This is a genomic window from Lutimaribacter saemankumensis (genome assembly GCF_900100005.1).
Taxonomy (GTDB): domain Bacteria; phylum Pseudomonadota; class Alphaproteobacteria; order Rhodobacterales; family Rhodobacteraceae; genus Lutimaribacter; species Lutimaribacter saemankumensis.
In genome coordinates this window covers 1-111,971 of record NZ_FNEB01000005.1, presented here as the reverse complement: position 1 = coordinate 111,971, position 111,971 = coordinate 1, and the positions used below count along the sequence as shown (strand labels likewise).

108 protein-coding genes and 1 tRNA gene (1 of these 109 running past the window's edge) are annotated in these 111,971 nt (G+C 62.5%); 74 read left to right on the top strand and 35 right to left on the bottom strand.

The annotated features are described in order from the left end of the window. A protein-coding gene (locus BLT50_RS10965) for a complex I NDUFA9 subunit family protein (protein WP_090028734.1) crosses the window boundary here: on the top strand, window positions 1–956 show its 3' portion. It extends 25 nt beyond the left edge of the window; only the last 956 of its 981 coding nucleotides appear in the window; its start codon lies beyond the left edge, outside the window; its stop codon occupies window positions 954–956. Here BLT50_RS10965 and BLT50_RS10960 read toward each other — a convergent pair whose 3' ends face one another. Then, window positions 957–1,760: an undecaprenyl-diphosphate phosphatase gene (locus tag BLT50_RS10960; protein ID WP_090028733.1), complete on the bottom strand. Its 804-nt coding sequence runs from the start codon at window positions 1,758–1,760 to the stop codon at window positions 957–959. A gap of 221 nt (window positions 1,761–1,981) precedes the next feature. Between BLT50_RS10960 and BLT50_RS10955 the strand changes: the two genes are divergently transcribed. From BLT50_RS10955 to queG, 6 genes are all read left to right on the top strand, one after another. Further along, the gene (locus BLT50_RS10955) at window positions 1,982–3,424 is read left to right on the top strand and encodes an NAD(P)-dependent oxidoreductase (protein WP_175491458.1); all 1,443 of its coding nucleotides are present in this window, start codon (window positions 1,982–1,984) and stop codon (window positions 3,422–3,424) included. Window positions 3,425–3,457: 33 nt separating this feature from the next. Beyond that, a complete protein-coding gene (locus tag BLT50_RS10950) occupies window positions 3,458–4,024 on the top strand; it encodes a Spy/CpxP family protein refolding chaperone (protein ID WP_090028731.1) in 567 nt (188 codons plus the stop codon). A 14-nt stretch (window positions 4,025–4,038) separates the two neighbouring features. After that, complete coding sequence (gene gltB, locus BLT50_RS10945; protein WP_090028730.1) at window positions 4,039–8,568, top strand: glutamate synthase large subunit; 4,530 nt, start codon at window positions 4,039–4,041, stop codon at window positions 8,566–8,568. A 122-nt stretch (window positions 8,569–8,690) separates the two neighbouring features. Continuing rightward, the gene (gene mtgA, locus BLT50_RS10940) at window positions 8,691–9,455 is read left to right on the top strand and encodes a monofunctional biosynthetic peptidoglycan transglycosylase (RefSeq protein WP_090028729.1); all 765 of its coding nucleotides are present in this window, start codon (window positions 8,691–8,693) and stop codon (window positions 9,453–9,455) included. Between the two features lie 63 nt (window positions 9,456–9,518). Further along, window positions 9,519–10,184, top strand: a complete 666-nt coding sequence (gene fzlA / locus BLT50_RS10935) for an FtsZ-binding protein FzlA (RefSeq protein ID WP_090028728.1) — start codon at window positions 9,519–9,521, stop codon at window positions 10,182–10,184. 96 nt (window positions 10,185–10,280) lie between these two features. Further along, window positions 10,281–11,312: a tRNA epoxyqueuosine(34) reductase QueG gene (gene queG / locus BLT50_RS10930; protein WP_090028727.1), complete on the top strand. Its 1,032-nt coding sequence runs from the start codon at window positions 10,281–10,283 to the stop codon at window positions 11,310–11,312. Here the strand turns inward: queG and BLT50_RS10925 are convergent. Further along, window positions 11,309–12,052 (bottom strand): phosphodiester glycosidase family protein, encoded by a 744-nt coding sequence (locus BLT50_RS10925; RefSeq protein ID WP_425433951.1) that lies wholly within the window; start codon window positions 12,050–12,052, stop codon window positions 11,309–11,311. The genes queG and BLT50_RS10925 overlap by 4 nt on opposite strands. Next, entirely contained in the window at window positions 12,049–12,462 is a 414-nt protein-coding gene (gene rbfA / locus BLT50_RS10920) for a 30S ribosome-binding factor RbfA (protein ID WP_090028725.1), read from the bottom strand. Before rbfA ends, BLT50_RS10925 begins: the two co-directional genes overlap by 4 nt. An 83-nt stretch (window positions 12,463–12,545) precedes the next feature. Between rbfA and dapB the strand changes: the two genes are divergently transcribed. Further along, window positions 12,546–13,355, top strand: a complete 810-nt coding sequence (gene dapB, locus BLT50_RS10915) for a 4-hydroxy-tetrahydrodipicolinate reductase (RefSeq protein ID WP_090028724.1) — start codon at window positions 12,546–12,548, stop codon at window positions 13,353–13,355. A 69-nt stretch (window positions 13,356–13,424) separates the two neighbouring features. Then, complete coding sequence (locus tag BLT50_RS10910) at window positions 13,425–13,784, top strand: dihydrodipicolinate reductase (RefSeq protein WP_090028723.1); 360 nt, start codon at window positions 13,425–13,427, stop codon at window positions 13,782–13,784. A 7-nt stretch (window positions 13,785–13,791) separates the two neighbouring features. On the opposite strand, the gene BLT50_RS10905 is transcribed toward BLT50_RS10910, so the two are convergent. Continuing rightward, complete coding sequence (locus BLT50_RS10905; protein WP_090028722.1) at window positions 13,792–13,977, bottom strand: DUF1674 domain-containing protein; 186 nt, start codon at window positions 13,975–13,977, stop codon at window positions 13,792–13,794. 67 nt (window positions 13,978–14,044) lie between these two features. Between BLT50_RS10905 and BLT50_RS10900 the strand changes: the two genes are divergently transcribed. The 4 genes from BLT50_RS10900 to BLT50_RS10885 all read left to right on the top strand — a co-directional run bounded on the left by BLT50_RS10900 (window position 14,045) and on the right by BLT50_RS10885 (window position 19,724). Continuing rightward, the gene (locus BLT50_RS10900) at window positions 14,045–15,313 is read left to right on the top strand and encodes an RsmB/NOP family class I SAM-dependent RNA methyltransferase (RefSeq protein ID WP_090028721.1); all 1,269 of its coding nucleotides are present in this window, start codon (window positions 14,045–14,047) and stop codon (window positions 15,311–15,313) included. 154 nt (window positions 15,314–15,467) lie between these two features. Next, a complete protein-coding gene (locus BLT50_RS10895) occupies window positions 15,468–16,796 on the top strand; it encodes an NAD(P)-dependent oxidoreductase (protein ID WP_090028720.1) in 1,329 nt (442 codons plus the stop codon). A 3-nt stretch (window positions 16,797–16,799) separates the two neighbouring features. Then, on the top strand, window positions 16,800–18,104 hold the full coding sequence (gene preA / locus BLT50_RS10890; protein WP_090028719.1) for an NAD-dependent dihydropyrimidine dehydrogenase subunit PreA: 1,305 nt from the start codon (window positions 16,800–16,802) through the stop codon (window positions 18,102–18,104). A 117-nt stretch (window positions 18,105–18,221) separates the two neighbouring features. Further along, complete coding sequence (locus tag BLT50_RS10885; protein ID WP_090028718.1) at window positions 18,222–19,724, top strand: peroxidase family protein; 1,503 nt, start codon at window positions 18,222–18,224, stop codon at window positions 19,722–19,724. Here BLT50_RS10885 and BLT50_RS10880 read toward each other — a convergent pair whose 3' ends face one another. Continuing rightward, window positions 19,725–20,351: a TetR family transcriptional regulator C-terminal domain-containing protein gene (locus tag BLT50_RS10880; RefSeq protein ID WP_090028717.1), complete on the bottom strand. Its 627-nt coding sequence runs from the start codon at window positions 20,349–20,351 to the stop codon at window positions 19,725–19,727. Window positions 20,352–20,508: 157 nt separating this feature from the next. On the opposite strand from BLT50_RS10880, the gene BLT50_RS10875 reads away from it, so the two are divergent. The 6 genes from BLT50_RS10875 to BLT50_RS10850 all read left to right on the top strand — a co-directional run bounded on the left by BLT50_RS10875 (window position 20,509) and on the right by BLT50_RS10850 (window position 27,069). After that, window positions 20,509–21,759 carry a Zn-dependent hydrolase gene (locus tag BLT50_RS10875; RefSeq protein WP_090028871.1) on the top strand — a complete coding sequence of 417 codons (1,251 nt, stop codon included), beginning with the start codon at window positions 20,509–20,511 and terminating at the stop codon, window positions 21,757–21,759. A gap of 204 nt (window positions 21,760–21,963) precedes the next feature. Beyond that, window positions 21,964–23,427: a dihydropyrimidinase gene (gene hydA, locus BLT50_RS10870; RefSeq protein WP_090028716.1), complete on the top strand. Its 1,464-nt coding sequence runs from the start codon at window positions 21,964–21,966 to the stop codon at window positions 23,425–23,427. A 93-nt stretch (window positions 23,428–23,520) separates the two neighbouring features. Then, entirely contained in the window at window positions 23,521–24,306 is a 786-nt protein-coding gene (locus BLT50_RS10865; RefSeq protein WP_090028870.1) for an ABC transporter ATP-binding protein, read from the top strand. A 27-nt stretch (window positions 24,307–24,333) separates the two neighbouring features. After that, complete coding sequence (locus BLT50_RS10860) at window positions 24,334–25,200, top strand: ABC transporter permease (protein ID WP_090028715.1); 867 nt, start codon at window positions 24,334–24,336, stop codon at window positions 25,198–25,200. Then, on the top strand, window positions 25,197–26,042 hold the full coding sequence (locus tag BLT50_RS10855) for an ABC transporter permease (RefSeq protein ID WP_090028714.1): 846 nt from the start codon (window positions 25,197–25,199) through the stop codon (window positions 26,040–26,042). Before BLT50_RS10860 ends, BLT50_RS10855 begins: the two co-directional genes overlap by 4 nt. A 46-nt stretch (window positions 26,043–26,088) precedes the next feature. Then, the gene (locus BLT50_RS10850) at window positions 26,089–27,069 is read left to right on the top strand and encodes an ABC transporter substrate-binding protein (RefSeq protein ID WP_175491457.1); all 981 of its coding nucleotides are present in this window, start codon (window positions 26,089–26,091) and stop codon (window positions 27,067–27,069) included. Between the two features lie 348 nt (window positions 27,070–27,417). Here BLT50_RS10850 and BLT50_RS10845 read toward each other — a convergent pair whose 3' ends face one another. Both BLT50_RS10845 and BLT50_RS10840 read right to left on the bottom strand, forming a co-directional pair. Beyond that, on the bottom strand, window positions 27,418–28,767 hold the full coding sequence (locus BLT50_RS10845) for an ammonium transporter (protein WP_090028868.1): 1,350 nt from the start codon (window positions 28,765–28,767) through the stop codon (window positions 27,418–27,420). 26 nt (window positions 28,768–28,793) lie between these two features. Then, window positions 28,794–29,132 (bottom strand): P-II family nitrogen regulator, encoded by a 339-nt coding sequence (locus BLT50_RS10840; protein ID WP_090028867.1) that lies wholly within the window; start codon window positions 29,130–29,132, stop codon window positions 28,794–28,796. Window positions 29,133–29,394: 262 nt separating this feature from the next. Here BLT50_RS10840 and BLT50_RS10835 point away from each other — a divergent pair, with 262 nt between their 5' ends. Beyond that, the gene (locus tag BLT50_RS10835) at window positions 29,395–31,590 is read left to right on the top strand and encodes a transglycosylase domain-containing protein (RefSeq protein ID WP_090028713.1); all 2,196 of its coding nucleotides are present in this window, start codon (window positions 29,395–29,397) and stop codon (window positions 31,588–31,590) included. Window positions 31,591–31,594: 4 nt separating this feature from the next. Here the strand turns inward: BLT50_RS10835 and BLT50_RS10830 are convergent, their stop codons facing one another. Both BLT50_RS10830 and BLT50_RS10825 read right to left on the bottom strand, forming a co-directional pair. Continuing rightward, the gene (locus BLT50_RS10830) at window positions 31,595–32,218 is read right to left on the bottom strand and encodes an MlaC/ttg2D family ABC transporter substrate-binding protein (RefSeq protein WP_090028866.1); all 624 of its coding nucleotides are present in this window, start codon (window positions 32,216–32,218) and stop codon (window positions 31,595–31,597) included. Continuing rightward, the gene (locus BLT50_RS10825) at window positions 32,193–32,975 is read right to left on the bottom strand and encodes an MlaA family lipoprotein (protein WP_245723360.1); all 783 of its coding nucleotides are present in this window, start codon (window positions 32,973–32,975) and stop codon (window positions 32,193–32,195) included. Before BLT50_RS10825 ends, BLT50_RS10830 begins: the two co-directional genes overlap by 26 nt. 248 nt (window positions 32,976–33,223) lie before the next feature. On the opposite strand from BLT50_RS10825, the gene BLT50_RS10820 reads away from it, so the two are divergent. The 4 genes from BLT50_RS10820 to BLT50_RS10805 are packed head-to-tail and all read left to right on the top strand — an operon-like array spanning window position 33,224 to window position 35,980. After that, window positions 33,224–33,685: a RidA family protein gene (locus BLT50_RS10820; RefSeq protein WP_090028711.1), complete on the top strand. Its 462-nt coding sequence runs from the start codon at window positions 33,224–33,226 to the stop codon at window positions 33,683–33,685. Continuing rightward, complete coding sequence (locus BLT50_RS10815) at window positions 33,682–34,446, top strand: glycerophosphodiester phosphodiesterase family protein (protein WP_090028710.1); 765 nt, start codon at window positions 33,682–33,684, stop codon at window positions 34,444–34,446. Before BLT50_RS10820 ends, BLT50_RS10815 begins: the two co-directional genes overlap by 4 nt. A 53-nt stretch (window positions 34,447–34,499) precedes the next feature. Next, on the top strand, window positions 34,500–35,687 hold the full coding sequence (locus BLT50_RS10810) for a GNAT family N-acetyltransferase (protein WP_090028709.1): 1,188 nt from the start codon (window positions 34,500–34,502) through the stop codon (window positions 35,685–35,687). Next, complete coding sequence (locus BLT50_RS10805) at window positions 35,684–35,980, top strand: 4a-hydroxytetrahydrobiopterin dehydratase (RefSeq protein WP_090028708.1); 297 nt, start codon at window positions 35,684–35,686, stop codon at window positions 35,978–35,980. Before BLT50_RS10810 ends, BLT50_RS10805 begins: the two co-directional genes overlap by 4 nt. A gap of 308 nt (window positions 35,981–36,288) precedes the next feature. Here BLT50_RS10805 and BLT50_RS10800 read toward each other — a convergent pair whose 3' ends face one another. The 3 genes from BLT50_RS10800 to BLT50_RS10790 all read right to left on the bottom strand — a co-directional run bounded on the left by BLT50_RS10800 (window position 36,289) and on the right by BLT50_RS10790 (window position 39,862). Next, window positions 36,289–37,230, bottom strand: a complete 942-nt coding sequence (locus tag BLT50_RS10800) for an SGNH/GDSL hydrolase family protein (protein WP_090028707.1) — start codon at window positions 37,228–37,230, stop codon at window positions 36,289–36,291. Window positions 37,231–37,316: 86 nt separating this feature from the next. Continuing rightward, a complete protein-coding gene (locus tag BLT50_RS10795) occupies window positions 37,317–39,287 on the bottom strand; it encodes an acetoacetate--CoA ligase (RefSeq protein WP_090028706.1) in 1,971 nt (656 codons plus the stop codon). Window positions 39,288–39,373: 86 nt separating this feature from the next. Then, the gene (locus BLT50_RS10790) at window positions 39,374–39,862 is read right to left on the bottom strand and encodes a peroxiredoxin (protein WP_090028705.1); all 489 of its coding nucleotides are present in this window, start codon (window positions 39,860–39,862) and stop codon (window positions 39,374–39,376) included. Window positions 39,863–39,964: 102 nt separating this feature from the next. On the opposite strand from BLT50_RS10790, the gene BLT50_RS10785 reads away from it, so the two are divergent. The 3 genes from BLT50_RS10785 (at window position 39,965) to BLT50_RS10775 (ending at window position 42,284) form a co-directional block, all read left to right on the top strand. Next, the gene (locus BLT50_RS10785) at window positions 39,965–41,176 is read left to right on the top strand and encodes an NAD(P)/FAD-dependent oxidoreductase (protein ID WP_090028704.1); all 1,212 of its coding nucleotides are present in this window, start codon (window positions 39,965–39,967) and stop codon (window positions 41,174–41,176) included. Then, on the top strand, window positions 41,173–41,733 hold the full coding sequence (rsmD, locus tag BLT50_RS10780; protein WP_090028703.1) for a 16S rRNA (guanine(966)-N(2))-methyltransferase RsmD: 561 nt from the start codon (window positions 41,173–41,175) through the stop codon (window positions 41,731–41,733). The genes BLT50_RS10785 and rsmD overlap by 4 nt, the downstream gene beginning before the upstream one ends. Window positions 41,734–41,804: 71 nt before the next feature. Continuing rightward, window positions 41,805–42,284 (top strand): YcxB family protein, encoded by a 480-nt coding sequence (locus tag BLT50_RS10775; RefSeq protein ID WP_090028702.1) that lies wholly within the window; start codon window positions 41,805–41,807, stop codon window positions 42,282–42,284. A gap of 6 nt (window positions 42,285–42,290) precedes the next feature. Here the strand turns inward: BLT50_RS10775 and map are convergent, their stop codons facing one another. Together map and sfsA are read right to left on the bottom strand one after the other, a co-directional pair. Beyond that, the gene (map, locus tag BLT50_RS10770) at window positions 42,291–43,139 is read right to left on the bottom strand and encodes a type I methionyl aminopeptidase (protein WP_090028701.1); all 849 of its coding nucleotides are present in this window, start codon (window positions 43,137–43,139) and stop codon (window positions 42,291–42,293) included. A 58-nt stretch (window positions 43,140–43,197) separates the two neighbouring features. Next, entirely contained in the window at window positions 43,198–43,899 is a 702-nt protein-coding gene (sfsA, locus tag BLT50_RS10765; RefSeq protein ID WP_090028700.1) for a DNA/RNA nuclease SfsA, read from the bottom strand. Window positions 43,900–43,947: 48 nt separating this feature from the next. On the opposite strand from sfsA, the gene BLT50_RS10760 reads away from it, so the two are divergent. The 4 genes from BLT50_RS10760 to BLT50_RS10745 are packed head-to-tail and all read left to right on the top strand — an operon-like array spanning window position 43,948 to window position 46,893. After that, complete coding sequence (locus tag BLT50_RS10760; protein ID WP_090028699.1) at window positions 43,948–44,670, top strand: competence/damage-inducible protein A; 723 nt, start codon at window positions 43,948–43,950, stop codon at window positions 44,668–44,670. Further along, entirely contained in the window at window positions 44,667–45,398 is a 732-nt protein-coding gene (locus tag BLT50_RS10755; protein WP_090028698.1) for a GNAT family N-acetyltransferase, read from the top strand. The genes BLT50_RS10760 and BLT50_RS10755 overlap by 4 nt, the downstream gene beginning before the upstream one ends. Then, on the top strand, window positions 45,395–45,967 hold the full coding sequence (locus BLT50_RS10750) for a peroxidase-related enzyme (RefSeq protein ID WP_090028697.1): 573 nt from the start codon (window positions 45,395–45,397) through the stop codon (window positions 45,965–45,967). The genes BLT50_RS10755 and BLT50_RS10750 overlap by 4 nt, the downstream gene beginning before the upstream one ends. Beyond that, window positions 45,964–46,893: an OmpA family protein gene (locus BLT50_RS10745; protein ID WP_090028696.1), complete on the top strand. Its 930-nt coding sequence runs from the start codon at window positions 45,964–45,966 to the stop codon at window positions 46,891–46,893. Before BLT50_RS10750 ends, BLT50_RS10745 begins: the two co-directional genes overlap by 4 nt. 43 nt (window positions 46,894–46,936) lie before the next feature. Here BLT50_RS10745 and BLT50_RS10740 read toward each other — a convergent pair whose 3' ends face one another. The 3 genes from BLT50_RS10740 to BLT50_RS10730 all read right to left on the bottom strand — a co-directional run bounded on the left by BLT50_RS10740 (window position 46,937) and on the right by BLT50_RS10730 (window position 49,247). Continuing rightward, window positions 46,937–47,317, bottom strand: a complete 381-nt coding sequence (locus tag BLT50_RS10740) for a rhodanese-like domain-containing protein (RefSeq protein WP_090028695.1) — start codon at window positions 47,315–47,317, stop codon at window positions 46,937–46,939. Between the two features lie 13 nt (window positions 47,318–47,330). Next, window positions 47,331–48,227, bottom strand: coding sequence for an MBL fold metallo-hydrolase (locus BLT50_RS10735; protein ID WP_090028694.1), 897 nt, complete (start codon window positions 48,225–48,227; stop codon window positions 47,331–47,333). A gap of 105 nt (window positions 48,228–48,332) precedes the next feature. Beyond that, a complete protein-coding gene (locus BLT50_RS10730) occupies window positions 48,333–49,247 on the bottom strand; it encodes a LysR family transcriptional regulator (RefSeq protein WP_090028693.1) in 915 nt (304 codons plus the stop codon). Window positions 49,248–49,345: 98 nt separating this feature from the next. Between BLT50_RS10730 and BLT50_RS10725 the strand changes: the two genes are divergently transcribed. From BLT50_RS10725 to BLT50_RS10705, 5 genes are all read left to right on the top strand, one after another. Continuing rightward, window positions 49,346–50,569 (top strand): urate hydroxylase PuuD, encoded by a 1,224-nt coding sequence (locus tag BLT50_RS10725; protein ID WP_090028692.1) that lies wholly within the window; start codon window positions 49,346–49,348, stop codon window positions 50,567–50,569. A 54-nt stretch (window positions 50,570–50,623) separates the two neighbouring features. Further along, the gene (locus BLT50_RS10720) at window positions 50,624–51,724 is read left to right on the top strand and encodes a THUMP domain-containing class I SAM-dependent RNA methyltransferase (protein WP_090028691.1); all 1,101 of its coding nucleotides are present in this window, start codon (window positions 50,624–50,626) and stop codon (window positions 51,722–51,724) included. Window positions 51,725–51,785: 61 nt separating this feature from the next. Then, window positions 51,786–53,621 carry a DNA mismatch repair endonuclease MutL gene (gene mutL, locus BLT50_RS10715; protein WP_090028690.1) on the top strand — a complete coding sequence of 612 codons (1,836 nt, stop codon included), beginning with the start codon at window positions 51,786–51,788 and terminating at the stop codon, window positions 53,619–53,621. After that, a complete protein-coding gene (locus BLT50_RS10710; protein WP_090028689.1) occupies window positions 53,618–54,796 on the top strand; it encodes a DNA recombination protein RmuC in 1,179 nt (392 codons plus the stop codon). The genes mutL and BLT50_RS10710 overlap by 4 nt, the downstream gene beginning before the upstream one ends. 128 nt (window positions 54,797–54,924) lie before the next feature. Beyond that, a complete protein-coding gene (locus BLT50_RS10705) occupies window positions 54,925–55,239 on the top strand; it encodes a hypothetical protein (RefSeq protein ID WP_090028688.1) in 315 nt (104 codons plus the stop codon). On the opposite strand, the gene BLT50_RS10700 is transcribed toward BLT50_RS10705, so the two are convergent. Then, entirely contained in the window at window positions 55,240–56,079 is an 840-nt protein-coding gene (locus BLT50_RS10700) for a prephenate dehydratase (protein ID WP_090028687.1), read from the bottom strand. Between the two features lie 127 nt (window positions 56,080–56,206). On the opposite strand from BLT50_RS10700, the gene BLT50_RS10695 reads away from it, so the two are divergent. The 5 genes from BLT50_RS10695 to BLT50_RS10675 all read left to right on the top strand — a co-directional run bounded on the left by BLT50_RS10695 (window position 56,207) and on the right by BLT50_RS10675 (window position 62,650). Then, the gene (locus BLT50_RS10695; protein WP_342706701.1) at window positions 56,207–56,722 is read left to right on the top strand and encodes a c-type cytochrome; all 516 of its coding nucleotides are present in this window, start codon (window positions 56,207–56,209) and stop codon (window positions 56,720–56,722) included. Window positions 56,723–56,896: 174 nt separating this feature from the next. Next, window positions 56,897–58,849 carry an extracellular solute-binding protein gene (locus BLT50_RS10690; protein WP_090028685.1) on the top strand — a complete coding sequence of 651 codons (1,953 nt, stop codon included), beginning with the start codon at window positions 56,897–56,899 and terminating at the stop codon, window positions 58,847–58,849. A gap of 19 nt (window positions 58,850–58,868) precedes the next feature. After that, on the top strand, window positions 58,869–59,957 hold the full coding sequence (locus BLT50_RS10685) for a microcin C ABC transporter permease YejB (protein WP_090028684.1): 1,089 nt from the start codon (window positions 58,869–58,871) through the stop codon (window positions 59,955–59,957). Beyond that, complete coding sequence (locus BLT50_RS10680; protein WP_090028683.1) at window positions 59,958–61,064, top strand: ABC transporter permease; 1,107 nt, start codon at window positions 59,958–59,960, stop codon at window positions 61,062–61,064. Beyond that, complete coding sequence (locus BLT50_RS10675; RefSeq protein ID WP_090028682.1) at window positions 61,061–62,650, top strand: ABC transporter ATP-binding protein; 1,590 nt, start codon at window positions 61,061–61,063, stop codon at window positions 62,648–62,650. Before BLT50_RS10680 ends, BLT50_RS10675 begins: the two co-directional genes overlap by 4 nt. Window positions 62,651–62,659: 9 nt before the next feature. On the opposite strand, the gene BLT50_RS10670 is transcribed toward BLT50_RS10675, so the two are convergent. From BLT50_RS10670 to hemN, 3 genes are read right to left on the bottom strand one after another with little or no spacing between them, the layout of a single operon-like run. Continuing rightward, window positions 62,660–63,340 carry a DUF6639 family protein gene (locus tag BLT50_RS10670; protein ID WP_090028681.1) on the bottom strand — a complete coding sequence of 227 codons (681 nt, stop codon included), beginning with the start codon at window positions 63,338–63,340 and terminating at the stop codon, window positions 62,660–62,662. 30 nt (window positions 63,341–63,370) lie between these two features. Further along, window positions 63,371–64,267: an endonuclease/exonuclease/phosphatase family protein gene (locus BLT50_RS10665; protein ID WP_090028680.1), complete on the bottom strand. Its 897-nt coding sequence runs from the start codon at window positions 64,265–64,267 to the stop codon at window positions 63,371–63,373. A gap of 9 nt (window positions 64,268–64,276) precedes the next feature. After that, window positions 64,277–65,632, bottom strand: coding sequence for an oxygen-independent coproporphyrinogen III oxidase (gene hemN / locus BLT50_RS10660; protein ID WP_090028679.1), 1,356 nt, complete (start codon window positions 65,630–65,632; stop codon window positions 64,277–64,279). A 66-nt stretch (window positions 65,633–65,698) separates the two neighbouring features. Here hemN and fnrL point away from each other — a divergent pair, with 66 nt between their 5' ends. Together fnrL and BLT50_RS10650 are read left to right on the top strand one after the other, a co-directional pair. Beyond that, complete coding sequence (gene fnrL / locus BLT50_RS10655; RefSeq protein ID WP_090028865.1) at window positions 65,699–66,445, top strand: transcriptional regulator FnrL; 747 nt, start codon at window positions 65,699–65,701, stop codon at window positions 66,443–66,445. A gap of 70 nt (window positions 66,446–66,515) precedes the next feature. Next, the gene (locus BLT50_RS10650) at window positions 66,516–67,793 is read left to right on the top strand and encodes a flavin-dependent oxidoreductase (protein WP_090028678.1); all 1,278 of its coding nucleotides are present in this window, start codon (window positions 66,516–66,518) and stop codon (window positions 67,791–67,793) included. Window positions 67,794–67,873: 80 nt separating this feature from the next. Here BLT50_RS10650 and BLT50_RS10645 read toward each other — a convergent pair whose 3' ends face one another. Beyond that, entirely contained in the window at window positions 67,874–68,713 is an 840-nt protein-coding gene (locus tag BLT50_RS10645) for a universal stress protein (RefSeq protein WP_090028677.1), read from the bottom strand. Between the two features lie 223 nt (window positions 68,714–68,936). On the opposite strand from BLT50_RS10645, the gene ccoN reads away from it, so the two are divergent. The 10 genes from ccoN to ccoS all read left to right on the top strand — a co-directional run bounded on the left by ccoN (window position 68,937) and on the right by ccoS (window position 79,242). Further along, entirely contained in the window at window positions 68,937–70,541 is a 1,605-nt protein-coding gene (gene ccoN, locus BLT50_RS10640; protein ID WP_090028676.1) for a cytochrome-c oxidase, cbb3-type subunit I, read from the top strand. A gap of 14 nt (window positions 70,542–70,555) precedes the next feature. After that, on the top strand, window positions 70,556–71,284 hold the full coding sequence (gene ccoO / locus BLT50_RS10635) for a cytochrome-c oxidase, cbb3-type subunit II (RefSeq protein ID WP_090028675.1): 729 nt from the start codon (window positions 70,556–70,558) through the stop codon (window positions 71,282–71,284). A gap of 11 nt (window positions 71,285–71,295) precedes the next feature. After that, window positions 71,296–71,487, top strand: a complete 192-nt coding sequence (locus BLT50_RS10630; RefSeq protein WP_090028674.1) for a cbb3-type cytochrome c oxidase subunit 3 — start codon at window positions 71,296–71,298, stop codon at window positions 71,485–71,487. Window positions 71,488–71,490: 3 nt separating this feature from the next. Then, a complete protein-coding gene (gene ccoP, locus BLT50_RS10625) occupies window positions 71,491–72,375 on the top strand; it encodes a cytochrome-c oxidase, cbb3-type subunit III (RefSeq protein ID WP_090028673.1) in 885 nt (294 codons plus the stop codon). Window positions 72,376–72,601: 226 nt separating this feature from the next. Beyond that, the gene (locus tag BLT50_RS19295) at window positions 72,602–72,886 is read left to right on the top strand and encodes a hypothetical protein (RefSeq protein WP_175491456.1); all 285 of its coding nucleotides are present in this window, start codon (window positions 72,602–72,604) and stop codon (window positions 72,884–72,886) included. A 97-nt stretch (window positions 72,887–72,983) separates the two neighbouring features. Continuing rightward, window positions 72,984–74,756, top strand: a complete 1,773-nt coding sequence (locus BLT50_RS10620; RefSeq protein ID WP_175491455.1) for a VPLPA-CTERM sorting domain-containing protein — start codon at window positions 72,984–72,986, stop codon at window positions 74,754–74,756. 172 nt (window positions 74,757–74,928) lie between these two features. Further along, window positions 74,929–76,416: a cytochrome c oxidase accessory protein CcoG gene (ccoG, locus tag BLT50_RS10615; protein ID WP_425433953.1), complete on the top strand. Its 1,488-nt coding sequence runs from the start codon at window positions 74,929–74,931 to the stop codon at window positions 76,414–76,416. Next, the gene (locus BLT50_RS10610) at window positions 76,416–76,874 is read left to right on the top strand and encodes a FixH family protein (RefSeq protein ID WP_090028670.1); all 459 of its coding nucleotides are present in this window, start codon (window positions 76,416–76,418) and stop codon (window positions 76,872–76,874) included. Before ccoG ends, BLT50_RS10610 begins: the two co-directional genes overlap by 1 nt. A 16-nt stretch (window positions 76,875–76,890) precedes the next feature. Next, window positions 76,891–79,077, top strand: coding sequence for a heavy metal translocating P-type ATPase (locus tag BLT50_RS10605; RefSeq protein WP_090028669.1), 2,187 nt, complete (start codon window positions 76,891–76,893; stop codon window positions 79,075–79,077). 6 nt (window positions 79,078–79,083) lie between these two features. Next, window positions 79,084–79,242 carry a cbb3-type cytochrome oxidase assembly protein CcoS gene (gene ccoS / locus BLT50_RS10600; protein WP_090028668.1) on the top strand — a complete coding sequence of 53 codons (159 nt, stop codon included), beginning with the start codon at window positions 79,084–79,086 and terminating at the stop codon, window positions 79,240–79,242. 18 nt (window positions 79,243–79,260) lie between these two features. On the opposite strand, the gene BLT50_RS10595 is transcribed toward ccoS, so the two are convergent. From BLT50_RS10595 to BLT50_RS10585, 3 genes are all read right to left on the bottom strand, one after another. Beyond that, window positions 79,261–79,743, bottom strand: coding sequence for a hypothetical protein (locus tag BLT50_RS10595; protein ID WP_139170515.1), 483 nt, complete (start codon window positions 79,741–79,743; stop codon window positions 79,261–79,263). A gap of 281 nt (window positions 79,744–80,024) precedes the next feature. After that, on the bottom strand, window positions 80,025–81,401 hold the full coding sequence (locus tag BLT50_RS10590) for a D-alanyl-D-alanine carboxypeptidase family protein (protein WP_090028864.1): 1,377 nt from the start codon (window positions 81,399–81,401) through the stop codon (window positions 80,025–80,027). Window positions 81,402–81,668: 267 nt separating this feature from the next. After that, window positions 81,669–82,370: an HAD family hydrolase gene (locus BLT50_RS10585; RefSeq protein ID WP_090028666.1), complete on the bottom strand. Its 702-nt coding sequence runs from the start codon at window positions 82,368–82,370 to the stop codon at window positions 81,669–81,671. Window positions 82,371–82,478: 108 nt separating this feature from the next. Here BLT50_RS10585 and clpS point away from each other — a divergent pair, with 108 nt between their 5' ends. From clpS to hemF, 4 genes are all read left to right on the top strand, one after another. Next, entirely contained in the window at window positions 82,479–82,796 is a 318-nt protein-coding gene (gene clpS / locus BLT50_RS10580) for an ATP-dependent Clp protease adapter ClpS (RefSeq protein ID WP_245723359.1), read from the top strand. Window positions 82,797–82,804: 8 nt separating this feature from the next. Then, window positions 82,805–83,800, top strand: a complete 996-nt coding sequence (locus BLT50_RS10575; protein ID WP_245723358.1) for a class I SAM-dependent methyltransferase — start codon at window positions 82,805–82,807, stop codon at window positions 83,798–83,800. Between the two features lie 39 nt (window positions 83,801–83,839). Beyond that, window positions 83,840–84,640, top strand: a complete 801-nt coding sequence (locus BLT50_RS10570; RefSeq protein ID WP_090028663.1) for an SDR family NAD(P)-dependent oxidoreductase — start codon at window positions 83,840–83,842, stop codon at window positions 84,638–84,640. Between the two features lie 79 nt (window positions 84,641–84,719). Further along, window positions 84,720–85,607 (top strand): oxygen-dependent coproporphyrinogen oxidase, encoded by an 888-nt coding sequence (gene hemF / locus BLT50_RS10565; RefSeq protein ID WP_090028662.1) that lies wholly within the window; start codon window positions 84,720–84,722, stop codon window positions 85,605–85,607. Between the two features lie 16 nt (window positions 85,608–85,623). On the opposite strand, the gene BLT50_RS10560 is transcribed toward hemF, so the two are convergent. Together BLT50_RS10560 and BLT50_RS10555 are read right to left on the bottom strand one after the other, a co-directional pair. Next, entirely contained in the window at window positions 85,624–86,325 is a 702-nt protein-coding gene (locus tag BLT50_RS10560; RefSeq protein ID WP_090028661.1) for a response regulator transcription factor, read from the bottom strand. Continuing rightward, window positions 86,322–88,247, bottom strand: coding sequence for a PAS-domain containing protein (locus BLT50_RS10555; RefSeq protein WP_245723357.1), 1,926 nt, complete (start codon window positions 88,245–88,247; stop codon window positions 86,322–86,324). Before BLT50_RS10555 ends, BLT50_RS10560 begins: the two co-directional genes overlap by 4 nt. Window positions 88,248–88,446: 199 nt before the next feature. Between BLT50_RS10555 and BLT50_RS10550 the strand changes: the two genes are divergently transcribed. The 11 genes from BLT50_RS10550 to BLT50_RS10500 all read left to right on the top strand — a co-directional run bounded on the left by BLT50_RS10550 (window position 88,447) and on the right by BLT50_RS10500 (window position 99,547). Further along, a complete protein-coding gene (locus tag BLT50_RS10550; protein ID WP_090028659.1) occupies window positions 88,447–90,420 on the top strand; it encodes an AMP-binding protein in 1,974 nt (657 codons plus the stop codon). A gap of 51 nt (window positions 90,421–90,471) precedes the next feature. Next, the gene (locus tag BLT50_RS10545) at window positions 90,472–91,293 is read left to right on the top strand and encodes an ABC transporter ATP-binding protein (protein WP_090028658.1); all 822 of its coding nucleotides are present in this window, start codon (window positions 90,472–90,474) and stop codon (window positions 91,291–91,293) included. A 37-nt stretch (window positions 91,294–91,330) separates the two neighbouring features. Continuing rightward, a complete protein-coding gene (locus BLT50_RS10540; protein ID WP_090028657.1) occupies window positions 91,331–92,317 on the top strand; it encodes a branched-chain amino acid ABC transporter permease in 987 nt (328 codons plus the stop codon). Between the two features lie 4 nt (window positions 92,318–92,321). Beyond that, entirely contained in the window at window positions 92,322–92,579 is a 258-nt protein-coding gene (locus BLT50_RS10535; protein WP_090028656.1) for a hypothetical protein, read from the top strand. Beyond that, the gene (locus BLT50_RS10530) at window positions 92,579–93,655 is read left to right on the top strand and encodes a branched-chain amino acid ABC transporter permease (protein ID WP_090028655.1); all 1,077 of its coding nucleotides are present in this window, start codon (window positions 92,579–92,581) and stop codon (window positions 93,653–93,655) included. Before BLT50_RS10535 ends, BLT50_RS10530 begins: the two co-directional genes overlap by 1 nt. Before the next feature lie 111 nt (window positions 93,656–93,766). Beyond that, window positions 93,767–95,050 carry an ABC transporter substrate-binding protein gene (locus BLT50_RS10525; RefSeq protein WP_090028654.1) on the top strand — a complete coding sequence of 428 codons (1,284 nt, stop codon included), beginning with the start codon at window positions 93,767–93,769 and terminating at the stop codon, window positions 95,048–95,050. Window positions 95,051–95,114: 64 nt separating this feature from the next. Further along, complete coding sequence (locus BLT50_RS10520; protein WP_090028863.1) at window positions 95,115–95,942, top strand: ABC transporter ATP-binding protein; 828 nt, start codon at window positions 95,115–95,117, stop codon at window positions 95,940–95,942. An 82-nt stretch (window positions 95,943–96,024) separates the two neighbouring features. After that, on the top strand, window positions 96,025–97,245 hold the full coding sequence (locus BLT50_RS10515; protein WP_090028653.1) for a phenylacetate--CoA ligase family protein: 1,221 nt from the start codon (window positions 96,025–96,027) through the stop codon (window positions 97,243–97,245). Window positions 97,246–97,366: 121 nt separating this feature from the next. Then, the gene (locus BLT50_RS10510) at window positions 97,367–98,602 is read left to right on the top strand and encodes a caspase family protein (protein ID WP_175491454.1); all 1,236 of its coding nucleotides are present in this window, start codon (window positions 97,367–97,369) and stop codon (window positions 98,600–98,602) included. After that, window positions 98,593–98,982, top strand: a complete 390-nt coding sequence (locus BLT50_RS10505; protein ID WP_090028651.1) for a hypothetical protein — start codon at window positions 98,593–98,595, stop codon at window positions 98,980–98,982. Before BLT50_RS10510 ends, BLT50_RS10505 begins: the two co-directional genes overlap by 10 nt. 4 nt (window positions 98,983–98,986) lie before the next feature. Then, window positions 98,987–99,547 (top strand): hypothetical protein, encoded by a 561-nt coding sequence (locus BLT50_RS10500; protein ID WP_090028650.1) that lies wholly within the window; start codon window positions 98,987–98,989, stop codon window positions 99,545–99,547. 81 nt (window positions 99,548–99,628) lie between these two features. Here BLT50_RS10500 and ykgO read toward each other — a convergent pair whose 3' ends face one another. Together ykgO and BLT50_RS10490 are read right to left on the bottom strand one after the other, a co-directional pair. Further along, complete coding sequence (gene ykgO, locus BLT50_RS10495) at window positions 99,629–99,754, bottom strand: type B 50S ribosomal protein L36 (RefSeq protein WP_012177066.1); 126 nt, start codon at window positions 99,752–99,754, stop codon at window positions 99,629–99,631. A gap of 70 nt (window positions 99,755–99,824) precedes the next feature. Next, window positions 99,825–99,899: transfer RNA gene (locus BLT50_RS10490), tRNA-Val, on the bottom strand. Between the two features lie 158 nt (window positions 99,900–100,057). Here BLT50_RS10490 and BLT50_RS10485 point away from each other — a divergent pair. Beyond that, on the top strand, window positions 100,058–100,921 hold the full coding sequence (locus BLT50_RS10485; RefSeq protein WP_090028649.1) for an N-formylglutamate amidohydrolase: 864 nt from the start codon (window positions 100,058–100,060) through the stop codon (window positions 100,919–100,921). Between the two features lies 1 nt (window position 100,922). Here BLT50_RS10485 and BLT50_RS10480 read toward each other — a convergent pair whose 3' ends face one another. Continuing rightward, window positions 100,923–102,176 carry a DNA polymerase IV gene (locus BLT50_RS10480; protein WP_090028648.1) on the bottom strand — a complete coding sequence of 418 codons (1,254 nt, stop codon included), beginning with the start codon at window positions 102,174–102,176 and terminating at the stop codon, window positions 100,923–100,925. Between the two features lie 47 nt (window positions 102,177–102,223). Between BLT50_RS10480 and BLT50_RS10475 the strand changes: the two genes are divergently transcribed. Further along, on the top strand, window positions 102,224–102,658 hold the full coding sequence (locus tag BLT50_RS10475; RefSeq protein ID WP_090028647.1) for an NUDIX hydrolase: 435 nt from the start codon (window positions 102,224–102,226) through the stop codon (window positions 102,656–102,658). Here the strand turns inward: BLT50_RS10475 and pyrF are convergent. Together pyrF and BLT50_RS10465 are read right to left on the bottom strand one after the other, a co-directional pair. Further along, a complete protein-coding gene (gene pyrF / locus BLT50_RS10470) occupies window positions 102,655–103,350 on the bottom strand; it encodes an orotidine-5'-phosphate decarboxylase (protein WP_090028646.1) in 696 nt (231 codons plus the stop codon). The genes BLT50_RS10475 and pyrF overlap by 4 nt on opposite strands. A gap of 53 nt (window positions 103,351–103,403) precedes the next feature. Further along, window positions 103,404–103,601 carry a hypothetical protein gene (locus BLT50_RS10465; protein WP_090028645.1) on the bottom strand — a complete coding sequence of 66 codons (198 nt, stop codon included), beginning with the start codon at window positions 103,599–103,601 and terminating at the stop codon, window positions 103,404–103,406. Window positions 103,602–103,881: 280 nt separating this feature from the next. Here BLT50_RS10465 and clpB point away from each other — a divergent pair, with 280 nt between their 5' ends. Next, window positions 103,882–106,500: an ATP-dependent chaperone ClpB gene (gene clpB / locus BLT50_RS10460; protein WP_090028644.1), complete on the top strand. Its 2,619-nt coding sequence runs from the start codon at window positions 103,882–103,884 to the stop codon at window positions 106,498–106,500. A 69-nt stretch (window positions 106,501–106,569) separates the two neighbouring features. On the opposite strand, the gene BLT50_RS10455 is transcribed toward clpB, so the two are convergent. From BLT50_RS10455 to BLT50_RS10445, 3 genes are all read right to left on the bottom strand, one after another. Continuing rightward, on the bottom strand, window positions 106,570–107,058 hold the full coding sequence (locus BLT50_RS10455) for a fasciclin domain-containing protein (protein ID WP_090028643.1): 489 nt from the start codon (window positions 107,056–107,058) through the stop codon (window positions 106,570–106,572). Between the two features lie 92 nt (window positions 107,059–107,150). Next, entirely contained in the window at window positions 107,151–107,630 is a 480-nt protein-coding gene (locus BLT50_RS10450) for a fasciclin domain-containing protein (RefSeq protein ID WP_090028642.1), read from the bottom strand. 186 nt (window positions 107,631–107,816) lie between these two features. Further along, entirely contained in the window at window positions 107,817–108,254 is a 438-nt protein-coding gene (locus BLT50_RS10445) for a DUF302 domain-containing protein (protein WP_090028641.1), read from the bottom strand. Window positions 108,255–108,365: 111 nt separating this feature from the next. Here BLT50_RS10445 and BLT50_RS10440 point away from each other — a divergent pair, with 111 nt between their 5' ends. The 3 genes from BLT50_RS10440 to msrQ all read left to right on the top strand — a co-directional run bounded on the left by BLT50_RS10440 (window position 108,366) and on the right by msrQ (window position 111,470). Then, window positions 108,366–109,853, top strand: coding sequence for an FMN-binding glutamate synthase family protein (locus BLT50_RS10440; protein ID WP_090028640.1), 1,488 nt, complete (start codon window positions 108,366–108,368; stop codon window positions 109,851–109,853). 112 nt (window positions 109,854–109,965) lie between these two features. Then, complete coding sequence (gene msrP, locus BLT50_RS10435) at window positions 109,966–110,865, top strand: protein-methionine-sulfoxide reductase catalytic subunit MsrP (RefSeq protein ID WP_090028639.1); 900 nt, start codon at window positions 109,966–109,968, stop codon at window positions 110,863–110,865. Beyond that, window positions 110,865–111,470 (top strand): protein-methionine-sulfoxide reductase heme-binding subunit MsrQ, encoded by a 606-nt coding sequence (msrQ, locus tag BLT50_RS10430; RefSeq protein ID WP_090028638.1) that lies wholly within the window; start codon window positions 110,865–110,867, stop codon window positions 111,468–111,470. The genes msrP and msrQ overlap by 1 nt, the downstream gene beginning before the upstream one ends. Window positions 111,471–111,971 lie beyond the last annotated feature (501 nt).

Below are 111,971 nucleotides of genomic sequence, written 5' to 3'. Positions count from 1 at the left end.
GCGGATCGGGCTTTGTGGGGCGCTATATCGCGCGGCGGCTGGCCAAGGACGGCTGGCGCGTGCGTGTCGCGGTGCGCCGCCCGAATGAGGCGATGCATGTGAAACCCTATGGTGTACCGGGCCAGGTCGAGCCGGTTTTCTGCAACATCCGCGATGATGCCAGCGTGCGCGCGGTGATGCGGGGTGCCGATGCGGTCGTGAACTGCGTGGGCACTTTCGATGCCGGTGGAAAGAACAATTTTGATGCCGTGCAGCACGAAGGCGCCGAACGTATCGCACGCATCGCTGCCGAAGAAGGCGTCGCCCGGATGGTGCATATCTCGGCGATCGGGGCCGACAAGGATGGGCCCAGCCGCTATGCCCAGACCAAGGCACTGGGTGAAGAGGGCGTTCTGGCCCACATGCCCGATGCGATGATTCTGCGCCCGTCGGTGGTGTTCGGCCCCGAAGACGGCTTTTTCAACAGGTTCGCGTCGATGGCCGCCTCGATGCCGGTCTTGCCGCTGGTGGGGGCCGATACGAAATTCCAGCCGGTCTATGTCGATGACGTGGCCGCCGCCGCGGTGATGGGCGTCGATGGCAAGGCCAGCGGAATTTACGAGCTTGGCGGCCCCGATGTTCGCAGCTTCCGCGAGTTGATGCAGGAAATGCTCGAGGTCATCCAGCGGCGCCGTCCGATCGTCAACGTTCCGTTTTGGATCGCCCGGATCATGGCGTTCTTCCTGGACATGGGGCAGGCGGCGACCGCCGGGCTGGTCAAGAACGCGATGATCACCCGCGACCAGGTCAAAAGCCTGTCGGTGGACAATGTCGTTGCCACGGATGCAAAGGGTCTGGCCGATCTGGGTATTCAGCCGACCGCGACCGAAGCGGTACTGCCGGAATACCTGTGGTCGTTCCGTCCGTCCGGGCAGTATGCAGCGATCAAGAAATCGGCGCGTAACCTGCGCGCCTGATCAGCTGTAGCCGATCCACAGCAAGACGATTCCCAGCAGCACACGATAGATCACGTAGGGTGTAAAGCTGACTGCGCGCAGAAGCCGCATCATCAGGCTTAGCGCCAGCAGGGCTGCGGCAAAGGCAAGTACGGCCGCAATCGCGCCGTCCCGCGCGGCCTGTGCGTTGGCCGTGGCGACGACCTCGATCCCCAGTAGGGTTGCGCTGGCGATGATCACGGGGATCGACATCAGCATCGCGATCTTCGCGCCGTCGTGCCTTTTATAGCCCAGCATCCGGGCGGCCGTGATCGTGATGCCCGAGCGTGATGTTCCCGGGATCAGGGCAACCGCCTGCCACAACCCCATCTTGATCGCGTCACCCAGGCCCCAGTCTTCGTCCGTCTTTTCGGTCTTGCCTGTCTGGTCTGCCCAATACAGCAGCAGGCCGAACAGCAGCATTGTCCAGCCGATGACCGTGATGCCGCGCATCGCGTCGTTCAGGCCGGTGACTTTCAGGATCAACCCGAAAACGACGGCCGGTATCGTCGCGATCAGCAAAAGCAGGGCAAGCCGAGAGCCCTGCGTGTCAGCCTTGCCGGTCAGGAGCCGCGGGGTGCCGGCAATCGCGATGCGGACATCCGCCCAGAAATAGAGAATGACGGCAAGCAACGTGCCGACATGCACCGCGACATCAATCGTCTGACCCTGGTCTTCCATCCCGGTCAGACCCGGCAGGAGTATCAGGTGCCCCGACGAGGAAATCGGCAGAAATTCGGTGATACCCTGCACCACGGCGACAAGGAAAATGTGGAACAGGGTCATGCGAACAGTCCGTGTTGGTTTCACCCCTTGCTAGCGCCCTTCAAAACAAAGGGAAAGCGCACAAATAGGTCCGAAACGGAACGAAATTCAGCCCTGCGCCACTCTTTTTCTGCGCTGCCGCACCCAAAATGTTTAAAATAGGTCAGCAAAAGTTACTTTTATTCCTCTCGGAACTCGTTTAAACGGTCGCGACCGAAAGAATCTGAGCGGAGGCTCCCGTCGTGGCCAAGCAACCTATGTTGAAATTCGTAACCGTTCCTCGTGACATGCCGGAAAAGCGTGGCGCCGATGAACGGCGCACCGATTTTCACGAGATCTACGCCGAGTACGCGGATGAAAAGGCGAAAGAGCAGGCGAGCCGCTGCAGCCAGTGCGGCGTGCCTTATTGCCAGTCGCATTGCCCGCTGCACAACAATATCCCCGACTGGTTGAACCTGACCGCCACGGGCCGCCTGCAAGAGGCGTATGAGATCAGCCAGGCCACGAATACCTTTCCCGAGATCTGCGGCCGTATCTGTCCGCAGGATCGCCTGTGCGAAGGCAACTGCGTGATCGAACAATCGGGCCATGGCACGGTTACGATCGGATCGGTCGAAAAATACATCACTGACACGGCCTGGGAAAAGGGTTGGGTCAAGCCGATCAAACCAGCGCAGGAACGCCCCGAAAGCGTGGGGATCATCGGCGCAGGGCCGGGTGGTCTGGCTGCCGCCGACATGCTGCGCCGCGCCGGTGTGCAGGTCACCGTCTATGACCGGTATGACCGTGCCGGCGGGCTGCTGACCTATGGCATCCCCGGTTTCAAGCTGGAAAAGGACGTGGTGAAGCGCCGCAACGAACAGCTTGAGGCCGGCGGCGTGACCTTTGTCATGAATTGCAACGTTGGTGAGGATATCTCGTTCGAAGACATTCGCGCCAAGCACGATGCCGTCCTGATCGCGACGGGCGTGTATCAAAGCCGCGACCTGGGTGGCCCGGGCGCCGGATCGGCCGGGATCGTCAAGGCGCTGGATTATCTGACGGCCTCGAACCGCGCGGCCAATTTCGGCGACAGCGTGCCCGAGTTCGAAAGCGGCGAACTGAACGCCAACGGCAAGAAGGTCGTCGTGATCGGCGGTGGCGACACCGCGATGGACTGTGTGCGCACGGCCATCCGCCAGGGTGCCGAAAGCGTAAAGTGCCTCTATCGCCGCGACCGTGCGAACATGCCGGGCTCGCAGCGCGAGGTTCAGAACGCCGAGGAAGAGGGCGTGCAGTTCGAATGGCTGACCGCGCCCAAGGGCTTTACCGAAAAAGGCGGCAAGGTCGCAGGCGTCATGGTGCAGAAGATGCGCCTCGGCGCACCGGATGCGACAGGCCGTCAAAGCCCCGAACCGATCGAAGGCGCCGATTATGTCGAAGATGCCGACCTGGTGATCAAGGCGCTTGGCTTCGAACCCGAAGACCTGCCCAAGCTCTGGGGCGTGGATGGCCTCGAAGTGACCCGTTGGGGCACGATCAAGGCCGAGTTCACGACCGGGAAAACCAGCCTCGACGGCGTGTTCGCGGTGGGTGACATCGTGCGTGGCGCGTCGCTGGTGGTCTGGGCGATCCGTGACGGGCGCGACGCATCCGAAGCGATCCTCGACTATCTCAATCAACCGGCCGCGGTTGCCGCGGAATAAGCCGGCAAACGTTCAGACGGGACCACGAAAGACATGCGCAAGAGCATCCGCAGATTGATCGCCGTGACGATTGCCGGGTTCGGCATCGGCGCGGGCCCGTTTGCGGCCCTTGCGGAAAAGGCGCCCTATGCCGGAATGGACGCACGCGACATCGCATCGCTTTCGCAAGAGGATGTCGACGCGATCCTTGCCGGCCGCGGCTGGGGCCTTGCGCTGCCGGCGGAACTTGGCGGTTATCCGGGGCCCTTGCACATTCTCGAACTCGCGGACGACCTGAACCTGTCGGACACGCAACGCGCAGAAGTGCAGGCTGTCTATGACGCGATGAAGGCCGACGCCCAAAAGGCCGGAAGCGCCTATGTGGAGGCCGAAGCGATGCTAAGCCACATGTTCCGCATGGGCCACGCCGATCCGCAGCGGCTCGAACTGATGCTGAAGCGGTCTTCCGACGCTCTTGCCGAACTGCGCGCGGTTCACCTGCGCGCGCATCTGACGGTCACGCCGATGCTGACCGAAGACCAGAAAGAAATCTATGCGCGCGAGCGCGGGTATGCCGGGGGGCATGGTCACGCCGGTCACGGCGGCCATGCCAACCACTGAAAAGGAGGCCAGACATGACCAAGTATGATGCCGAATGGGTGCGCCGCGAAGAGGCCAAGCGCAAATGGCTGGCCGAAAACGGCCTGTATTCCGAGGCCGAGGAAAAGGCCAACTGTGGCGTGGGCCTTGCCGTTTCGATTGACGGCAAACCCAGCCGTAAGGTCGTGGAAAACGGAATCAACGCGCTGAAAGCGATCTGGCATCGCGGCGCTGTCGATGCCGATGGCAAGACTGGCGACGGAGCGGGCATTCACCTGCAAATCCCCGTCGCGTTCTTCTATGACCAGATTGAACGCACCGGCCACAAGCCGCGCAAGGATGAGCTGATGGCGGTTGGCCAGGTGTTCCTGCCACGCACCGATCATGGCGCCCAGGAAACCTGCCGCACGATCGTGGAAACCGAAGTGCTGCGGATGGGTTACTACATCTACGGATGGCGCCATGTTCCCGTGAACATCGACGTTCTGGGCGAAAAGGCGAACGCCACCCGCCCCGAGATCGAACAGATCCTGATTTCGAACGCGAAAGGCGTCGACGAGGAACAGTTCGAACGCGAACTTTACGTCATCCGCCGCCGCATCGAAAAGGCGGCTGCCGCGGCTGGGATCAGCAACCTTTATCTTGCATCGCTGTCGTGCCGGTCGATCATCTACAAGGGCATGATGCTGGCCGAGCAGGTCAGCGAATTCTATCCCGATCTGCAGGATGATCGCTTTGAAAGCGCATTCGCGATCTATCACCAGCGCTATTCTACCAACACGTTCCCGCAATGGTGGCTGGCGCAGCCCTTCCGCATGTTGGCGCATAACGGCGAGATCAACACGCTCAAGGGCAACGTCAACTGGATGAAAAGCCACGAGATCCGCATGGCGAGCGCCACGTTTGGCGACATGGCCGAGGACATCAAGCCGATCGTGCAGTCGGGCAGTTCGGACTCGGCCGCGCTGGACGCGGTGTTCGAGGCGCTTGTGCGCGCTGGCCGCAACGCCCCGATGGCCAAGACCATGCTGGTGCCCGAATCCTGGTCCAAGCAGGCGGTCGAACTGCCGCAAGCATGGCGCGACATGTATTCCTACTGCAACTCGGTGATGGAACCGTGGGACGGTCCCGCAGCCCTTGCCATGACCGATGGCCGCTGGGTCTGCGCCGGTCTGGACCGCAACGGATTGCGCCCGATGCGCTATGTGATCACCGGCGATGGTCTGCTGATCGCAGGGTCCGAGGCCGGGATGGTTCCCGTCGACGAAAGCACGGTCAAGGAAAAGGGCGCGCTTGGCCCGGGCCAGCTTCTGGCCGTCGATATGGCCGAGGGTGCGCTGTATCACGACACGGAAATCAAGGACAAACTGGCCGCCAGCCAGCCCTTTGGCGAATGGGTCGGCAAGATTACCGAACTTGACGAGGAACTCGCCAAGGTCACCGAAAAGGCGATCTATACCGGCGATGAACTGCGCCGCCGTCAGATCGCGGCCGGCTACACCATCGAAGAGCTGGAGCAGATCCTTTCGCCGATGGTCGAAGACGCGAAAGAGGCCCTGGCGTCCATGGGTGACGACACGCCCAGTGCGGTTCTGTCCAAACAGTATCGCCCGCTCAGCCATTTCTTCCGCCAGAACTTCAGCCAGGTGACAAACCCGCCGATCGATTCCTTGCGCGAGTACCGGGTGATGAGCCTGAAGACGCGGTTCGGCAACCTCAAGAACGTGCTGGACGAAAGCAGCAGCCAGACCGAGATCATCGTTCTGGACAGTCCGTTCCTGGGCAATGCGCAGTGGGCGCGCGTGCAGGATGCGTTCAACGCGGACATGGTCGAGATCGACTGCACCTTTGCCAGCGGCCCCGGTGCGTTGCAAAAGGGGCTGGAGCGCATCCGCGCCGAAGCCGAAGATGCCGTGCGTTCGGGCGCGGGGCACCTTGTGCTGACCGATCAGCACCAGGGGGCGGATCGTGTGGCGATGCCCATGATCCTTGCCACCAGCGCGGTGCACAGCCACCTGACGCGCAAGGGATTGCGCACTTTCTGCTCGCTCAACGTGCGGTCGGCCGAATGTATCGACCCGCATTATTTCGCCGTTCTGATCGGCTGTGGCGCCACGACGGTGAACGCCTATCTGGCCGAAGATTCGATTGCCGACCGCATCGAACGCGGCCTGTTGGACGGCCCGTTGACCGAAGCGGTCGCGCGCTATCGCGAAGCCATCGACCAGGGCCTGCTCAAGATCATGGCCAAGATGGGGATTTCGGTCATCTCGTCCTATCGCGGCGGCCTGAATTTCGAGGCCGTCGGCCTCAGCCGTGCGATGTGCGCCGAGTACTTCCCCGGCATGACCAGCCGCATCAGCGGCATCGGCGTCAGCGGCATCCAGAAAAAGGCCGAAGAGGTGCACGCACGCGGTTGGAAATCCGACGCGGTGATGCCAATCGGCGGTTTCTACAAGGCGCGCAAATCGGGCGAGACCCATGCCTGGGGCGCGCAGACGATGCACATGATGCAAATGGCGTGCAACAAGGCCAGCTACCAGCTGTGGAAGCAGTATTCGGCCAAGATGCAGTCGAACCCGCCGATCCATCTGCGCGACCTGCTGGCGATCAAGCCGCTGGGCGAACCCATCGCGCTGGAAGAGGTGGAATCGATCACCTCGATCCGCAAACGGTTCGTGACGCCCGGCATGTCGCTCGGCGCACTCAGCCCCGAGGCGCACAAGACGCTGAACGTCGCGATGAACCGCATCGGCGCCAAGTCCGACTCGGGCGAGGGCGGCGAAGATCCCGCGCATTTCGTGCCGGAACCCAACGGCGACAATCCGTCGGCCAAGATCAAGCAGGTGGCCTCGGGCCGGTTCGGCGTGACCGCCGAATACCTCAATCAGTGCGAAGAACTGGAGATCAAGGTGGCCCAGGGCGCCAAGCCCGGTGAAGGCGGTCAGCTGCCGGGCATGAAAGTGACCGACCTGATCGCGCGGCTGCGGCATTCGACCAAGGGCGTGACGCTGATTTCGCCCCCGCCGCACCACGACATCTATTCGATCGAAGACCTTGCGCAGCTGATCTATGACCTCAAGCAGATCAACCCGCGCGCCAAGGTGACGGTCAAGCTGGTGGCGTCGTCGGGCGTCGGCACGATCGCAGCCGGCGTTGCCAAGGCCAAGGCCGACGTGATCCTGATTTCGGGCCACAATGGCGGGACCGGGGCTTCGCCCGCGACCTCGATCAAGTATGCGGGTCTGCCGTGGGAAATGGGCCTGACCGAGGCGCATCAGGTTCTGGCGATGAACAACCTGCGGGATCGCGTGACGCTGCGCACCGATGGCGGCTTGCGCACGGGCCGGGACATCGTGATGGCGGCCATGATGGGTGCCGAGGAATACGGCATCGGCACCGCCGCACTGATCGCGATGGGCTGTATCATGGTGCGTCAGTGCCAGTCCAACACCTGCCCCGTTGGCGTGTGCACGCAGGATGAATCGCTGCGCGCCAAGTTCACCGGGACAGCGGACAAGGTCGTGAACCTGATCACTTTCTACGCTCAGGAAGTACGCGAAATCCTGGCCTCGATCGGGGCGCGCAGCCTGGACGAGGTAATCGGCCGTGCCGACCTGCTGAGCCAGGTCAGCCGTGGCGCCGCGCACCTGGACGATCTGGACCTCAACCCGCTGCTCATCACCGTCGATGGCGCGGCCGAAATCGTCTATGACCGCAACAAGCCGCGCAACGAGGTGCCGGATACGCTGGATGCCGAAATCGTGCGCGATGCCGCGCGGTTCCTGGAAGACGGCGAAAAGATGCAGCTGCAATACGCGGTGCAGAACACGCACCGCACCGTGGGCACCCGCGTCAGCAGCCACATCGTGCGCCGTTTCGGTATGCGCAACTCGCTCCAACCCGATCACCTGACCGTCAAGCTGAACGGCAGCGCGGGCCAGTCCCTGGGCGCGTTCGCGGCTCCGGGCCTCAAGATCGAGGTGTCGGGCGACGCCAACGACTATGTCGGCAAGGGCCTGTCCGGCGGCATCATCGTCGTGCGCCCGCCGATGGCCAGCCCGCTGGTCGCATCCGAGAACACGATCATCGGCAACACTGTCCTTTACGGGGCCACCGATGGCTACCTGTTCGCGGCAGGGCGCGCGGGCGAACGGTTCGCCGTGCGCAACTCGGGTGCGCGCGTTGTGGTCGAAGGCTGCGGATCGAACGGGTGTGAATACATGACCGGCGGCGTTGCCGTGATCCTTGGTCAGATTGGCGCCAACTTCGGGGCCGGCATGACCGGAGGCATGGCTTATCTCTATGACCCCGATGGGCTGGCACAGCCGCTGATGAACATGGAAACGCTCGTGACCTGCCCGGTCGAGGTCGACCACTGGGAGGATCAGCTCAAAGGGTTGATCGAGCAGCACCATGCCGAAACCGGCAGCCGAAAGGCGGGCGATATCCTGCAGCATTGGGACGCGGAGCGTGCCAATTTCGTGCAGGTCTGCCCCAAGGAGATGCTGAACAAGATTCCGTACCCCCTGACGTTGGAGCAGGGGGCGATCCCCGCCGAATGATCGCTGCGCGATAAACCGACAAAGCCCGGCTTCCCCAGGAGGCCGGGCTTTTTCCTTCCGGCATCGCCGTCGCGCCAAGTCACGGGTTTGCGGGATCGCCAACTGCGGGTATAGCTTGGGCCATGGCGCGGGCAAAATCATCGGGCAAATCGAAAAAGAAGACGCGGGCAAAGGGCGAGGATGGGCTCAAGTCCGCGCTGCGCCGCGCGCCGCTTCGGCCGCTGCGTTTCGTGTTGCGCTGGACGCTGCGCACGGTGCTGGTCGCAGTCTTTCTCTTGGTGGCCTGGGTGCTGTCCTACAAGGTGATCGACCCGCGGACCACGCCCTATATCTGGCAGGAATCCCGACGGCTTGGCGCGGTCGATCATGCCTGGGTTCCGATGGAGGAAATTGCACCGGTCATGGCCCGCAGCGTGGTGGCGGCCGAGGATGCGAATTACTGCCTGCACTGGGGTTTCGACATGGGCGCGATACGTGCCGCGCTGGAAGAAGGCGCACGGCGCGGCGCGTCGACCATCAGCCAGCAGGTGGTCAAGAACGCGTTCCTCTGGCAGGGGCGCGACTGGTCGCGCAAGGCGCTCGAGGCGCTGATCACCCCACTTGTCGAGGCGACATGGTCAAAGCGGCGCATCCTCGAGGTTTATCTGAACATCGTGGAGTTCGACGAAGGCGTGTTCGGCGTCGAGGCCGCGGCGCGGCACTATTTCGGCGTCGGCCCCGAAGCGCTGAGCGCGGTGCAGGCCGCCCGTCTGGCCGCGGTGCTGCCAAATCCCAAGGCCCGCAATGCCGCCCGCCCGACAGCGAGTCTGCGAAAACGCGCCGCCAGCATTCTCGACGGGGCAGAGACGATCCGCCGGGATGGGCGCGCCGCCTGTTTCGAGGATTGAATTTCCGCGCCCGAGAGTGCATTCAAGGGCGAGTTTCCGAGCGTGTCGCAAAGAGGTCGCCTTATGGCAAAGCTCTATCATGTTCCGTTGTCCCCTTTCTGCCGGAAGGTGCGCCTGACGCTGGCGGAAAAGCGGATTGAATGCGAGCTGGTGGAGGAACGCTATTGGGAACAGAATCCTGATTTCCTGCGGCGCAATCCTGCGGGCAAGGTGCCGGTTCTGAAGATCGACGGCCGCACGATGTCCGAAAGTGCTGCGATCTGCGAGTGGCTGGAAGAAAACTATCCCGAACCCGCGCTGATGCCCAAGGACAGCGACGGCCGTTATGAGGTGCGTCGGCTTGTTGCCTGGTTCGACGACAAGTTCCACAGCGAGGTTACCTCGAAGCTCGTGTACGAGCGGGTGAACAAGAAGGTGATGAAGCAGGGCTTTCCCGACAGCGGCAACGTCAAGTCCGGCGCGCGGGCGATCAAGTATCATCTGGACTACATGGCCTGGCTTCTTGACCGGCGGCGCTGGCTGGCCGGTGACAGCATGACGCTGGCCGATTTCGCGGCCGCGGCGCACCTGTCATCGCTCGACTACATATCCGATGTGGATTGGAACCGCAGCGACACGGTCAAGGACTGGTATGCCAAGATCAAGTCGCGCCCGGCCTTCCGCAGCATACTGGCCGATCAGGTGCCGGGCTTTCCGCCGCCGGCCCATTATGCCGATCTTGATTTCTGATCGGGTTGCGCGGCCTTGCGGCCGCGCCCCGGGTCAGGGGGCGTTGCCCCCTCTGCGCGCTATGCGCGCATTCACCCCCAGAGTATTTCGGGCAAGATGAAGGACGACCTGAAATCCCGGATGATCGCGCAAGCCCGAAGCGAGGGGTTCGATCTGGCGCGGATTTGCCGTCCCGATGCGGTGCCAGAAGTGCCCGAACGCCTGGCCGGGTTTCTGGCGCGGGGTTATCACGGGCAGATGGAATGGCTGGCCGACAGGACGCATTGGCGGGGAAATCCCGCGGCGCTTTGGCCGCAGGCGCGGTCGGTGATCATGCTAGGTGAAAGCTATACCCCGCATACTGATCCGCTGGCCGGCCTTGAAACCCCCGACCGTGGCGTGATTTCGGTCTATGCACGCAACCGCGACTACCATGACCTCGTGAAGAAGCGGCTGAAACGCCTGGCCCGTTGGTTGATCGCCGAGGGTGGCGGAGAGGTGAAGGTTTTCGTCGATACCGCGCCTGTGCCGGAAAAAGCGCTGGGCCAGGCGGCCGGGCTGGGTTGGCAGGGCAAGCACACCAACCTTGTCAGTCGCGACTTGGGAAACTGGTTCTTCATCGGGTCGGTTTTTACCACGATCGATCTGGAACCGGACACGCCCGAAATCGACCATTGCGGGTCATGCCGGGCCTGTCTCGATGCCTGTCCGACCGATGCTTTCCCCGCGCCTTACCAGTTGGATGCACGGCGGTGCATTTCCTACCTCACGATTGAACACAAGGGCCCCGTCGACGAAGAGTTGCGTGCGAAAATGGGCAACCGCATCTACGGCTGCGACGATTGCCTTGCGGCCTGTCCCTGGAACAAGTTCGCGGTTGAAGCGCGCGAGCTGCGCTATCGCGCGCGGCCCGACCTGATAGATCCGCCGCTGGCCGAGTTGGCGCAACTGGATGACGCGGGATTTCGGGCGCGGTTTTCCGGCAGCCCGATCAAACGTATCGGGCGCGACAGGTTTGTGCGCAACGTTCTGTATGCAATAGGAAATTCGGGCGATCCGGCCTTGCGTGCGGCGACGCAGGCGTTGGTGGATGATCCTGATCCGAGTGTGGCCGACGCTGCGCGTTGGGCGGTGGCGCGGCTGGGCTAACCCGCCGGTTCGACAACGCCGACGATGGGCCCCATGCGAAAGCCGGGATCCGAACGGCCCAGCGCCGGCGCATGCAAACGCGAGATGTTGCCGTCGAAATACAGGGCGTTCGGCGTTTTCAGCTTGTCACGAAAAAGGCTGCCGAACTCGTGAAACGTGACCGGGTTGTTCGAAATCACGAAGATCGCGGTCCGGCCGTCCGCACTGGTGCCCACCCCGTTGCGGATGTAGCGCGAGGTGCTGTCAGACAGGAACCGTGGGTGCAGCTTGCCGTCTATCACCAGCATCGGGCCCGACTGTGTGGCAAAACGGCAATCGCGCGGTTTCGCGGCGAAAGCGCGCGATTCAAACACGTCCGCGCGCCCGGTTCCGATGCAGAAGACACCGTTTGGCAGCAGACCGAAATTGCCTGGGCCGGCCGATGTGACGATGCGCATCCTCTCTTGCCCGTTTTCCACGTACAGGCCAACCGGGCTGCGGTCGGCATGGTACATTCCGGCGTTCATCGCAAAGGCCAGTTCTTGGCCCTCGGCTGCCAGACGTTCATCCAGCGTGTTGAAGTGGGTGTATTTCTGGCCGGACCCGTCTTCGAGAAACAGCCGCAGATCTTCGGTGTCAGTTTCGACTTTGCAGATCGTGTAGCTGTTGCTTTCGTAGGTGGTGTCGCGGCATTCGACAGCCTGCGCGGCAGTGGCGCACATGGCCAGGATCATAGCCAGTGCAGCGCGCCGGCCGGTCATGTATCGTCCTGGTCGTCCGCTTCGACATCGCGGCGCACATCGTCCTGCGAAAACAGGCGGCGCGTTTCGTCAAGGCGGTCGAATGTTTCGTCGATGCGGAACCGCAGGTCCGGGGTGAATTTCAGCCCGACTTTCTTGCCGATCATCCGCCGCAACTCGCCCTTGTTGCGGGCCAGAAGCTGCAGCACGTCCTCTTGCCCCGTGCCGCCCAGCGGCAGCACATAGGCGGTGGCGATCCGCAGGTCGGGCGAGGTGGTCACTTCGCCCACGGTGATCGACAGGCGGTTGAGGTCGGGATCATGCACGTCGCCGCGCGCCAGCACCTCGGAGAGAGAGCGGCGGATCAATTCGCCCACGCGCAACTGGCGCTGGCTGGGACCGGGACCATCGTGAAACTTGTTCTTAGCCATGATCCGCACTTAAGGGTTTGGCAAGGCTTTGCCAATGGGGGAAGGCTTCGCTATGACTGCGCGAAAGCATAGGAGCGACGGAAATGACCGACCTTCCGGGTATTGTGGTGACGGGCGCCTCGGGGCGGATGGGGCAAATGCTGATCCGTACGATACTGGCCAGCGACAAGGCAAAGCTTGTGGGCGTTGTCGAACGTGCAGGACATGACTGGGTTGGTCAGGACGTGGGCGTTGCGATGGGTGGAGCGCCGCTGGATCTCCATGTGACCGATGATGCGCTCGAGGCGTTTTCCAAGGCGCAGGCCATCATCGATTTCACGGCGCCGGCGGCGACCGTGGCATTTGCGGGCATCGCCGCGCAGGCGCGGGCGGTGCATGTGATCGGGACGACCGGCCTGAGCGATGACGACCTGGCGCAGATCAAGGCCGCGGCACGTCATGCCGTCGTGGTGCGTGCCGGCAACATGAGCCTTGGCGTCAACCTGCTGGTTCAACTTACGAAAAAGGTCGCGGCTGCCCTGGACGAGGACTATGACATCGAGGTGATCGAGGCGCATCACCGCCACAAGGTCGATGCACCTTCGGGCACCGCGCTGATGCTGGGCGAGGCCGCGGCCGAGGGCCGTGGCGTGTCGCTGGATGCGGTAAGCGACCGGGCGCGCGATGGCATCACCGGGGCGCGCGAACGTGGGCATATCGGTTTCCATGCGATCCGCGGCGGCGACATCGTGGGCGAACATGATGTCATGTTCGCTGCGGATGGCGAACGGATCATCCTGCGCCATGTTGCCAGCGACCGGGCGGTTTTCGCCCGGGGCGCGCTGAAGGCCGCGCTTTGGGGCCAGGACAAGAAGCCCGGTGAATACGACATGGTGGATGTTCTGGGGCTTTAAGGCTGTCAAAGTGATCCGAGGCGACCGGAAAGCCGTATAATTCCTCGTAAATGAACGAGGGCACGCGCAATGATCAGGTCGTTCGTCATGTTTGCCGGGTTTCTTCTGGCCACTCCCGTTCTTGCCGAAGGGTTCCAGACCGTTCGCGACAAGGGAAAGTTCCTGTCGCTGGTGTCGGGCAAGGATTTGCGAATCCCGCTTTGGGGGATCACGCTGAAGGTGATGCCGGATGGCAAGATCACCGGCAGCGCACTGGGCCGTCCGGTCACCGGTGCCTGGCAGTGGCAAGAGGGGTATTTCTGCCGTGACCTGACCTGGGGAGAGCGCGAGCTTGGACCCAACTGTCAGGAGGTCAAGGTGCAGGGGCGCACGGTGCGTTTCACCTCGGACCGTGGTGAAGGAATGTTTGCCGACCTCACGCTGCGCTAGCGGCAGTTCAGAAGTCGATCGCGATTCCCTTTTTTTCCCAGTCGCCGTAGCGGACGGGTTCCGGGCCGTCGCGGCCGCCCAGTTCTTTTGGCATTTCCTTTGCCTCTGCTTCCGCTTTCTTACGGCGTTCCTCGGCTTCGGCCAGGGCGCGTTGTGCGGCGGGTGGCAAATCCTTGCGCGGGCTTTCGGACATCGGTGGCTTCCTTCCCTTATCCTCCCCTGATATACGCCGCGGGCCCCGCACAGCAAGGCCATGATCCATGTCGAAACAGCCCTCTTCCGCCCGCCGCAGCGCCGTTTACCTTTTGGACCAGGTTCTGGGTGAGGGCCGATTGATGGCGGAATTGCTGGCCCAGGGCGCGCTGGACCGGCTTGAGCCCGCAGATCGCGCCCGCGCACAGCGGCTTGCGTTGGACGTGCTGCGCGGGTTGGAACGGGCGGATCGCGTTCTCGACAAACATGTTCGCAAGAACCCGCCCCTGCATGTGCGCAACATCCTGCGGCTTGCCACGGTCGAACTGTGCAGCGGCGGCGATGCGCATGGTGTCGTGAACGATGCCGTCGCGCTGACGGCTGGCCACAAGAAGGGTCAGCACATGAAGGGGATGGTCAACGCCGTACTGCGCAAGATCGCGGCCGATGGCCCGGTGGAATGGGCCAAGCTGCGTGTGCCGCGCCTGCCGAAATGGCTGCGTGATCCGCTGGTCATGGCCTGGGGTGGCGAGGCGGTGATGGCGATGGAGGCGGCGCAATTTGCCGGCGCACCTGTCGATATCACGGTCAAGGACGATGCCGCCGGCTGGGCCGAGCGGCTTGGCGGTGTCTTGTTGCCGACGGGCTCGGTCCGGCTGGCGCAGGCGGGGCAGGTGTCGGCGTTGCCCGGGTTCAGCGACGGGGCCTGGTGGGTGCAGGATGCGGCTGCCGCTTTGCCCGCGCGGTTGCTGGACGCACGGCCGGGCGAGGCGGTGCTGGACATGTGTGCCGCGCCGGGTGGCAAGACGCTGCAAATGGCAGCCGCAGGGGCCGACGTCACGGCGCTGGATATTTCCGATGCACGGCTTGAACGCGTGCGCGAAAACCTGGCGCGCACCGGTTTGAAGGCTCGGGTTGTCGCCGGGGACGCGTTGGAGCATCAGGGGCGTTATGACGCGATCCTGCTGGATGCACCCTGTTCGGCCACGGGCACCATCCGGCGCCATCCCGACCTTCCGCATGCCAAGGACGGGGCCGAATTCGGCGGGCTTTTCGAGTTGCAGTCGGCGATGCTGGACCATGCACTGACGCTGTTGAAGCCGGGCGGGCGGCTTGTCTTTTGCACCTGCTCGCTTTTGCCGGACGAGGGTGAATGCCAGATCGAAGACGCCCTTGGCCGTCACCCCGGTCTTGTAGTCGAACGCGCGGCGCTGGATCGTCCGGGCGTCGATCCGGCATGGATCACCGACGAAGGCGGCCTGCGCCTGCGCCCGGATTTCTGGCCCGACCTGGGCGGGATGGACGGGTTTTACATGGCCGTTTTGCGCACTGCCTGACCCCGCCCCTGCGTTTGCCCAAATCTTGAGCGTCCGTCCGGGCGCAGACGATCTTTGTCCATTCGGTAAATTTTACCGATTGATAAAAAATCGAATCGTGGAATACTGATTCTCAACAACAGGCACCGAAAAGGCACCAACAGGAGAGAATGGGATGACCGCGAATGCGCTGACTCCCGGTATTGTCGCGGGGCGTCTGGACCCTGCCGACTACGCCGAACAATTTACCGATCTGCACCCGAGGCTGGACGATCACGAGGCGCTGGTTGCGGCGGATCGGTGCTATTTCTGCCATGATGCGCCCTGCATCACGGCTTGTCCGACAGATATCGACATACCGCTGTTCATCCGGCAGATCGCGACGGGCACGCCCGAGGCCGCGGCACGGACGATTTTCCAGCAGAATATTCTTGGCGGCATGTGCGCCCGCGTCTGCCCGACGGAAACGCTGTGCGAACAGGCCTGCGTGCGCGAAGTGGCCGAGGGCAAACCGGTCAAGATCGGCGAGTTGCAGAGATATGCCACCGACACGCTTATGGAACAGGGCGTGCATCCTTTCTCCCGGGCGGCCTCGACAGGGCGGCGTATTGCCGTGGTCGGGGCCGGACCGGCGGGCATGGCCTGTGCGCACCGGCTGGCGATGAAGGGGCACGACGTGGTGATCTTCGATGCGCGGCCAAAAGCCGGCGGGCTGAACGAATACGGCATCGCAGCCTACAAGACGCCGGGCGGTTTCGCGCAGGCCGAGGTCGATTGGCTGCTGAAGATCGGGGGCATCACCGTCGAGAACGGAAAGGCGCTGGGCCGGGACATCACTCTTGATGGGCTCAAGGCCGACTACGATGCGGTGTTCCTTGGTGTCGGCCTGGGCGGCGTGAACGCGCTGAACGCTCCGGGCGAGGACAAGGCAGGCGTTCTGGATGCCGTCGATTTCATTGCCGATCTGCGGCAGGCCTCGGACCTGTCCAGGCTGCCCGTCGGGCGTGACGTGGTCGTCATCGGGGGTGGCATGACGGCAGTCGATGCCGCCGTGCAGGCCAAGCTGCTGGGGGCGCTCAATGTCAGCCTCGTCTATCGCCGGGGACGTGACCGGATGAACGCCAGCAAGTTCGAACAGGATCTTGCGGCGTCCAAGGGTGTGCGGATCATCACCAACGCGACGCCTGTTGCCGTGCGTGGCAACGGCGCCGTGCGCGAGATCGAATTCGAATACACCGACGACGACCTGAAACCGACGGGCCAGACCTTCCGTCTGGCTGCCGACCAGGTGTTCAAGGCAATCGGGCAGACGCTTTCGGGCGACGGCCTGCCTGCACTGGAAGGCCGCAAGATCAAGGTCAGCGGAGCCGGACGCACCAGCATCGCGGGCGTCTGGGCCGGGGGCGATTGCGCCAGCGGCGGCGACGACCTGACCGTGACGGCAGTGGCCGAAGGCCGCGATGCCGCCGAAGACATCCACGCAACACTGACGGCGGAGGGCTGAGCCATGGCCGATCTGACGACCGAATTCGCCGGGATCAAATCCCCCAACCCGTTCTGGCTGGCCTCGGCCCCGCCGACGGACAAGGAATACAACGTGCGCCGCGCATTCGAGGCCGGATGGGGCGGCGTGGTGTGGAAAACACTGGGCGAGGACGGCCCGCCCATCGTCAACGTCAACGGCCCCCGCTATGGCGCGATATGGGGGGCGGATCGTCGCCTTCTGGGCCTGAACAATATCGAACTGATCACCGACCGGCCCCTGCAGGTGAACCTCGATGAGATCACCCGCGTGAAAAAGGATTACCCTGACCGTGCCGTTGTCGTCAGCCTGATGGTGCCCGTCAACGAAGACGCCTGGAAATCCATCCTTGCCCGGGTCGAGGCGACGGGATGCGACGGTGTCGAACTGAACTTCGGTTGTCCCCACGGCATGAGCGAACGCGGCATGGGCAGTGCGGTCGGCCAGGTGCCGGAATATGTTCAGCAGGTCACCGAATGGTGCAAGCAGCATTCCGACCTGCCGGTCATCGTCAAGCTGACGCCGAACATTACCGATATCAAGAAACCCGCCCAGGCCGCCAAGGATGGCGGAGCGGATGCGGTCAGCCTGATCAACACGATCAACTCGATCACCTCGGTCGACCTGGACCTGTTTGCGCCCGAGCCCACCATCGACGGCAAGGGTGCCCATGGCGGGTATTGCGGCCCGGCGGTCAAACCCATCGCCTTGAACATGGTTGCTGAAATCGCGCGCACCCCATCGTTGCAGGGACTGCCGATCAGCGGAATTGGAGGTGTTACGACGTGGAAGGATGCCGCCGAATTCCTGGCGCTCGGCGCGGGGAACGTGCAGGTCTGCACCGCGGCCATGACCTATGGGTTCAAGGTGGTGCAGGAGATGATCTCGGGCCTGTCGCAATACCTGGATGAAAAGGGTATCGCCTCGGTACAGGATCTTGTCGGGCGCGCGGTGCCGAACCTGTCGGACTGGCAGCACCTGAACCTGAACTACGTGACCAAGGCGCATATCGATCAGGACGCGTGTATCAAGTGCGGGCGCTGCTATGCCGCCTGCGAAGATACCAGCCACCAGGCGATTGCGATGTCCGAGGACCGCACCTTTACGGTCAAGGACGAGGAATGCGTGGCCTGCAACCTGTGCGTCAACGTCTGCCCGGTCGAAGATTGCATCACGATGGTCGAAATGCAGCCTGGCGAGGTGGATCCGCGTACCGGCAAGGTGGTCGAAAAGGAATACGCGAACTGGACGACCCATCCCAACAACCCGGGTGCCTGCGCGGCAGAGTAGCGGAAAACTGCCATCCGCGATTTGCGGGGAATCACATCCTATGGTAGAAACAGGGTGCGCATGATTTTTAGCGCACCCTTTTTTTGAAAAACCATTTGATGACCAAGGAGATTTCCCATGACGCATGGCAGCAGCCATTTCGAAATTCTTGCGCCACGATCCAAGTTCTATCACGGCCCCTTCGGGCGGCTTTGTCCCGAAGTCGAACCTTGGGTCGCGCCCGGAAAATGCGACAAGGAAATAGACGACAAACTGCTGGATTTCGCCAACCAGCACATGCTGGAACGCCCCGGTGAAAATCCCGGGGATCTGGCCGATCCGGCGGTGGTCGCCGATCTTGAGGCTGAATTCAGTTCCAACATCCCGGCCGGCTACACCTATTTCGGTCAGTTCGTCGATCACGACATAACATTCGATCCGGCGTCGTCGCTGGTTCGGCAGAACGACCCAAACGGGCTGTTCAATTTCCGCACGCCCCGTCTGGATCTGGACAATATCTACGGGATGGGGCCGCGCGATCAGCCGTATCTTTATGGCCATGACGGCGATCCGGTGAAACTGGCGATCGGCCGGATTGACTCGGAGCCCGATCTGCCGGATCTGCCACGGTTCCGTGGCCGGGCCTTGATCGGAGACATGCGCAACGATGAAAACAGCATGGTAAGCCAGCTTCAACTGGCGTTCCTGCTGGCGCATAACACCCTTGTCGACCGCGCGCGCGCCGCGCACCCGAATGCCAGCAACGACGAAGTGTTCGAAATCGCGCGCAAGACGTTGCGCTGGCTCTATCAGTGGGTGGTCTGGACGGATTTCATTCCGCGCGTCACCGTGAATGAAGTTTGGAAATGCGCACTGCAACTGGAAACCACCTGCGACAAGCGCAAGCACTGGGTCGCCGGGCTATCGGATGTTTACAGCTGGAAGAACCAGCCCTTCATGCCGGTCGAGTTCGCCGTTGCTGCCTACAGGTTCGGCCATTCGATGGTGCGGAACGCCTACCAGACGAATTTTCCGGTTCGCGGCTTTGGCCAGTTCGCGCCGATCTTCGACAATTCCGGTGCAGGCACGGGCGATGACCTGCGCGGCTTCCGCCCGATGGAGCCCCGCAACTGCATCCAGTGGGATTGGTTCCTGCCGATGGGCGGGCCCGAGCCGTTCCCCCAGATGGCGCGCAAGATCGACACCAAGCTGGCCAATGCTCTGGCATTCCTTCACGAAGGGCCGGTTGGCGACCCTCTCAATGTGCTGGCTTTCCGCAACCTCAAGCGTGGGCACACATTCGCGTTGCCGAAAGGCACGGCGATGGCGCGGAAATTCTGCCTCAAGCCCCTGTCGCTCAAGGAGCACGAGCCCGACGCGCTTTGGTACTACGTGCTGCGCGAGGCGCAGGGCAATGGCGGCAACACGCTGGGGCGGCTTGGATCGACGATCGTCTGTTCGGTCTTTGCGGGCTTGCTCAAGGGCGATCCGTGCAGCTGGCTGAATCTCGATCCGTGCTGGCGGCCGGATGACGACCCGCTGTTGCATGCAGGTGAAGACAACAGCGACGACAAGGACTGGAAACTGTCGTCGATCATCCGACTGGCCGGACTCAAGGCCGATGGGATCGGGTTTGCCTGATCAGGCCGTTCCCTGTGCAAGCGGGGACAGCAGACGCGTATAGAGCGTGTCCAGAAAACTCTCTGCCCCCGGCGCGCCCGGGGGCATGAGTACGCCAAGCTGTGCGTCGAAATCGGCGTAATGCTGGGTCGTGGCCCAGATCGACACGATCAGGTGCCCCGGATCGACCGGCGCAAGGCGTCCCTGATCCATCCACATGCGTATCAAGGTGCATTTTTCGTCGAACAGCGGTTTCAGACCGCTTTGCAGGTGCGGGGCCATGCGTGGTGCGCCCTGAAGTATTTCGTTCGCGAACAGACGGCTTTCGCGCGGAAAATCGCGGCTCATCTGCAGTTTGCGGCGGACATAGGCCAACAGTTCTTCCAGCGGGTCGCCATCCGGGTCCATCTCGGCCAACGGATCGAGCCAGGTTTCCATCAACCGGTTCAGCAGGGTGACGTGGATCTCTTCCTTGCCGCTGAAATAGTAAAGGATATTGGGCTTGGACAGCCCGGCCGCCTCGGCGATCTGGTCCAGGGTCGCGCCACGGTATCCATGCTGCGAAAAAACATCGAGCGCCGCCTCAAGAATGCGCTTGCGGTTCTTCTGCTGGATGCGGCTGGGCTTTTTCTTGGTGGGCTGGTCCATCGCTGCTGCATCTTTCATCATGTTGCACGGGGGGATAGCCCGCTGGGCGCGCCTCCGCCAAGACGAATCTTGACACCACCGGGGCCTTTGGCAATCGTGACTTTACCAAATGGTAAAAAAGCGGCAAGCCAAGCCGCCGGGGATACAGGGGGATGCGATGCCGGCACCGGGCGAAAATCTGAGGATCAATGGCGACCGTTTGTGGGACAGCCTGATGGAGATGGCCAAGATCGGGCCGGGTGTCGCGGGCGGCAACAACCGCCAGACCCTGACCGACGAAGATGCCGAAGGCCGCGCGCTGTTCCAGAAATGGTGCGAAGACGCGGGATGCGAAATGGGGCTCGACAGTATGGGCAACATGTTTGCGATGCGCCCCGGCACCGATCCCGATGCCTTGCCGGTCTATGTCGGCAGCCATCTGGACACGCAGCCCACCGGCGGCAAGTACGATGGTGTTCTGGGGGTGCTCGGCGGGCTGGAAATCGTGCGCACACTGAACGATTTGGGCATCAAGACGAAGCACCCCATCGTCGTGACGAACTGGACGAACGAGGAAGGCACGCGCTTTGCTCCTGCCATGCTGTCCTCGGGGGTGTTTGCTGGCATTCATACCGAAGACTGGGCCAAGTCCCGCGTTGACGCCGCCGGCAAGACATTCGGGGACGAATTGAAGCGGATCGGCTGGCAAGGCGAAGAACCCGTCGGCGCGCGCAAGATGCACGCCTTTTTCGAACTTCACATCGAACAGGGCCCGATCCTCGAAGCCGAAGGTAAGGATATCGGCGTCGTGACCCATGGCCAGGGCCTTAGCTGGACGCAGGTCACGGTGACCGGCAAGGACGCGCATACCGGCTCGACGCCGATGCCCTTGCGCCGGAACGCGGGCCTGGGCATGGCGCGCATCCTGGAAAAGGTGGACGAAATCGCGTGGTCGCACGCGCCTCACGCCGTGGGGGCCGCGGGTCATATCGACGTTTTCCCCAACTCGCGCAACGTGATCCCGGGCAAGGTGGTGTTCACCGTCGATTTCCGCAGCCCCGACCTGTCGGTGATCGAGGACATGGAAAAGCGCCTGCGCGAGGAAGGCCAGAAAATCGCCGACGACATGGGCCTGCAGGTCGAGTTCGAAAAGGTCGGCGGGTTTGATCCGGTCGAGTTCGACAAGGATTGCGTTCAGGCAATCCGCGATGCGGCCGAACGTCTGGGTTATTCCCACCAGAACATCATCTCGGGTGCCGGGCATGATGCCTGCTGGATCAACCAGGTGGCGCCGACCGCGATGGTCATGTGCCCCTGTGTCGACGGGCTGAGCCATAATGAGGCGGAAGAAATTTCCAGGGAATGGGCCACGGCCGGCGCGGATGTGCTGTTCCATGCCGTCGTGGAAACAGCGGGGATCGTCGAGTGATCCTTGCCTGCGTCGCCGGACCCTCCCGCAGGGCCGGCGGATCGTGTAACAATGGGCGGCGACCCGGCCTTGAACACCGGGGGAAGCTGCCTGACGAGTTTGGGGGAACACGGTGCGGGTTGGTCTGTTGACAGCCGGCACTTGCCGTTCCCCAAGCTGACAAGGCGTGCGACCGGCATGCCCGAATAAGGGGAGACTTGAACGATGGGAACCAAAGTCATCAAGGGCGGCACCGTCTGCACGGCAGACCGCACATGGAAGGCCGACGTCCTGATCGAGGACGAAACGATCAAGCAGATTGGCGAGGATCTGAAGGGCGACGAATATATCGATGCCGAAGGCGCCTATGTGATCCCCGGCGGAATCGACCCGCATACGCATCTCGAAATGCCCTTCATGGGCACCACGGCGGCCGAAACATTCGAAACCGGCACATGGGCCGCAGCCTGTGGCGGCACCACGATGATCGTGGATTTCTGCCTGCCGGGCGAGGACGGTTCGATCAAGAACGCGATCGGGGAATGGCACCGCAAATCGGCCCCGCAGATCTGCGCCGATATCGGCTATCACATGGCGATCACCGGCTGGAACGAGCAGGTGTTCAACGAAATGAAGGACGCCGTCGATGCGGGCGTGAACTCGTTCAAGCATTTCATGGCCTACAAGGGCGCGCTGATGATCGAGGATGACGAGATGTTCGCGTCGTTCAAGCGCTGCGCTGAACTGGGCGCGCTGCCGATGGTGCATGCCGAGAACGGCGATCTCGTGGCCGAGCTGCAGGAAAAGTACTTTAACCAGGGCATCACCGGCCCCGAGGGCCATGCGTATTCCCGCCCGCCCGAACTGGAAGGCGAGGCCGCGAACCGCGCGATTACCATCGCCGATGCGGCGGGCGTGCCGCTCTATGTCGTGCATGTCAGCTGCGAACAGGCGCACGAGGCAATCCGCCGGGCGCGGCAAAAGGGCATGCGCGTCTATGGCGAGCCGCTGATCCAGTTCCTGACGCTGGATGAAAGCGAATATTTCAACAAGGACTGGGATCACGCCGCGCGCCGCGTGATGTCGCCGCCCTTCCGCAATAAGGAACACCAGGCCAGTCTCTGGGCGGGTTTGCAGTCGGGGTCTCTGCAGGTCGTGGCAACCGACCACGCGGCCTTCAGCACCGAACAGAAGCGCCGTGGCGTCGATGATTTCCGCATCATTCCCAACGGCTCGAACGGTTTGGAGGAACGGCTGGCGGTGTTGTGGACCGAAGGGGTCGAAACCGGCCGCCTGACGCCCAACGAATTCGTCGCCGCCACATCGACGAACGTGGCCAAGATCCTCAACATCTATCCCAAGAAGGGTGCGATCGTCGAAGGCGCAGATGCCGATATCGTGGTCTGGGATCCCAAGATCACCAAGACGATCAGCGCGTCGAACCACCATTCGATCCTCGATTACAACGTGTTCGAAGGGTTCGAAGTCAAGGCGCAGGCGCGCTACACCATCAGCCGCGGCGAGGTGATCTGGGCCTGGGGCCAGAACAGCCAGCCCAACCCCGGACGTGGCCGTTTCGTACCGCGCCCGGCCTTCCCCTCGGCGCATACCGCGCTGTCGAAATGGAAGGAATTGACCGCGCCCAAGATGATCAAGCGCGATCCGATGAATATTCCGGCAGGGATCTGATATTTCTTGCGCCCGGGGGCCTTCCCTGGGCGCAAGTCCTTGACAACAATAACAGATCGGGGAGCCATGAGCCTCGACAGGGGAGACACGGGTGTGACGACCGAGACAGTGATCAGCGCCAAGGGCCTGAACCTGACATTCCAGACAAACGATGGCCCGGTGCACGCGCTCAGGGACGTCGATCTGGATATCCAGAAAGGCGATTTCGTCAGCTTCATTGGCCCGTCGGGCTGCGGAAAGACAACATTCCTGCGCTGCATGGCCGATCTCGAAACGCCGACGGGCGGGGCGATTACCGTGAACGGCGTCAGCCCCGAAGAGGCGCGCAGATCCCGTGCCTACGGGTATGTGTTCCAGGCGGCGGGGCTCTATCCCTGGCGGACCATCGGGCGCAACGTGTCGCTGCCGCTGGAAATCATGGGCTATCCGAAATCCGATATCGCCGAGCGGGTGGAACGCGTTCTGGAGTTGGTCGATCTGGCCGGGTTCGAGAAGAAATTCCCATGGCAGTTGTCGGGCGGCATGCAGCAACGCGCCAGCATCGCGCGGGCGCTGGCCTTCGATGCCGATATCCTGCTGATGGACGAACCCTTCGGTGCGCTGGACGAAATCGTGCGCGACCACCTGAACGAGCAGCTACTGCAGCTGTGGGACCGCACGAACAAGACGATCGCGTTCGTCACCCACTCGATCCCCGAGGCGGTGTACCTGTCGACCAGGATCGTGGTGATGAGCCCGCGCCCCGGTCGGATCACCGATGTAATCGAAAGCACCCTGCCGCGCGAACGACCGCTCGATATCCGTGACACGCCGGAATTCCTGGAAATCGCCCATCGCGTCCGCGAGGGCCTGCGCGCGGGGCATGCCTATGACGATTGAGGCAGGACCATACCGGGGGTGGCGCATATGAGGAAATCCGTCCTGCCCGTTCTCACCGTCGTCGCCGCGATCTTCGTGATCTGGTACGCGGCGGCCGTCTGGCTGAATGCGGCCTGGGCCTATGACAGGGCCGCGCGCGCCGGGGTGGAGCTGTCGTTTTCCGAGTTGGTGGCAGACACCTGGAGCCAGGACAAACCCAAACTTCCCGCCCCGCACCAGGTCGCGGTCGAGCTTTGGGACACAACGGTCGACAAAAAGATCACCTCGAAACGCAGCCTGGTCTATCATTCGTGGGTCACGCTGTCGGCGACCTTGCTGGGCTTTGCGTTGGGCACGGTCCTGGGTATCGGGCTGGCCATCGGGATCGTCTATAACCGCGTGATGGACATGAGCGTCATGCCCTGGGTCATTGCAAGCCAGACCATCCCGATCCTTGCAATTGCGCCGATGATCATCGTGGTGCTGAACGCCGTCGGGATATCGGGGCTGCTGCCCAAGGCGATCATTTCCATGTACCTGTCGTTCTTTCCGGTCGTCGTCGGCATGGTCAAGGGCCTGCGCAGCCCCGGGGTCATGCAGCTGGATCAGATGAAGACTTGGAACGCCAGCGCCAACCAAACCTTCTGGAAGCTCCGGCTGCCATCCTCGATGCCGTATCTGTTCACCTCGATGAAGGTGGCAATGGCGGCAAGCCTTGTCGGCGCAATCGTGGGCGAGTTGCCCACAGGCGCCGTGGCGGGCCTGGGTGCGCGTCTTCTGGCGGGCAGCTATTATGGCCAAACCATCCAGATCTGGAGCGCACTGCTGATGGCCGCGGCACTGGCGGCCGTCATGGTCGCGCTGATCGGTGCGATACAGCGGGTGACGCTGAAACGAATGGGGATGGCGGAATGAGCTGGATTCTTGCAGGGCTCGCCGCATGGCTTGTTGGCTGGTGGTCCAACGTGATGCTGGCAAGGTTGCCGAAAAGCCGGGCCACCGGATTGGCGGTGCCAGTGATCATTGGCCTGACCATCATCGTAATGTGGGAATGTTTCGTGCGCGGGCTGGAGGTTTCCTCGGTCATCCTTCCTCCGCCCACCGCTATTGCCGCACGGTTTGCAGAATCTACGTCCATCCTGTGGGAAGATTTCGTGCAGACCGTCATCAAGGGTGCGCTGACGGGCTATGTCCTGGGATGCGGAGCGGCCTTCCTGACCGCCATCGCGGTAGACCGGTTCCCGTTCCTGCAACGCGGTCTGCTGCCGGTTGGCAATTTCGTTGCCGCGCTGCCGATCATCGGCATGGCCCCGATCCTGGTCATGTGGTTCGGGTTCGACTGGCAATCGAAGGCGGCCGTGGTTGTGGTGATGGTGTTCTTCCCGATGCTGGTGAACACCGTTCAGGGCCTGCAGGCCAGCGACCGGATGCAGCGTGATCTGATGCGCACCTACGCATCGTCCTATTGGCAGACGCTGTTCAAACTGCGCCTGCCTGCGGCGATGCCCTTCATCTTCAATGGTCTGAAGATTGCAACCACGCTGGCGCTGATCGGCGCAATCGTGGCGGAATTCTTCGGCTCGCCCATCCGTGGCATGGGCTTTCGTATTTCCACCTCGGTGGGGCAACTGGCGCTCGATCTGGTCTGGGCCGAGATCGTCGTCGCCGCCATCGTCGGGTCGGCATTCTATGGCGGGGTCGCGCTGCTGGAAAAGGCAGTGACCTTCTGGCACCCGTCACAAAGAGGCAGAGCGTAACAGGACAACAAAACAACCAAGCCAAAACCAGCAAGGAGAGAATGAAATGAAACGCATGGCAACGACACTGGGCACCGCCGCGCTTGGCCTTTGGGCCGGCATGGCCGCGGCCGCCGACGAGGTGACGCTACAGCTTAAATGGGTGACGCAGGCCCAGTTCGCGGGCTACTACGTGGCCCTCGACAAGGGCTTTTACGAGGAAGAAGGGCTGGACGTGACGATCAAGCCCGGCGGCCCCGACATCGCTCCCGTTCAGGTGCTTTTGGGTGGCGGTGCCGACGTGATGGTCGACTGGATGCCATCCGCTCTGGCCGCACGCGAAAAGGGCGCGCCGATCGTCAACATCGCTCAGCCTTTTGCCTCGTCTGGCCTGATGCTGACCTGCCTGAAGGAACACGGGATCAACTCGCCCGAGGATTTCCCCGGCCATACGCTCGGCACCTGGTTCTTCGGCAATGAAATCCCGCTTTACACCTGGATGGGCAAGCTGGGCATTCCCACCGACGGCTCCGATGGCGGCGTGACGATCCAGAAGATCAACTTCAACGTCGATCCGCTTCTGCAAAAGCAGGTCGAATGCGCCACGACCATGACCTACAATGAATATTGGCAGGTCATCGACGCCGGCCTGACGCCGGATGACCTCGTCGTCTTCAAATACGAAGACGAAGGCATCTCGACGCTCGAAGACGGCCTTTACACCACCGAGGAAAAGCTGGCCGATCCCGCCGAGGTCGACAAGCTGGTGCGCTTTGTCCGCGCATCGATGAAGGGCTGGAAATACGCCGAGGCAAACCCCGACGAAGCGGCCGACATCGTTCTGGAAAACGATGAAACGGGCGCGCAGACGGAAAAGCACCAGCGCCGCATGATGGGCGAGATCGCCAAGCTGACCGCAGGCAGCAACGGCACGCTTGATCCAGCCGCATATGAACGGACCGTTGGCATCGTCATGGATGGCGGCGTCATCACCAAGGAACCCGAAGGCGCATGGACCCATGCGATCACGGACGAGGCGCTGAACTAAGCGGCCTTAAAATCACACCTGGAAAGGCCCGGCATCGCCCGGGCCTTTTCTTTTTCCGCGCGGAATTCCTCGGCCGCCGGGTGCATTGCGCATCGACTGCCATGCTGTCCGCCTTGCCCTTCATTTTGCCCCAAATACTCCGGTCCGACCCCCGCCTTATGGCGCAGCCCCTGGCATGGGCGTCGCGGTGCCACGTGCCCGAGGCGGCGGGCAAGGCCCGACGACGAGGCAGCCGGCGGCGCGCCCCCGGCGCGCGCAATTGGATGTGTTCCGGCCCATTGGCCGAGGCAAAAAAAAACCCGGGCGCGAACGCCCGGGCAGTTGTCACAGAGCTGATGGAAGGAGGTTTCAGCTCTTGGAGAATTCGGGATAGGCTTCCATCCCCAGTTCGGCCATGTCGAGGCCGGTGATCTCTTCCTCTTCGCTGACACGGATGCCCATGACCGCCTTGAGGATGAACCACAGGATGCCCGACACCACGAAGACGAAGGCGCCCACGATGATGATCGAGATCAGCTGACCGCCGATGGTTGCATCGCTGTTTGTAAAGACCACGGCGATCGTACCCCAGATACCTGCGATCAGGTGAACCGGGATGGCGCCGACCACGTCGTCGATCTTCAGCTTGTCCAGCATCGGCACGGCGAAGACCACGATCACGCCGCCCACGGCACCGATCAGCGTCGCGCCGCCCAGCGTCGGGGTCAGCGGTTCGGCGGTGATCGACACCAGGCCTGCCAGCGCGCCGTTCAGAACCATCGTCAGGTCGACCTTCTTGTACAGAACCTGCGTCAGGATCAGGGCCGCGATGGCGCCACCTGCGGCTGCGGTGTTGGTGTTGGCAAAGATGCGCGACACGTCGGCCACGTCACCCACGGTGCCCATCGCCAGCTGCGAGCCACCGTTGAAGCCGAACCAGCCCAGCCACAGGATGAACGTGCCCAGCGTGGCCAGCGGCAGGTTCGAACCCATGATCGGCACGGTGCGGCCTTCCTTGGTGTATTTGCCGATGCGCGGACCAAGGATCAGCGCGCCGGCAAGAGCTGCCCAGCCGCCGACCGAATGCACGACGGTCGAACCCGCGAAGTCCAGGAAGCCGTACTGGCTGTCAAGGAAGCCGCCGCCCCATTTCCAAGATGCTTGGATCGGGTAGATCAGCCCGGTCAGGACGACGGTGAAGATCAGGAACGGCCACAGCTTGATGCGCTCGGCCAGGGTGCCCGAAACGATCGAAGCGGTCGTGGCGCAGAACATCAGCTGGAAATAGAAGTCCGAGCCGGTCGAGGCATAACCGTAATCGTCGGCTGCGTCGCGGCCAACGCCCACGGCTTCCAGGACGGCAACGCCGAACGCGCCGAGATAGCCGCCGGTCTCATCGGATCCGACCGACCAGTTGCCCAGCGGATACATCAGGTTGTAGCCGATGAGGTAATACATGACCGCGGCAATCGCGAAGAGCGAGATGTTCTTGGTCAACTGCATCGCGACGTTCTTGGACCGGACAAGCCCGGCTTCGAGCATGGCGAACCCGGCCGCCATCCACATCACAAGGAAGCCGCCGATCAGGAACAGCAGCGAATTGAAGATAAAGATCGAATCCGAGGATGCATCGACCCCCGGCACGGCGTCTTGCGCCAGGCCCATCGAGGGCAGCGCGACCAGAGCGGATGCCAGCCCCAGTTTGGTTGCGAGTTTCATGATGTTGTCCTTTCCCCCAGCACGCATCACAGCGCGTCCTCGTTCGTTTCGCCCGTGCGCACGCGCACGGCCTGCTCCAGATCCAGCACGAAGATCTTGCCGTCGCCGATCTTGCCGGTCTTGGCGGTTTTCGCGATTGTCTCGATCACCTGGTCGGCCATCGCGGCGTTCACCGCGATCTCGAGCTTGATCTTGGGCACGAAATTCACGGCGTACTCGGCACCGCGGTAGATTTCCGTGTGGCCCGACTGCGCGCCGAACCCCTTGATTTCGGTCACCATCATCCCGCGCACGCCGATTTCGGTCAGCGCTTCGCGGACCTCTTCCAGCTTGAACGGTTTGATCGTCGCTATGATCAGTTTCACCTTTATCCCCTTTGCGATTTGCGGCGGAGGGTGCCCGCCTGTTTGCAAGCGCAGAAAATCTGAGACTCAGGGCAATACGGAAGGTGAATGCCCGCATGTGCACGAATAAATCCGGCCAAAATGCACAAAAATTAATCAAAAATAGAGATATGATTAAAAATTAATCAAAACAAAAAGCTGTGCGGTGCGGTCTGCAGGGTCTACATCCGGCCGGCGGGCGGTTATGATCGTCACAACAACACAGGCTCGGGCAGGGCAGGCAATGAGTGATTCAGGTCGCAGAAAACGGCCATTGGTAGCGGACCGCCGCTATCCCAAAACGGCAAAGAAAAAGTCCCCCGCGTCATCGAAGAAGGCAGCGGCACGCAAACCTGTACGCAAATCCGCGCGCAAATCCGCACGCCGGCGCAATCCGGTCGTTGCGTTGTTCCTGGCGATCATCGGGTTTTTCTGGCGTATCCTCTGGGGCTTTGCCTGGCGGGTTGGCGCCGTCACCGCACTGTTGATCGCGCTGGCCGTGGGCTATGTCTATGCGACCCTGCCGGAATTGAACGAGGTGCTCGACGGGCGGCAACGCGGATCGGTGACCCTACTTGACGCCAACGGTCAAAGCTTTGCCTGGCGCGGTGACCAGTTCGGCGGTGTCGTCACAGCCGATACCGTCAGCCCGCATTTGCGAAACGCCGTGGTCGCGATCGAAGACAAGCGTTTCTACCGGCATTTCGGTGTGTCTCCGCGCGGCATCGCGTCGGCCATCCGCATCAACCTGCGTGAAGGCCGCGGTCCGTTCAGCGGCCATGGTGGTTCGACCATCACGCAGCAGACCGCCAAGCTTATGTGCCTCGGGGTAGAATATGATCCCGACCAGTGGGAAAGCGAAGCCGCCTACGAGGCGGATTGCCGTCGCGGCTCATTGGCGCGCAAGGCCAAGGAAGCGATCTATGCGCTTGCGATGGAGGCCAAGTACTCCAAGAGCGAGATCCTGACGATCTATCTCAATCGGGCCTACATGGGCGGTGGTGCCTTCGGGGCCGAGGCCGCGGCGCAGCGTTTCTTCGGCAAGACGGCAGGACAGCTGACGCCCGCTGAAGGCGCCATGCTGGCTGGCCTTCTGACCGCGCCCACCTCGCTGGCGCCGACCAACAACCTGGAACGGTCGCAAAGCCGTGCGGCACTGGTGGTCGGCCTGATGCGCGAACAAGGCTACCTGACCGAGGCCGAGGCCAACGAAGCGCTGCGAAACCCCGCCGAACTGTCCGAGGCCGCCGAGGCGCAGGCTGGCGGGTACTTTGCCGATTGGGTGATGTCGTCGGGCCCTGAGTTCTTTACCCGCAACACCACCGAAGACGTGATCATCGGCACCACGCTCGATCCGCGTATTCAGACTGCCGCCGAAGAGGCGATGAAATACATCTTCGAAAACAAGGTGCGTGAGGGATCGAAGGCGCAGGCCGCCATCGTCGTGATGAGCGCCGATGGCGCCGTCCGCGCGATGGTCGGCGGGCGCAAGACAAAGGTCGTGGGCGCCTTCAACCGCGCCACGCAGGCGCTGCGTCAGACTGGCTCGGCCTTCAAGCCGTTCGTTTATGCCGCCGCGCTGGACATGGGCTATTCCGCCAGCGACGTGATCGAAGACGGGCCATACTGCATCAACGTGCCCGGTTCGGGCGAATGGTGCCCGCAAAACTATGACCGGCAGTATCATGGCCGCGTCACCCTGGCCGAGGCGCTGCGCACGTCGCTCAACATCCCCGCGGTCAAGGTGGCGCAAAGCGTTGGCCTTGAAATGGTGCGCAAGGTGGCGTCCGATTTCGGGATCGACTCGGATCTGGCGCTTGGGCCGGCACTGGCGCTGGGCGCGTCTGAATCGACCCTGATCGAAATGACCGGGGCCTATGCGGGCATCCTGAACGGCGGTTCGGCAGTGACGCCCTATGGCCTTGTCGATCTGCGGATGCAGGGGGAAAGCGAACCCGTGATGACTGCCACGGGCGGGATCGGCGAACGCGTGATCCAGGAAGACGCCGCGCGCGAACTGACCTGGATGATGCACAAGGTCGTGGCCGAGGGCACGGGCCGTCGCGCCGCACTGCCCGATCGTCCTGTCGCGGGCAAGACCGGCACCACGCAGGCGGCGCGTGACGCCTGGTTCATCGGGTTCAGCGCCGACTATGTGGCCGGTGTCTGGATGGGTTATGATGACAACACGCCGCTGACCGGCGTCACCGGGTCGGGCCTTCCGGCGGAAATCTGGCATGAAACGATGGTGCGCGTTCACGAAGGGCTGCCGCCGCGCGACCTGCCGATGCAGCCGCCGGGCGGCAACTCAATCTTTTCCGAAGGTCAGAACCAACGCGACCGCGACACACAAAGCGGGATCGAGTCCCTGCTCGAAAGCATTTTCGGCGGCGGCCGTGTTCAGCCGGGTCAGGCGCCTACGGCGGAAAGCCAGCGCTGACCCGTCAGCTTGCGGCGCGCAGGTCGGCGATCATCTTGTCGATGTCGCCGCCGCGGCGGTCCAGCATCGCGCCGATCTCGGTGCGTTCGGTCAGCAGCATGTTCACCCCTTCGATGAACAGGTTGAAGAACCGGTCGCTGCCCGAGCGGTCGGATACCAGGAAGGTCACGTCGAACGGGGCCTCGCCACGCAGGTGCGCCACCGTCTTGACCTCGATAAAGCTTTTGACGGCGCGTGCGCCCTGAACCTCGATCCGTCCGCCGATGAACTCGCGGAAGCGGCGGCCATACTTGACCGAGATGTAGCGCTGGAACACGTCGGTGAAGGCCCGCAACTGTGCCGGGCTGGCGCGGCGCGCATCAACGCCCAGGGCATAACGCGCAATCGTCGGAACATCGGCGTAACGTGCAAAGATCCGTTCGAAATCGCGCAGCATCGCGCTTTCGGATTTGCCCGAATTGATAACCGAGTTGATATCGGCAACTACGCTGTCGACCAGCGATTGCGCCTTTGCCTCGCTCATCGCAAAGGCGGGGGCTGGCAGCAACGGCGCGGCTATCCCTGCGCCAATCAGGCCGACGACGCGGCGGCGGTTGGGGCGGTCACTCTTGCTGGTATGGGTCGGCATACGGGTCATCATACGGGTCCTCGTAATTCGGATCGTCACCGGTGGAATATGGGTCGTCATAGGCGTCTGCGCCACTTCCGCCCAACCGGAAACGCCGGTTCTGCAGGTAAATCAGGCGTGATTGCGCATAGCTGTCGGCGCTTTCGTACAGAATGGAATCGACCGTTTCGGAAAACCGTCCCCGGTCGCCCAGACGCGATGCAACCGACGTGCCCCGCGCATAATAGCGTTCCGGCTTCGGCAAACTGTTGGTCAGCGGGTTGGTGAACAGGTCGACAACGCGTCCCACCGTATCGCGCTGTGTCGACGGGCCGAGAACGGGCAGTTCCACATAGGCGCCTTCACCGACGCCCCAAGTGTACAGAGTTTCCCCGAAATCCGTGTCGAATTCGGGGATGCCCAGCGTTCCCGCCATGTCGACCAGCCCACCAAGGCCGATGGTCGTGTTCACGGCAAAGCGGATCGTGTTCATCACCGCGCCTTCGACATTGCCCTGCAGCAGGTGGTTCACGAAATGGCTCGGTTCGCCCAGGTTCGCGGCGAAATTGCTGACGCCCTGCTGCACGGGTTGCGGAACGACCTGCACATACCCCTTGCCGGCCGGGCGCAGAAGCGCGCGATCCAGCTTTCGGTTGAACTCGTGCCGGGTGCGGTTCTCGGCCTCGTAGGGATCGTTGATGCCGCTGGCAACAGGTGCCGAACAGGCGGCGACGGCCAAAAGCGCCAGCGCGGCAAGGCCACGGGCGATCGGACGCAAACGGGAAGGGGGACAATCAGCAGACAATGTTTTTTCCGGCAGCTCTCTTGATGGGTGTATGTAATTCATACCACGAACATGCCCACCCCCTGGCGCGCGGTTGCCCCATGATGTGGCAGATTCGCGACAACATCACAAAGCTACTGTGTTTCCTGACCGGGTGCAAAACATGGTCCCGGTAAATGCCGGTGTTTTCTTTGCCCGGTCCCCGCTGTAGCGTCGCGTCGAACATCCTGAGGAGTGAACAGATGAGCGTGATCGAATCCCGACTTGCCGAACTTGGCGTTACCCTTCCCGATGCGCCGGCTCCGGCGGCCAATTACGTGCCTTACGTCCAGTCCGGGAACCTTGTTTTCGTGTCGGGCCAGATCTCGATGCGGGATGGGGCCTTCATCACCGGAAAGCTCGGTGACGACATGGCCACTGAAGAGGGCGCTGCCGCCGCGAAAACCTGTGCGATTGCCCTTCTGGCCCAGCTTAAGGCCGCGTGTGGCGGGGATATCGACCGTCTGGTGCGCGTGGTCAAGCTGACCGGCTTCGTCAATTCGACGCCGGACTATACCGAGCAGCCCAAAGTCATCAACGGCGCGTCCGATTTCCTGGTCGAGGCGCTTGGAGACAAGGGCCGGCATTCGCGCTCGGCCGTGTCGGCGGCGGCGCTGCCGCTTGGCGTGGCCGTCGAGATCGAGGCGATTTTCGAAATCGCATGACGCTGCCCGACAGCTTTCTGACTGCGCCGCTGGCGCACCGTGCTCTGCACGACCTGTCGCAGGGGCGGGCCGAGAACGCGCCCGCCTCGATCGAGGCGGCAATCGGTGCCGGATACGGGATAGAAATCGACATCCAGATTTCCCGCGATGGCCGCGCGATGGTGTTTCACGACTACCGGCTCGACCGGCTGACGGACGCGACCGGTTTCATCCGTGACCGCGATGCGACCGAGTTGGGCCGGATACGCCTGTCGGGCACCTCCGACACCATACCTACGCTTGCACAGGTGCTCGAGCAGGTGGCCGGGCGCGCGCCGCTGCTGATTGAGATAAAGGATCAGGACGGCACGCTTGGGCCGGCTGTCGGCCGGTTGGAACAGGCCGTGGCCGACGATCTGGCGGGGTATCGCGGGGATGTGGCGGTGATGTCGTTCAATCCCAATTCCGTTCGGGTTTTCGGCGGCATGGCCCCGCATGTTCCGCGTGGCCTGACGACCTGCGATTTCGCGCGTGACGACTGGCCCGGCGTTCCCGGTGTGCGGCTGAAACGGCTGGCCGGCATTCCCGATTTCGATGCGGCGGGGGCCGTGTTCATCAGTCATGACGTGACCGACCTTCAAAATGCGCGCGTTCAGCAGTTGAAATCGCGCGGTGTGCCGGTTCTGTGTTGGACGGTAAGGTCCGCGGAACAAGAGAAATTGGCGCGACAGGTCGCCCAGAATATCACGTTCGAAGGCTACGCTGCGGCGCTCCCGTCTTGAAGGGCGCGGCCGCGGCCCCAGATTGAACGGGGCAGAGGGATGGGCCAGCAGGCATGACCGAAACCCAGGTGGAAATCGAGATCGTTCAAAGCCTTGGCGGTATATCTCCGGCCGAGTGGGATGCCTGCGCCTGCCCCGAGGCGCTGGATGGCGGCCGCCCCGAAGACCCGTTTACAACGTACCGCTTCCTCAAGGCGCTGGAAGACAGCGGATCGGTCGGGCCAGGTAGCGGCTGGGCGCCGCACTACCTGCTGGCGCGGGCCGAAGGGCAGTTGATCGGCTGCGCGCCGCTATACCTGAAATCGCACAGCCAGGGGGAATACATCTTCGATCATTCCTGGGCTCATGCCTATGAGCGTGCGGGTGGCCGATATTACCCGAAATTCCAGATCGCCGCACCCTTTACCCCTGTGACGGGGCGGCGTTTCCTGACCCTGCCGGGGTTCGAGGAAACAGGCATGTCGGCCCTTGTGCAGGGCGCCGTGAACATTGCTGCGAAAAACGGGATCAGTTCGCTTCACGCGACGTTCTGCACCCAAGGCGAGGCTGAAACCGGCGAGAGGCTGGGCCTGATGCACCGTGTCGGAAGCCAGTATCACTGGGAAAATCCCGGCTATGGCGGCTTCGACGATTTCCTTGCCGCGCTCAGTTCACGCAAGCGCAAGACCATCCGCAAGGAACGGCAGCGCGCGCAGGGCTTTGGCGGCGAGATCGTGCAGTTGACGGGCTATGCGATCCTGCCAAGCCATTGGGATGCCTTCTGGGAGTTCTACCAGGACACCGGCGCGCGCAAATGGGGGCAGCCGTATCTGACGCGGCAATTCTTTGATATCGTTCAGGAAACCATGCGCGATGACGTGCTGTTGGTGTTGGCAATGCGGGAAGGGCAGCCGGTGGCCGGGGCGCTGAATTTCATCGGCCGGACGGCGCTTTTCGGCCGGTATTGGGGCTGTGTCGAAGATCACCCCTGCCTGCATTTCGAGTGCTGTTATTATCAGGCCATGGACTACGCGATCGAGCATGGTTTGAACCGTGTCGAAGCGGGCGCGCAGGGCGAACACAAGATCGCCCGCGGATACCTGCCGCGCCTGACGCATTCGCTGCACTGGATCGCCGATCCGGGCTTTGCCAACGCGGTGGCGCAGTTCCTGCGCGCCGAGCGGGACGCAGTAGACGAAGAGGTTGAAATCCTTACGGATTATGGACCTTTCAGGAAAGTAGAAGCGAGGGAAACCGAATGACCGAAAAGCTGAGCGATACGGGCCGCAAGACGATGCTGGAGCCTCTGTTGCAGAACGGCTGGAGCCTGGACGAAACGCGTGATGCGATCTCGAAGGAGTTCGTGTTCGCCGATTTCGTGACGGCCTTCGGTTTCATGACCCGCGCTGCGATTTGGGCCGAAAAATGGGATCACCATCCCGAATGGTCCAACGTCTACAAGACGGTCAATGTGACGCTGACCACGCATGATGTTGAGGGGCTTTCGGCGTTGGACGTGAAGCTGGCCCGCAAGATGGACCAGATTGCCGGCTGAATGGCGAACGGCGCATTAACCGCGCGATTGCCGCGTAAAACCGCGCAGTTCTTGCCAAAAGGCTAACAAATTCCGCGCGGGTTGCGACCTGCACCGCGCGGTTCCTGACAGAGTGTTAACGGCTTGCGGCGCTTTTCGGGGCCGACGAGGCCCGTTTTGCGCACATCCGCCCGAAACCGCGCGGTTCTGCCCCGAAATCGCGCGGTGGTTAGGGATTGCGCGGGCACTGGGCGAAAGTTCTGCACGCGACTCTCCGGGTGCGGAGATGGCGGCACGGGTAAGGCGCCGCCACCATCCTTGGACTTCGGTCAGGCCGCCTTTGCCAGTGTGGTCTTGCGGCGGCGCGCAGCGGCCGCGCCAAGTCCAAGCACACCGAACATCAGCGGCAGCGTCGCGGGCAGCGGGATCGCCGCGATGATCGTCGCGCTGACCTGTTCGGCAACGATCTGGTGGGCAACCGCATTGGGATGCACCGCGTCAACGAACAACCGCGTGTTCGGGTCGATTCCGTCATCCAGGCAACTGGCGGTTCTGCCATCGGTCAGGTCTGCGGTGCAGGGATTGACCAGATCGGTGATTCCATAGAGCGGCGACCCGTTCAGGAAATCTGCGATGATGGCGTTGGTCGCGTTCACCGGGTCGTAGGTGATGATGTTATACCCTTCGGACTTCAGCGCTGCGATGTTCGCGGTAAGCTGGCCGTTGAACAGGTCGCTGACACCCGGCGCGCCCGGAATTTCCGGCAACTTGATCACAAGGAAATCGTCAAAGCTCTGCCCGACGATCGAAGCGATCTGTCGCACGCCATCGGCCACGTCATTGGCGGCATCGACCGGGTTGAAGCCCTGGAAGATGTCATTGGCACCGAACCAGACCGAAACCAGCGGATTTGCACCGGGGTCCAGCACGGAGGCGCCAAGACTGGCGGTAAAGGTGGCGATCTGACCGGCGAACGTGGCCAGAGGAGCCGCAAGGCGCAGGTTCACCGGCCCGGCAGTCGCGCCGCCAAGGGCGAAGTTGGCGTTGTCCTTTCCGGCCGCGTCGAAGGTGTCTTCGATATATTCCGACCAAGTCGGGCCATTGGTGAACCGGCCCTCGAAGCTGGGTGGTTCAAGCATGCCGAATTTCCCGTCGTCGGTCAGGCTGTCGCCGAAGCTGTAGAAGCTGGTGAAACGGTCATCGACCGATGCGGCGCCGGCCGATGTGGCCAGTCCGACGGCGACTGTGGCTGCGATAAGTGCTGTCTTCATATCTCCCCCCAGAGATTACCTTACCATAAGGAGAGTTAAGCAGCGGCGCTCGCCCCTGGGAACAAGAATCTGCGGATGACCGCGCGTCACCCCTGCCCGGAAAGGTACCGTTCGGCATAGGCGTCGTACCAGTCGAGACAGCCGGGGTTGGCCATTGCATCGGGGGTGGCGACCTTTGCCATGGGTTGCCCGAGCAGGCGTTTCTTGATCGGCACTTCCATCTTCTTGCCGGTCAGGGTGTAGGGGATGTCGGGGGCGGTTTCGATCAAGTCCGGCACATGGCGCGGCGAGGCGCGGGATTTCAGGTCGGCCACGATCTGTGCGCGCAGGTCGTCGGTCAGCGATGCGCCGGGAGCCAGTTTCAGGAACAGGATCATGCAGCTGTCGCGGCCGAGATATTCGAGATCGACCACAAGGCTGTCGGCCACGGCGTCGCGGTCCTCGACCACGCGGTAGATATCGGCGGTGCCCATGCGGATGCCGTGGCGGTTGATCGTCGCGTCCGAGCGGCCATAGATGATCGCCCCGCCCTCGGGGGTGATTTTCACCCAGTCGCCGTGGCGCCAGACGCCCGGATAGGTTTCGAAATAGCTGGAGCGATAGCGCGCGTCGCCTTCGTCGCCCCAGAAATAGAGTGGCATCGAGGGCATCGGGACGGTGCAGACCAGTTCGCCCACCTCGTCGATGAGCGGGTTGCCGTCGTCGTCGAACGCCTCGACCGCGGCGCCGAGTGCGCGGCATTGCATTTCGCCGACGCGCACGGGCAGCATCGGGTTGCCGGCCAGGAAGGCGCCCGCGAAATCGGTGCCGCCCGCGATGGGTGACAGCCAGATGTGATCGCCCAGTTCCGACCAGATCCATTCATAGGCTTCGGGCGGCAGCGGCGAGCCGGTCGACCCCACCGCGCGGAGCGTTTCCAGGCTGGCCTGATCGTGCGGTTTGACGCCGGATTTCATCGCGCCGATGAACCAGGCCGCGCCCGCGCCGAACGACGTGGTGCCGGTGCGGTCGATGAAACGCCAGAGCCGGCCGGCGTCGGGGTGGTTGGGGTTGCCTTCGGCCAGCGCGATGGTGGCGCCGGTCAGCAGGCCCGCGACCTGCGCGTTCCACATGATCCAACCGGTCGAGGTGAACCAGCAGAACGTATCATCAGGCCCGAGATTGCCGTGCAGGCCCTGCAGCACGAGATGTTCCAGAACGATGCCGCCATGGCCGTGGACGATGGGTTTCGGGCTGCCCGTCGTGCCCGAGGAATAGACCACCCAGAGCGGATGGTCGAAGGGCAGTTTCACCGGGTCGGGTGCGGCGGGGTTGGCCAGAAGATCGGCCCAGCCGTGTCGCGTGGTGTGGCGTGGGTCGATGCCTTGGGCGGCGTCGAGCGTGATCCAGTGGGCCAGCGTGGGCAGCCCGTCCAGCAGGGCCTGCACTTCGGCGCTGCGGTCGCGCCACTTGCCGGTGAAGTCGTAGCCCGAGATGGTGAAAATCGCCTTGGGCTCGATCTGGCGGAACCGTTCCAGCACGGTGGGCGCGCCCATGTCGGGGGCGCAGAGCGACCAGGTCGCGCCGATGGAGGCGCAGGCGAGGAAGGCCACGATCGTGTCGGGCGTGTTGGGCAGGTAGCCCACGACGCGGTCGCCGGTTTCGATGCCCATCGCCCGCAGGCTGGCGGCCAGGGCGCCGACGCGGGCGGCCAGATCGTCCCAGGTGAGGGTGGTGAGCGTGCCGACCTCGGCCTCGTGATGAATGGCGGGGTGGCCGGGCCGGACGTGGCGCAGCACCTGGTCGACATAGTTGAGCGTCGCGCCGGGGAACCAGACCGCGCCCGGCATGCCGGATTTCGCAAGCGCATTGTCGAACGGTGTTGGCGAGGTGAGGCCGTTGTAATCCCAGATCGAACGCCAAAAGGCGTCGGGATCGGTGATCGACCACTGCCAGAGTGCGTCGTAATCGGGGAAATCCAGCCCGCGTTCGGCGGAAAGCCAGCGCATGTAGGCCGCCATGGTGCTGGTTTCAGCGATCTCTTTCGATGGTGTCCAGATGCCGTTTTGGATGCCCATGGCGCATGTCCCCCCGTTTGCTCCGGCGGGCATGGTTCGCGGGGGGCGGCGCCAGTGTCAAGGCCGCCCGCCGCGTCAGATGCGTATCAGATCGCGTCGAGAAGCGCCTCGCCGCCCGAGATCTCGCAGGTGCCGGGGCTTTCCTCGGGGTTCAGCACCTTGACTACTCCGTCTTCGACCAGCATCGCGTAGCGCTTGGAGCGGGCGATCAGGCCCGCGGGCGGGGCGTCGAAATCCATGCCGATGGCCTTGGTGAAATCGCTGCCGGCGTCCGACAGCATGGTGATGCCGGCCTGCGTTGCACCCGTGGCATCGCCCCAGGCGCCCATCACGAAGGGGTCGTTCACGGAAATGCAGATGATTTCATCCACGCCCTTGGCGGCAAACTGGTCCTTGGTGCGGATGAAGCTGGGCACATGGGCCGAATGGCAGGTGGGCGTGAAGGCGCCGGGCACGGCAAAGATCGCGACCTTGCGGCCCTTGAGCTTGTCCGACAGTTGCACCGGCTCGGGGCCCTTGCCGCCCATGCGGGTCAGCGTTGCGTCTGGCAGCGTGTCACCAACGGAAATCGTCATGGTTCGTCCTCTTCGTTCTCGCTTGGGTTTGCGTTTCCTGTGAGCGTGGATATAGGGTCGGTTCGCTGACAAGACCAACGGAATCCTGCTGGAGGGTGCGAGATGAGCAATGTGGTGGTGGTGGGTGCGGGCCAAGCCGGTGCATCTCTGGTGGCGAAGCTGCGTGCGCTGGGCTTTGACGGGCGCATCACCATGATCGGCGAAGAGCCCGCTCTGCCCTATCAGCGCCCCCCTCTGAGCAAGAAATACCTGCTGGGTGAGCTGGAGGTCGAACGGCTGTATCTGCGGCCCGAAAGCTTTTATGCCGAGAACGCCATCGACCTGCATCTGAACGAAACCGTCACGGCCATCGACCGTGCCGGCAAGGTGGTGATCGCCGGCGGGCAGAAGGTGCCGTATGACCATCTTGTTCTGACAACCGGATCGGTCCCCCGACGTTTGCCCGCGGCGATCGGCGGTGCGTTGCAGGGTGTCTTTACCGTGCGCGACCTGAAGGATGTGGACAGCATGGCGCCCGAGTTTCGCGAAGGCGCGCGGGTGCTGATCGTCGGTGGCGGTTACATCGGGCTCGAGGCCGCCGCGGTGGCCGCGTCCAAGGGGCTGAAGGTGACGCTGGTCGAGATGGCCGACCGCATCCTGCAGCGCGTGGCCGCGCCGGAAACCAGTGCCTATTTCCGCGATCTGCACACAGGCCACGGCGTCGATATCCGCGAGGGTGTGGGACTGGAGAGGCTGACGGGCGAGGGGCGTGTCAATGGCGCGGTCCTGAGCGATGGCAGCGAGTTGGCGTTGGATTTCGTGATTGTCGGTGTGGGCATCACGCCAGCCACCGAACTGGCCGAAGCGGCCGGGCTTGAGGTCGAGAACGGCATAAAGGCCGACGCCCAGGGCCGGACCAGCGACCCGGCGATCTGGACGGCGGGCGATTGCGCCAGCTTTCCCCATGCCGGCGGGCGCATACGGCTGGAATCGGTGCCCAACGCGATCGACATGGCCGAATGCGTGGCCGAGAACATCGTGGGCGCCGGCAAGACCTATGTGCCACAGCCCTGGTTCTGGTCGGACCAGTATGACGTCAAGCTGCAGATCGCCGGGCTGAATTCCGGCTATGACCGGGTCGTCACGCGCAAGGGCGAGAAAGAGGGCAGCGTGTCTTTCTGGTATTTCGCGGGCGAGCAGTTGCTGGCCGTCGACGCGGCCAACGATCCGCGTGCCTACATGGTGGGCAAACGGTTGATCGACAACGGTAAAACGGTTGCGCCCGATGTCGTGGCGGACCCGGCTACCGACTTGAAAAGCCTGATGAAAGCGTGAGGATCATCGCCGGCGAATTTCGCGGCCGGCCGTTGGCCAGCCTGGGCAAGGGCGACGCGGGCGCACATCTGCGCCCAACCACCGACCGGGTGCGCGAAAGCCTGTTTTCGCTGTTGCAGGGCGGGCGCTTTGGTGACCCGATCACCGGTGCGCGGGTGCTGGACCTGTTTGCCGGCACCGGGGCGCTGGGTCTTGAGGCGCTGTCGCGCGGGGCCGACGAGGTCACCTTTGTGGAAAACGGGCGAAAGGCGCAGTCGCTGATCACGCGCAACATAGACACCCTGGGCGTGGGCGGGCGCGCGCGGCTTTTGCGGCGGGATGCGCGGCGGCTGGGGGACAACCCGGACGGGCCTTATTCGCTGATCTTCCTGGACCCTCCTTATGGCAAGGGGATGGGCGAATTGGCGTTAAGCTCTGCACGTAATGGTGGTTGGATTGGAAACGGTGCGTTTATCGTCTGGGAGGAGGGTGGCGACATTATTCTGCCGCATTGGTGTTCTAGCGAAGACTCGAGGCGCTACGGGGATACGACGATTACGTTGCTGCGAGCGGAGTGATGCGAGAAGCTATTTATCTTACCTACTCTTGGCGGGACATACCTGTTGCCAAGCTTACCAACCGTTTGACGATGCGGTTCTTCGGTCCGTTGCGCTGGATCGCGTTGCTTTTGGCGGTGACGGTGTTGTTTGCCACCTTCATCCTTCTTCAGAAGCACGTTTTCCCGCATGAAACGGGCACGCAACTGTCCACCGTTCTGGCTGCCATGGCCTGTGCGTTGATGCTGGGGCTGGGCAATACGCTGGGTCACAAGCGGCTGCAGGCGGCGCTGATGGCGGCGCCGATCCGGCAGAAGGAATGCAGCCTTGCGATCAACGAGCACGGTATCGCATCCGAAGGCGGGGCGCTGCATTCCCATGTGGAATGGTCCGATGTCACCGAGATCGCGGAAATGGGCAGCTTTGTCCTGATCATGCTGTCGCCGCTGGAATACATCCCGATCCCGGAATTTTCGCTGCCCCCGGACCTGAGCCGGACCGAACTGGTAGAGACCCTGCGCGAATGGCACGAAGCCGCGCAGCAGGATTTCTCGGAGGCGGAATACGCCTGACGGTTCTTACTGGCTGTATGTCGGGTGGAACAGACCTGCGGGCGACAGGGTGAAGATATCGACCCCGTCCGCCGTCACGCCGACCGAATGTTCGAACTGCGCCGACAGGGATTTGTCGCGGGTCACCGCCGTCCAGTCATCTGCAAGCACCTTGGTTTCGGGGCGGCCCAGGTTCACCATCGGTTCGATGGTGAAGAACATCCCTTCTTCCAGCAGCGGGCCGGTTCCGGGGCGGCCGTAATGCAGCACGTTGGGCGGGGCGTGGAACACGCGGCCAAGGCCGTGGCCGCAGAAATCGCGCACCACGGACATGCGGTGCCCTTCGACGAATGTCTGGATGGCGTGGCCGATATCGCCGAAAGTGTTGCCGGGCTTGACCTGCTCGATCCCGAGCATCAGCGCGTCGTGGGTGATCTGGATCAGGCGTTCCGCCTTGCGGCTGAGCTTGCCCGCGACATACATCCGGCTGGTGTCGCCGAACCATCCATCGACGATCACGGTCACGTCGATATTGAGGATGTCGCCTTCTTTCAGCTTCTTGTCGCCGGGGATGCCGTGGCAGACCACATGGTTGATCGAGATGCACGAAGCGTGGCGGTAGCCCTTGTAGCCGATGGTCGCGGATTTTGCGCCGGCGGCGTTTACCTTGTCCTCGATGATGCGGTCGATTTCGGCTGTGGTCTGGCCCGGGAATACGTGTTCGGCCACTTCGTCCAGGATGCGCGCGGCCAGTTCGCCGGCCTTGTGCATTCCGGCGAAATCGCCCGGTTCGTGGATGCGGATGCCTTCGCGCGTTGTGCGGCCCCGATGCGCTTCGTTCACCTTGCCGGCCCCTTTGCCGAATTTCAAAATCATGCGCACTATTTAGGACAGTTTTGACCCAAGGGCCAGTGCGTCGAATCGCGCCCTGCCGTTACGGCATTTCGAAGGGCATGGGATGGCCCAGCGTGATCTCCTGCGGCGAGATGCGGCAATCGAAGGCCATGATTTCAACCCCGGCGGCATGGGCGGCGGTCAGACCGGCAGCGTAGGCCGGGTCGATATCGGCGGCGATGCCCGTATGGTGGCAATCCGTGCGCTGCACGAGATAGAGCATCACGGCGCGCGCGCCCTGCGCCTTGATCGCGGACAGTTCCTGCAGGTGTTTCAACCCGCGCGCAGTGACGCTGTCGGGAAACTCGGCCAGGCCCGGCTGGCGCGAGAGCGTGACGGATTTCACCTCGACATAGGTGTCGGTGCCATCGCCCGACAGCAGGAAATCGATGCGGGAGTTTGCGCCGTATTTCACCTCGGGGCGGACGGTCGGGGCGGCCAGCCCCGGCACCTTGCCCGCGATCAGTGCATCCTTGAGCGCGCGGTTGGGCACCGAGGTGTCGACGCCGGTGAAATGGCCACCGCCGTGTTCGACGAGGCGCCAGCCGAATTTCAGTTTCTTCTTGGGGTCGTCGTTGGGTTCCAGCCAGATGCGCATGCCGGGATCGGCCAGCCCCATCATCGAGCCGGGATTGGCGCAATGGGCGGTGATCTCGCGCCCGTCCTCAAGCCGGCAATCGGCCAGGAACCGCTTGTAGCGGCGGATCAGCACGGCGGGCACAAGGGGGGTTTGAAAGCGCATGATTGCGGGCCTATACCGTGACGGACGCCCACGCAAGGAGACCCGCCCATGCCGAACCCCACCGCTGCCATGATCGTCATCGGCGATGAAATCCTGTCGGGGCGCACGCGGGATTCCAACATGCATTACCTGGCGCAGGAGCTGACCAAGGTGGGGATCGACCTGCAAGAGGTGCGCGTGGTGAGCGATGACGCGGCGGCGATCGAAGGTGCGGTGCGTGCCCTGAGCGCGGCTTACACGCATGTCTTTACGAGTGGCGGGATCGGGCCGACCCATGACGACATCACCGCCGATTGCGTGGCGCGTGCGTTCGGCCGGTCGATCGACGTGCGCGACGACGCACGGGCGATCCTGCAAGCGCATTACGACCGGATGGGGACCGAGCTGAACGCCGCGCGCCTGCGCATGGCGCGCATCCCCGAAGGCGCGGGCCTGATCGAAAACCCGGTATCGGCCGCGCCTGGGTTCACCATCGAGAACGTCTATGTGATGGCGGGCGTTCCGGCGGTGTTCGAGGCGATGGTGGCCAGCGTGCTGCCCACGCTGGTGGGGGGGCGACCGCTGATGTCGCAAAGCCTGCGGATTTTCCGCGGCGAGGGCGACATCGCCGGACCCCTGGGTGAGTTGGCCGCGGATTTCCCCGACCTGTCGATCGGTTCCTACCCGTTCCAGAAGGACGGTGTTTACGGCGCGCAGATCGTGATCCGGGGGCAGGACGGCGCGCAAGTGGATGCGGCGATGACCCGCCTGTCGGAGATCTTCGGCGCATGATGCCCTCGGTCGAAATGCTTTATGACGTGGTGGACGGCACATGGCCGGCTGCCGCTTTCCGGCGCGAGGGACCGTGGATGATCCGCGAGGGTCAGGGCGGCGGGCAACGCGTGTCGGCGGCAACGGCCGTCGATCCCGTGACCGAGGCCGACATCCCGCGGGCCGAGGCCGCGATGCAGGCGCTGGGCCAGCCGCGCCTGTTCATGATCCGCAAGGGCGACGAGGCGCTGGATGCCGCGCTGGAGGCGCGGGGCTACAAGGTGGTCGATCCGGTGAACCTCTATGTCGCGCCGGTGGCGGACGTGGCGACCGAGCGGCCGCCGCGCATCACCACCTTTACGGTATGGGAGCCGCTGGCGATCCAGATCGACATGTGGGCCGAAGGCGGGATCGGGCCGGGGCGCATCGCGGTGATGCACCGCGCGCGCGGGCCGAAGACATCGCTGATCGGCCGGTTGAACGACCATCCCGGCGGCACCGGTTTCGTCGCCATCCATGACGGCATCGCGATGGTTCACGCGCTGGAGGTGCTGGAACATCAGCGCAAGCAGGGCATGGGCCGCTATTTCATGCGCGAGGCCGCGTTCTGGGCGCAGGCCAATGGCGCGACCCACCTGGCAGTCGTTTGCACGCAGGGTAACGCGGGGGCCAACGCGCTCTATTCTTCCCTCGGCATGACGCTTGTGGGACAGTATCACTATCGCAAGCACGAGGAGGATTTCGCATGAGCCGCGACGACATGCCCACAGCCCTGAACCTGCCGCAGGTCGATCCGCTGCCGGCGTCCACGCAGAAGTATTTCGACATCTGCCAGGACAAGCTGGGGCTGGTGCCGAACGTGCTGCGCGCACATGCCTTCGATATCGAAAAGCTGAACACGTTCTCGGCGCTGTATAACGAGCTGATGCTGGGTGACAGCGGCCTGTCCAAGCTGGAGCGCGAGATGATCGCCGTGGCCGTCAGCTCGGTCAACCGGTGCTTTTACTGCCTTACGGCCCATGGCCAGGCGGTGCGTGCACTGTCGGGCGATCCCAAGCTGGGCGAGGCGCTGGTGATGAATTACCGCGTGGCCGATATCACGCCGAAACAGCGCGCGATGCTGGATTTCGCGGTGAAGATGACCGAGGAAAGCTATCGCATCGAGGAAGACGACCGGCAGGCGCTGCGCGATCACGGGTTCAGCGACCGCGACATCTGGGACATCGCGAATGTTGCCGGGTTCTACAACATGACGAACAGGGTGGCGTCGGCGCTCGATATGCGGCCCAACGACGAGTATCACGCCCAGAACAGATGATCCGACTTGCCGCTGCCTTCGTGTTTTGCCTGGCCGCTGCGCCTGTATCGGCCTTGGACCTGACGCTGCCGGGCAACGCGCGCGCCACTGCCGAAACGGTCAGCGATCCTGACAGTTATGCCCTGCCGACCGGACCTTATTCGTCGGGCGAACTGCCTGCGCGGATGCTGGAGGGCCGGGTTTCGCGGCAGGCCTGGCGGATGGACGGGCAGAACATGACGACGCTGCAGATGTTCGCACCGTTGCGCGAGCAGTTGCAGGCCGCGGGTTTCAATATCCTGTTCGAATGCGCCGACGAGGATTGCGGCGGGTTCGATTTCCGGTTCGAGATCGAGGTGCTGCCAGCCCCCGACATGTATGTGAGCCTTTCGGATTTCCGGCATCTTTCGGCGCGCAGGGGTGCGGACGAACATGTCAGCCTGTTGGTCAGCCGGACGGGCAGCGCCGGTTTCGTGCAGCTGATCCAGGTGACGGCAGCAGGATCGGACAGGCGTGTGCCGAATGTCACGGTGCGCCCCTTGCAAACCGTGCCCGCCGTGTCCGATGACGGTGATCTTGCGCAGCGCCTGACCACCCAGGGCCATGCAATCCTGAACGATCTTGAGTTCGCGACAGGGTCATCCGACCTGAGCGACGGCAACTATCCGTCACTGGACGCGCTGGGCGCGTTCATGCGCGACAACCCGCAGGCCCGGATTGCGCTGGTGGGGCATACGGATGCGGTGGGGGCACTGGACGGCAATATCGCGCTGTCGAAGCGGCGGGCGGCCTCGGTGCTGGAGCGGATGGTCAGCGCCCATGGTGTGCCACGCGAAAGAATGGATGCCGAGGGCATGGGCTATCTTTCGCCCGTTGCGCCCAACACCACCCCCGAGGGCCGCGAAGCGAACCGCCGGGTCGAGGTGATCTTGCTGAACACCGAATGACGGCGCCGGGTGGGAACCGGGCCTGGCCGGTTCCCTGCCGGGATCACTCGGGCATCACGGCCTGCGGCGCACCGGTGGCCATGTTGGTGCCGATATAAGGCTTTTTCGCCCCTTTCCACGCGGCGAACCCGCCTTCCATATGGGCGATTTTCTTGACGCCCGCGGCAATCGCGGCACGGGCCACGCGTTCGGACCGCACACCCGAGCCGCAGTGGAACACGATGCGCTTTTCCACCTGGTCGGGCAGCTTGTCGCCCTTAAAGAAGGCCAGCGGCATCAACAGGGCGCCTTCGATATGTTCGAACATGTATTCCTGGGGTGTGCGCACGTCGATCAGGACGATCTCGTTGCGGTCGAAGGCCTGGGCGGCTTCTTCCACCGTCCAGGTTTCCAGGCTGGCGTCGTCCACTTTCTCGGTTTTCATCGCGCGTCTCCTTTCAGAACTTGTTCGCGGGTATCTTGAAGTAAGAATGGCCATCGGCCTCGGGCGTTGCAAGGCGTCCGCCGCGCAGGTTGACCTGAAGCGCGTAAAGCATCCGGTCGGGCAGTTTCAGCGTGGCATCACGATCGTCGCGCAGTTTGCGAAAGGCTGCTTCGGCCGTGCCGCCGCCAAGATGCTTGTTCGCGGCCTTGTGCCGGGCCACGGTCGCCTCCCATGCCGGGTCTTTGCGGTCGCCGACGGGGGGGTAGTCGTGGCCTACGAACAGGCGGGTGTCGTCGGGCAGGGACAGGATGGATTGCAGGCTGTCCCACAGATCTTTTGACGATCCGCCGGGGAAATCGGCGCGGCTGGTGCCGGAATCGACATGCATCAGGGTGTCATGCACAAAGGCCGCATCGCCGATCACGTAGCTGATCGAGCCGAGCGTATGGCCCGGATGCAGCATCACGCGCACCTCCAGCCCGCCCAGTGCAAAGCTGTCGCCATCCGCGAAAAGCCGGTCGAAATCGCGGTCCACGTCGAAGGCGTCGGGCAGGTTGTAGAATTCCGCCCAGAGCGCGGCGATATCGCGGGTTTTCTCGCCTATCGCGTTGGGGGCGCCGGTCTGGTCCTTCAGCCATGCGCTGGCCATCATGTGGTCGGCATGGGGGTGGGTGTCGAGAATCCATTCGACCGTCAGGCCCTGTGCCGCGACGAAATCCAGCACCTCCTGCGCGCTGTCGGTGCGGGTGCGTCCGTGGGCAGGGTCGAAATCCAGCACCACGTCGATCAGCGCGGCCTTTTTCGTCGCCGGATCGGCGGCCACGTACATGATCGACCCTGTGGCGGGGTCATAGAACCCCGTCACCTCGGGCGAAGCCGGGCCGGTGGATGGGCTGGTGCGGGAAAACATGCAGAACCTCCTCTAGCGGTCAAAAGATGTGTTTCACATGCAGGTAATAGAATGTAATCAAATGACAAGGGGTGCCGCCCGGAATGCCGGGATGTGCGGCAATGATCAGGGCTGCAATTCGCGCAGGGCGCGTTTGCAGTGATCGACCATGAATTCGGTGAAGACCTGCACCTTGGGATCGCGATACCGGCGCGAAGGCGACAGGCAGGCCAGTTGAGTGGGGATCGGCGGCGTATCGGTCGCCACGGGCACCAGCGCACCGGTTTCCAGGTGCTCGGCCACTTCGAACAGCGGCTTCAGGACGATGCCCGCGCCATCCAGTGCCCAGCCGGTCAAGACGTCGCCATCGTCGCTTTCCAGCGGGCCGGAGATTTCGAAACGGCGTGGGCCATCGGCGGTTTGCAGCGTCCATTGGAATTCGCGCGCGCCGGGAAAGCGCAGGTTCAGGCAGTCATGGCCATCCTCGATCAGCGCCTGCCCGTCGCGGGGCATGCCGCGCCGTTCGATATAGGCCGGGGCGGCACACAGCACGCGGGGGCATTCCTCGATCACGCGAACCTTGAGATCGCTGTCGACCAATGGCCCGAGGTGAAAGGCAAGGTCCAGCCCCTCGCCGGTGACGTCGATCATCCGGTCGGACAGGCGCAATCGGATGTCGATCTGGGGGTATTGCGCCTTGAATGCGGGCACGGCGGGCGCGATGAACCGCCGCCCCACGCCCAGCGGTGCGGCCACGAATAGGGTGCCGCGCGGGGATTGGCTGGCTTCCATCACGGCGGCTTCGGCGCTGTCGATCGCTTCGAGTATGCGGCAGGCCCCGTCATAGAACAGCCGCCCGTGTTCGGTGGGGTTCAGCGCGCGAGTGGTGCGGTTGAACAGGCGGACGCCAAGGTGTTTTTCCAGCTCGGCAATGCGGGACGAGGCCACCGCAGGCGAGGTGCGCTGATCGCGTGCCGCGGCGCTCATGTTGCCCAATTCGTAGACACGGACGAACATGCGGATGTTGTTCACATAAGCCATTTTCAGAATCTTTTTGAAACTGTTCCCGCTAGCTGCTGGATTAACAGACAAATGCCGGCTCGGATAGCCTGTGCCGAAACCAACCGGGAGAGATACCGATGTACGACCTGGCTGCCATGGGCGCATGGGCCGAATTCGCCATTCGCTGGCTGCATGTCATCACCGCGATCGCGTGGATCGGGTCGTCGTTCTATTTCATCGCGCTGGACCTGGGCCTGCACCGCGACCGCAACCTTTCCACCGGCGCGGATGGCGAGGAATGGCAGGTGCATGGCGGGGGGTTCTATCACATCCAGAAATACCTGGTGGCGCCGTCGAACATGCCGGACGGGCTGGTGTGGTTCAAATGGGAAAGCTATTCCACCTGGCTGTCGGGTTTCGCGCTTTTGGCGGTGGTCTATTACCTGGGGGCCGAGTTCTACCTTGTCGATCCGGCCGTTTGGGACATCCATCCGGGTTGGGCGATCGTGATCTCGATGGCATCGCTGGCCTTTGGCTGGCTGGTCTACGATTTCCTGTGCGACCGGTTCGTGAACGCCAACCAGACCGGGCTGATGGTGGCGCTGTTCGTTGTGCTGGTGGGAATGGCGTATTTCTATACCAGCGTTTTCTCGGGACGGGCGGCAATGCTGCACCTGGGTGCGTTCACCGCCACGATCATGAGTGCCAATGTCTTCATGATCATCATTCCGAACCAGAAGGTCGTGGTGGCCGACCTGATCGCGGGCAACAGGCCCGACCCCAAATACGGCAAGATCGCAAAGCAGCGCAGCACGCATAACAACTACCTGACGCTGCCGGTGATCTTCCTGATGCTGAGCAACCATTACCCGCTGGCCTTTGCCAGCGAATACAACTGGATCATCGCCAGCCTGGTGTTCCTGATGGGGGTGACGATCCGGCATTTCTTCAACTCGATGCATGCGCGCAAGGGAATGCCCTACTGGGCCTGGGCGGCGACGGCGGCGATTTTCGTGCTGATCATGTGGCTTTCGACCGCGCCGATGTTCCGCGCCGAGGAACCGCAGGAGGCGCAGGGCGCTGCGGTGAAATTCGCGCAGGCCGAAGGGTTCGACGAGGTGCATGACATCGTTCTGGGCCGCTGTTCGATGTGCCACGCCTCGGAACCGTTCTGGGACGGGCTGCTTTGGGCGCCCAAGGGTGTGCGGCTGGACACCGAATATCATATCGCGCGGCAGGCGCGGGCGATCTATCTGCAGGCGGGGCTGACCCATGCGATGCCGCCCGCGAACCTGAGCTACATGGAAGACGAAGAGAGGCAAAAGATTGTCGCGTGGTACCGTAACGCGGTCGGGGGCTAGGCGCAGGGCACGAACCCTCTCGCCGTGGCGCGCGTTTCCCGCTATGCCGCGGGCATGAGCGACAAGATGGACATTTTCCTGGTGGCCCCGCCAGGCATGGAGCGTACGCTTGCCGACGAGGCGCGCGCGGCCGGCTTTCCGCTGCCTGAGGCGATCGAAGGCGGTGTCAGTTTCAATGGCGGATGGGACGATGCCTGGCGCGCGAACCTCGTGCTGCGCGGGGCGACGCGGGTGCTGGTGCGGATCGGTCAGTTCCGGGCGTTTCACCTGGCGCAACTGGACAAGCGCGCCAGCAAGTTTCCCTGGGCCGAGGTGTTGCGCCCCGACGTGCCGGTGAAGGTCGAGGTGACATCGCACCGCTCCAAGATCTATCACGAGCGCGCGGCGGCGCAGCGGATCGCCAAGGCGATTTCCGACGGCCTGGGCGCGCCGGTGCGCAGCGATGCGGCTGTGGCGCTGAAGGTGCGGATCGACGACAACCTTGTCACGATCAGCGTCGATACATCCGGCGAAAGCCTGCACAAGCGCGGGCACAAGCAGGCGATGGGCAAGGCGCCGATGCGCGAAACGCTGGCGTCGCTGTTTCTGCGGCAGATGGGCTTTGACGGCAGCCAGACGGTCGTGGACCCGATGTGCGGGTCGGGCACCTTCGTGCTGGAGGCGGCCGAGATCGCCGCCGGTCTGCTGCCCGGACGCGACCGGGATTTCGCGTTCGAGCAGCTTGCCACGTTCGAGCCGGACCGGTGGGCGGCGATGCGCGGGGCGTCGCGGCCGGCCGTGCCAAAGGCGCGGTTCTTCGGGTTCGACCGCGATCCCGGTGCGGTGCGCATGGCGCGCGAAAACGCGGCTCGTGCCGGTGTATCCGACTGGGTAAGTTTCGCGGAACAGGCGGTGAGCGAGCTGACCCCGCCCGATGGCCCGCCCGGCATCGTGATCGTGAACCCGCCCTACGGCGCACGGATCGGCGAGCGAAAGCCGCTGTTCGGGCTTTATGGCGCGCTGGGCCAGGTTCTGAAGGACCGTTTCGCGGGCTGGCATGTGGGGATCGTGACCAGCGACCAGGGGCTTGCCAAGGCAACCGGGCTGACACTGCATACCGGGCCAGCCGTGCCGCATGGGGGGCTGCGTATCAGGCTCTATCGCGCGCGTATCTGATTGGCGTGGGCCGCTTGATCCCCGGTGGCAGAATCGCCTGTGCCATGCTAGGTCTTGTGGGATGAACACCCATGCCCCCAACATACGCCCGGTAATCCGCCAACTGGACGAGGCCGCGATCAACCGCATCGCGGCGGGCGAAGTGGTGGAACGCCCGGCCTCGGCAGTCAAGGAGCTGGTGGAAAACGCCATTGACGCCGGGGCGCGGCGCATCGACATCGCGATTGCCGATGGCGGCAAGACGCTGATCCGGGTGAGTGACGACGGCTGCGGGATCGCGGCGGCGGATCTGCCGCTGGCCCTGTCGCGCCACGCAACGTCCAAGATCGACGGGACCGACCTGCTGAACATCAACAGCTTCGGTTTTCGTGGCGAGGCGCTGCCCAGCCTTGGTGCGGTGGGGCGGTTGACGATCACCAGCCGCGTGGCTGGCGAAGAGGCCGCGCAGATCACGGTGGCGGGTGGACAGGTCGGGCCGGTGAAACCTGCCGCGCTGAACGCCGGAACGGTGGTCGAGTTGCGCGATCTCTTTTACGCCACTCCGGCGCGGCTGAAATTCCTGCGCACCGACCGGGCCGAGGCGCAGGCGATCACCGACGTGGTCAAGCGGCTGGCCATGGCCGAACCGTTCGTCGCATTCGTGCTGCGTGACGTGTCAGGCGGCGGCGAAGGGCGCGTGGTGTTCCGCGCCGATGCGGAATCGGGTGATCTGTTCGATGCGCTGCACGGGCGGCTTGCCAGCGTCCTGGGGGCGGAATTCGCGGAAAACAGCCTGCGGATCGACGCCGAGCGCGAAGGTTTTCATCTGTCGGGTTTTGCCGCGCTGCCCACCTATTCGCGTGGTGCGGCGGTGGCGCAGTTCCTGTTCGTCAATGGCCGCCCGGTGCGCGACAAGCTGCTGATCGGCGCGTTGCGTGCGGCATATTTCGATTTCCTGAGCCGCGACCGGCACCCGGTCGCCGCGCTGTTCGTGGATTGCGCGCCCACGCTGGTGGACGTGAACGTGCATCCGGCGAAATCCGAGGTGCGGTTCCGTGATCCGGGCACCGTGCGCGGGCTGATCGTCAGCGCGCTGCGCCATGCGCTGGGCGAGGCGGGGCATCGGGCGTCCTCGACCGTGGCGGGGGCCACGCTGGGCGCGATGCGGCCCGAGCCGGTTGCGCCGCGTGTCTACCAGATGGACCGCCCCGGCCCCGGGGCGCGGCAGATGGCCTATCAGGCGCAGGCCCCGCAAGTGGGATTCGCGGAAACCGCGCTGGCCTATAGCGCGCGGGTTGAAGAGACACCCCAGGACGCACCGCAAGCGGCGGATGAGGGGTTGCCGCTGGGTGCGGCGCGGGCGCAGGTGCATGAAAACTACATCATCGCGCAGACCGACACGGGCATCGTGATCGTCGATCAGCACGCCGCCCATGAGCGGTTGGTTTATGAACGGCTCAAGCGCCAGATGGCCGAAAACGGGGTTGCGGCGCAGGCGTTGCTTATCCCCGAGATCGTCGAGTTGTCGGAGGGCGACTGTGCGCGGCTGATGGAACATGCCGACGACCTGTCGCGCCTTGGCCTGACGCTCGAGCCCTTCGGCGGCGGTGCGGTCGCGGTGCGCGAAACGCCCGCCCTTCTGGGTGAGGTCAACGCGCGGGCGATGGTGCTGGATATCCTGGACGAGCTTGCCGACCAGGGCGACAGCATGAACGTTCAGGCGCGGCTCGAGGCGATCCTGAGCCGGGTCGCCTGCCACGGCTCGATCCGGTCGGGCCGCCGGATGCGGGCCGAAGAGATGAACGCGCTTTTGCGCGAGATGGAGGCAACGCCGCATTCCGGCCAGTGCAACCACGGGCGGCCCACCTATGTGGAGCTTAAGCTGAGCGATATCGAAAGGCTGTTCGGGCGGACATGATCCAGATTGGCGACCAGAGTTATGCGTTGAACGACCCGGCGGTCCTGCTGGTGCTGGCGGGCGGTGTGCTGGCGCTGTTGTTCCTGATCCTGCTGGTCGTCGCGGTGCGCGCGGCGGGACGGTCGGCGCGGATGGCCGAACCGCTGGCGCAGCAGATCGGGATGCTGGGCCAGCGCGTCGAAACGCTGAGCCAGGGCCAGCAGCAACTGGCGGGCGGGCTGACCCATGTGTCCGAGGCGCAGGCCGCATCCCAGGCGAACATGCTGCAACTGATGGAGCGGCGCCTGGGCCAGGTGTCGGAGAAGATGAACGAGAACCTGCAAGGCTCGGCCCGGCGCACGGCGCAGTCGCTGGGCGAGTTGCAGCAGCGGCTGCAGGCGATCGACAAGGCGCAGGAAAACATCACAAAGCTGTCGGGCGACGTGCTGTCGCTGCAGGACATCCTTTCAAACAAGCAGACGCGCGGGGCGTTCGGGGAAATCCAGTTGCGTGACATCGTGGGCAAGGCGCTGCCATCGGACAGCTACCAGTGGCAGGCGACGCTGTCGAACGGCAAGCGCGCGGATTGCCTGATCTACCTGCCCAACCCGCCCGGCCCTATCGTGATCGACAGCAAGTTCCCGCTCGAGGCGTACGAGGCGCTGGTTAACGCCGAAACGCAGGAACAGCTGAACCGCGCCTCCACCCTGATGCGGCAATCGGTGCGGGGCCATATCAAGGCGATTTCGGAAAAATACATCCTGGATGGCGAAACCGCGGATGGGGCGCTTATGTTCCTGCCCTCCGAGGCGGTTTATGCCGAATTGCATGCGCGGTTCCCCGAACTGGTTCGCGAAGGATTCGCCGCGCGGGTCTGGATCGTGTCGCCCACGACCTGCATGGCCACGCTGAACACGATGCGCGCCATCCTGAAGGACGCGCGGATGCGTGAACAGGCGGGTGCGATCCGGCGTGAGTTGGGCCTGCTGTTTGCCGATGTGGAGCGTTTGGGCACGCGGGTCGAGAACCTCGACCGGCACTTCGGGCAGGCGGCCAAGGATATTTCCGAGATCAAGATCAGCGCGGACAAGGCGGGCCGCCGTGCGCGCCGGTTGGACAATTTCGATTTCGAAGAACTTGCCCCCGATCCCGAAGACGCCCCCGTCCTGCGGCTTGAGCATCCCAAGGGCGGCTGACGCGCGCGCTGTGGCGCGGTTGCATGCGGACACCGGAATTTGCGCGCGGCGAAAGCGGCGGACGCGCGGAGACACCATATTCGTGTTATGATTCATACCTATGGGTGGGGTGAAGGGCAGGATGTGCGATGTGGACCCCCGATTATTTTCTTGGCCCGTGGAAGCTTGCGCTTGAAACGTCACGTGCGATGTTCGACGCGCAGGCCGTTATCGCCATGCGACTGGGTGGCATGGCCGGATTCTGGGCGGTATCGACCGGTGAAACCACGCGGATGGTGACGGAAAAGCCGCGCGCGCTGCTCAAGGCGCAGTGGGCGATGCAGAAAGCGTTGCTGGAGGGACAGCCACCCGATGCCATCCTGAGGGCCGGGTTGAAACCGATCCGAAAGAAGGCGGGCAAGAACGCGCGGCGCCTGGCGGCGTTGGGGCCGAAACGCCGGTGATCAGTGCCGGCGTGGATCGGCCGGGTAGACGCCCAGGATTTTCATCTCGGACGTGAAATAGCTGAGTTCATCCAGTGCAAGGCGTACATTGTCGTCATCTGGGTGACCTTCGATATCGGCATAGAACTGCGTCGCCGTGAAAGACCCGCCGACCATGTAGCTTTCCAGCTTGGTCATGTTGACGCCGTTGGTGGCGAAACCGCCCATCGCCTTGTAAAGCGCGGCGGGGATGTTGCGCACCTGGAAGACAAAGCTTGTCATCATGCCGTCGTCGCCCCGGCGGCTGTGATCGCCGTCGCGCGACATTACGAGGAACCGTGTGGTGTTGTTGCCCTGGTCCTCGATGTGGCGGGCCAGGATGTCCAGCCCGTAGATCTCGGCGGCAAGGTCGCCCGCAAGCGCGGCGAGGGACGGATCGCCAAGTTCGGCCACATGCTTGGCCGAACCGGCTGTATCCGCGCCGGTGACGCGGTGGATGCCGTGCCTGGTCAGGAATTTCTTGCACTGACCCAGCAGGACGGTGTGGCTCATGGCCTGTTCGACCTGTTCCAGGCGCGTGCCGGGCACCGCCAGAAGGTTGATGTGCACCCGGACGAACGCCTCGTCGATAATATGCAGCCCCGAGGCCGGCAAAAGCGAGTGGATATCCGCCACCCGGCCATAGGTCGAGTTCTCGACAGGCAGCATCGCAAGGTCCGCACGGCCTTCGCGGACCGCGTCGATCGCGTCCTCGAAGGTACGGCAGGGCAGGGCCTCCATTTCCGGGCGGGCGTCGTGGCAGGCCTGGTGCGAATAGGCGCCCGGCTCTCCCTGAAAGGCGATGCGGTTGGTTTTCGTCATGGGTATTCCATCAAAAATGCCCAAGTCGGGCGTTTCGTCGCGCTAACTATACCTTGCCACCGCGAAGGGGAAGCAATAGATAGCCCGCGACGGATATGAAACGGACGGGCGAACCATGTTTGACACGATGACGATCACGAAAGCCGGTGGCGCGCTGTGCGGCGCTCTTCTGATCTTTCTTCTGGGCAAATGGGGGGCCGAAACGCTCTATCATATGGGCGGCGGTCACGGCGGCGAAGAACACACCGCCGGTTACGTGATCGAGGTCGAAGGCGGCGATGACGCGGCCGAAGAACCCGCAGAGGAAATGGATGTCGCCGCAGTTCTGGCGGCTGGTGATCCCGGTGCAGGCGCACGCGTCTTCAACAAGTGCAAGGCGTGCCACAAGCTTGAAAAGGGCGAGAACGCGACCGGGCCGTACCTGTATGGCGTGGTCGGGCGTCCGATCGACTCGGCCGAGGGTTATGGATATTCGGGCGCTCTCGAAGAGCAGGGCGCCGAGGCGTGGACCCCGGAAACCTTGTTTGCCTTCCTGGAAAACCCCAAGGGATGGGCGCCTGGCACGACGATGTCCTTTGCCGGCCTCAAGAAGCCCGAGGATCGTGCCGACGTGATCGCCTATCTCGCGACCATCGGCCAGTGAACACATACACTTTATGACCGGTTCGGGCCGTCACCTGGAAAGGTGGCGGCCTTTTTCGTTGTATGACCGGAAATCACGCGTGTTCACGCAATCTTACCTTGAATGTGGCCAAGGCGCGCCATTAGCTTAGATCACTGATATCAGACGTATCCCGAACCGGAACGCGACAGGAGGATGAGCATGACACCCGCCCCCCGCACCAGCGCCGTTGCGCGCCCGCGACAGACGGCCCGGATCGCTGCCTTTCTGACGTGGATGTTGCTGGGCGTTGTCGCGCTGGCCATCCCGGCGCTGGCACAGGATCAGGATGGCGATGCCATGATCCGCAGCCACGGATATTCCTACTTCGGCAATCTCACCTACCCCGAGGATTACCCGCATTTCGATTACGTGAACCCGGACGCGCCGAAGGGCGGGGAAATCTCGCTTGCGGCGATGGGGACGTTCGATTCGATGAACCCCTACAGCCGAAAGGGGCGCGCGGGGCGGTATTCGTGGATGATGTACGAAAGCCTTCTGGGGGAAGAACCGACAAGCGGTGCCGGTGCGCCTGCGGATGTCTATGGCGAAATGTACGGATTGCTGGCCGAGAGCCTGGAATACCCCGAATCCAAGGAATGGGTGATTTTCCACATGCGGCCCGAAGCGCGGTTTTCGGACGGGGTGCCGGTGACGGCGCATGACGTGGTGTTTTCGCACAACCTGCTGCTGGAACAGGGCCTGCCATCCTATGCGCAGGCGGTGAAGGTGCGCGTTCTGACCGCCGAAGCGCTGGACGACCACACGGTCAAGTTCACCTTTGCCAAGGACATTTCCCGCCGGTCGCTGATCGACCAGGTGGGCAGCGTTCCGGTCTGGCCCAAGCACTGGTTCGAAAAGACGGGCGCGCGGCTGGATGAACCCAGGCTCGAAGCGGCGCCGGGATCGGGCCCCTACATGGTCGAAGAGGTCGAGGTGAACCGGCGCATCGTCTACAAGCGCAATCCCGATTACTGGGGCAAAGACCTGCCGATCAACAAGGGCCGGCATAATTTCGACCGTATCCGCGTGGAATATTTCGGGGACGACACCGCCGCGTTCGAGGCCTTCAAGGCCGGCGAATTCACCGTGCGTCCCGAAGGCAACTCGCGCCTCTGGGCCACCGGGTACGATTTCCCGGCGGTGCAGAAAGGTTGGGTCAAGATGGAAGACCTGCCTGACGGCACACCACCCGCGCCGACCGGCATCATCTTCAACCTCGGGCGGGAAAAGTTCCAGGACCGCCGCGTGCGCGAGGCGGTTTCGCTGGCCTATAACTTCGAGTGGACGAACGCGTCGCTGCAATACGGCCTGTTCGAGCAGCGCCATTCCTTTACCCAGGGTTCCCCTCTCGAGGCGCAGGGCGTGCCCGAAGGCGCCGAGCTGGAACTGCTGAAATCGCTGGGCGACATCGTGCCGCCCGAGATGCTGACCGAACCGGCCGTCATGGCGCACAGCTCGTCCGAAGAGCGGCTGACCGACCGCCGCAATCTGCGCCGCGCGATGAAGCTGCTGGACGAGGCCGGCTGGACCGTGGGCGATGACGGCATTCGCCGCAACGCGCAGGGCCGGGTGATGAAGATCGATTTCCTGCTGAACACGGCGGGTTCTCCCACGCTGGAATCGGTGGTCGAAACCTTTGTGCAAAACCTGCAGAAAATGGGCATCGACGCATCGGTGGAAAAGGTCGATCCGTCGCAATACACGCTACGGGAACGCGACCGCGATTTCGACCTGATTTTCGACCAGTACCGCGCGTTCCTGGATACCGGGACCGGGCTGCACCAGATGTATGGCTCCAAGGAGGCGGCGTTCAGCCTGTTCAACCCCGCGGGCCTTGCCAGTCCGATGGTCGACCGGATCATCGACATTTCCCTGCTGAGCGAAACCGTGGAAGAGCGTGATGTCGCATTGCGCGCGCTGGACCGTGCGTTGCGCTGGGAACGGTTCATGATCCCGGTCTGGTACAATCCCAGCGTCTGGATCGCTTATTGGGACCAGTACGATCACCCCGAAGAGCTGCCGACCTATTCCGTGGGCCTTTTGGATTTCTGGTGGTATGACGCGGAGAAAGCCGAAAAGCTCAGGGCCGAAGGCGCGCTGAGATAAGCGGGGGGAATACCGGCAGATGGGCGCCTATATCCTTCGGCGATTGTTGCTGATCATCCCGACGCTGTTGGGGATCATGATCATCAATTTCGTCCTCACGCAGTTCGTGCCGGGCGGACCGGTCGAACAGGTGATCGCCCAGATGCAGGGGCAGGGCGACGTGACCGCGGGCTTTGCCGGTAGCGGCAATGACGCCGGCATGGATGTGCCCGACAACGAGGAATATATCGGCGCGCGCGGCCTGCCGCCTGAATTCATCGCCCAGCTTGAACAAGAATTCGGCTTTGACAAGCCGCCGCTGGAACGGTTCCTGAACATGATGTGGAACTATGCGCGGCTGGATTTCGGGGAAAGCTGGTTCAAGAAACAGGAAGTCACCGACCTGATCATCCAGGCGATGCCGGTATCGATTTCGCTGGGGTTGTGGTCGACCTTGCTGGCCTATCTGATCTCGATCCCGATGGGCATCCGAAAGGCCGTGCAGGATGGATCGCGTTTCGATAGCTGGACATCGACGGTGGTGATCGTGGCCTACGCGATCCCCGGTTTCCTGTTCGCGATCCTGCTGCTGGTCCTGTTCGCGGGCGGATCGTATCTGCAGATATTTCCGTTCCGGGGGCTGACGAGCGAACAGGCGGTTTGGGACACGCTGACCTGGTGGGAAAAGGTGGGCGATTATTTCTGGCACATCACCTTGCCGGTCGTCGCTTCGACGATTTCCGCCTTTGCCACGCTGACGCTGCTGACCAAGAACAGCTTTCTGGACGAGATAAAAAAGCAATACGTGATCACAGCCCGCGCCAAGGGCTTGAGCGAGCGGCAAGTGCTTTATGGCCATGTTTTCCGCAACGCCATGCTGATCGTGATCGCGGGCTTTCCGGCGGCGTTCATCAGCATCTTCTTCACCGGTTCGATCATCATCGAAAAGCTGTTTTCGCTGAACGGCCTTGGTCTTCTGGGGTTCGAGGCCGCGTTGCAGCGCGACTACCCGATCGTGTTCGGCACGCTGTTCATCTTTGGCCTGATCGGCCTGCTGGTCGGCATCCTGTCGGACCTGATGTATGTGCTGGTCGATCCGCGCATCGATTTCGAAAAGAGAGAGGGGTAAATGGCGCTTTCCCCCCTCAACCAGCGGCGCTGGCGCAACTTTCGACGCAACAGGCGGGCCTTCTGGTCGCTGATCGTGTTCTCGGTTCTGTTCGGCCTGTCGCTGTTCGCCGAATTCATCGCCAACGACAAACCGATCCTGGTGCAGTACCGGGGCGAATATTACACGCCGATCTTCCGGTTCTACCCGGAAACCGCGTTTGGTGGCGATTTCCAGACCGAGGCGGATTACCGCGATCCGGTGGTGCAATGCCTGATCGAAACCGGCGGAACCGACGCCTGTTTCGACGAGCCCGAAGACCTGATTGAGGATGCGCAGGACGGCGTGATCGACGGCTCGGAGATCGCCAAGGGCTGGGCGCTCTGGCCGCCACTGCCCTATTCCTACGACACGACGGTGGACCGGCCCGGCGCCGCGCCGCTGCCGCCCAACGACCAGAACCTGCTGGGGACCGACGACACCAAGCGCGACGTGCTGGCGCGGGTAATCTATGGCTTCCGGCTGTCGATCCTGTTCACGCTTATCGTCACCACGCTGGCCAGTATCATCGGCATCATCGCGGGGGCGTTGCAGGGCTTTTTCGGTGGGTGGCTGGACCTGATATTCCAGCGTGTGATCGAAATCTGGACCGCGATGCCGCAGCTTTACGTGATCATCATCCTGTTCGCGATACTCGGGCGGGGGTTCTGGTTGCTTGTCTTCATAACGGTACTGTTCGGCTGGACGGCGCTTGTGGGCGTGGTGCGGGCCGAGTTCCTGCGCGCGCGGAACCTGGAATACGTCCGCGCGGCCAAGGCGTTGGGCGTCAGCAATTGGACGATCATGTTCCGCCACATGCTGCCCAACGCGATGGTCGCGACGCTGACCATGCTTCCCTTTATCGTCACGGGAACGATCGGGCTGCTGGCCAGTCTCGATTTCCTGGGCTTCGGCCTGCCGTCCTCGGCGCCGTCGCTGGGGGAACTGACGCTTCAGGCCAAGCAGAACCTGGATGCGCCCTGGCTGGCCTTCACCGCCTTCTTCACCTTCGCGATCATGCTGTCGCTTCTGGTCTTCATCTTCGAAGGGGTGCGTGACGCGTTCGACCCCAGAAAGACGTTTCAATGAGTGTGCTCGAAGTCCGCGACCTGACCGTGGCCTTCCGGCAGGACGGCAAGGTCAACCCCGCCGTGCGTGGTGTTTCGTTTTCCGTCGACCGTGGGGAAACCGTGGCTCTGGTGGGCGAATCCGGGTCGGGCAAGTCGGTGACCGCGTTGTCGACCGTCGGCCTGCTGCCGCCCAGTGCGCAGGTGGGCGGGTCCGTCACCTATGAAGACCAGCAGATGATCGGCGCGGGCGACAAGCTGCTGCGGCAGGTGCGTGGCAACGACATCAGCTTTATCTTTCAAGAGCCGATGACCTCGCTCAACCCGCTGCACACGATCGAAAAGCAGCTTCGGGAATCGATCGAACTGCACCAGGGCCTTGAGGGCAGCGCCGTGCGCGACCGCATTCTTGAACTGCTCAACCGTGTTGGCATCCGCGACCCCGAGGAACGGTTGAACGCCTATCCGCACCAGTTGTCCGGCGGGCAGCGCCAGCGGGTGATGATCGCGATGGCGCTTGCCAACAAGCCCGACCTGCTGATCGCCGACGAGCCGACGACGGCGCTGGACGTGACGATCCAGGCCCAGATCCTGGAATTGCTGGCCGAGCTGAAACAGACCGAGGACATGGGCCTGCTGTTCATCACCCATGACCTGGGCATTGTGCAGCGCATTGCCGACAAGGTCTGCGTGATGAAGGATGGCGAGATCGTCGAGGCCGGGCCGACCGCCGAGATATTCGCCAACCCGCAGCACCCCTATACGCGAAAGCTGTTGGGTGCGCGCGCGGTCGGATCGCCGGCACCCGTGCCCGAAGAGGCGAAGTCGCTTGTGTCGACGGATGGGCTGCGTGTGTGGTTCCCGATCCAGAAGGGCTTTCTGAAGCGCACGGTCGGGTATGTGAAGGCGGTGAACGACGCCACGATCGACGTGCGCGAGGGCGAAACGCTGGGAATCGTCGGCGAAAGCGGATCGGGCAAGACCACGCTGGCGTTGGCGATCATGCGGCTGATCCAGTCCACCGGCGGGATCACCTATGACGGGCAGGACGTGCGCGGCTGGTCGACGAAAAAGCTGCGCGGGTTGCGGCGCGAGATGCAGATCGTGTTCCAGGACCCGTTTGGCAGCCTGTCGCCGCGCATGACCTGCGAACAGATCATTGCCGAAGGGTTGGGCGTGCATGGCACGGCGCCGGGGCGCAACGCCAACCAGATGGTTGCCGAGATCATGGAAGAGGTGGGGCTGGACCCCGCCACGATGCACCGCTATCCGCACGAATTTTCCGGCGGCCAGCGCCAGCGCATCGCCATCGCCCGCGCCATGATCCTGCGGCCGCGTCTGGTGGTGCTCGACGAACCCACAAGCGCGCTGGACATGACCGTGCAGGTGCAGATCGTCGATCTGCTGCGTGATCTGCAGGTAAAATACGGGCTGGCCTACCTGTTCATCAGTCACGACCTGAACGTCGTTCGCGCCATGAGCCACAAGATCATCGTGATGAAACAGGGCGATGTGGTCGAGGCCGGCAAGGCCGAGGATCTGTTCACCAATCCGCAGACAGAATATGCCCGCACGCTATTGTCTGCAGCGTTGGATCTGGCGGGCTGACCGGCTCGGTCAGGGGTGGACGCCGTCGAACACCATCTCGCGCCGGATCAGTTTGCCGAACAGGTCGCAGCCGTTTTCGGGCCGGGAAAAATAGAACCATACCCGCGCGGCAAAGGCATCGGGCGCCATGGCCAGGATCAGCCCGTTGATCGATTCAAGCGTGACCGTGCCACCGTTTGCGCGCCCCTCGAGCAGCTTTTCCCGTGCGGCATCGGGCAGGAAATCGTATTGCATGGCGTAGGCCATGAATTCGTTCTGCGCGCGGGGGCCGCTGTCGGGCCCCATCGCCTGGTAGACCAGGGCATGAGTCACCTCGTGCACGATCAGGCTTTCGAACAACAGCGTGGACGAGATGCGAAGATAGGGTGAATCCGCGCGAAAGATCTGTTCCAGCGCGCTGGGCGGAAGAACCTGGATCAGGTTTGCCTTGCAGTCGAACAGCCCCATGCAATCGGGGTGGTCGCCGAGGATCGCGTCAGTCACGAGGATACTCAAAGGTTCCGGTCTGGGCAGATGGCATTGGGCCAGCCTGGGCAGTGCCGTGGCCAGCGCCGCGCAGGCGCGTTCGACCAACGCGGAGTCTGGGGCTGTCACCGTATCGCCTGTCGCGCAGATATGGGTTATGTCCCCTGCCTGGCCCGCCTGCGGCGCGAGCGTCAGTAACAGAACAAGGCAAAGACGGTGGAGCATGCCCGATGGTCCTGTTCTGCGGCCATCCTGTCAAGCCAGCGGCAGGTCGATCACCAATGCGGCATGGTCGCTGGCATGTGGACGATGGTGGCCGACTTCGGGCAGGTGAAGACCGGCATTGCGTCCCGCCTCGAGCGACAAGCCCTCGCGGTGCAGGTCGGGGATCGCGTCGGGGCAGGCCCGCGCCAGTGCAGGGCTGGCCAGCATCCCGTCCGAGCGCCAGTAAATGTCGTCCCACGGGTCATGCGCCGACCAGCGCGCGCCTTGTGGCAGGCGCGCCAACAGGTCGACGGAAAAGGGCGGCAGGATCGGTGCCGTGGCCGGATCGCCCGCAGGGTGCGCGGGGTCGTTCAGATCGCCCAGGATCAGCCACATGTCGCGGCCCCGTGCCTCGACCAGGTGGCGGACGGCCAGTGCCTCTTGCCGGCGCACGGGCCAGGCTGCGACGGGATCGGGATAGGGTGCCTTGAAATGGCAGATGAACAGCGTGATCGCCTCGAACTCGACCTCGAGGCAGTCGCGTCTGAATATCGGCGTGTCGGGATGCACTCCGGGCGGTGGCGCCAGGCCCAGATCCGCCGGGCGCAGGTCGATATGGCTGGATACTGCAAGCGGTGCCACCCGGCTGAGCAGCGCGACATCCTGCCCGCGCCCGTCATTGCCGGGCATGCAGATGCGGTGCGGGTAGGGGGGCACACCGGCCGGCAGCATGTAGGTGTCGTGGAAATGGTCCAGAGTGGCCTGGTCGAACACCTCCTGCAGGGCAAGAATGTCGGCATTCAGTGCTGCGATCACCTGCGCCCCAAGCCGGCGGTCTATCCTGTCGGCCCAGGAATCCGGGGTGTCTGGTGTGTCGCGATCATGCGCGCCATCCAGAACCGCGCCACGCAGGCGCAGGTTCTGGATGTTGAAAGTGCCGATGCGCACCGGCCCGGCCTAGATGGCCGAGCTGTGGCCGGCCTTGCTCAGGTCGTAGGCGTCAAAGGCACGTGCGATCATGCGGGTCAGCGGACGGGCGTCGACCGGGATATCGAGCCCCGCATCGGTCACTTTGATCAGCCCGTCGAACTCTGCCGCCACGGCTTGAAGCCGGGCCATCAACTCGGCTTTCGGAATGCCGAAGCTGCCGGTGATCTCATCCGCGTCGATGCGGAAATCGCACATCAGTGCCTCGATCATCCGCGACCGCAACAGGTCTTCGCCCTTGAACGCATGTCCGCGCGCGACGGAGAACCGCCCGTCGCGTATGGCCGCGGTATAGGCCGAGGTCGCGGGCGCGTTCTGTGCGTAACCTTGGGGGAACCGCGAAATCGACGAGGCACCAACCCCGATCAGCACATCGGCCGGATCGTCGGTGTAGCCCTGGAAATTTCGACGCAGCTTGCCTGCGCGCAGCGCACGCGACAATCCGTCCTCGGGGCGGGCGAAGTGGTCGATGCCGATCTCGTCATACCCGTCCCACATGAACAGCCGCCGCGCGGTTTCGAATAGATCCAGCCGTTCCTGCGGCGTCGGCAGCGCATCCGAAGGGATCAGTTGCTGGCGCTTGGCCATCCAGGGCACATGCGCATACCCGTAAAGCGCCACGCGACCCGGGTTGAAAGACAGCAGTTTCTGGACGGTTTCGGTGATCCGCGCCTTGGACTGATGCGGCAAGCCGAAAAGGATGTCCGCATTCAGGCTTTGCACACCGCGCTCGCGGATCATGTCGACGGCCTTGCGGGTCACTTCGTAGCCCTGGATACGTCCGATGATGTTCTGGATCTCGTCATCGAAATCCTGAACGCCGATGGATGCCCGGTTCATGCCGGCAGCGGCCAGCACATCCAACCGCGTGGCGTCGATTTCGTTCGGGTCGATTTCGACCGAGAACTCGGCTTCGTCCGACAGGGGCGCGACCGCGAAAATCGATTCGGCCAGTTCCTGCATCATCTCGGGCTTCAAGAGAGTGGGCGTGCCGCCTCCCCAGTGCAGGCGCGACAGCGTGACGCCCCGCGGCAGTGCGGCGCCAAGCATCGCAAGTTCGGCTTTGAGGGTTTCCAGGTATGCACGGACGGGCTCGTCGCTTTGGGTGCCCTGGGTGCGACAGGCGCAGAACCAGCACAAACGGCGGCAAAACGGTACATGTACATAAAGCGAGATACGGGATCCGGGCGAAATCGCGCTGATCCAGTTGGCAAAATCGGTGGGTCCGATGGCTGGCGAAAAATGCGGCGCGGTCGGATAGCTCGTGTACCGCGGCACCTTCGCGTCAAACAGTCCCAGTTTTGCAAGTTGCGTTTTCGTGGCCATAAGCCTAGCCTGTACAGCAGGACACACGGGTCATCATTGACCCAGATCAAGCGCGCGAACGCATACATGCTGAATGAAGACATAAAAACGGTTGCACACGACTGTGGCGACTGCCCTATTCGCCATAGGGCTGTATGCGCGCGCTGTGAGGCGGACGAGCTCGAGCGGCTGGAAGAAATCAAGTATTACCGCAACTTCCAGGCCGGCCAGACGATAATCTGGTCGGGTGACCGGATGGATTTCGTGGGCTCGGTCGTGTCGGGAATCGCCACGCTGACCCAGACGATGGAAGACGGCCGCACACAGATGGTGGGTCTTTTGCTGCCCAGCGATTTCGTGGGCCGTCCGGGCCGAGATGGATCGCCCTATGATGTCGTGGCAACGACAGACATGGTGATGTGCTGTTTCCGCAAGAAACCGTTCGAAGAGCTGATGGCCGACACGCCGCATATCGCCCACCGCCTGTTGGAAATGACGCTGGACGAACTGGATGCCGCGCGCGAATGGATGCTGGTTCTGGGCCGCAAGACGGCGCGGGAAAAGATCGCCAGCCTGCTGTCGATCATCGCCCGCCGCGATGCGACGCTGAACCTGCAGACGCAGCAGAACTCGCTGGTTTTCGACCTGCCCCTCACGCGTGAGGCGATGGCCGACTATCTCGGGCTGACGCTGGAAACCGTCAGCCGCCAGATTTCGGCGCTCAAGCGTGACGGCGTCATCGAACTCGAAGGCAAGCGTCATGTGACGGTGCCCGACTTCAGCCGCCTTCTGGACGAGGCCGGCGACGACAGCGACGGCGGGATGCTGTCCTGACGTCGCACAGCGTATTTGCGCAAATCGTTATACTTGATAAACACCTGGCAAACAGGTGAAGGCTCAGGACATGACGAACCCCCACATTCTCATTGCCGGCGGCGGCATTGCCGGTCTTTCGCTCGCGCTGACGCTGCACCAGGTCGGCGTTCGCTGTACGGTTTACGAGTCCGTGCCGGAACTGCGGCCGCTGGGGGTGGGGATCAACCTCCAGCCGAACGCCGTGCGCGAGCTGTTCGACATGGGGTTCACCGCTGACGAACTTGACCGCGTCGGTGTGCCTGCGCGCGAATGGGCGCTGGTCGGGCGCAATGGAAATGACATCTACGCCGAACCGCGTGGCCTTTTGGCAGGTTACAACTGGCCGCAATATGCCGTGCACCGTGGCCAGTTGCAGATGCTGCTTTATGGCAAGGTTGTAGAACGCCTGGGGCCGGATGCGGTGCAAATGGGACTCCGTGTAACGGGCTACGAACAAGGCGCCGATGGCGTGACGGCGGTTCTGGCCGATGCCGAAGGCCGCGAAAGCCACGCCACCGGGACACTTCTGATCGGGGCGGACGGGCTGCATTCGGCGATCCGGGCGCAGATGCATCCCGACCAGCCGCCGATCCAGTGGGGCGGTGCGATCCTGTGGCGCGGCGTGACGCGGGCGAAACCGATCCGAACAGGATCGTCCTTTGTCGGGCTTGGTACGCACAAGCACCGCATGGTGATCTATCCGATCTCGCACACGGATGCCGATGGCATGGCCACCATCAACTGGATCGCGGAACAGACATTCGACAATTCCGCGGGCTGGGAAGGCGACTGGAACAAGAAGGTCAGCGCCGAAGATTTCGTGCACCATTTCGAAGGCTGGAATTTCGACTGGCTGGACGTGCCTGCCCTGATCCGTGGCGCGGCCGAAGTGTATGAATACCCCATGATCGACCGCGAGCCGGTGCCGACATGGGTCGACGGGCGCGTGGCGTTGATGGGCGACGCGGCGCATGTGATGTATCCGACCGGTTCGAACGGTGCGAGCCAGGCCATCATCGATGCCCGCGTGATCGGGTCCGAGCTGGTGGCACACGGGGTAAATGCCCAGGCACTCGCGGCCTATGACGCGCGGCTTTGCGGCCCGGTATCGGAACTGATCCTGCGCAATCGCGGCGCAGGCCCGTTCGGTATGCTGAATATCGTCGACGACCGCTGCGGCGGCGAATTCGACGACATCGACGATGTATTCCCCGAGGCCGAGCGCGCCGAATTCATGGCTGGCTACAAGAAGGCGGCAGGGTTCGCCATCGAGGCGCTGAACGCCGCGCCGCCGACGATTGCACCGGGCGCACAGGTTCCCGTGTGAGGCCACCGGCCCGGAAATGAAAAGGGCGCGCGATGTGTCGCGCGCCCCCGGTTTGTGTCCTGGTCCCTTCCTGCCGGGGCCTAATGCGCCATGAAAACAGGCACTTCGCTTTGTTCCAGCATATAGCGCGTGGCCCCGCCAAGGATCGCCTCGCGGAAGCGCGACTTGCCGTAGGCACCCATGACGACCAGCTCGGCTTCGATGTCCTTGGTATGGCGCAGCAGCACGTCGGATACGCGCGGCATCGTCTTGGACAGCACGTCGATCTCGACCTTGACGCCGTGGCGCGAGATGTACTGCGACAGCAGCCCGCCGGGGTCGGACCGGTTCGGCCCGTGGGTCGGCGGGTCGATCACCACGACATGCACCCTGTCGGCCGCCTTGAGCAGTGGCAGCGCGGCGCGCGCGGCGCTCAGGGCTTCGGAGCTTTCGTTCCAGGCCAGCACGATTTTCTTCGGCACCGTCACTTCGGTTTTCTCGTCCGGCACGACCAGAACCGGTGTGCGGCCCTCGAACAATGCGGCTTCCAGCACCGGCTCCAGTTCGACGCCACGATTGTCGCCATAGGGGCGGGGCAGCACGACAAGGTCCGAGAACCGTGCCCGCGCGGCGACGTGCCGACCGATATCGGCCAGTTGCGCCACGCCGCTTTCGGTGCTCCAGCGCACGTCCCACGGACCCAGGATCTCACGGGCGCGGGCTTCGACGGTCTCGGCCTCTTCCTGGGCGCGTGCGATGCTTTCCTGCAGGATCATCGCGTTTGCCCCGGCGTAGTAATAGCCGGTCTGGCTGCGATCGACGCCCATGCACAGTGCTTCGAGATGGGCATCGTTCATTTCGGCCAGCCTGGCCGCCTGTGACAGGACAGGGCCCGCCAAGGATTCGTCGGTAAGTACTGAAAACAACGACTTGTAGGCCATATCGGTCTCCTTTGATTCCGTCAGGACGTCGCGAAAACGCCCTGCTTGCACCGCCACCCTAATCCGGCGGCGCGGTCCCGTTCCTTGATGCGGGTCAAAAAAACCGCATGCCGCCTTTGATGCAGATCAAGGCACAGGCCGCCCGCGCATCCCATTAAGCGAACAGTCTAAACCTACCCGTGTGACAACGCGAATCGCGCGGGGACAGACGAAGGGACGCAAAATGGTTAACTACTTCAAGCTGATCGCGCTTGGCTTGATCGCGCTTTTTGCGCTGATCGCGGCCAATTACGCACGCGATCTGGCATATCTCGTCAATGCGGTGACCGTGGCACTTGCCGCGATCGCTTTGTTCATCTGGACATTGCGCCGCACCGACGAGCCTGTGCCGAATGTCGATCTTTCGGGTGAATATATGGACGGCGTCGTGCGCGCCGGGGTTATCGCCACCGCCCTGTGGGGTGTCGTCGGTTTCCTCGTTGGTGTGACGATCGCATTCCAGCTGGCCTTCCCGCAGCTCAATTTCGAATGGGCGCAAGGGTTTCTGAACTTTGGCAAGCTGCGTCCCCTTCACACTTCGGCGGTTATCTTCGCCTTCGGCGGCAACGCCCTGATCGCGACGTCGTTCTACGTCGTGCAGCGCACCAGCGCCGCGCGCCTGTGGGGCGGCAACCTGGCATGGTTCGTTTTCTGGGGCTTCCAGCTGGTGATCGTGCTTGCGGCCACGGGCTACATCCTGGGCGCGACGCAATCCAAGGAATACGCAGAACCCGAATGGTATGTCGACTGGTGGCTGACCATCGTCTGGGTGGCTTACTTTGCGGTCTTCGTGGGGACGATCGTAAAGCGCAAAGAGCCGCATATCTACGTGGCCAACTGGTTCTACCTCAGCTTCATCATCACCGTTGCGATGCTTCACATCGTCAACAACCTGTCGATCCCGGTGTCGATCTTCGGTTCGAAATCGGTTCAGGTCTTCTCGGGCGTGCAGGACGCGATGACGCAATGGTGGTACGGCCACAACGCCGTGGGCTTCTTCCTGACCGCGGGCTTCCTGGGCATGATGTACTATTTCGTGCCGAAACAGGCCGAACGCCCGGTTTTCTCGTACAAGCTGTCGATCATCCACTTCTGGGCGCTGATCTTCATCTACATCTGGGCCGGTCCGCACCACCTGCACTATACCGCGCTGCCTGACTGGGCTTCGACGCTGGGCATGGTGTTCTCGATCGTGCTGTGGATGCCTTCGTGGGGTGGCATGATCAACGGCCTGATGACGCTGTCGGGGGCCTGGGACAAGCTGCGCACCGATCCGATCATCCGCATGATGGTCATCTCGGTCGGCTTCTACGGCATGTCGACCTTCGAAGGTCCGATGATGTCGATCCGCGCGGTGAACTCGCTGTCGCACTACACCGACTGGACGATCGGCCACGTTCACTCCGGCGCTCTGGGCTGGAACGGCATGATCACCTTCGGCGCGCTCTACTTCCTCGTGCCGCGCCTGTGGAACCGCGAGCGGCTCTATAGCCTCAGCCTCGTGTCCTGGCACTTCTGGCTCGCCACGATCGGCATCATCCTCTACGCCGCATCCATGTGGGTGACCGGCATCATGGAAGGCCTGATGTGGCGCGAAGTGGACGCAAACGGTTTCCTCGTGAACTCGTTCGCCGACACCGTGGCCGCCAAGTTCCCAATGTATGTGGTGCGCGGACTGGGTGGGGTTCTCTACCTCGGTGGTGCCATCATCATGTGCTACAACCTCTGGATGACCGTCCGTCGTTCGCCTGCCGTTGAGGCGACGAACCAGATGGTCCCGGCTGAATAAGGAGGGCCGGAGAGATGGCAATTCTCGACAAACACACGATCCTTGAGAAGAATATCACGCTTCTTTCGATCTTCGCCTTCCTGGTGGTCACCATCGGCGGCATCGTGCAGATCGCACCGCTGTTCTGGCTGGAAAACACGATCGAGGATGTAGAGGGCATGCGCCCCTACACCCCGCTCGAACTGGCCGGTCGCGACATCTACATTCGCGAAGGCTGCTATGTCTGCCACAGCCAGATGGTGCGCCCGATGCGGGACGAGGTGGAACGCTACGGCCATTACAGCCTTGCGGCTGAATCGCAGTACGACCACCCGTTCCAGTGGGGCTCCAAGCGGACCGGGCCCGACCTGGCCCGCGTGGGCGGCCGCTATTCGGACGAATGGCACGTCGACCACCTGCGCAGTCCGCAATCGGTTGTGCCTGAATCGGTGATGCCGAAATACGGCTTCCTCGAAAACCGCATGATCGACGGCAAGTATATCGAAGACGTGATGTCCACCCATGCGCTGGTCGGCGTTCCCTACTCTGACGAGATGCTGGAAAACGGCATGGAAGACTTTGCCGCGCAGGCAGATCCCGACAGCGACTATGACGGGCTGCTGGAGCGTTATGGCGAAAAGGTCAATGTGCGCAACTTCGACGGACAGCCCGGAATCTCCGAGGCCGACGCGCTGATCGCCTACCTGCAAATGCTGGGCACGCTGGTCGATTTCTCGACCTTCACGCCCGACGAAAGCCGGTAAAGGAGGGGACGATGGACACATATTCCCTTCTCCGCGAGATCGCTGACAGCTGGGTTCTGCTTGCGATGTTCGCCTTCTTCGTCGGGGTGGTGATCTTTGCCTTCCGCCCCGGCGCGACGAAGGTCTACGACGACGTGGCAGACATCCCGTTCCGGCACGAAGACAAACCCGCCCAACGCGGCGGCCGGCCCGAGGAGGCTTGATCCATGGCACAACAACCGAAGAAAAAGAACGACGTCGAAACCACAGGCCATGAGTGGGACGGCATCGAAGAGTACAACAACCCCCTCCCGCGCTGGTGGCTGTGGGTCTTCTACGCCACGATCGTGTGGGGCATCTGGTACACCGTCGCTTACCCGGCCTGGCCTGGCGTGAAAGAAGCGACTTCGGGGTATCTGGGGTTCTCGACCCGCGGCCAGGTGGCCGAGGATATCGCAGAGTTCGAAGCCAAGCTTGAGCCGATCAACGCCAAGCTGGTGGCGGCAGACCTGAACGAAATCCGCGGCAACGACGAACTCGAAGGCTATGCGGTTTCCGCCGGTGCCGCCGTGTTCAAGACCTGGTGCGCACAGTGCCATGGTTCCGGTGCGGCTGGTGCCAAGGGCTATCCCAACCTGCAGGATGACGCATGGCTTTGGGGCGGCACGATGGAAGACATCCATTACACCGTGGCCCACGGCATTCGTAACGAGGAAGACCCCGATGCACGCTACTCGGAAATGCCGGCCTTTGGTCGGGACGAGTTGCTGACCGCAGAAGAGGTCGACCAGGTGGTCAACTACGTCATGTCGCTGTCGCCGGCCAATCCGCCGGTCGATGCCGGCCTGGTCGAAGCGGGCGCCGAGGTCTATTCGATCAACTGCGCGGCCTGTCACGGCGAAGACGGCAAGGGCGACCGGTTCCAGGGCGCTCCGAACCTGACCGACGCGATCTGGCTCTATGGCGGTGATTTCGACACGATCCGCGAATCCGTCTGGAACGCGCGGTTTGGTGTGATGCCGCCGATGGGGGGTGCCGACCTGACCGAAGCCGAGATCCGCGCCGTGGCCACCTATGTCCACCAGCTTGGTGGTGGCGAGGCCCCTGAATAAAGAACACCCGCGGGCGCAAGCCCGCGGGTTCGGCACCGGCCCTTCCGTCCTGTTCGCGCGTTTCCTGGAAGGCCGGTGCCACCTATTACCCCGGTGGCGGTTACAGGCGTCAAGCCTTAACCGCCACCGGTTTTCTTTTTCTCCCGACGAATCTCGGCTTGCCGGACTGTCCGCAACGCCCGATCCGACCCGCCGTCATCCATCTTGTCGGGGGTATACCTGCCTGATGCCGCGCAGTTTGGCCGCGATGAATACGGGCGTTGCAACCCCGGGTAGGGTCAAAAAAACGCAGTCTGCGTGGACAACCCTGCACAAGCGTCACGAATTGTCACCGGAGCAGGTTCAATTGACGGCAAATGATGTCGAAAACTTGCCACAAAGCTTTCAAATTCCTAAAAAAACCGGGGTTGCGGGAACAGGAATGAGAAAGGAATTTTTCTGTGCGTATTTTGACCATGACAACGGCGTTGGCTTTGATCCACGCGTCTGGCGCCGGTGCTGTGCCAATTGAAATCCAGGCCATGCCTCTGCCGGTATTGGGCGCAACTGCCTGCAGCACGGGCGGCGGCGGTGTCGACCCGCTTGAGGGCTCCAATTGCGTAAGTCGCGTGAGTCCTGCCGGCGATGTCGCGGTTTGGGGCACCTATGACAACGGAGCCGATCGTTCGACGGTCAATGCCGGTGTCAGCGAACATGTCCTGCACGCGGGCAGCGCGCGTCTTGAATTCAACCTCGATTCCGACGATCGGCTGTTCGTCGACAGTTCGTCGTTGTTCCTGTTCTCGGATAACGGCTGGTCGGAAATGACCGTCGGCAAGAACAACAGCGGGTCGACTTCGCGCGTCAGCGTTGGGCCCAATGCGCTGATTCAAATGAATTCGCGCGATACCGCCGCGATCATGCGTATCGGTGACAACGGCAACGGCAAGGTCGATCTTTACGAGTCCGGCATCGAGCTGAAGGGCAACACCCTGTCCTACATGCAACTGGGCGTGAATGGCGGCTCGGGCGAGTTGAGCATCGGCACGAATACAATCGGCCGTGGGTCGACGGTGTATCTGATGCCCGATGGCGGTGGCGACGCGGCGATGGAGCTTGGTGTCGATGGGATCGGCGTCGTCAATGTCGGTTCCGGTGAACTCAAGCTGGCTGCAGGACAGGGCAACGCAATCATGGCGTTGGGCACGGATGGCGGCAGCGGGACGCTGACGCTTGATCGTCTGGGATCGCAGGTTCGTCTTGTCTCGTCGACGGGCGATGCGCGTCTGGTTGCGGGCGCATCGGCCGGCGGTTCCGGCACGATCAACGTCCAGGGTGGTAACCTGGGAATGTTTGACGCTGGCTTCACCTCGGAAATCATCCTGGGTGCAAACAATGTCGATCCGTTCGGTGCGGGCGCCGGCACGACCGGCCCGGGCGGTACCGGTACGCTGAACGTGTCGGGCGTCAGCGCAACGGAAATGGGCTCCGTTTTCGCCAACACTCTCTATGTCGGCGTGTCAGGCGCCGATGCGGGTATGCCGGATGGCGGCACGGGCAACCTCAATGTGGGTGCCAACGGCATTGTCGAAGCCGACGAAATGTATGTCGGCCAGATTCAGCAGGCGGGCGGCGGAAACTCCGCGGGCCATGTGCAGATCACCAATGGCGGTCAAGTCGACCTGTTCGGGGGCAACAGCCAGGTGATCGTCGGTGCCAACGGGTCGGTCCTTGTCGATGGCGACGGTTCGGTTCTGCGGTCGGATGAGATCACGCTCACCGGGTCGGCCACGAACGATGCCGTTCTGAAGGTCGGCAACAAGGGCGTCGTCGACCTGCGCGGTGGCGATCTGGTGGTGCAGACCGGCGGCGTGCTCATGGGGTCCAAAGGCTCGATCCTGGGCGATGTCATCCTGGACGGCGGCTCGCTGCGTCCCGGTGCCTCTCCCGGTATTCTGGATATCGCAGGCGACCTGACACTGACCTCTGGCGTGCTGGAGCTGGAATTCGCAGGCACAGGCGAGGGCCAGTACGACATCCTGAACATCGCGGGCAACCTGTTCCTGCCGGAAAACAGCCTTGCATCGGTCGTGGTCAAGTTTCTGGATGGGTTCACGCCGGGCACGAACGACAGCTTTCAGTTCCTGAACGTGGCAGGCACTCTGCCGGAAAGCTTTGCGTCCGTGGATGTGTCCTTCGAGGGGCTGAGCGGTCCGGCGCCGTCGCTCTTCACCAACGGCATCGGTAACTTCGCGCTCGCCTTCGCGGATCCTTATGCGCAGGACGAAGACCCGGTCATCGGTGCCGTTCCGCTTCCGGCCGGGGCGTGGCTCCTGATCACGGCCTTCGGCGGGTTGGCGGGCTTGCGTTCGCGCCGCCGGCGCAAGGCGGCTTTTGCCTGACAGGCATCCAAACGATTGAATTCAAAGGCGCCCGCGTGGCGCCTTTGTTTTTTTCTCCGTGTTTGCCGTGGCATCGTGACGCGGGATCGCTGCGACCCGTGCCGGTTCCTGGCGACGGTCGGTCAAATAGATGTGTTTCAGAGTCAAAATTTGACACAGGTCAATGAGCCTGATGCCTTTGGTTGAGACAAGGGGCGTGACGCAATCCATACGACGGAGTGATTCCGTGTCCGACACGCAACCCGAAGCCCCCAGTCTTTACGCCGCCCGCGAGCCCGTTTTTCCCAAGCGGGTCAGCGGCACGTTCCGCAATCTGAAATGGATCATCATGATCGTGACGCTGGGTATCTATTACCTGACGCCGTGGATTCGCTGGGACAGGGGGCCGAACCTGCCGGACCAGGCGGTTCTGGTCGATCTGGCCAACCGCCGCTTTTTCTTTTTCTGGATCGAGATTTGGCCCCATGAATTCTATTTCATCGCGGGCCTTCTCGTGATGGCGGGCCTGGGGCTTTTCCTGTTCACCTCGGCCCTGGGCCGGGTCTGGTGCGGTTACGCCTGTCCGCAAACCGTGTGGACCGACCTTTTCATTCTCGTCGAACGCTGGATCGAAGGCGACCGCAACGCGCGTCTGCGCCTGCACCGTCAGAAGAAATGGGATTTCCGCAAGGTCCGCCTGCGCCTGACGAAATGGGTGTCGTGGCTTTTGATCGCGCTCGCAACCGGCGGGGCATGGGTGTTCTACTTTACCGATGCGCCATCTCTGGCCGTCGATCTTGTGACGGGCAACGCACACCCTGTCGCCTACACAACCATCCTGATCCTGACGGCGACGACCTTTGCCTTTGGCGGCTTCGCGCGGGAACAGATCTGTATCTACGCCTGCCCCTGGCCGCGGATTCAGGCCGCGATGATGGACGAGGACACGCTGACCGTCGCCTACCGCTCGTGGCGCGGCGAACCGCGCGGCAAGCACCGCAAGGCCGAAGGCGCCGAAGAGTTGGGCGATTGCATCGACTGCATGGCCTGCGTCAACGTCTGCCCCGTCGGCATCGACATCCGCGACGGGCAGCAGCTTGAATGCATCACCTGTGCGCTGTGCATCGACGCCTGCGACGAGATCATGGAGAAGGTGGGCAAGCCGCGCGGCCTGATCGACTACATGGCGCTGACGGACGAGGTCGCGGAACGCGCCGGCAACCCGCCGAAATCGGTCTGGAAACACGTGTTCCGTCCGCGCACCCTTCTCTACACGACGCTTTGGTCGCTGGTGGGTGTGGGCCTCGTGGTCGCGCTGTTCGTGCGTGCCGATATCAGCGTCACGGTAGCGCCCGTGCGCAACCCGACCTTCGTCACATTGTCCGACGGGACGATCCGCAACACCTATGACGTGCGCCTGCGCAACCAGCATGGCGAGGACCGCCCGTTCGAAATCAGCGTCAAGGGCCACCCGGCCTTGCGCGTGCAGCTCGAAGGCACGCCTTACGGTTCGGTGAACGTGCCGGCGGACACCACGCAGCTGCAGCGCGTCTACGTCCTTGCCCCGCCGAATTCCGAGCCCGCTGAAAGCGAACGCTGGGATATCCGCTTCTGGGTCGAGGATATCTCCAACGGCGAGCGCGTCTACAAGGACACCATCTTCAACGGGAGGGCAAACTGATGGCTGAACGTCAGATCACGGGCCGCCAGGTATTCTTTGGGTTCGTCGCGTTCTTCGGCGTGATCATCACGGTGAATATCGTCATGGCTTATAGCGCGATATCCACCTTTCCGGGTCTCGAGGTGCGCAACGGCTATGTCGCCAGCCAAAGTTTCGATGACCGCCGCGCCGCGCAAGAGGCGCTGGGCTGGACTGCACGGGTCGAGGTGAACGACGGCCGCCTCTCGGTCGCCATCACCGATGCCCAGGGTCAGCCGGTTCAGGCCGGCAACGTGCAGGCGCTTGTCGGGCGGCCCACGTCGAACCGCGACGATTTCACGCCCGAGCTGGTGTTCAACGGCCGCGTCTACGAAGCCCCGGTCGAGCTGTCGGGCGGCAAATGGATCCTGCATCTCAAGGCGCAGTCGCTGGCGGGCGAACCGTTCGAACAGCGCCTCGACGTGCATGTGAATTCCTGAGGAAAGGCAAACGGTCATGACCGCCACGATGCGCCCAACGATTTCGGCCTGTCCCGCCTGTTCCGCCGCCCCCGCGGCCGAGGCGCTGGCCGACGCGGCCGAGGTCAGGAACGCGCGCATCGCCCTGTCGCTGCCGACGATCCATTGCTCGGCCTGCATTGCGGCTGTCGAGGATGCTTTGAACGACCACCCCGGCGTGCGCGAGGCGCGGGTCAACCTGACCATGAAACGCGCCAGCATCGAGGCCGAACCGGACGTGATGCCCGACGATCTGGTCAAGGCTCTGGCCGGTATCGGTTACGAGGCACACGAGCTGGACGCCGGGACGCTGTCGGCCACCGAAAACGACAAGGCCGGGCGCGACTTGCTGATGCGCCTTGCCGTGGCCGGGTTTGCCTCGATGAACGTGATGCTGCTGTCGGTGTCGGTCTGGTCGGGTGCGGCGGATGCCACGCGCGACCTGTTTCACTGGATTTCGGCCTTCATCACGATGCCGGTCATCGTTTTCTCGGGGCAGCCCTTTTACCGCAACGCCTGGGCGGCGCTGCGGCACGGGCGGCTGAACATGGACGTGCCGATCACGCTGGCCATCGTGCTGGCGGTTGTGACGTCGCTCTGGGAAACGTCGCTTTCGGGTGAACACGCCTATTTCGACGCAGCCCTTGCGCTGACCTTCTTCCTTTTGGCGGGCCGGTATCTCGATCACCGCACGCGCGCCATCGCCCGGTCTGCGGCCGAGGAACTGGCCGCACTCGAAGTGCCCCGCGCCTGGGTTCTGCGCGACGGGCAAGAGGTGCAGGTTCCCGCCGCACAGGTGGCGTTGGGCGACCTGATCCGCGTGCGCCCCGGCGGCCGCATGCCGGTGGATGGCGTCATCACCGACGGCGTGTCGGAACTGGACCGGTCGCTTCTGACCGGGGAAACGTTACCCGTATTCGCGGAACCGGGCCGCGACGTATCGGCGGGCGAGGTCAACCTGACCGGCCCGCTTACCGTGCGCGCGACGGCAGTGGGCGAACAGACGTCGCTGCACCGGATGGCCGACCTGGTGGCGATCGCTGAATCCGGGCGGTCGCGTTATACCTCATTGGCCGACAAGGCGGCCAAGCTTTATGCGCCGGGGGTGCATATCCTGTCGGCGCTCAGCTTCGTGGGCTGGTATCTTTATACATGGGACGTGCGCACCGCGCTGAATATCGCTGCCGCGGTCCTGATCATCACCTGCCCTTGTGCGCTGGGCCTTGCCGTGCCTGCCGTGACCACGGCGGCCAGCGGACGGCTGTTCCGCAAAGGCATGCTGATCAAGCACTCCACCGCGCTCGAACGTCTGGCCGAAATCGACACCGTGGTGTTCGACAAGACCGGGACGCTGACGCAGGGCACACCGGAACTGACCAATCTGGCCGATCACGCCACCAGCGATCTGCAGATCGCGGCGGCGCTGGCGGCGGCCTCGTCGCACCCGCTGTCGCAGGCGATCGTCGCGGCCTGTGATGCGGGCGATGTCACACCGGCCGAGGTGGCCGATATCCGCGAATTGCCCGGCTATGGCACCGAAGGCGTGTGGCAGGGCATGAAAGTCCGTCTGGGCCGCGCGGCATGGGTCGGGGCCGAGGCGCGGTCGGAAACAACCGCCTGGTTGCGTATCGGCGACGAACGCCCGCGCGCCTTCACCTTTGCCGATGCGCTGCGCCCCGGCGCGGCCGAGGCCGTGCGCGCCCTTCGCGATGCGGGGCACGAGGTGATCCTGATTTCCGGCGACACGACGCCGGCGGTGGAAGCGCTGGCAAAACGTCTGGGTATCACCCAGTGGATGGCCGAGGCGCTGCCCGCCGACAAGGTTGCCCGCATTTCTGCACTCACTGACCAGGGACACCGGGTTCTGATGGTGGGCGACGGCCTGAACGACACCGCTGCACTGGCCGCGGCGCATGTGTCGATTTCGCCCGCATCCGCGCTCGATGCCGCGCGGGTGGCATCCGACATCGTGTTGCTGGGCGGGGATCTGTCGCCGATTGCCGATGCCGTCCTGACGGCGCGCAAGGCAACGCGGCGGATCAAGGAAAATTTCCGCATCGCGACCGTCTACAACATCATCGCGGTGCCGCTGGCGGTGGCGGGGCTTTGCTCGCCGCTGATCGCGGCCTTGGCCATGTCGGCCAGTTCGATTACCGTGTCGCTGAACGCGCTGCGTCTAAGGTGAACCCCAATGGAAGTTCTGGCCTACCTCATCCCCATCTCGCTGATCATGGGTGGAATCGGGCTGCTGTTCTTTGTCTGGACGGTCAAGACCAACCAGTATGACGACCCCGAAGGCGATGCGCGCCGCATCCTGTCGGGCAAGTATGACGACAAGCCCAAGCAATAGCGGCGGCTGACCGGCGGATCACTCGATCCGTTCGATTGCCGTGATGGTGAATTGCACCAGTCCCAGCAGCCCGGCATCTTTCCCCGCACCCTGCGCGCGGGTGCCCATCTGATCGATCCGTGTGCTGAAGGTCAGGCCCATCCCGGCCATGTCGGCAAGTTCGAGCGCATCCGGCAGCGCAACGGATTGGAGCCGTTCGGCATCGGCATATCTCAGCCGCAGGGTCAGCGCGTCTATCGGTGCCTCGGTCGAAACAGCGCGGGTGGTCAGCGTGACCGCGTCCGCAATCGCGACGGTGGAGCTATCGGTTTGTGGCACACCATCCGTGATCTCGACGAACATGTCGCCGGGTATTCCCGTGATCTCGATCCCGTCGATGGTGACAAATCCCGTGCCGTATTCGGCAAACGCCACGCGACCGGGGCTGCTGGCACCCGCCGCGCGCGGCGTTTCGGTGTCATACCCGAAGGTGCCCGACAGTTTCTCCATTCCTGCAGCCATCGCCGTCACGCTGCCGGGCGGCGGCGCAACCGGTGCCCCCCCGGAATTCAGCCTCGAACCTGTAGGAGACCGGGTCCGCCATCGCGCCATCGACGCAGACGATACTGACCATGGCGAAAGCGGCCAGTCCAGTTCCGGGAAAACGTGTCATTTCATGTCCTCTCGTGTCGGGGCGCAGGGGGCGCACTGGCACGGGGATTACCCGAAAAAAAACCGCGCGGTTCAAGGGAGAAACCGCGCGGTTTTGGTATATTCAGTGGGCAACCAAATATACGCAAGCGTCAGCCAGGAGGTGGGCCGACCATGAAACAGGTCACCTGACGGGCCTGAAGGCGGCGGCACGCAAGGTCCGCCGTTTCGCGCGTCAGGCCCAGGAAATTCGCATCGAACCCTGTGCTGCGCTTGACCACTTTGCGCAGGCTGCCGTCCAGTGTGTCCATCTCCAGCAATGCGGTCTGCAAAAGGACGCGTTCGGCCTTGTACTGGCTGGAGTAGCGGCCAACATTTATGCCCCAGTGGCGGCCACCCGAGGTCGATACGCGGGTCACGACCTCTTGTTCAGCGGCGGGCGCAACTGCTTGTGCGGCAATGGTTTTCGGGCGAATTCGGGGAGTGATGCTTTCTGCTGGCGCGGCCGATGCAAGGGTCACGTTGGCCGGGGTGTCGGGCTGGGCTGTGCTGACCTGCTGCGCCTCTTGCAGGGCTTCCTTGATGTCATCCTGCATCGCGACGATCACCGGTGCAGGTTCTTCCGTGCCGCCCGGACGCAGCTTGGGACGCAGGCTTTGCCTGACGGCCGTCATGATGCGGATCGTCTTGCCTGCGGCGCCCGAAGTGGTCGTTCCGCTTTCGGCGGTGTAGGTCGGTTTTTCCGGCTTGCGCGCGGCAACCTGATTGGGCGCACGCCGGAAACCCATGTCCAGCAACTCGGCCACACGCGCATTGCGCCACGCCGACGAGCGTCCGCCAAAGACCGTTGCGATAACGCGTTCGTTGCCGCGTTCGGCCGAGGCAACAAGGTTGAAACCTGCGGCGCGGGTGTATCCGGTCTTGATGCCGTCGGCGCCCTTGTAGGCGGCAAGAAGGCGGCGGTTGGTGTTCGCGACTTCGCGCACCCCGGCATCGGTCGAGCGGCGCGAGAACAGGTTGTAATATTGCGGGTAATCGTAAAGCAGATGCCGGCCGAGCGTCGTCATGTCGCGTGCGGTCGACAGGTGGCCTTCTTCGGTGAGGCCGTGCATGTTCTTGAACGTGGTGCGCGTCATTCCCAGCGCCTTGGCGGTGCGGTTCATGCGCCGTGCGAAGGCCGCTTCGGATCCTTCGATCGCCTCACCGATGGCAGTTGCCGCGTCGTTAGCGGACTTCACGGCCGCTGCGCGGATCAGGTAGCGCAGCTTGATGCGCTGGCCCGCCTTGAGGCCAAGTTTGCTTGGCGGTTCCGCCGCGGCGTTTGCCGAGACACTCACCATTGTATCAAGGCTGATCTCACCGCGCTCGACAGCTTCGAACGCGATGTAGAGTGTCATCATCTTGGTAAGCGATGCGGGGTGCAGGCGCGTATCCGCGTTTCGCGAATGAAGCACCTCGCCGGTGCGCGCATCAATGACCATTGCGGCATAAGGGGCTGCCACCGCACTAAGCGGGACAACAACGAACATCCACACTGCCGCGATAAAATACAGGCCCAAACGGCCCGGCGTCCACTGCCGATCCTTCACGATCACTGCCTTCTCTGCCTCAATGCCGCCGGTTTTCCGGTCTGGCTTCATTCTTGCTCTTGTTAAAAGAGTATCACAATAACTTGCGCCTTTAAAGCGTTCATTTTGCATAGATTTTCGTGTCTGCAGTGCATTGAGTATGGAAGATGTTGGGGGTTGGCCTGTTGTTACCCCCAACACTGTCGATTGTGGCGGGAATGTGGCATTTCAATCCAGAGACCGGACAAGCGCCGGAAGCGCCCCGAGATCAGGGATTTCGCGATACCGTTCTGCCCGGTCTGGCGGGTCGGCATGTTCGATTTCCCAACTCAACCCGTGCGGCACGAAAACGCCCCAGCCGCCGGCCTCGATCACGGGAATGACGTCTGATTTCATGGAGTTGCCGACCATCATGGCATGTGCCGCGCCTTCGCCGTGCCGGTCGAAGATCGCGTGGTAGACGGGTGGTGTTTTCGCGCTGACGATTTCGACACCGTCGAAAAGTTCACCGAGGCCCGATTGGGCCAGCTTTCGCTCCTGATCCAGCAAGTCGCCCTTCGTGACAAGTAAAACGCGATGCGTTTCCGCAAGCGATGCCACGGTTTCGGCTGCATTGGGCAGCAGTTCGATCGGGTGGCGCAGCATCTCTTGCCCGGCTTCGATTATCTCGCGGATGACGCGGGCTGGAACACGGTCTTCGGTGACGTCGATGGCGGTTTCGATCATCGACAGGACAAAGCCTTTGATGCCGAATCCATACTGCGCGATGTTGCGTTTTTCCGCCGCCAAAAGACGTTCGCCCAAATGGTCGGGGTCGGCGAAATCAGCCAGCAGATCGTGAAAACGGGCCTGTGTCAGTTTGAAAAAACGTTCGTTGTGCCACAGCGTGTCGTCCGCATCGAAGGCAATTGTTGTCAAATTCCGCGTCATGGAGGGGCCTTTCCCGGTCAACCCTTTTCTAACACCGCCAGAACGATATATAGACAGGCCGAAGCCCGAAACCGGAAAAGCGATGCGATGACCGATTGGCCAGAAAACATGTCTGACAAGAAAGACGGCGACGGCCAGGCCGACGTTGTTGTCAAGACGCGGCCGAAAACCCAAAGACCGCCGCTTTACAAGGTTCTCATGCTGAATGACGACTACACCCCGATGGAGTTCGTCGTGCATGTGCTGGAACGGTTTTTCGGCATGAACCATGCGCAGGCTTTCGAAATCATGCTGACCGTTCACAAGAAGGGTCTGGCGGTCGTCGGGGTGTTCAGCCACGAAATCGCCGAAACAAAGGTGACACAGGTCATGGATTTCGCCCGTCAGCACCAGCATCCGCTGCAATGCACGATGGAGCGGGAATAAAGCGCCCCGTGACACATCCCAGGTTCAGCCTTGCGCGCGATGCGCACCTGTTCGACTTGCCCGAAAGCGGGGATATTGCGGTATCCGGTTCGGTCGCAGGCGTAGATTTTTCCGATCTGCCGACCGACCGTGTTGTTGTCGTGTCGCCGCTGCGCACCGATCATGATGCGTGCGAACGGACCGGGCTGCGCGTGGCCCTGGAGTCACCAGAGGCGCCGCCCCTGTCCATCGTGGTTTTGCCGCGGGCCAAGGTTCTGGCGCGCGGGCTGATCGCTTTTGCGGTCGAGAAAACGGCCGGGCCGGTGATCGTCGATGGTCAGAAAACAGATGGCGTCGACAGTATCCTCAAGGATTGTCGCAAACGTGGTGATCTTTCCGAGGTGATTTCCAAGGCGCATGGCAAACTGTTCGTGCTGCGCGGTGCGCCTGCGGATTTCGCCGATTGGGCGCTGCCAGATGCGCCACAGGATGTTGGCGAGGGGTTTGTCACCGTGCCCGGTATCTTTTCTGCGGACGGGATCGATCCGGCCTCGCGTCTGCTGGCTGACAGTCTTCCGGCGCGGTTGGGCAAGACGGTCGCCGATCTGGGCGCGGGCTGGGGTTACCTGTCGCGGCAGGTGCTGGACCGGGACGAGACCACCGAGTTGCACCTGGTCGAGGACGATCACAGGGCGCTGGACTGCGCGCGCCGCAACGTGCCCGATCCGCGGGCCCGGTTTCATTGGGCCGATGCCACGCGATGGCGGCCCGAGCATCCGCTGGATGCCGTGGTCATGAACCCGCCTTTCCACACTGGCCGTGCTGCCGAACCTGCACTGGGGCAGGCCTTTATCGCCAATGCGGCGGGATGTCTGGCACCGCACGGGCGGCTTTGGCTGGTGGCCAATCGGCATCTTCCTTACGAAGCCACGCTTGCTCATCATTTCGCCCATTGCGAGGAAATCGCCGGCGACAACCGGTTCAAGGTTCTGGCCGCGCACAGGCCCACTCGTCACAAGCGGTAGCATCCACTAGTCTGGTCGATCAGAATCAGGAGGGATTTGATGTCCTTTTCCATTGCGGGCAAGACCGCCATCGTCACCGGGGCAGCCAATGGCATCGGCCTCGCCATCGGCAAGCATTTCGTCGACAAGGGCGCGAATGTCGTCTTCGCGGACATGGACGAAGAGAAGCTGATCAAGGAAATCGGCGAAGAAACCGATGGGTCCAACATGCGGTATTTCGCAGGCGACCTGCGGCAGAAGCTGACCGTAGCCAACCTTCTGTCTGCCACGATCGATGCGTTCGACCGGGTTGATATCCTGATCAACGGATCGCGTCAGGTCATCGCCTCGGACCCTCTCAATCCCGATGACGACGCGATGGAAACGCTGCTGGAACAGAACCTGCTGACGTCTTTGCGGCTGAGCCAGCAAGTGGCCAAGCGCATGATCAAGCAGGCCGAGGGACAGGAAGAAGGCACCGCCGGCACGATCGTGAACCTGTCGTCGATCGCGGCGCGCCGGTCGAATCCGCAGTTGATGGCCTATTCCGTTTCGACGGCGGCACTGGACCAGATGACACGCTCGCTCGCCGTCGCTCTGGCGCCGCATCGTATCCGCGTGAATGCCGTGGCGTTCGGTTCCGTCATGTCCAACAGCCTGAAGGGCACGTTGAAAGAGCATTCGGATTACCGCTCGGACATCGAGGATCATACGCCGCTGGGCCGCATCGCCGCGCCCGGTGAACTGGCCGAAGCGGTGCATTACCTGGCGTCCGACGGGTCCGGCTTCATGACCGGCCAGATCATGACAGTGGATGGCGGGCGCACCCTGCTGGACCCGGTGGCCGCGCCGGCGCACTGACTGTCTGGCCCGGCTGACGGTTTGGGCTTCACCCCTATCTGCAAAAACCGTAAGTCTTGACCGCAAAGGGAGAGATGCCATGACCGATTTCGTCGCCGAGAAAGAAAAAGCCAGCGCCTGGTTCCGCCAGTTGCGCGATGAAATCGTCGCCGCCTTCGAAGGTTTGGAAGACAGCCATGCCGAGGGTCCGTTTTCCGAGATGGCGCCGGGCCGGTTCGAAGTGACCGAAACAAAGCGCCATTCCGATGATGGGTCCGACGCGGGCGGTGGCCTGATGAGCGTGATGCGCGGTGGCCGGGTGTTCGAAAAAGTGGGCGTGAACGTATCGACCGTCTACGGCACGCTGGGCGAGGCTGCGCAAAAGGCGATGGCGGCGCGCGGTGTGCCCGGAATGGATAGTGATCCCCGTTTCTGGGCCAGCGGCATATCCCTGGTCGCGCATATGCAGAACCCGCATTGCCCGGCGGTTCACATGAATACGCGCATGTTCTGGACCCCGAATGCATGGTGGTTCGGCGGCGGGTCCGACCTGAACCCCTGTATCGAATACGCCGAGGACACGGCGCATTTCCACGATACGCAAAAGGCGCATCTCGATCCGCATGGCGCGGATTGGTATCCCAAGCTCAAGGCATGGGCCGACGAGTACTTTTTCGTGCCGCACCGCAAGCGGGCGCGCGGGGTCGGCGGTATCTTCATGGACGATCAGAATTCCGGCGACTGGGCGGCGGATTTCGCCCTGACGCAGGATATCGGGCGGGCGTTCCTGCCGGCCTTTGTGCCGCTGATCGAAAAGCGGCGGGTTCAGCCCTTTACCGATGCCGACAAGGACACGCAGCTGATCCATCGGGGGCTATATGCCGAATACAACCTGGTCTATGACCGGGGCACGAAATTCGGCCTTGCCACGGGCCACGACGCAAACGCGGTGCTGATGAGCCTGCCACCCCTGGCAAAGTGGGTGTGACACCGGGCGGGCGTTTTCACGACCAGTCGACATCGCCCAGAAAGATGTAGCCCGCGCCATAGACCGTCTTGATCAGGCGTGGGTTTTTCGGGTCTTCGCGCAGCTTCGTGCGCAGGCGCGAGATGCGCACATCCATCGCCCGATCAAAGCTTTCCCCGGCGGCACCACCCAGCGTTTCCTGCATCACGGCGCGAGATACCAGCCGTTTCGGGCGCTCCAGGAAAAGGCGCAGTACCTCGCCCTCGGCGTGGGAAAACGGTGTCTGTTCGCCGGTCTCGTCCATCAATGTGTAGCTGTCGAAACACGCGGTCCAGCCGTTGAAGCGCGCGCAGTTTCCTGTCTGGGCCACGGGCCGGTCGCGCCGCAGGCGGGCGCGGATACGGGCCACGACCTCGGCCGGGTCAAAGGGTTTGGTGACATAGTCGTCGGCCCCCAGTTCGAGACCGGTCACCCTGTCCTGAACCTGCGCGCGGCCCGAGATGATGATGACGGTCGCACCCTGTTCCAGTGCCAGCCGGTGCACCAACGTCAGCCCGTCCTTGTCGGGCAGGCTGAGATCGACAAGGCAGACATCGGGCGTGTGGGTTTTCAGCGCGGCTTCGAATTCGGTGGCGCGGCCGAAACTCATGGTGCGGAAACCGGCCTCTTCCAGCGCATCGGCCAGCATCGTGCGGATCGCGGGTTCGTCGTCCAGTATGGATACAAGTGCTTGCGTCATGCCGTGGTCCCCTGTGTGGACAGGAACGCGCCCAGATCGCGCGCCGAGAACGGTTTGCGCAGAACCGGCGCCAGCGTCAACGCCTGGACGTGCAGCGGGTGGTCGGGCGGCATCGAGGTCATAAGGATGCAGGGCGGTGCGTCCTTGTCCAAGGCGCTGACAAGGTCGATGCCCGTTGCGTCGCCTTCCAGCGATATGTCGGACAGGATCAGCGCGATATCGGGCAGTTCGCCCAGCAGGCTCAGGGCTTCTTCGACGGTCGTCGCCTCGATCACTGTCTGGCCAAGATCTGTCAGCATCGCGCGGATTCCTGCCCGCAAATCGGCGCTGTCCTCGACCAGCAGGACAAGGCCGGGGGCCACGGGCGCGGGCGCCGGGCGCAGTGGCAGGCGCAAGGTGACCTGTGCGCCGCCGGGTTCGGTGTTGGTCAGGCGGACGCGGCCGCCGGCGAGTTTTGCCGTGTCGTAGACCATCGCCAGACCAAGCCCCGATCCTTCGCCACCCTTGGTGGAAAAGAATGGTTCGAGCGCGTGTTCGAGCGCCATTTCCGAAAACCCCGGCCCGGTGTCGGTAACCGTGAAATCGGCCCATGTGCCCTGCACCGTCGTGACCGTCAACGTGATGCGCCCGCTGCCGATCATGGCGTCGCGGGCGTTCAGGAACAGGTTCAGCAGCGCATCCTGCAGCATGCCCGGATCGAGCATCAGGCGATTTGCGTCCAGCGTGTTGAAAATCTCGAGCCGCATGTCTTGCGGCAAAGCGGGTGCCGCCAGCGTTTCGAGATCGCGGAGAAGGGCGCCCAGGTCGGTCGGCTGCGGCAGCCATTCGCGTGCCCCGGTGATGTCGCCGATCCGGGTCAGCAACGTACCGCCGCGATGCGCCGCACTGAGCGTGGCGCTGACCAGCTCGGGGGCGCCGGGCGGCAGGTCGAGGCGCTGGAGGCGCGACTGGCTGCCAAGGATGATCGTCAGAAGGTTGGAAAAATCATGCGCCATGCCGCTGATAAGCTGGGCGGCCATCTCGCGGCGGCGGGTCTGCTGCAGGGCCGATCGCGCCTGTGTTTCCTCGGTGATGTCGGTGGACAGGATATACACGCCGACGATTTCGCCATCGGTGTTCAGGTCGGGGGTGAAAGCCGTTCTGATACGCCGGGACGATCCTTCATGGGTGAACTCGAATGTCGATGGCTGGCCCTGGAACGCTGCTTCGAGTTGCGGGCGGATATGGCCATACGCCTCTTCGCCAAGCGCCTCGCGGATGTTCAGGCCGACGATCATGGAAGGGCGTCCTGGAATGATCGAATTCAGCCGCCGGTTCGAAAACGTATAGGTCATGTCGCGGCCCACATGCGCAATATGGGCCGGCATCATTTCGGTCGTCAGGCGGGTGCGCGCCTCGGTTTCCATCAGTTGGCGCTTGGCCTCTTCGAGTGCGGCGATGGTGCTGGCAAGCTGCCGGTTCGTCGCGGAAAGCTCTTCGGCATAGGCCAGAACCTTGTCGCTGAGCTCTTCCGAGCGCGCGCGCAGGAGCGCCTCCTGGTTCTTGGTTTGCGTGATGTCCGTGTAGACGGTGATCCAGCCGCCTTCGGGCAGGGGGGCACCTTCCACGCTGATCACACGGCCGTTGGCGCGTGTGCGCTCCATGTAATGCGGTTCGAACGCGCGGGCCTGTTCGACGCGAATTTTCACGGCGTCTTCGATGTTGTCGATCGCGCCGTATTCGCCCCGCTCGACAAGGTGGCGGATCGTATCCTCGAACCGCGCGCCGGGTTCCGTCAGGTGCACGGGCAGATCGAACATTTCGCGGAACATGCGGTTGCACACCACCAGGCGCAGGCCGCTGTCATAGATAGACAGCGCCTGCTGGATCAGGTTCAGGCCGGCCATCATCATGGCGGCGCTATGGGGGGTATCCTGTGGCATGATGTCCCTTTTGCTGATCCGCGATAGCACCGCTTTGCCCGCTGTCAAAGGCTGCTGCGCGCCTGTAACAATTCGTAAGGATTGGGAAATGATCAGGAAAAAGTTGACGACGAGCGTGCGGTCTGCACCATCTGTGCCGGAGGAATCGCCGGGACAGGCGGTCATCTGCCTGATTTTTCGGGCATAGGGAGGAACAGATTTGGCACAGTCGTCTCAGGCGACCGGAGGGCTTGCGTCCATTCCGGCGCTGCTGCTTCGTAACGCTGCGGAATTCGGTGACAAGCCGGCTTATCGGGAAAAGGAATTCGGGATCTGGCAATGCTGGACCTGGAAAGAGACCGAGCAGGAGATCCGCAATCTCGCTCTTGGCCTGATAAATCTCGGTGTGAACGAAGGCGACTTTGTCGCGATCATCGGCAATAACCGCCCGCATCTGTATTGGTCGATGGTGGCCGCGCAGTGGGCAGGCGCGATCCCCGTGCCGCTGTATCAGGATTCAGCCGCCGAAGAGATGGCCTATGTTCTGGATCACTGCGGTGCGCGCTTCGTGATCGTCGAAGACCAGGAACAGGTCGACAAGGTGATCGAAGTTCAGGACCGGCTGCATCAGTTCGAGCATCTGATCTATCTCGATCCGCGCGGGATGCGGAAATACGACCACGCGCATTTGCATGAATACAGCCACGTGCAGGATCAGGGCCACGCCGCGCGCGACGAGTTCGCGACCGAACTGGACAAGCGCCGGGAAAAGCTGGACTACGATTCCACCTGCGTGATGCTTTACACGTCGGGGACAACGGGCAAGCCCAAGGGTGTGGTTCTTTCCAACCGAAACATCATCGAGTCGGCCAAGAGCTCGGCCGAGTTCGACCATCTGGGCCCGGGCGAGGAAATCCTAGCTTACCTTCCCATGGCCTGGGTCGGCGACTTCATCTTTTCGATCGGTCAGGCGTTCTGGACGGGTTTCTGCGTGAACTGCCCGGAAAGCCCCGAAACGGTTTCCGCCGACCTGCGGGAAATCGGGCCGACCTATTACTTCGCGCCGCCGCGCGTGTTCGAAACGCAGCTGACCAGCGTGATGATCCGCATGGAAGACGCCGGTAAGCTGAAAAAGCGGCTGTTCGATTATTTCATGGCCCATGCCCGCGAAGTTGGCCCCCGGATTCTGGACGGCAAGCCGGTCGGTGGCTGGGACCGCTTCAAGTACTGGCTTGGCGATCTGTTCATCTATGGGCCGCTGAAGAACACGCTGGGCTTTTCCAACGTGCGCGTCGGCTACACCGCCGGCGAAGCCATCGGCCCCGAGATTTTCCAGTTCTACCGGTCGCTCGGGATCAACCTGAAACAGCTTTACGGCCAGACCGAAGCGTCGGTGTTCATCACCGTGCAGCCGGACGGCGAAGTGCGGGCCGATACCGTTGGCGTTCCGGCCCCGGGTGTCGAGTTGAAGATCGACGACACCGGCGAGGTGTTCTATCGCAGCCCCGGCGTTTTCGAAGAGTATTACAAGAACCCCGAATCCACAGCATCGACAAAGGATGCCGAAGGCTGGGTTGCAACCGGGGATGCCGGTTTCATCGAGCCGGACACGGGCCACCTGCGGATCATCGACCGCGCCAAGGACGTGGGCAAGATGGCCGATGGCAGCCTGTTTGCGCCCAAATACGTGGAAAACAAGCTGAAGTTCTATCCGAACATCCTTGAGGCGGTGGTCTTTGGAAACAACCGCGACCGCTGCATGGCGTTCATCAACATCGACCTGAGCGCGGTGGGCAACTGGGCCGAGCGCAACAACATCGCCTATTCCAGCTACCAGGAACTGGCCGGTCATCCCAAGGTCTACGACATGATCCAGAACCATGTGGAAGAGGTGAACCGGTCGATCGCGGATGACGAGATGCTGTCGGGGTGCCAGGTGCACCGCTTCCTGATCCTGCACAAGGAACTGGATGCCGATGACGGCGAAATGACCCGCACACGGAAGGTGCGCCGCCGGATCGTGGAAGAGAAGTTCGCCGACCTGATCGACGCGCTCTATTCCGGCAAGACCGAGCAATACACCGAAACCGAAGTAACCTACGAAGACGGGCGCAAGGGATCGATCAAGGCAACGCTGGAAATCCGCGACGCCAAGACGGTTCCGGTCACGACGCAAAAGGTGGCGGCGGAATGACGCCGCGTATCCGCGCCGAGGGGGGATATCTGACGATGAAGGGACTGCGCCATGCTTGATGCAAGCGAAGAAGGCTACGTCACCGAGGATGGCCGCAAGATCGGCGGCGTTCTGATGGAGATGAAGAACATCACCCTGCGATTTGGTGGTGTGAAGGCGATCACGGATATCTCGTTCGACATCCGCGAGGGTGAGATCCGCGCGATCATCGGCCCGAACGGCGCCGGCAAATCGTCAATGCTGAACGTGATTTCGGGGTTCTACGTCCCTCAGGAAGGCGAGGTCTGGTACAAGGGCAAGAAACGCCCTCCGATGAAGCCTTACCAGGTGGCGCAGCTTGGCATTGCCCGCACGTTCCAGAACATTGCGCTGTTCGAAGGCATGACCGTGCTCGACAACGTGATGACAGGGCGGCTGAACTATATGAAGACGAATCTTCTTCAGCAGGCTTTCTGGAAGGGAAGCGCTGAAAAGGAAGAAACGGCAAACCGCGAAGTGGTGGAAAAGGTCATCGACTTCCTGGAAATCCAGTCGATCCGCAAGACACCGGTCGCGCGCCTGCCCTACGGACTCAAGAAGCGGGTGGAACTGGCCCGTGCGCTTGCGGCTGAACCCAGCCTGCTGTTGCTGGACGAACCCATGGCCGGCATGAACGTCGAGGAAAAAGAGGACATGAGCCGCTTTATCCTGGATGTGAACGACGAATTCGGCACCACCATCGCCCTGATCGAACATGACATGGGCGTGGTCATGGACCTGTCCGACAGGGTTGTCGTGATGGATTACGGCAAAAAGATCGGTGACGGCACACCGTCCGAGATCCGCAGCAACCAGGCCGTGATCGACGCCTATCTGGGGGTCGCCCATGACTGAGCTGCAAACAATGCTTTCGCAGGGAGGAGCCTGAGCCATGCCCGATCAACTGGTTTTCGCGATGGAGGTGTTCCTCAATGGCCTTATGGCCGGGGTTCTCTATGCGCTTGTCGCCCTTGGCTTTGTCCTGATCTACAAGGCCAGCGGCATTTTCAACTATGCGCAGGGCGTCATGGCGTTGTTCGCCGCGCTGACGCTGGTGGGCATCATGGAAGGACAGGTGCCGTTCTCGCACCTGATCAACGCCGTCTTCGGCACGGATGTGCACCATTTCGGTTGGCATATGCCCGCCTTGGTGTCGATCCTGCTGACCATGGCCGTGATGGTTTTCCTTGCCTGGGCGGTGAACAAGCTGATCTTTAACCACCTGGTCAACCAGGAACCCATCATCCTGTTCATGGCGACGATCGGCCTTGCCTATTTCATGGAAGGTTTCGGCGACATCATGTGGGGCGCCGACATCAAGAAACTGGATGTGGGTCTGCCGCAGGGCATCAACATTCCGATCGACGAAACGACCTATGGCTGGTTCGGCTACGGCTTCTTCATCGACAATCTCGATATCGTCGCCACAGTGATCGCAGCCATCCTTGTGGTCGCGCTGGTCATCTTCAGCCAATACACCAAGCAGGGCCGCGCGATGCGCGCCGTGGCCGACGATCACCAGGCCGCGTTGTCCGTGGGCATCAGCCTGAACTTCATCTGGGTGATGGTCTGGTCGCTGGCCGGGTTCGTCGCGCTGGTGGCGGGCATCATGTGGGGCACGAAATCCGGTGTACAGTTCAGCCTGTCGCTGATCGCGCTGAAGGCGCTGCCTGTACTGATGTTGGGCGGTTTCACCTCGATCCCGGGCGCCATCGTCGGTGGCCTGATCATCGGAGTGGGCGAGAAACTGTTCGAATTCTCGGTTGGTCCGCTGATCGGTGGTGCGACCGAGAACTGGTTTGCCTATGTTCTGGCGCTGATCTTCCTCGTGTTCCGGCCGCAAGGCCTGTTCGGCGAGAAGATCATCGAAAGGGTGTAGACCCATGAACAAGCTGATCGCCATCATCAACGTGATCGCATGGTCGGGCTTTTGGGCCTTCGGCTACCTGGCCTTGTCCTCGAATGTCACCGAGACAGGCCAGATGATTACGGCGGCGATCCTTGCGGCATTGGGCGGTGCGCTGGGCCTGTGGGCCTATTTCCGCCTGATCCGTATCAATGAACACACCGGATACGCCAAACGCCCGAACCGGGCGGACCGGTCGCATCTGGAAATCGAAGAAAACGGGGAGAATGCCTGATGCTTTATCGTGAAGCGGGCGATTTCAAAACGTCCTACGTGGAAGACAGCCAGACCTTCCCGATCAAGTTCGACCGGTATCGTTACTACTTCGTTCTGGTATTCGCCTTTGCGATCGTGCCGTTCGTCATCAACGATTACTGGGTGAACGCGATCTTCATGCCGTTCCTGATCTATTCGATCGCGGCAATCGGCCTGAACATCCTGGTGGGCTATTGCGGGCAGGTCAGCCTGGGCACCGGCGGCTTCATGGCGGTGGGGGCCTATGCATCCTACAAGCTAATGACGGCCTTCCCGGATGTGAACATCTTCTTTCACATCATCGCGGCGGGTGGGATCACCGCGCTTGTGGGGGTTCTGTTCGGCCTGCCTTCGCTGCGGATCAAAGGGTTCTACCTGGCGGTTGCGACGCTTGCGGCGCAGTTCTTCCTTGTCTGGCTCTTCAACCGTGTGTCGTGGTTCTACAACTACTCGGCCTCGGGGCAGATCAACGCGCCCGAGCGGTCGGTATTCGGCGTCGAAGTGACGGGCGCGAACACCGAAGCCTGGGCGACCTATCTGTTCTGCCTCGTGTTCACGGTGGCCTGCGCGATCATCGCGCGGAACCTGACCCGTGGTGCGCAGGGGCGCAAATGGATGGCGATCCGCGACATGGACATCGCGGCCGAGATCATTGGTGTGGACCCTCTGAAGGCCAAACTTTCGGCGTTTGCCGTCAGCTCGTTCTTCGTGGGCATCGCCGGTGCGCTGTTCTTTGCGGTCTACCTGGGCGCGGTCGAAGTGGGCGAGGCGTTCGGAATCCAGAAATCGTTCCTGGTGCTGTTCATGGTCATCATCGGCGGCCTCGGGTCGATCTTCGGTTCGTTCGCGGGGGCTGCGTTCCTTGTCCTGCTGCCGGTTCTTCTGAAGAACACGCTTGTAGGCGCGCTGGGCTGGCCGACCGATCTGGCTGCGCATCTGGAGTTCATGATCGTCGGCGCGCTGATCATCGTCTTCCTGATCGCCGAACCGCATGGGCTGGCGCAGCTCTGGCGCGTGGCGAAAGAGAAACTGCGACTCTGGCCCTTCCCGCACTGACGCGGGGGCGCTTTGGGAACATCCCTTTCCCGCAATGCATGCGGGGCAGGGCACAGGTTTCGGGGATATCCCGGAATTGAGACATCGGAATAACCAAGGGAGGAAAACCCGATGAAAATGAAACTGATCGCAACTGCGCTGGCAGCCGTCGTGGCCGCTGCGCCGGCGATGGCTGAAGTAACCTTCTCGGCGCTCAGCTATCGTACCGGCCCTTATGCGGCGAACGGCATTCCGTTTGCTGATGGCTACCAGGACTATTTCACCCTGCTGAACGAGCGCGACGGCGGCATCGGCGGCGAAAAGATCAACCTGGTCGAGTGCGAAACCGGCTACAACACCGAAAAAGGCGTTGAATGCTACGAGTCGACCAAAGGTACCGGCGCGCTGGTGTACCAGCCGCTGTCGACCGGGATCACCTATCAGCTGATCCCCAAGGCGACCGCTGACAGCATTCCGATCCACTCGATGGGCTATGGCCGCACCTCGGCCAAGAACGGTGAAGTGTTCCGCTGGGTCTTCAACTACCCGGCCAACTACTGGGATGGCGCGTCGATCGCCATCAAGCACCTGCTGGACATCAACGGCGGCGACCTGAGCGGCAAGAAGGTCGCGCTGGTCTATCACAACTCGGCCTACGGCAAGGAACCGATCCGCACGCTCGAAGAGCTGGCGAAAAAGCATGGCTACGAGCTGAGCCTGCTGCCGGTGGATCACCCCGGTCAGGAACAGAAGTCGCAGTGGCTGCAGATCCGCCGTGACCGCCCGGATTACGTGCTGATGTGGGGCTGGGGCGTGATGAACCAGGTCGCCATCCAGGAAGCCGTGAACATCCGTTTCCCGATGGAAAACTTCATCGGCATCTGGTGGTCGGGTTCTGAAAACGACGTGAAGCCGGCAGGCGATGGCGCCAACGGCTACAAGGCGCTGACCTTCCACAACTTCGGCACCAACTATCCGCTGTTCGACGACCTCAAGACCCATGTGATCGACAAGGGTCTGGCCGCCGGTGCGGGTGACCAGGTGGGCACCGTGCTCTACAACCGCGGCCTCTATGCCGCGATGCTGGCAGCCGAAGCGGCCAAGACCGCGCAAGGCATCCACGGTGTGACCGCAATCACCCCCGCGCAGATGCGTGACGGTATGGAAGCACTGGAAATGACCGAGGCGAAAATGGCTGAACTGGGCCTGCCGAACTTCGGCCCCGAGTTCAGCGTCAGCTGCCAGAACCACGGCGGTAACGGCTTTGGTGCCGTGGGCCAGTGGGACGCGGCCGCCGGCGAGTGGAAGATGATCACCGACTACATGCAGTCCGACCAGGACGTGCTGCAGCCGCTGATCGAAGCCGACTCGGCCGCATATGCGTCCGAAAACGGCATCACCGCGGGCTGCAACTAAGCCAGGACAGACGGGCCGCCGTATCGTGCGGCGGCCCGCATCAACCGATTTACGGAGCGTGGACATGCTGGACGCCGCTGAAACGCAGACAGAGACCCTGTTGGAGGTCAACAACATCGAGGTGATCTACAATCACGTGATCCTCGTGCTGAAGGGTGTCAGCCTGAAAGTGCCCAAGGGCGGGATTACCGCGCTTCTTGGAGGCAATGGTGCGGGCAAGACCACGACACTGAAAGCCATTTCGAACCTTCTGGCCTCGGAGCGGGGCGAGGTGACCAAGGGCAACATCCAGTATCGCGGCGAACGCGTGCAGGATCTGAACCCTTCGGACCTGGTGAAGAAAGGCGTGATCCAGGTGATGGAGGGGCGTCACTGCTTCGAGCACCTCACGGTCGAGGAAAACCTGCTGACCGGGGCTTATACCCGCGGGTCGAGCAAGTCCGAGATCGATGCCGATCTTGAAATGGTCTACAACTATTTCCCGCGCCTGAAAGAGCGGCGCCGCAGTCAGGCTGGCTATACCTCGGGCGGTGAACAGCAGATGGTCGCCATCGGCCGCGCCCTGATGAGCCGGCCGGAAACGATCCTTCTGGACGAACCCAGCATGGGCCTTGCGCCGCAGTTGGTCGAACAGATCTTCGATATCGTGAAGTCGTTGAATGAAAGCGAAGGCTACACCTTCCTTCTGGCCGAGCAGAACACGAACGTCGCCCTGCGGTTCGCGCATTACGGATACATCCTGGAAAACGGCCGTGTCGTGATGGACGGGCCCGCCAAGGAACTGCGCGAGAACCCGGACGTGAAGGAATTCTACCTCGGTATGTCGGACGAAGGCCGCAAGAGCTTTCGTGACGTGCGATCCTATCGCCGCCGTAAGCGTTGGCTGAGCTGAGCCGGACGACGCACCGACCTTTCGAGACCAGAACTGACCGCCCGCAGGCCCGGATGCGCCTGGGTGCTGAGAGGATATGCAGATGAGCGGATATTTTGACGAGTTGGAAACCCGCAGCGCGGATGAACGCTCGGCCGCGCTGGCAAAGGCGCTGCCGGAACAGGTCGCTCGGGCCAAGGGGCTGCCCGGCTACGACGGACGACTGGATGATTTCGACCCCGCGCAGGTTGTCGATGCGGCCACCCTGTCGCGGCTGCCTGTCATTCGTAAATCCGATCTTGGCGCGGTTCAGGATGCTGGAAACCCCTTCGGCGGTTTGACCACGCGTCCGGCCAGCGGCTTTGCGCATATCTTTCAGTCGCCCGGCCCGATTTATGAACCGGGTGGAATCGAGCATGACTGGTGGCGCATGGGCCGTTTCCTGAACGCCTGTGGCATCGGACGCGGCGACATCGTTCAGAACTGTTTCGGCTATCACCTGACGCCTGCGGGCATGATCTTTGAGTCGGGTGCAAGGGCGGTGGGGGCGGCAGTTCTGCCCGCCGGGACCGGCCAGACCGAATTGCAGGTGACGGCCGCACGCGACATCGGCACCACCGCCTATGCAGGCACGCCAGACTATCTGAAGGTGATCCTGGACAAAGCCGACGAGATGGGCGTCAAACTGGCGATCACCAAGGCGGCTGTGGGTGGCGGCGCCCTGTTCCCCAGCCTGCGGCAGGAATACGCGGATCGCGGGATCACATGCCTGCAATCCTATGCGACCGCGGACCTTGGAAACATCGCCTACGAATCCGACGCGATGGAAGGCATGATCGTGGACGAGGGTGTGATCGTCGAAATCGTTACACCCGGTACAGGCGATCCCGTTGCCCCCGGTCAGGTCGGTGAGGTCGTAGTGACGACGCTGAACCCCGATTACCCGCTGATCCGGTTCGCCACCGGTGACCTGTCGGCCGTGATGGAAGGCACCTCACCTTGCGGGCGCACGAATATGCGGATCAAGGGATGGATGGGCCGCGCGGACCAGACCACCAAGATCAAGGGCATGTTCGTCCGCCCCGAACAGGTGGCCCAACTGGTCGCGAAGCACAACGAAATTTCGCGTGCCCGCGTGATCGCCGGCCGCGATGGCGAAATGGATGTCATGACCGTTCAGATCGAGGCGTCGGGCGGGTCGGAAGAGGCGTTCGGCCGGACCGTGGCCGAAGTGCTGAAACTAAAGGGCAAGGTCGAAATCGTGGCGCCCGGCAGCCTGCCCAATGACGGCAAAGTCATCGAGGACACGCGCGACTACGGTTGAGTGGTCGCGCGGTTTCACCACCGCGATTGATTGGAACAGGCTTATGTGCCACCCTTTAGGGATTGTTGCCTGGGGGCGGTAGATGCCTTTGCTCCGACTATTGTTCTTTCTGTTTCTCTGTGTGGCGCCGATTGTCGTTCCTTCGGCGGGGCGCGCGGACGGCCGTGTCGCCCTGGTGATCGGGAATTCGTCTTACCCCGGCGACGGGTATCTGCCGAACGCGGCCCAGGATGCCCGCGATGTTTCCGCGGCCTTGCGCAGGATCGGTTTCGATGTCCATGACGGGTATGATCTGACCCGGATCGAGATGCTGCGCCTCACGGCAGACGTGACGGCGAAACTGTCCGAAGGCGACGTGGCCCTGTTCTATTTTTCGGGGCACGGGGTGCAGATCGGTGCCGAGAACTTTGTCATTCCGGTGGATGCGCACGGGGCGACTGCCGACGAAATGAAGGCAAGCTCGGTCAGCTTGCAGGCGATCCTGAAAGAGATGGAGCTGCGCGCCGACACGAACATCATCATACTGGACGCCTGCCGGAACAACCCTTTCACCGCCGAGGCGAAAGGCCGGTCGCTTGGCAGCGCGGCCCGCGGCCTTGCGAAGGTGGACGCCGGCATCGGGTCATACATCGCCTTCTCGACCCAGCCCGGCAACGTGGCGCTTGACGGGGCAGGGCGCAACAGCCCGTTCACGTCTGCGCTGTTGCGTCATATCACATCGGCCAATGACGACTTGCACGAGCTGATGCGCAAGGTTCGGGGGGATGTGGTGCGCGACACCGGCGGGGCGCAGGTGCCGTGGGAAAACTCGTCCCTGATCGAACGGGTCTATTTGTCCGCAGCGCCACCGGCCAGTGCGGTTCAGGCACCGCCCGCCACGGTGCCCCCGCCACCCGTTCAGACCGCACCGGCCACGCGCAGCGGAGAGTTCACGCATATGGTTTCGGGCCTCGATCCGAACGGCGACTACTTTCTTGCGCTACGCAACGGCACCACGTCGGGCGCGCAACGGATCGCCAAGATGTCGGAAGGTACGCGACTGGTCGTGCTGGGCGCGCAGGGGTCTTGGTTGAATGTACGAACCGAAACCGGCCTGACGGGTTGGGCCCATTCGAACTGGATCACCGCGCTGCAACCCCGGGCGGCTGGCGCGAACCAGTGCGATGCGCTTTGGTATCAGCGCAACGCATTCTTCGCGCGGCATGGGTATTGCTTTCGGAGTGCCCGTGGTCAGGCGGCATTTCCCAACGCGAACTGCAATCCGGGGCTGACGGCCGCCAATGTCCCGCTAAGCCCGGCCGAACGTGCAGAAATCGCCCAGATCAAGGCATTGGAGACAAGCCTAGGATGTTCGTGAACGCCACCTTGCGCTGCGTCTTTTCGGGCCTTTGGCTGGCGTTACTGCCGGTATCGGCCATGGCCCAGTGCTTTATCTGCGACCGGGTGGTCGAATTCACGCCGAAAACGGCCAAGTGCTTTTTGATGAATGCGGAAGAGTTCCGCCGCGCCGCGCAGACCGACCCTGCCAAACGCACCGAAGTGAACCTGAAGGATTGTGGCGGGCCACGGGGCCTGGATGCCTTTCCGAATCTCGACAGCCTTGCCGATGCACGGCAAACCACGCCGCGTGTCACATACCTGCTGGATCTCGAAGCCATCGAATGCGTGAACCAGCGGCTGCGCACCGCGCGCCAGATGTCCGATCTGCGGATCGAATTGGATACGGAGTGCGAGTGACCCCATGGCTGTACCCGAAAAACCGGCCCTTCTTGGCCTTTCGTCCGGCCGCTGGAGCGCGTTGGGCAACCTGTTTCAGGCCGTTACCGCACTGGGGGTGCTGTTCGGCGTCTTCGAATATGTCCAATCGCTCGAGGCGGGCCGCGCCGAGAAAACCCTGAACCTGATCGACCGCTGGACCGAAGAGGGCTATCGCGCCGATTTCCTGTCCCTGCGGGATCGGTTCGTGACGGTTGAGCGTTCGATTCCCGAAGCAGACCGGCAGGCGGCAAAGGAAAGCGCCGAATTGATGGAACGCATGGAAAGGAACGTTGCCGCTGCCGTTCTGAAGACGACCGAAGCGCAGGCCGAGTTCGACAACGTGATCTACTACTTTGATCTTCTGGGGCTGTGCGTCGAAGCGAATCTTTGTTCCGAGCACACGGCCGAGGTGTTTTTCGAAGAGACCCTGCAGAACTTTTCGAATGTTTTCACGCCTGAGATCACGGCGCGGCGGGTTGCCTTTCCGGGATCTGCGGAAGGGATCGATATTCTCCTGGACAGTTTCGACGCATCTGCCGGGTGACGGTTTTCGATGCGCCAAAGAAAAAAGACCGTCGCCTGGATCGCAGGCAACGGTCTTTTCATGCTCGAACGTCGGTTCAGATCAGCCCTGGCGGGCTTTGAACCGGCGCTGCGTCTTGTTGATGACGTAGACGCGGCCCTTGCGGCGCACGACACGGCAGTCGCGGTGACGCTGCTTGAGCGAGCGGAGCGAGTTCTTGACCTTCATCGGTCCTCTCCTTTCGTCGCGGCGCGGGCGTGCGCCATTGCAGGTCGTCCCCGAAGGGACAGTGAATTCATGGTGGGCGGTACTGGGATCGAACCAGTGACCCCTACGATGTCAACGTAGTGCTCTACCGCTGAGCTAACCGCCCGAAGTACCGACACTTTCATCGCCCCTAACAAATAGGGGCGCGGAAGTCCGCGCCGGTTCGCGTTCCTATAAAAGGAGTCGGCAGGGGGATCAAGGGCTTTTGGCATCCGTTGTTATCGGTCTATGTTGAAAGCGAACGAGCAGCCCGGATCATAGCAGATGCCCAAGGTCGCCTACCAACTGATTGCCCCCGTAAAACGCACGACAAGCGTCGTTTTCGCGTCGCCGCATAGCGGGCGGGATTATTCGCGCAGGTTCCTGCAACGCTCGATTCTCGACGAGCATACGATCCGCAGCTCGGAAGACGCCTTTGTGGACAAGCTGTTCGCGGCTGCGCCGCAGTACGGGGCGCCATTGCTGCTGGCAGGTGCGCCGCGTGCCTTCATCGATCTGAATCGCAGTGCGGACGAATTGGACCCGGCACTGATTTCCGATGTTCGCCAACCGGCGCATAATCCGCGCGTCGCGTCAGGGCTGGGTGTCGTGCCCCGTGTCGTTGCGGGTGGGCGGGCGATCTACAGCGGGAAGCTTTCGAGGATCGAGGCGCTGAATCGCATCGACACGTATTGGCGCCCCTATCACGCCACCCTGCAAAAGCTGCTGCGCGAGTCGCTTGAGTTGTTCGGCGAGGCGATCCTGATCGATTGCCATTCGATGCCGCACGAAGCGATGGACGGTATCGCACGCGCCGGTGTGCGCCGACCCGAGGTGGTTCTTGGCGATCGCTTCGGTGCATCCGCCAGCGCCGAGATCGTGGACAGGATCGAAGCGGCCTTTGCTGCGGCCGGGCTGAACGTGGTGCGCAACGCGCCTTTCGCGGGCGCGTTCACCGCACAGCATTATGGCCGGCCGCTGCGCCGTCAGCATGTCGTGCAGATCGAGATTGACCGTTCGCTTTACATGAACGAGCAGATGATCCGGCCCAATGGCAATTTCAAAGCGATGCAGACTTTGTTGAGCGGTGTTATCGCCGAGATATCCGATATGGGGTCGGCCACCGAACAGCCCCTCGCTGCCGAATGACCTAGCGCAGGGCGCGCCCTTTCAGGATCGCGTCTTCGCCGAACCTTTTGCGAATCTCGTCTGTTGCGCGTTCTGCCTTTGCACGGGCCCGCGCCTGCGGGTCGAGCAGGTCACCGGACAGGTCGGCGACGTCTTCGCCGCAAAGCTCGGACAAACCCACGCCCAGAAGGCGATAGGGGGACTTGTGGTCTGTCTGGTCGAAAAGCGCCCGCGCCGTTCGGTAGATCGTGTCGGCCATCTGCGTGGCGTCGCGCAAGGACGTCCGGCGCGTCAGAAGCTTGTGATCGGCGCGTTTCAGTTTCAGCGTGATCACGCGGCCGGCTTTTCCCTTTGCCTTGGCGCGATCCGCCACCTTTTCGGCCATGCGCCATATATGCCCGTCCAGCAGGTCGGTGTCGGCTGTGTCTTCCGAAAAGGTGGTTTCGTTCGAGATCGATTTGACCGGCGCATCGCGGCTGACCCTGCGGTTATCCTGTCCCCGCGCAAGGTGCCAGAGCCGGTCGCCCATCGACCCGAAACGCGCGACCAGATCGCGCTGTTCCCAGCGGAGTAGGTCGCGGAACGTGCGGATGCCCGCCTGATCCAGCGAGGCCTGCGCGGCCTGGCCGACGCCCCAGATCATACGAACCGGTTTGTCACGGAGGAAATCGGCGGTTTCTGCCCGTCCAATGACGGAAAACCCGTGCGGTTTGTCGAGGTCCGAGGCGACCTTTGCCAGGAACTTGTTGTGGCTCAGGCCGATGGATCCGGTGATACCCAACTCGGATCGCATGCGTTTGACCAGCCGCGCCAGCATTATGGCCGGGGGATGCCCATGCAGCTTGGCCGTGCCCGTCAGGTCAAGGAATGCTTCGTCCAGCGAAAGCGGCTCGATCGAGGGTGTCAGCTCTTCCATCATGGTGCGTATCTGGCGGCTGACTTCGGCATAGAGTGACATGCGGGGCTTTATGATCACCGCATCGGGGCAAAGTTTCAGTGCCTGGAACATCGGCATTGCCGACCGCACTCCGCGAATCCGTGCGACATAGCATGCGGTCGATACGACGCCGCGACGGCCACCGCCTATGATCACGGGCTTGTCGGCAAGATCGGGATTGTCGCGTTTTTCGACGCTGGCGTAAAAGGCGTCGCAATCCATATGCGCGATCCCCAGGTCGAAAAGTTCGGCATGCCGCGTGACACGCGGAGACCGGCAGGCGGGGCAGCGGGCTCCGTCTTCAAAGGCAGTCAGGCAATCGCGGCAAAGGGCTGGCATGGGCTTGGTGCTGGTTTGCGATGGAACGCAGTATATAAGGTTGCAGGATGCGGGACGACAGCGATTTCATCGGCGCCAAGCTGGCGCTTTTCCTTGGGGACAGGTTGGCCGTGATCCGGCGGGACGACCGGCCGGGTCTCGATTGGGCCGGGTATTGGGATTTTCCCGGAGGCGGGCGCGAAGGTGGTGAAACCGCACAGGATTGCGCCTTGCGCGAAACGGAAGAAGAGTTGGGGATCGCCGTGCCGCGCGAGGCCTTGGTCTGGAACCGCGCGTTCTTGCGCCCGGATCGCGCGGTTGGATGGCTATTCGTGGGGCGTCTGCCGGCCGATGCGGCCGCGTCCATCCGTTTGGGAGATGAGGGCCAGGCATGGGCGCTCATGCAGCCGGCAGATTACCTGTCACACCCTTTGGGCATCCCGCATTTCAAGGAACGTCTGAAGCTGTACCTGCACGTCATGCAACGCGGCAGCGTGGCCTAGACGCCCGCCAGTTCGTCGACGATGGCCTGCGCCGCTGCGCGCGGGTCGGCCGCCTTCCAGATGGGCCGTCCGACCACGATGTGGTCGGAACCGTTGGCGATGGCCTGTGCCGGGGTGGTTACACGTTTCTGGTCGCCCAGATCCGCGCCGGCCGGCCGCACGCCCGGCGTTACGATCAATCGGCCTTCGGATTGGGGAAGGGCGCGTATCATCGCGGATTCCTGCGGGCTGGCGATCACGCCGTCTGCCCCGGCCTCGAACGCGCGGGCCGCGCGCTCTGCGACGATATCGGCAATGTCGCCCGGCTTGATCAGCCCGGCGTCCAGATCGCTGCGGTCCAGCGAGGTCAGGATCGTGACGGCGAGGATCTTCATGTCCTTGCCGGCGGCGCCTTCCTTTGCCGCGCGTACGACGTGGGGATCGCCATGCACCGTCAGAAAATCAAGATCGAACTGCGCCAGTCCACGCACGGCGTTTTCCACCGTGGCGCCGATATCGAACAGCTTCATGTCGAGGAAGATGCGCTTGCCGTGCTCTTGCTTGAGCTCGTTGGCCAGGGCCAGCCCGCCGCCGGTCAGCATGCCAAGGCCGATCTTGTAGAAGCTGACGGCATCGCCGATCTTCCCGGCCATCTCGAGCCCCAAATGAGCGTTGGCGACATCTAGGGCGACGATCAGGCGGTCATCGGACATGGGCGGCTCCTTGGATCAGGTTGCCGCCGTTGTTGTGGAAAAGGTCCGCTGCGTCAAGCGGCCAGAGGCATCGACTGCAGGTCTGTTTCCAACGTGATCCGGCGTGTGCCGCGCCGGTATTCGGGCATGCGCATGATCTGGCGAAGTGCATCCTGCAACAGACCCGTGCGCATTTCTTCGAGGTCGTTGTAGGCCGAAACCGGGACATGACAGACGCAATGCGTGGTGCCTTTGCTGGTCGACAGGATCACGTCTGCGGCGCACAGGCTGTCTTCGACGCGCAGTTCGGAGAATTCTACCCTTGGATATGCATGGTTTTCTCCTTCTTTAAGTATCCACCTAATCGCTAAAGTTGGATTGTGGTCCGATTGTGATTAAACAGCGGCCTTTCACGCACCTATCCGTTTGCGTCATCGGCATCGCCTCTTGAACAGGTGCGGCGCAGTTCACACATAGGTGAAGAGGCCCGGACCGGGGCGTGCCGCCAAGCGGGCGCTACAAAAATCGGGCGCTTATAAAAGGAGAGTGACGATGGACTTGTCTAAGTTCACGGAGCGGTCGCGTGGTTTCATCCAAGCTGCGCAGACCATCGCGATGCGCGAAAATCACCAGCGGCTTGTGCCCGAGCACCTGCTGAAAGCCCTGATGGATGACCCCGAAGGATTGGCCAGCAACCTGATCAAACGTGCGGGCGGTATGCCCGAGCGCGTTGTCGAGGCGTTGGAACTGGCATTGGGCAAGCTGCCCAAGGTAACCGGCGATGCGGGTCAGATTTACCTGGACAACAGCATGGCCCGTATCATCGACGAGGCCGAAAAGATCGCCAAGAAAGCCGGTGACAGTTTCGTTCCGGTCGAACGGCTGCTGATGGCCTTGGCCATGGTGAAATCCGGCGCCAAGGATGCGCTGGATGCGGGTGCCGTGACGCCGCAAAAGCTGAACGAGGCGATCAACGATATTCGAAAGGGCCGCACCGCCGACACCGCCAGCGCCGAAGAAGGCTATGACGCTCTCAAGAAATATGCGCGCGACCTGACCGAGGCCGCACGCGAGGGCAAGATCGACCCGATCATCGGTCGAGACGACGAAATCCGCCGCGCGATGCAGGTTCTGAGCCGCCGGACCAAGAACAACCCGGTCCTGATCGGTGAGCCCGGTGTCGGCAAGACCGCCATTGCCGAAGGGCTGGCGCTGCGTATCGTCAACGGCGATGTGCCGGAATCCCTGCGCAACAAGCGGTTGATGGCGCTGGATATGGGCGCGCTGATCGCCGGTGCGAAATACCGGGGCGAGTTCGAAGAACGCCTTAAGGCGATCCTGTCGGAAATCACCGCTGCCGCCGGCGAAATCATCCTGTTCATCGACGAGATGCATGTGCTGGTTGGCGCGGGCAAGACCGACGGTGCGATGGACGCTGCGAACCTGATCAAGCCGGCACTGGCGCGGGGCGAGCTGCACTGTGTTGGGGCGACGACGCTGGACGAGTATCGCAAGTACGTGGAAAAGGATGCCGCCCTAGCCCGCCGGTTCCAGCCCGTGATGGTCGAAGAGCCGACCGTCGAGGATACGATTTCCATCCTGCGCGGCATCAAGGAAAAGTACGAGCTGCACCATGGTGTGCGGATCTCGGACTCGGCGCTTGTGGCGGCGGCGACGCTTTCGCACCGCTATATCACCGACCGGTTCCTGCCGGACAAGGCGATCGACCTGGTGGACGAGGCTGCCAGCCGGCTGCGCATGGAAGTGGACAGCAAGCCGGAAGAACTGGATGCCCTGGACCGTCAGATCCTGCAGATGCAGATCGAAGCCGAGGCACTGCGCCTTGAGGACGACAAGGCGTCCAAGGACCGGCTGGAGAAGCTGGAAAAGGAACTGGCCGATCTTCAGGACAAATCCGCCGAGATGACTGCCAAATGGCAGGCCGAGCGGGACAAGCTGGCTTCGGCCCGCGAGTTGAAGGAGCAGTTGGATCGTGCCCGCGCCGAGCTGGACATCGCCAAGCGCGAAGGCAACCTGGCGAAAGCGGGCGAGCTGTCCTATGGCATCATTCCGCAGTTGGAAAAGCAGCTGTCCCAGGCCGAAGAGGCCGAGGATGAGGACGTGATGGTCGAAGAGGCCGTGCGCCCCGAGCAGATCGCACAGGTGGTCGAACGCTGGACGGGTATCCCGACCTCGAAGATGCTGGAAGGCGAGCGTGAAAAGCTGCTGCGTATGGAAGACGAGTTGCACCGCCGGGTGATCGGACAGGATGCAGCCGTCAAGGCCGTGTCGAACGCGGTGCGCCGTGCGCGCGCCGGCCTGAACGACGAGAACCGGCCGCTGGGTTCGTTCCTGTTCCTCGGCCCGACCGGCGTGGGCAAGACCGAACTGACCAAGGCGGTTGCCGAATACCTGTTCGACGACGATCAGGCGATGGTACGTATCGACATGTCGGAGTTCATGGAGAAGCATTCGGTCGCGCGGTTGATCGGTGCGCCTCCGGGATATGTCGGCTATGACGAAGGCGGCGTGTTGACCGAGGCCGTGCGCCGGCGCCCCTATCAGGTGGTGCTGTTCGACGAGGTCGAGAAGGCGCATCCCGAAGTGTTCAACGTACTGCTTCAGGTTCTGGACGACGGTGTTCTGACCGATGGGCAGGGGCGCACGGTTGACTTCAAGCAGACGCTGATCGTGCTGACTTCGAACCTCGGCAGCCAGGCGCTGAGCCAGTTGCCGGAAGGGGCCGATGCGTCGGATGCGCGGCGTGGCGTGATGGATGCGGTGCGGGCCCATTTCCGCCCTGAATTCCTGAACCGTCTGGACGAAATCGTCGTGTTCGACCGCCTGACCCGCGACCAGATGGATGGCATTGTCGATATTCAGCTGGGCCGTCTGACCAAGCGTCTGGCTGCGCGCAAGATCAGGCTGGAACTGGACGACACGGCGAAGACGTGGCTGGCCGACGAAGGCTATGATCCGGTCTATGGCGCCCGCCCGCTGAAGAGGGTGATCCAGAAGGCGCTGCAGGATCCCCTAGCCGAAGCGATCCTGTCGGGTGAGGTTGCAGATGACAGCGTGGTGCCGGTTTCGGCGGGTGCCGACGGGCTGATCATCGGGGACCGGCTGGGCACGACCAAGAGGCCCAAGCCCGACGACGCGGTCGTTCACTGATCGTCCGCGCCGACAAAGAAACAGGCCCGCCCGGTTATCCGGGCGGGCCTTTTTTGTCCGTTGGTGCGGTTACTTGGGCAACAGCACCTTGTCGATCACGTGGATAACCCCGTTCGAGCCGGCAACATCGGCCTGGATCACGCGGGCCTTGTTGACCCGCACGCCATGGGTTCCGTCGACATGCACGGTCTGGCCCTGCACGGTTTCGACGTTCAGGCGCTGACCGGCCAACTGATCCGAGGTCACGGTGCCAGGCACGACGTGGTATGTCAGGATGCTGACCAGCTTGTCCTTGTTTTCCGGCTGGAGCAGCGATTCAACCGTGCCGGCGGGCAGGGCTTCGAACGCTGCGTTCGTGGGTGCGAAGACGGTGAAGGAACCGTCGCCCTTCAAGGTGCCAGCCAGATCGGCGGCGCCAACGGCGGCGACAAGGGTCGAGAACTGGTCATTGGCGGCAAGGATGTCGACGACATCCGGTTGGCTGGGTGCCATAGTGCACCCGGCTGCGGTGGTAAGCCCGACAGCGGCGATCGCTGCGAAGAATGTACGACGTTTCATGGAGTGTCCTCCCGTTCGGTGTGAGTGATTTGAAAAGAATTTGTTAGCGGCGCGCGCAGCCCCCTGCGCGCGCCTGAAAATCCGCTGACGGATTACTTGGGCATGATCACGCCGTCGATGACGTGGATGACGCCGTTCGATGCTTCGATGTCCGCAGTCACGACATTGGCGCCGTCGACGGTGACGCCGCCTTCGGTCATGATCGTGACATCGCCGCCCTGAACAGTGGTTGCCATCATGTTGTTGGACAGATCACCCGACATCACTTTGCCGGGCACGACATGGTAGGTCAGGATCGCGGTCAGCTTGTCCTTGTTTTCGGGCTTCAGCAGATCTTCGACCGTGCCTTCGGGCAAAGCGGCAAACGCCTCGTCCGTGGGTGCGAAGACGGTGAACGGGCCGTCACCCTTGAGCGTGTCGACAAGACCGGCGGCCTGGACCGCGGCGACAAGGGTGGTGAAGCTGCCGGCGTCAACGGCCGTGTCCACGATGTCCTTGGAGTGGCCGCCAGCAAGTGCGGGGCCGGCCAGGAAGGTGGCTGCGGTCAGAGCAAGATAAGTTCTGCGAAACATGGTAAATCTCCCATCGTTGTTTCAGCGAATGCCTGTTTGGCATCGATGAGCACTACGAAAGTTTCGCCCCACTGGTTCACCGGGGTTTCTTGCCGACCGGGCTTGACGAAAAAAGGCGCAGCCCTAAGCCGCGCCTATAGATGCATTCAAATGGAATCTTTGTGATCCTTCGCGAGCGCGACGTGATCAATCCAGTCCGATTGCGGCCCTTGCGATGCTGTCGAGCAGCTCTTGCACCTCTTGCATTTCGCCCGCGGGGAAAGTGCGGTATCCGATCATGACCTGACCGCCGGGCTGCTGCGCGACGAAGATGTCGTACGGGCAGAACTGTACGTTCATCGGGTTGATCTCCATCACCTTGCGGCTGAGCGCCGCGGAACAGAACGAATAGATGTCCGCCTTGGTGAAGAGCGTGACTTCACCACCAACATCGGCCTTGGTCCGTTCCAGCATGTCGCCGGTGTGGGATACGTGGTCGATCACGAGGCCCTGATCCAGGATCGCGTTCTCGAGGCCGAAGATCACGTCGTCAAAGCTGTCTTCGGTCGCGTAGGTGACAGGATCCTGAGCCTGGGCGATCGAAGCCGTTGCGCAAAGGATGGTCGCCATCAAAAATCGTTTCATTCGTGTCCTCCGGACGTAGGCGGCGGTTCCGGCCGCGTCGCACAATGTGTAACGTTACATCATAAGGTTCATGCAAGGTGTCACTTTGACCCAAGTCAACCGGGGGTGAGTATGGAATTCGTTTTGGACGCGCTTTTGGTGCTGGCGCTTCTGTTCATTCTGGCGCTGGGCGCAGCCGTCTTGATCGTGGCCGCCCTGTTTCTGATCGACCGAACGCAAACGGGCGATGCGATCCGCCGCAACTATCCGGTGATCGGGCGGTTCAGGCATTTATTCACGTCGCTCGGGGAATTCTTCCGCCAGTATTTCTTTGCGATGGATCGCGAGGAAATGCCCTTTAACCGCGCGCAGCGGGACTGGGTTTATCATTCGACCAAGAGCAAAGGGAACACGATCGCTTTCGGATCGACCCGAAACCTTGGTGTTCCCGGCACGCCGATTTTCGTGAATGCGGTGTTTCCCCCTCTGGACGATCAGTTTGCAGCCACCCAGCCCATGCTGATCGGCCCGACTGCGGCCATTCCCTTCAATGCAAAGTCCATCTTCAACATTTCCGGCATGAGCTATGGCGCGATCTCGCGTCCGGCTGTCGAGGCGCTGAGCCGCGGAGCGGCCGAGGCGGGTATCTGGCTGAATACCGGGGAAGGCGGGTTGAGCCCGTATCACCTGACCGCCGCCTGTGACATCGTCTACCAGATCGGGACGGCGAAGTATGGCGTTCGGGACGAACATGGCAATCTGAGCGACGAAAAGCTGCGCAAGGTCGCCGAGAACCCGCAGGTCAAGATGTTCGAGCTGAAGCTGGCGCAGGGCGCGAAGCCGGGAAAGGGCGGTATCCTGCCCGGTGAGAAGGTGAATGCCGAAATCGCCGAGATCCGTGGCATTCCCGTCGGCAAGGACAGCGTTTCACCGAACAGACATCAGGAAATCGACGATTTCGGCGACCTGCTCGACATGGTGGGGCATATCCGTGAAGTCACCGGCAAGCCGTGCGGCTTCAAGACGGTGATCGGATCATCGGATGCGTGGGAAGCCTTTTTCCAACTGATCAATTCACGCGGATCGGACAGCGCACCGGATTTCATAACGATTGACGGTGGCGAAGGTGGGACGGGCGCTGCACCGATGCCCTTGATGGATCTTGTGGGCATGCCGCTGCGCGAAGCATTGATGCGGATGGTGGACCTGCGCGACCGTCACGGTTTGAAGGACCGCATTCGCATTGTCGCCAGTGGCAAGCTGGTCAATCCAGGCGACGTGGCGATGGCGCTGTGTGCCGGCGCGGATTTCGTGACCTCGGCGCGCGGCTTCATGTTCTCGCTGGGCTGCATCCAGGCGCTGAAGTGTAACCGCAACACCTGTCCCACCGGGATTACCACGCATGATCCATACCTGCAGCGTGGCCTTGTCGTTGAAGACAAGTACAGGAAGGTCGCCAACTATGCCCGTTCGATCATCAACGAGGTCGAAACCATCGCGCATTCCGTCGGCGTGGCCGAACCGCGCCTGATGCGGCGGCGGCACGTGCGTATCGTGCAGGCCGATGGCACGTCGCTTCCGCTGAACAAGATCAGGCCGAGCTTCAACGCACCGCCGTGACGGCGCCGGAATGTTTCAATGCGCCACCGTTTCGTGAAATCGCTTGTTTTGCCTGTGCGGGTGCGTGCCTCTACGTCTTTGGCCAACGCTAAGTGGCAATGAGGGTGCACAAATGGCATTTCGCTGGAAGAACGACCTGACGGATCGCGATGTGACGGACGAGGCTGTGTGGCTGAACCGCCGGCAGATCATGGGCGGCTTCGCGGGATTGGGGCTTGCCGGTATCGCGGGTTCCGCACACGCGGCGACGGATGAACCGAATAGCTGGGAAGAGATCACCCGCTACAACAATTTCTACGAGTTCGGCACCGGCAAGGACGATCCCGCGAAATATGCCGACGCCATGACGATCGATCCCTGGAGCGTGCGCATCGACGGGATGGTCGACCGCCCGGGGGATTATGCGTTCGACGACATCATGGCGAAGATGACCGTTGAAGAACGCATCTATCGCTTCCGCTGCGTCGAGGCGTGGTCAATGGTGATCCCGTGGAACGGGTTCGAGCTTGCCGATCTTCTGAACCTCGCCGGGGTCAAGTCGGGCGCGAAATACGTGGCGTTCGAAACCTACCTCAACAAGGACGAGATGCGCGGCACACGTTTCCCGGTTCTTGACTGGCCCTATGTCGAAGGTTTGCGGTTGGACGAGGCCATGCATCCGCTGGCGATCATGGCGACCGGTATTTACGGGCGCGATATCCCGAAGCAGAACGGGGCTCCGCTGCGGCTGGTCGTGCCGTGGAAATACGGGTTCAAGTCCATCAAGTCCGTCGTGCGGATCACTCTGACGGACCGCGAGCCGCCGACAAGCTGGAACAAGGCGAATGCGCGGGAATACGGATTCTATTCGAATGTTAACCCGGAGGTCGATCACCCCCGTTGGAGCCAGGCGAGCGAACGCCGCATCGGCGGCGGGTTGTTCGCCAAGAATATCCCGACCCGGATGTTCAATGGTTACGCCGACGATGTTGCCGGCCTTTACGACGGCATGGACCTGCGCAAGTTCTTCTGATGGGCTTTCGCGACCGTATCAATGCTTGGGCAAGGCGGATACCAACCTGGGTGATCTACCTCGTTGGCGCTTTGCCCGCACCCTGGCTGTTTTATCTTGGTGCGACGGGTGGGCTGGGGGTCGAACCCGTCAAGGCGTTGGAACACGAATATGGCGAGCTTGCGTTGCAGCTGCTGATCGCCGGGCTGTGCGTTACGCCGTTGCGCCGGCAGTTCGGTATCAACCTTGTGAAGTTCCGCCGCGCCTTGGGTCTGCTGGCGTTCTCGTATGTCACAATGCATTTGCTTGTCTGGGCAGTGCTGGATGTTCAGGCGCTTGACCGGGTCTGGGCCGACATCGTCAAGCGGCCATACATCACCATCGGGATGTCAGCTTTTGTTCTGATGGTGCCGTTGGCGGCGACATCGAACAATTGGTCGGTCCGCCGTTTGGGTCCGCGGTGGCGGCAGTTGCACAGGTTGACCTATGCGGTCGTCTTGCTTGGGGCGGTACACTTCATCTGGTTGCGCAAGGGCTGGCAGGTCGAGCCGCTTGTCTATCTCGTGGTGATCGTCGCGTTGCTGGCGCTGCGCATGCGTGGTGCGTTCCGAACGCGAGTCGCCTGAAAAATTGCAAGAGCGACTCGGCGTTGCCGGGTGAAATCGATGAATCTTGAACCAACCCACGGGGCCTTTTGGGGATAACCCGGTGGATAACTCAATATGTTGTGGCTGAGCGGGCGTGCAGCCTGAAATTTTCTTGCCTGGTCCGCGCCCCCAAAGAAAAAAGATTCCCTCAAGCCTATGAAAAACAGGGGAAAATCAGAAAAATGAAAAAAATCCGCCTATCTCCCAAAAAAGGGGTTGCGGGGGTCAGGGCTTATCCGTAAAAGCCCCTTCACCGGCGCTGCTGAGGCAGACGACGGGACGCCAGACGGGGTCGCAAGGCAGACGAGGCGGAAACATCATGGTTTAATATCGAGCTGGTTGCGTCGGTTATGTAGGACGCGCTCGGTCGATTTTGTGCCCTGATCGCTGTTTGACATTGTTATGATACTGAAGAGATATGCGGGCGGTTTGGTCTGTTTTTCGACGGATTGGATGTCTGTATATCGCGTCTCTAGGTTT

Excerpts from the sequence above, each read along its gene's own strand:
- BLT50_RS10960 (WP_090028733.1), bottom strand. The coding sequence starts at position 1,760 with ATGACCCTGTTCCACATTTTCCTTGTCGCCGTGGTGCAGGGTATCACC.
- BLT50_RS10950 (WP_090028731.1), top strand. The coding sequence starts at position 3,458 with ATGCGCAAGAGCATCCGCAGATTGATCGCCGTGACGATTGCCGGGTTC.
- gltB (WP_090028730.1), top strand. The coding sequence starts at position 4,039 with ATGACCAAGTATGATGCCGAATGGGTGCGCCGCGAAGAGGCCAAGCGC.
- mtgA (WP_090028729.1), top strand. The coding sequence starts at position 8,691 with ATGGCGCGGGCAAAATCATCGGGCAAATCGAAAAAGAAGACGCGGGCA.
- fzlA (WP_090028728.1), top strand. The coding sequence starts at position 9,519 with ATGGCAAAGCTCTATCATGTTCCGTTGTCCCCTTTCTGCCGGAAGGTG.
- queG (WP_090028727.1), top strand. The coding sequence starts at position 10,281 with ATGAAGGACGACCTGAAATCCCGGATGATCGCGCAAGCCCGAAGCGAG.
- BLT50_RS10925 (WP_425433951.1), bottom strand. The coding sequence starts at position 12,052 with ATGACCGGCCGGCGCGCTGCACTGGCTATGATCCTGGCCATGTGCGCC.
- rbfA (WP_090028725.1), bottom strand. The coding sequence starts at position 12,462 with ATGGCTAAGAACAAGTTTCACGATGGTCCCGGTCCCAGCCAGCGCCAG.
- dapB (WP_090028724.1), top strand. The coding sequence starts at position 12,546 with ATGACCGACCTTCCGGGTATTGTGGTGACGGGCGCCTCGGGGCGGATG.
- BLT50_RS10910 (WP_090028723.1), top strand. The coding sequence starts at position 13,425 with ATGATCAGGTCGTTCGTCATGTTTGCCGGGTTTCTTCTGGCCACTCCC.
- BLT50_RS10905 (WP_090028722.1), bottom strand. The coding sequence starts at position 13,977 with ATGTCCGAAAGCCCGCGCAAGGATTTGCCACCCGCCGCACAACGCGCC.
- BLT50_RS10900 (WP_090028721.1), top strand. The coding sequence starts at position 14,045 with ATGTCGAAACAGCCCTCTTCCGCCCGCCGCAGCGCCGTTTACCTTTTG.
- BLT50_RS10895 (WP_090028720.1), top strand. The coding sequence starts at position 15,468 with ATGACCGCGAATGCGCTGACTCCCGGTATTGTCGCGGGGCGTCTGGAC.
- preA (WP_090028719.1), top strand. The coding sequence starts at position 16,800 with ATGGCCGATCTGACGACCGAATTCGCCGGGATCAAATCCCCCAACCCG.
- BLT50_RS10885 (WP_090028718.1), top strand. The coding sequence starts at position 18,222 with ATGACGCATGGCAGCAGCCATTTCGAAATTCTTGCGCCACGATCCAAG.
- BLT50_RS10880 (WP_090028717.1), bottom strand. The coding sequence starts at position 20,351 with ATGGACCAGCCCACCAAGAAAAAGCCCAGCCGCATCCAGCAGAAGAAC.
- BLT50_RS10875 (WP_090028871.1), top strand. The coding sequence starts at position 20,509 with ATGCCGGCACCGGGCGAAAATCTGAGGATCAATGGCGACCGTTTGTGG.
- hydA (WP_090028716.1), top strand. The coding sequence starts at position 21,964 with ATGGGAACCAAAGTCATCAAGGGCGGCACCGTCTGCACGGCAGACCGC.
- BLT50_RS10860 (WP_090028715.1), top strand. The coding sequence starts at position 24,334 with ATGAGGAAATCCGTCCTGCCCGTTCTCACCGTCGTCGCCGCGATCTTC.
- BLT50_RS10855 (WP_090028714.1), top strand. The coding sequence starts at position 25,197 with ATGAGCTGGATTCTTGCAGGGCTCGCCGCATGGCTTGTTGGCTGGTGG.
- BLT50_RS10850 (WP_175491457.1), top strand. The coding sequence starts at position 26,089 with ATGAAACGCATGGCAACGACACTGGGCACCGCCGCGCTTGGCCTTTGG.
- BLT50_RS10845 (WP_090028868.1), bottom strand. The coding sequence starts at position 28,767 with ATGAAACTCGCAACCAAACTGGGGCTGGCATCCGCTCTGGTCGCGCTG.
- BLT50_RS10835 (WP_090028713.1), top strand. The coding sequence starts at position 29,395 with ATGAGTGATTCAGGTCGCAGAAAACGGCCATTGGTAGCGGACCGCCGC.
- BLT50_RS10830 (WP_090028866.1), bottom strand. The coding sequence starts at position 32,218 with ATGCCGACCCATACCAGCAAGAGTGACCGCCCCAACCGCCGCCGCGTC.
- BLT50_RS10820 (WP_090028711.1), top strand. The coding sequence starts at position 33,224 with ATGAGCGTGATCGAATCCCGACTTGCCGAACTTGGCGTTACCCTTCCC.
- BLT50_RS10815 (WP_090028710.1), top strand. The coding sequence starts at position 33,682 with ATGACGCTGCCCGACAGCTTTCTGACTGCGCCGCTGGCGCACCGTGCT.
- BLT50_RS10810 (WP_090028709.1), top strand. The coding sequence starts at position 34,500 with ATGACCGAAACCCAGGTGGAAATCGAGATCGTTCAAAGCCTTGGCGGT.
- BLT50_RS10805 (WP_090028708.1), top strand. The coding sequence starts at position 35,684 with ATGACCGAAAAGCTGAGCGATACGGGCCGCAAGACGATGCTGGAGCCT.
- BLT50_RS10800 (WP_090028707.1), bottom strand. The coding sequence starts at position 37,230 with ATGAAGACAGCACTTATCGCAGCCACAGTCGCCGTCGGACTGGCCACA.
- BLT50_RS10795 (WP_090028706.1), bottom strand. The coding sequence starts at position 39,287 with ATGGGCATCCAAAACGGCATCTGGACACCATCGAAAGAGATCGCTGAA.
- BLT50_RS10790 (WP_090028705.1), bottom strand. The coding sequence starts at position 39,862 with ATGACGATTTCCGTTGGTGACACGCTGCCAGACGCAACGCTGACCCGC.
- BLT50_RS10785 (WP_090028704.1), top strand. The coding sequence starts at position 39,965 with ATGAGCAATGTGGTGGTGGTGGGTGCGGGCCAAGCCGGTGCATCTCTG.
- BLT50_RS10775 (WP_090028702.1), top strand. The coding sequence starts at position 41,805 with ATGCGGTTCTTCGGTCCGTTGCGCTGGATCGCGTTGCTTTTGGCGGTG.
- map (WP_090028701.1), bottom strand. The coding sequence starts at position 43,139 with ATGATTTTGAAATTCGGCAAAGGGGCCGGCAAGGTGAACGAAGCGCAT.
- sfsA (WP_090028700.1), bottom strand. The coding sequence starts at position 43,899 with ATGCGCTTTCAAACCCCCCTTGTGCCCGCCGTGCTGATCCGCCGCTAC.
- BLT50_RS10760 (WP_090028699.1), top strand. The coding sequence starts at position 43,948 with ATGCCGAACCCCACCGCTGCCATGATCGTCATCGGCGATGAAATCCTG.
- BLT50_RS10755 (WP_090028698.1), top strand. The coding sequence starts at position 44,667 with ATGATGCCCTCGGTCGAAATGCTTTATGACGTGGTGGACGGCACATGG.
- BLT50_RS10750 (WP_090028697.1), top strand. The coding sequence starts at position 45,395 with ATGAGCCGCGACGACATGCCCACAGCCCTGAACCTGCCGCAGGTCGAT.
- BLT50_RS10745 (WP_090028696.1), top strand. The coding sequence starts at position 45,964 with ATGATCCGACTTGCCGCTGCCTTCGTGTTTTGCCTGGCCGCTGCGCCT.
- BLT50_RS10740 (WP_090028695.1), bottom strand. The coding sequence starts at position 47,317 with ATGAAAACCGAGAAAGTGGACGACGCCAGCCTGGAAACCTGGACGGTG.
- BLT50_RS10735 (WP_090028694.1), bottom strand. The coding sequence starts at position 48,227 with ATGTTTTCCCGCACCAGCCCATCCACCGGCCCGGCTTCGCCCGAGGTG.
- BLT50_RS10730 (WP_090028693.1), bottom strand. The coding sequence starts at position 49,247 with ATGGCTTATGTGAACAACATCCGCATGTTCGTCCGTGTCTACGAATTG.
- BLT50_RS10725 (WP_090028692.1), top strand. The coding sequence starts at position 49,346 with ATGTACGACCTGGCTGCCATGGGCGCATGGGCCGAATTCGCCATTCGC.
- BLT50_RS10720 (WP_090028691.1), top strand. The coding sequence starts at position 50,624 with ATGAGCGACAAGATGGACATTTTCCTGGTGGCCCCGCCAGGCATGGAG.
- mutL (WP_090028690.1), top strand. The coding sequence starts at position 51,786 with ATGAACACCCATGCCCCCAACATACGCCCGGTAATCCGCCAACTGGAC.
- BLT50_RS10710 (WP_090028689.1), top strand. The coding sequence starts at position 53,618 with ATGATCCAGATTGGCGACCAGAGTTATGCGTTGAACGACCCGGCGGTC.
- BLT50_RS10705 (WP_090028688.1), top strand. The coding sequence starts at position 54,925 with ATGTGGACCCCCGATTATTTTCTTGGCCCGTGGAAGCTTGCGCTTGAA.
- BLT50_RS10700 (WP_090028687.1), bottom strand. The coding sequence starts at position 56,079 with ATGACGAAAACCAACCGCATCGCCTTTCAGGGAGAGCCGGGCGCCTAT.
- BLT50_RS10695 (WP_342706701.1), top strand. The coding sequence starts at position 56,207 with ATGACGATCACGAAAGCCGGTGGCGCGCTGTGCGGCGCTCTTCTGATC.
- BLT50_RS10690 (WP_090028685.1), top strand. The coding sequence starts at position 56,897 with ATGAGCATGACACCCGCCCCCCGCACCAGCGCCGTTGCGCGCCCGCGA.
- BLT50_RS10685 (WP_090028684.1), top strand. The coding sequence starts at position 58,869 with ATGGGCGCCTATATCCTTCGGCGATTGTTGCTGATCATCCCGACGCTG.
- BLT50_RS10680 (WP_090028683.1), top strand. The coding sequence starts at position 59,958 with ATGGCGCTTTCCCCCCTCAACCAGCGGCGCTGGCGCAACTTTCGACGC.
- BLT50_RS10675 (WP_090028682.1), top strand. The coding sequence starts at position 61,061 with ATGAGTGTGCTCGAAGTCCGCGACCTGACCGTGGCCTTCCGGCAGGAC.
- BLT50_RS10670 (WP_090028681.1), bottom strand. The coding sequence starts at position 63,340 with ATGCTCCACCGTCTTTGCCTTGTTCTGTTACTGACGCTCGCGCCGCAG.
- hemN (WP_090028679.1), bottom strand. The coding sequence starts at position 65,632 with ATGGCCACGAAAACGCAACTTGCAAAACTGGGACTGTTTGACGCGAAG.
- fnrL (WP_090028865.1), top strand. The coding sequence starts at position 65,699 with ATGCTGAATGAAGACATAAAAACGGTTGCACACGACTGTGGCGACTGC.
- BLT50_RS10650 (WP_090028678.1), top strand. The coding sequence starts at position 66,516 with ATGACGAACCCCCACATTCTCATTGCCGGCGGCGGCATTGCCGGTCTT.
- BLT50_RS10645 (WP_090028677.1), bottom strand. The coding sequence starts at position 68,713 with ATGGCCTACAAGTCGTTGTTTTCAGTACTTACCGACGAATCCTTGGCG.
- ccoN (WP_090028676.1), top strand. The coding sequence starts at position 68,937 with ATGGTTAACTACTTCAAGCTGATCGCGCTTGGCTTGATCGCGCTTTTT.
- ccoO (WP_090028675.1), top strand. The coding sequence starts at position 70,556 with ATGGCAATTCTCGACAAACACACGATCCTTGAGAAGAATATCACGCTT.
- BLT50_RS10630 (WP_090028674.1), top strand. The coding sequence starts at position 71,296 with ATGGACACATATTCCCTTCTCCGCGAGATCGCTGACAGCTGGGTTCTG.
- ccoP (WP_090028673.1), top strand. The coding sequence starts at position 71,491 with ATGGCACAACAACCGAAGAAAAAGAACGACGTCGAAACCACAGGCCAT.
- BLT50_RS19295 (WP_175491456.1), top strand. The coding sequence starts at position 72,602 with ATGCCGCGCAGTTTGGCCGCGATGAATACGGGCGTTGCAACCCCGGGT.
- ccoG (WP_425433953.1), top strand. The coding sequence starts at position 74,929 with ATGCCTTTGGTTGAGACAAGGGGCGTGACGCAATCCATACGACGGAGT.
- BLT50_RS10610 (WP_090028670.1), top strand. The coding sequence starts at position 76,416 with ATGGCTGAACGTCAGATCACGGGCCGCCAGGTATTCTTTGGGTTCGTC.
- BLT50_RS10605 (WP_090028669.1), top strand. The coding sequence starts at position 76,891 with ATGACCGCCACGATGCGCCCAACGATTTCGGCCTGTCCCGCCTGTTCC.
- ccoS (WP_090028668.1), top strand. The coding sequence starts at position 79,084 with ATGGAAGTTCTGGCCTACCTCATCCCCATCTCGCTGATCATGGGTGGA.
- BLT50_RS10595 (WP_139170515.1), bottom strand. The coding sequence starts at position 79,743 with ATGGCTGCAGGAATGGAGAAACTGTCGGGCACCTTCGGGTATGACACC.
- BLT50_RS10590 (WP_090028864.1), bottom strand. The coding sequence starts at position 81,401 with ATGTTCGTTGTTGTCCCGCTTAGTGCGGTGGCAGCCCCTTATGCCGCA.
- BLT50_RS10585 (WP_090028666.1), bottom strand. The coding sequence starts at position 82,370 with ATGACGCGGAATTTGACAACAATTGCCTTCGATGCGGACGACACGCTG.
- clpS (WP_245723359.1), top strand. The coding sequence starts at position 82,479 with ATGTCTGACAAGAAAGACGGCGACGGCCAGGCCGACGTTGTTGTCAAG.
- BLT50_RS10570 (WP_090028663.1), top strand. The coding sequence starts at position 83,840 with ATGTCCTTTTCCATTGCGGGCAAGACCGCCATCGTCACCGGGGCAGCC.
- hemF (WP_090028662.1), top strand. The coding sequence starts at position 84,720 with ATGACCGATTTCGTCGCCGAGAAAGAAAAAGCCAGCGCCTGGTTCCGC.
- BLT50_RS10560 (WP_090028661.1), bottom strand. The coding sequence starts at position 86,325 with ATGACGCAAGCACTTGTATCCATACTGGACGACGAACCCGCGATCCGC.
- BLT50_RS10555 (WP_245723357.1), bottom strand. The coding sequence starts at position 88,247 with ATGCCACAGGATACCCCCCATAGCGCCGCCATGATGATGGCCGGCCTG.
- BLT50_RS10545 (WP_090028658.1), top strand. The coding sequence starts at position 90,472 with ATGCTTGATGCAAGCGAAGAAGGCTACGTCACCGAGGATGGCCGCAAG.
- BLT50_RS10540 (WP_090028657.1), top strand. The coding sequence starts at position 91,331 with ATGCCCGATCAACTGGTTTTCGCGATGGAGGTGTTCCTCAATGGCCTT.
- BLT50_RS10535 (WP_090028656.1), top strand. The coding sequence starts at position 92,322 with ATGAACAAGCTGATCGCCATCATCAACGTGATCGCATGGTCGGGCTTT.
- BLT50_RS10530 (WP_090028655.1), top strand. The coding sequence starts at position 92,579 with ATGCTTTATCGTGAAGCGGGCGATTTCAAAACGTCCTACGTGGAAGAC.
- BLT50_RS10525 (WP_090028654.1), top strand. The coding sequence starts at position 93,767 with ATGAAAATGAAACTGATCGCAACTGCGCTGGCAGCCGTCGTGGCCGCT.
- BLT50_RS10520 (WP_090028863.1), top strand. The coding sequence starts at position 95,115 with ATGCTGGACGCCGCTGAAACGCAGACAGAGACCCTGTTGGAGGTCAAC.
- BLT50_RS10515 (WP_090028653.1), top strand. The coding sequence starts at position 96,025 with ATGAGCGGATATTTTGACGAGTTGGAAACCCGCAGCGCGGATGAACGC.
- BLT50_RS10505 (WP_090028651.1), top strand. The coding sequence starts at position 98,593 with ATGTTCGTGAACGCCACCTTGCGCTGCGTCTTTTCGGGCCTTTGGCTG.
- BLT50_RS10500 (WP_090028650.1), top strand. The coding sequence starts at position 98,987 with ATGGCTGTACCCGAAAAACCGGCCCTTCTTGGCCTTTCGTCCGGCCGC.
- ykgO (WP_012177066.1), bottom strand. The coding sequence starts at position 99,754 with ATGAAGGTCAAGAACTCGCTCCGCTCGCTCAAGCAGCGTCACCGCGAC.
- BLT50_RS10485 (WP_090028649.1), top strand. The coding sequence starts at position 100,058 with ATGCCCAAGGTCGCCTACCAACTGATTGCCCCCGTAAAACGCACGACA.
- BLT50_RS10480 (WP_090028648.1), bottom strand. The coding sequence starts at position 102,176 with ATGCCAGCCCTTTGCCGCGATTGCCTGACTGCCTTTGAAGACGGAGCC.
- BLT50_RS10475 (WP_090028647.1), top strand. The coding sequence starts at position 102,224 with ATGCGGGACGACAGCGATTTCATCGGCGCCAAGCTGGCGCTTTTCCTT.
- pyrF (WP_090028646.1), bottom strand. The coding sequence starts at position 103,350 with ATGTCCGATGACCGCCTGATCGTCGCCCTAGATGTCGCCAACGCTCAT.
- clpB (WP_090028644.1), top strand. The coding sequence starts at position 103,882 with ATGGACTTGTCTAAGTTCACGGAGCGGTCGCGTGGTTTCATCCAAGCT.
- BLT50_RS10455 (WP_090028643.1), bottom strand. The coding sequence starts at position 107,058 with ATGAAACGTCGTACATTCTTCGCAGCGATCGCCGCTGTCGGGCTTACC.
- BLT50_RS10450 (WP_090028642.1), bottom strand. The coding sequence starts at position 107,630 with ATGTTTCGCAGAACTTATCTTGCTCTGACCGCAGCCACCTTCCTGGCC.
- BLT50_RS10445 (WP_090028641.1), bottom strand. The coding sequence starts at position 108,254 with ATGAAACGATTTTTGATGGCGACCATCCTTTGCGCAACGGCTTCGATC.
- BLT50_RS10440 (WP_090028640.1), top strand. The coding sequence starts at position 108,366 with ATGGAATTCGTTTTGGACGCGCTTTTGGTGCTGGCGCTTCTGTTCATT.
- msrP (WP_090028639.1), top strand. The coding sequence starts at position 109,966 with ATGGCATTTCGCTGGAAGAACGACCTGACGGATCGCGATGTGACGGAC.
- msrQ (WP_090028638.1), top strand. The coding sequence starts at position 110,865 with ATGGGCTTTCGCGACCGTATCAATGCTTGGGCAAGGCGGATACCAACC.